General features: G+C 67.6%; 96 protein-coding genes, 4 tRNA genes and 4 pseudogenes (1 of these 104 cut by a window edge). 49 read left to right on the forward strand and 55 right to left on the reverse strand.

Features of this window, described 5'->3' with window-relative positions; all coding sequences use genetic code 11:
• Positions 1-922, forward strand: the 3' portion of a protein-coding gene (locus ACIBHX_RS43740; protein ID WP_397073816.1) for a beta-N-acetylhexosaminidase. Its footprint begins 677 nt before the window's first position; only the last 922 of its 1,599 coding nucleotides appear in the window; its start codon lies off the left edge, out of view; the stop codon is at positions 920-922.
• Between the two features lie 7 nt (positions 923-929).
• On the opposite strand, the gene ACIBHX_RS43745 is transcribed toward ACIBHX_RS43740, so the two are convergent.
• Together ACIBHX_RS43745 and ACIBHX_RS43750 are read right to left on the reverse strand one after the other, a co-directional pair.
• Positions 930-1,982, reverse strand: coding sequence for a quinone-dependent dihydroorotate dehydrogenase (locus ACIBHX_RS43745; protein ID WP_397073818.1), 1,053 nt, complete (start codon positions 1,980-1,982; stop codon positions 930-932).
• A 7-nt stretch (positions 1,983-1,989) separates the two neighbouring features.
• Positions 1,990-2,640, reverse strand: a complete 651-nt coding sequence (locus tag ACIBHX_RS43750) for a response regulator (protein ID WP_397073820.1) — start codon at positions 2,638-2,640, stop codon at positions 1,990-1,992.
• Between the two features lie 19 nt (positions 2,641-2,659).
• Here ACIBHX_RS43750 and ACIBHX_RS43755 point away from each other — a divergent pair, with 19 nt between their 5' ends.
• Together ACIBHX_RS43755 and lpdA are read left to right on the forward strand one after the other, a co-directional pair.
• Positions 2,660-3,022: a tautomerase family protein gene (locus ACIBHX_RS43755; protein WP_397073822.1), complete on the forward strand. Its 363-nt coding sequence runs from the start codon at positions 2,660-2,662 to the stop codon at positions 3,020-3,022.
• Between the two features lie 19 nt (positions 3,023-3,041).
• Entirely contained in the window at positions 3,042-4,421 is a 1,380-nt protein-coding gene (lpdA, locus tag ACIBHX_RS43760) for a dihydrolipoyl dehydrogenase (protein WP_397073824.1), read from the forward strand.
• Here the strand turns inward: lpdA and ACIBHX_RS43765 are convergent.
• Entirely contained in the window at positions 4,403-4,858 is a 456-nt protein-coding gene (locus tag ACIBHX_RS43765) for a luciferase family protein (protein ID WP_397073825.1), read from the reverse strand. The genes lpdA and ACIBHX_RS43765 overlap by 19 nt on opposite strands.
• Before the next feature lie 61 nt (positions 4,859-4,919).
• Between ACIBHX_RS43765 and ACIBHX_RS43770 the strand changes: the two genes are divergently transcribed.
• On the forward strand, positions 4,920-5,270 hold the full coding sequence (locus tag ACIBHX_RS43770) for a winged helix-turn-helix transcriptional regulator (protein WP_397073827.1): 351 nt from the start codon (positions 4,920-4,922) through the stop codon (positions 5,268-5,270).
• Between the two features lie 10 nt (positions 5,271-5,280).
• Positions 5,281-5,889: a hypothetical protein gene (locus ACIBHX_RS43775; RefSeq protein WP_397073828.1), complete on the forward strand. Its 609-nt coding sequence runs from the start codon at positions 5,281-5,283 to the stop codon at positions 5,887-5,889.
• Between the two features lie 12 nt (positions 5,890-5,901).
• Here the strand turns inward: ACIBHX_RS43775 and ACIBHX_RS43780 are convergent, their stop codons facing one another.
• Positions 5,902-6,594, reverse strand: coding sequence for a hypothetical protein (locus ACIBHX_RS43780; protein ID WP_397073830.1), 693 nt, complete (start codon positions 6,592-6,594; stop codon positions 5,902-5,904).
• Between the two features lie 119 nt (positions 6,595-6,713).
• On the opposite strand from ACIBHX_RS43780, the gene tsaA reads away from it, so the two are divergent.
• Positions 6,714-7,106 (forward strand): tRNA (N6-threonylcarbamoyladenosine(37)-N6)-methyltransferase TrmO, encoded by a 393-nt coding sequence (gene tsaA / locus ACIBHX_RS43785; RefSeq protein ID WP_397073832.1) that lies wholly within the window; start codon positions 6,714-6,716, stop codon positions 7,104-7,106.
• On the opposite strand, the gene ACIBHX_RS43790 is transcribed toward tsaA, so the two are convergent.
• Both ACIBHX_RS43790 and ACIBHX_RS43795 read right to left on the reverse strand, forming a co-directional pair.
• Entirely contained in the window at positions 7,103-7,684 is a 582-nt protein-coding gene (locus ACIBHX_RS43790) for a TetR/AcrR family transcriptional regulator (RefSeq protein WP_397073834.1), read from the reverse strand. The genes tsaA and ACIBHX_RS43790 overlap by 4 nt on opposite strands.
• Entirely contained in the window at positions 7,684-8,058 is a 375-nt protein-coding gene (locus tag ACIBHX_RS43795) for a hypothetical protein (RefSeq protein WP_397073835.1), read from the reverse strand. The genes ACIBHX_RS43790 and ACIBHX_RS43795 overlap by 1 nt, the downstream gene beginning before the upstream one ends.
• 18 nt (positions 8,059-8,076) lie before the next feature.
• Here ACIBHX_RS43795 and ACIBHX_RS43800 point away from each other — a divergent pair, with 18 nt between their 5' ends.
• Complete coding sequence (locus ACIBHX_RS43800; protein ID WP_397073837.1) at positions 8,077-8,760, forward strand: amidohydrolase family protein; 684 nt, start codon at positions 8,077-8,079, stop codon at positions 8,758-8,760.
• A gap of 165 nt (positions 8,761-8,925) precedes the next feature.
• Here the strand turns inward: ACIBHX_RS43800 and ACIBHX_RS43805 are convergent, their stop codons facing one another.
• The 6 genes from ACIBHX_RS43805 to ACIBHX_RS43830 form a co-directional block, all read right to left on the reverse strand.
• On the reverse strand, positions 8,926-9,111 hold the full coding sequence (locus ACIBHX_RS43805) for a LysR family transcriptional regulator (RefSeq protein ID WP_397073839.1): 186 nt from the start codon (positions 9,109-9,111) through the stop codon (positions 8,926-8,928).
• 10 nt (positions 9,112-9,121) lie between these two features.
• Positions 9,122-10,174, reverse strand: a complete 1,053-nt coding sequence (locus ACIBHX_RS43810) for a serine hydrolase domain-containing protein (protein ID WP_397073840.1) — start codon at positions 10,172-10,174, stop codon at positions 9,122-9,124.
• Positions 10,175-10,282: 108 nt separating this feature from the next.
• Positions 10,283-10,876, reverse strand: a complete 594-nt coding sequence (locus tag ACIBHX_RS43815; protein ID WP_397073841.1) for an NAD(P)-dependent oxidoreductase — start codon at positions 10,874-10,876, stop codon at positions 10,283-10,285.
• Positions 10,873-11,634, reverse strand: coding sequence for an SGNH/GDSL hydrolase family protein (locus ACIBHX_RS43820; RefSeq protein ID WP_397073843.1), 762 nt, complete (start codon positions 11,632-11,634; stop codon positions 10,873-10,875). The genes ACIBHX_RS43815 and ACIBHX_RS43820 overlap by 4 nt, the downstream gene beginning before the upstream one ends.
• On the reverse strand, positions 11,631-12,296 hold the full coding sequence (locus ACIBHX_RS43825; RefSeq protein ID WP_397073844.1) for a hypothetical protein: 666 nt from the start codon (positions 12,294-12,296) through the stop codon (positions 11,631-11,633). Before ACIBHX_RS43825 ends, ACIBHX_RS43820 begins: the two co-directional genes overlap by 4 nt.
• On the reverse strand, positions 12,296-13,036 hold the full coding sequence (locus ACIBHX_RS43830; RefSeq protein ID WP_397073845.1) for an SDR family NAD(P)-dependent oxidoreductase: 741 nt from the start codon (positions 13,034-13,036) through the stop codon (positions 12,296-12,298). Before ACIBHX_RS43830 ends, ACIBHX_RS43825 begins: the two co-directional genes overlap by 1 nt.
• Positions 13,037-13,105: 69 nt before the next feature.
• On the opposite strand from ACIBHX_RS43830, the gene ACIBHX_RS43835 reads away from it, so the two are divergent.
• The 3 genes from ACIBHX_RS43835 (at position 13,106) to ACIBHX_RS43845 (ending at position 14,656) form a co-directional block, all read left to right on the forward strand.
• On the forward strand, positions 13,106-13,558 hold the full coding sequence (locus ACIBHX_RS43835; protein WP_397073847.1) for a MarR family winged helix-turn-helix transcriptional regulator: 453 nt from the start codon (positions 13,106-13,108) through the stop codon (positions 13,556-13,558).
• Positions 13,559-13,678: 120 nt separating this feature from the next.
• Positions 13,679-14,167, forward strand: coding sequence for a DUF6790 family protein (locus ACIBHX_RS43840; RefSeq protein ID WP_397073849.1), 489 nt, complete (start codon positions 13,679-13,681; stop codon positions 14,165-14,167).
• An 87-nt stretch (positions 14,168-14,254) separates the two neighbouring features.
• On the forward strand, positions 14,255-14,656 hold the full coding sequence (locus ACIBHX_RS43845) for a winged helix-turn-helix transcriptional regulator (RefSeq protein ID WP_397073850.1): 402 nt from the start codon (positions 14,255-14,257) through the stop codon (positions 14,654-14,656).
• On the opposite strand, the gene ACIBHX_RS43850 is transcribed toward ACIBHX_RS43845, so the two are convergent.
• Complete coding sequence (locus ACIBHX_RS43850) at positions 14,628-15,080, reverse strand: cupin domain-containing protein (RefSeq protein WP_397073851.1); 453 nt, start codon at positions 15,078-15,080, stop codon at positions 14,628-14,630. The genes ACIBHX_RS43845 and ACIBHX_RS43850 overlap by 29 nt on opposite strands.
• Positions 15,081-15,167: 87 nt before the next feature.
• Here ACIBHX_RS43850 and ACIBHX_RS43855 point away from each other — a divergent pair, with 87 nt between their 5' ends.
• The gene (locus tag ACIBHX_RS43855; protein ID WP_397073853.1) at positions 15,168-15,689 is read left to right on the forward strand and encodes a GNAT family N-acetyltransferase; all 522 of its coding nucleotides are present in this window, start codon (positions 15,168-15,170) and stop codon (positions 15,687-15,689) included.
• A gap of 92 nt (positions 15,690-15,781) precedes the next feature.
• Here the strand turns inward: ACIBHX_RS43855 and ACIBHX_RS43860 are convergent, their stop codons facing one another.
• Together ACIBHX_RS43860 and ACIBHX_RS43865 are read right to left on the reverse strand one after the other, a co-directional pair.
• The gene (locus tag ACIBHX_RS43860; protein WP_397073854.1) at positions 15,782-15,940 is read right to left on the reverse strand and encodes a hypothetical protein; all 159 of its coding nucleotides are present in this window, start codon (positions 15,938-15,940) and stop codon (positions 15,782-15,784) included.
• A gap of 5 nt (positions 15,941-15,945) precedes the next feature.
• The gene (locus ACIBHX_RS43865; protein ID WP_397073855.1) at positions 15,946-16,383 is read right to left on the reverse strand and encodes a VOC family protein; all 438 of its coding nucleotides are present in this window, start codon (positions 16,381-16,383) and stop codon (positions 15,946-15,948) included.
• A 200-nt stretch (positions 16,384-16,583) separates the two neighbouring features.
• Between ACIBHX_RS43865 and ACIBHX_RS43870 the strand changes: the two genes are divergently transcribed.
• Positions 16,584-17,678: a VanZ family protein gene (locus tag ACIBHX_RS43870; protein ID WP_397073856.1), complete on the forward strand. Its 1,095-nt coding sequence runs from the start codon at positions 16,584-16,586 to the stop codon at positions 17,676-17,678.
• On the opposite strand, the gene ACIBHX_RS43875 is transcribed toward ACIBHX_RS43870, so the two are convergent.
• Positions 17,666-20,059 carry an ATP-binding cassette domain-containing protein gene (locus tag ACIBHX_RS43875; protein ID WP_397073858.1) on the reverse strand — a complete coding sequence of 798 codons (2,394 nt, stop codon included), beginning with the start codon at positions 20,057-20,059 and terminating at the stop codon, positions 17,666-17,668. The genes ACIBHX_RS43870 and ACIBHX_RS43875 overlap by 13 nt on opposite strands.
• Before the next feature lie 483 nt (positions 20,060-20,542).
• On the opposite strand from ACIBHX_RS43875, the gene ACIBHX_RS43880 reads away from it, so the two are divergent.
• The gene (locus tag ACIBHX_RS43880) at positions 20,543-20,983 is read left to right on the forward strand and encodes a hypothetical protein (RefSeq protein WP_397073860.1); all 441 of its coding nucleotides are present in this window, start codon (positions 20,543-20,545) and stop codon (positions 20,981-20,983) included.
• Between the two features lie 52 nt (positions 20,984-21,035).
• Here the strand turns inward: ACIBHX_RS43880 and ACIBHX_RS43885 are convergent, their stop codons facing one another.
• A complete protein-coding gene (locus ACIBHX_RS43885) occupies positions 21,036-21,929 on the reverse strand; it encodes a LysR family transcriptional regulator (protein WP_397073862.1) in 894 nt (297 codons plus the stop codon).
• A 130-nt stretch (positions 21,930-22,059) separates the two neighbouring features.
• On the opposite strand from ACIBHX_RS43885, the gene ACIBHX_RS43890 reads away from it, so the two are divergent.
• Together ACIBHX_RS43890 and ACIBHX_RS43895 are read left to right on the forward strand one after the other, a co-directional pair.
• Positions 22,060-22,647 (forward strand): isochorismatase family protein, encoded by a 588-nt coding sequence (locus ACIBHX_RS43890; protein ID WP_397073865.1) that lies wholly within the window; start codon positions 22,060-22,062, stop codon positions 22,645-22,647.
• Between the two features lie 90 nt (positions 22,648-22,737).
• A complete protein-coding gene (locus ACIBHX_RS43895) occupies positions 22,738-23,127 on the forward strand; it encodes a hypothetical protein (protein WP_397073867.1) in 390 nt (129 codons plus the stop codon).
• Positions 23,128-23,283: 156 nt separating this feature from the next.
• On the opposite strand, the gene ACIBHX_RS43900 is transcribed toward ACIBHX_RS43895, so the two are convergent.
• A complete protein-coding gene (locus ACIBHX_RS43900; RefSeq protein WP_397073869.1) occupies positions 23,284-23,925 on the reverse strand; it encodes a DUF5937 family protein in 642 nt (213 codons plus the stop codon).
• A 203-nt stretch (positions 23,926-24,128) separates the two neighbouring features.
• Here ACIBHX_RS43900 and ACIBHX_RS43905 point away from each other — a divergent pair, with 203 nt between their 5' ends.
• Positions 24,129-24,515 (forward strand): isocitrate lyase/phosphoenolpyruvate mutase family protein, encoded by a 387-nt coding sequence (locus ACIBHX_RS43905; RefSeq protein ID WP_397073871.1) that lies wholly within the window; start codon positions 24,129-24,131, stop codon positions 24,513-24,515.
• On the opposite strand, the gene ACIBHX_RS43910 is transcribed toward ACIBHX_RS43905, so the two are convergent.
• Positions 24,516-25,910 carry a pyridoxal phosphate-dependent decarboxylase family protein gene (locus tag ACIBHX_RS43910; RefSeq protein WP_397073873.1) on the reverse strand — a complete coding sequence of 465 codons (1,395 nt, stop codon included), beginning with the start codon at positions 25,908-25,910 and terminating at the stop codon, positions 24,516-24,518.
• A gap of 60 nt (positions 25,911-25,970) precedes the next feature.
• On the opposite strand from ACIBHX_RS43910, the gene ACIBHX_RS43915 reads away from it, so the two are divergent.
• Both ACIBHX_RS43915 and ACIBHX_RS43920 read left to right on the forward strand, forming a co-directional pair.
• The gene (locus ACIBHX_RS43915) at positions 25,971-27,335 is read left to right on the forward strand and encodes a PLP-dependent aminotransferase family protein (RefSeq protein ID WP_397073875.1); all 1,365 of its coding nucleotides are present in this window, start codon (positions 25,971-25,973) and stop codon (positions 27,333-27,335) included.
• Positions 27,336-27,390: 55 nt separating this feature from the next.
• Positions 27,391-27,927, forward strand: a complete 537-nt coding sequence (locus tag ACIBHX_RS43920) for a hypothetical protein (RefSeq protein WP_397073877.1) — start codon at positions 27,391-27,393, stop codon at positions 27,925-27,927.
• 1,072 nt (positions 27,928-28,999) lie between these two features.
• Here the strand turns inward: ACIBHX_RS43920 and ACIBHX_RS43925 are convergent.
• The 6 genes from ACIBHX_RS43925 to ACIBHX_RS43950 all read right to left on the reverse strand — a co-directional run bounded on the left by ACIBHX_RS43925 (position 29,000) and on the right by ACIBHX_RS43950 (position 32,597).
• Positions 29,000-29,428 carry a hypothetical protein gene (locus ACIBHX_RS43925; RefSeq protein ID WP_397073879.1) on the reverse strand — a complete coding sequence of 143 codons (429 nt, stop codon included), beginning with the start codon at positions 29,426-29,428 and terminating at the stop codon, positions 29,000-29,002.
• A 133-nt stretch (positions 29,429-29,561) separates the two neighbouring features.
• Positions 29,562-30,101: a DUF6529 family protein gene (locus tag ACIBHX_RS43930; RefSeq protein WP_397073880.1), complete on the reverse strand. Its 540-nt coding sequence runs from the start codon at positions 30,099-30,101 to the stop codon at positions 29,562-29,564.
• A gap of 398 nt (positions 30,102-30,499) precedes the next feature.
• Positions 30,500-30,691 (reverse strand): hypothetical protein, encoded by a 192-nt coding sequence (locus tag ACIBHX_RS43935; protein ID WP_397073882.1) that lies wholly within the window; start codon positions 30,689-30,691, stop codon positions 30,500-30,502.
• Between the two features lie 208 nt (positions 30,692-30,899).
• A complete protein-coding gene (locus tag ACIBHX_RS43940; RefSeq protein WP_397073884.1) occupies positions 30,900-31,868 on the reverse strand; it encodes a metallophosphoesterase family protein in 969 nt (322 codons plus the stop codon).
• On the reverse strand, positions 31,865-32,356 hold the full coding sequence (locus ACIBHX_RS43945) for a cupredoxin domain-containing protein (RefSeq protein ID WP_397073885.1): 492 nt from the start codon (positions 32,354-32,356) through the stop codon (positions 31,865-31,867). Before ACIBHX_RS43945 ends, ACIBHX_RS43940 begins: the two co-directional genes overlap by 4 nt.
• A gap of 79 nt (positions 32,357-32,435) precedes the next feature.
• Positions 32,436-32,597, reverse strand: a complete 162-nt coding sequence (locus tag ACIBHX_RS43950) for a hypothetical protein (protein ID WP_397073887.1) — start codon at positions 32,595-32,597, stop codon at positions 32,436-32,438.
• A gap of 598 nt (positions 32,598-33,195) precedes the next feature.
• Here ACIBHX_RS43950 and ACIBHX_RS43955 point away from each other — a divergent pair.
• Positions 33,196-33,540, forward strand: coding sequence for a hypothetical protein (locus tag ACIBHX_RS43955; RefSeq protein WP_397073889.1), 345 nt, complete (start codon positions 33,196-33,198; stop codon positions 33,538-33,540).
• A 325-nt stretch (positions 33,541-33,865) separates the two neighbouring features.
• Here ACIBHX_RS43955 and ACIBHX_RS43960 read toward each other — a convergent pair whose 3' ends face one another.
• Positions 33,866-34,282, reverse strand: a complete 417-nt coding sequence (locus ACIBHX_RS43960) for an NUDIX hydrolase (RefSeq protein WP_350811984.1) — start codon at positions 34,280-34,282, stop codon at positions 33,866-33,868.
• A 447-nt stretch (positions 34,283-34,729) separates the two neighbouring features.
• Here ACIBHX_RS43960 and ACIBHX_RS43965 point away from each other — a divergent pair, with 447 nt between their 5' ends.
• The 5 genes from ACIBHX_RS43965 (at position 34,730) to xerC (ending at position 37,598) form a co-directional block, all read left to right on the forward strand.
• Positions 34,730-35,080 (forward strand): hypothetical protein, encoded by a 351-nt coding sequence (locus ACIBHX_RS43965; RefSeq protein ID WP_397073891.1) that lies wholly within the window; start codon positions 34,730-34,732, stop codon positions 35,078-35,080.
• 47 nt (positions 35,081-35,127) lie between these two features.
• Positions 35,128-35,940, forward strand: a complete 813-nt coding sequence (locus ACIBHX_RS43970; RefSeq protein WP_397073893.1) for an AAA family ATPase — start codon at positions 35,128-35,130, stop codon at positions 35,938-35,940.
• 270 nt (positions 35,941-36,210) lie between these two features.
• Positions 36,211-36,417 (forward strand): helix-turn-helix domain-containing protein, encoded by a 207-nt coding sequence (locus ACIBHX_RS43975; RefSeq protein ID WP_397073895.1) that lies wholly within the window; start codon positions 36,211-36,213, stop codon positions 36,415-36,417.
• Positions 36,417-36,908, forward strand: coding sequence for a hypothetical protein (locus ACIBHX_RS43980; protein ID WP_397073897.1), 492 nt, complete (start codon positions 36,417-36,419; stop codon positions 36,906-36,908). The genes ACIBHX_RS43975 and ACIBHX_RS43980 overlap by 1 nt, the downstream gene beginning before the upstream one ends.
• A gap of 3 nt (positions 36,909-36,911) precedes the next feature.
• A complete protein-coding gene (gene xerC, locus ACIBHX_RS43985; RefSeq protein ID WP_397073899.1) occupies positions 36,912-37,598 on the forward strand; it encodes a tyrosine recombinase XerC in 687 nt (228 codons plus the stop codon).
• Here xerC and ACIBHX_RS43990 read toward each other — a convergent pair.
• The 5 genes from ACIBHX_RS43990 to ACIBHX_RS44010 all read right to left on the reverse strand — a co-directional run bounded on the left by ACIBHX_RS43990 (position 37,595) and on the right by ACIBHX_RS44010 (position 39,947).
• The gene (locus ACIBHX_RS43990) at positions 37,595-37,993 is read right to left on the reverse strand and encodes an ankyrin repeat domain-containing protein (protein ID WP_397073901.1); all 399 of its coding nucleotides are present in this window, start codon (positions 37,991-37,993) and stop codon (positions 37,595-37,597) included. The genes xerC and ACIBHX_RS43990 overlap by 4 nt on opposite strands.
• A 136-nt stretch (positions 37,994-38,129) precedes the next feature.
• Positions 38,130-38,206: transfer RNA gene (locus ACIBHX_RS43995), tRNA-Phe, on the reverse strand.
• Positions 38,207-38,211: 5 nt separating this feature from the next.
• Positions 38,212-38,286 (reverse strand) — tRNA-Asp (locus tag ACIBHX_RS44000).
• A 62-nt stretch (positions 38,287-38,348) separates the two neighbouring features.
• A tRNA-Glu gene (locus ACIBHX_RS44005) sits at positions 38,349-38,421 on the reverse strand.
• A 74-nt stretch (positions 38,422-38,495) separates the two neighbouring features.
• Positions 38,496-39,947 (reverse strand): metallophosphoesterase, encoded by a 1,452-nt coding sequence (locus ACIBHX_RS44010; RefSeq protein WP_397073903.1) that lies wholly within the window; start codon positions 39,945-39,947, stop codon positions 38,496-38,498.
• Between the two features lie 33 nt (positions 39,948-39,980).
• Here ACIBHX_RS44010 and ACIBHX_RS44015 point away from each other — a divergent pair, with 33 nt between their 5' ends.
• Positions 39,981-40,331, forward strand: coding sequence for a metallopeptidase family protein (locus ACIBHX_RS44015; RefSeq protein ID WP_397073905.1), 351 nt, complete (start codon positions 39,981-39,983; stop codon positions 40,329-40,331).
• Between the two features lie 142 nt (positions 40,332-40,473).
• On the forward strand, positions 40,474-41,754 hold the full coding sequence (locus ACIBHX_RS44020) for an MFS transporter (protein WP_397073907.1): 1,281 nt from the start codon (positions 40,474-40,476) through the stop codon (positions 41,752-41,754).
• On the opposite strand, the gene ACIBHX_RS44025 is transcribed toward ACIBHX_RS44020, so the two are convergent.
• On the reverse strand, positions 41,755-42,033 hold the full coding sequence (locus ACIBHX_RS44025) for a PspC domain-containing protein (protein WP_397073909.1): 279 nt from the start codon (positions 42,031-42,033) through the stop codon (positions 41,755-41,757).
• A 91-nt stretch (positions 42,034-42,124) separates the two neighbouring features.
• Here ACIBHX_RS44025 and ACIBHX_RS44030 point away from each other — a divergent pair, with 91 nt between their 5' ends.
• On the forward strand, positions 42,125-43,279 hold the full coding sequence (locus ACIBHX_RS44030; protein ID WP_397073911.1) for an acyl-CoA dehydrogenase family protein: 1,155 nt from the start codon (positions 42,125-42,127) through the stop codon (positions 43,277-43,279).
• On the opposite strand, the gene ACIBHX_RS44035 is transcribed toward ACIBHX_RS44030, so the two are convergent.
• Complete coding sequence (locus ACIBHX_RS44035) at positions 43,276-43,593, reverse strand: hypothetical protein (RefSeq protein WP_397073913.1); 318 nt, start codon at positions 43,591-43,593, stop codon at positions 43,276-43,278. The two genes, ACIBHX_RS44030 and ACIBHX_RS44035, sit on opposite strands and share 4 nt — an antisense overlap.
• A gap of 35 nt (positions 43,594-43,628) precedes the next feature.
• Between ACIBHX_RS44035 and ACIBHX_RS44040 the strand changes: the two genes are divergently transcribed.
• A complete protein-coding gene (locus ACIBHX_RS44040) occupies positions 43,629-44,777 on the forward strand; it encodes an alpha-hydroxy-acid oxidizing protein (protein ID WP_397073915.1) in 1,149 nt (382 codons plus the stop codon).
• A gap of 58 nt (positions 44,778-44,835) precedes the next feature.
• A tRNA-Lys gene (locus tag ACIBHX_RS44045) sits at positions 44,836-44,911 on the forward strand.
• Positions 44,912-45,719: 808 nt separating this feature from the next.
• Here the strand turns inward: ACIBHX_RS44045 and ACIBHX_RS44050 are convergent.
• A complete protein-coding gene (locus tag ACIBHX_RS44050) occupies positions 45,720-46,394 on the reverse strand; it encodes a helix-turn-helix domain-containing protein (RefSeq protein ID WP_397073917.1) in 675 nt (224 codons plus the stop codon).
• 184 nt (positions 46,395-46,578) lie between these two features.
• Between ACIBHX_RS44050 and ACIBHX_RS44055 the strand changes: the two genes are divergently transcribed.
• Complete coding sequence (locus tag ACIBHX_RS44055) at positions 46,579-47,859, forward strand: serine hydrolase domain-containing protein (protein WP_397073919.1); 1,281 nt, start codon at positions 46,579-46,581, stop codon at positions 47,857-47,859.
• A gap of 496 nt (positions 47,860-48,355) precedes the next feature.
• Here ACIBHX_RS44055 and ACIBHX_RS44060 read toward each other — a convergent pair.
• From ACIBHX_RS44060 to ACIBHX_RS44085, 6 genes and pseudogenes are all read right to left on the reverse strand, one after another.
• A pseudogene (locus ACIBHX_RS44060) lies at positions 48,356-49,171 on the reverse strand (IS256 family transposase); the annotation flags it as partial.
• A gap of 42 nt (positions 49,172-49,213) precedes the next feature.
• Positions 49,214-50,314 (reverse strand): integrase core domain-containing protein, encoded by a 1,101-nt coding sequence (locus ACIBHX_RS44065; protein ID WP_397073920.1) that lies wholly within the window; start codon positions 50,312-50,314, stop codon positions 49,214-49,216.
• Between the two features lie 257 nt (positions 50,315-50,571).
• On the reverse strand, positions 50,572-50,805 hold the full coding sequence (locus ACIBHX_RS44070; RefSeq protein ID WP_397073922.1) for a hypothetical protein: 234 nt from the start codon (positions 50,803-50,805) through the stop codon (positions 50,572-50,574).
• A 115-nt stretch (positions 50,806-50,920) separates the two neighbouring features.
• Positions 50,921-51,976 carry an ATP-binding protein gene (locus ACIBHX_RS44075; RefSeq protein ID WP_397073924.1) on the reverse strand — a complete coding sequence of 352 codons (1,056 nt, stop codon included), beginning with the start codon at positions 51,974-51,976 and terminating at the stop codon, positions 50,921-50,923.
• Positions 51,976-53,505, reverse strand: a complete 1,530-nt coding sequence (gene kaiC, locus ACIBHX_RS44080; RefSeq protein WP_397073926.1) for a circadian clock protein KaiC — start codon at positions 53,503-53,505, stop codon at positions 51,976-51,978. The genes ACIBHX_RS44075 and kaiC overlap by 1 nt, the downstream gene beginning before the upstream one ends.
• On the reverse strand, positions 53,502-53,819 hold the full coding sequence (locus ACIBHX_RS44085; RefSeq protein ID WP_397073927.1) for a circadian clock KaiB family protein: 318 nt from the start codon (positions 53,817-53,819) through the stop codon (positions 53,502-53,504). Before ACIBHX_RS44085 ends, kaiC begins: the two co-directional genes overlap by 4 nt.
• Before the next feature lie 746 nt (positions 53,820-54,565).
• Here ACIBHX_RS44085 and ACIBHX_RS44090 point away from each other — a divergent pair.
• Together ACIBHX_RS44090 and ACIBHX_RS44095 are read left to right on the forward strand one after the other, a co-directional pair.
• Positions 54,566-54,778, forward strand: a complete 213-nt coding sequence (locus ACIBHX_RS44090; RefSeq protein ID WP_397073929.1) for a nitroreductase/quinone reductase family protein — start codon at positions 54,566-54,568, stop codon at positions 54,776-54,778.
• Between the two features lie 413 nt (positions 54,779-55,191).
• Positions 55,192-55,512, forward strand: coding sequence for an STAS domain-containing protein (locus tag ACIBHX_RS44095; protein WP_397073930.1), 321 nt, complete (start codon positions 55,192-55,194; stop codon positions 55,510-55,512).
• A gap of 253 nt (positions 55,513-55,765) precedes the next feature.
• Here the strand turns inward: ACIBHX_RS44095 and ACIBHX_RS44100 are convergent, their stop codons facing one another.
• The 4 genes from ACIBHX_RS44100 to ACIBHX_RS44115 form a co-directional block, all read right to left on the reverse strand.
• The gene (locus ACIBHX_RS44100) at positions 55,766-55,984 is read right to left on the reverse strand and encodes a histidine kinase (protein ID WP_397073932.1); all 219 of its coding nucleotides are present in this window, start codon (positions 55,982-55,984) and stop codon (positions 55,766-55,768) included.
• A 168-nt stretch (positions 55,985-56,152) separates the two neighbouring features.
• On the reverse strand, positions 56,153-56,905 hold the full coding sequence (locus ACIBHX_RS44105; protein WP_397073934.1) for a GAF and ANTAR domain-containing protein: 753 nt from the start codon (positions 56,903-56,905) through the stop codon (positions 56,153-56,155).
• Positions 56,902-57,708: an ANTAR domain-containing protein gene (locus tag ACIBHX_RS44110; RefSeq protein WP_397073936.1), complete on the reverse strand. Its 807-nt coding sequence runs from the start codon at positions 57,706-57,708 to the stop codon at positions 56,902-56,904. The genes ACIBHX_RS44105 and ACIBHX_RS44110 overlap by 4 nt, the downstream gene beginning before the upstream one ends.
• A 601-nt stretch (positions 57,709-58,309) precedes the next feature.
• Positions 58,310-60,496, reverse strand: a complete 2,187-nt coding sequence (locus tag ACIBHX_RS44115; RefSeq protein ID WP_397073937.1) for an ATP-binding protein — start codon at positions 60,494-60,496, stop codon at positions 58,310-58,312.
• A gap of 335 nt (positions 60,497-60,831) precedes the next feature.
• On the opposite strand from ACIBHX_RS44115, the gene ACIBHX_RS44120 reads away from it, so the two are divergent.
• Both ACIBHX_RS44120 and ACIBHX_RS44125 read left to right on the forward strand, forming a co-directional pair.
• The gene (locus tag ACIBHX_RS44120; RefSeq protein WP_397073939.1) at positions 60,832-62,064 is read left to right on the forward strand and encodes an IS4 family transposase; all 1,233 of its coding nucleotides are present in this window, start codon (positions 60,832-60,834) and stop codon (positions 62,062-62,064) included.
• A 591-nt stretch (positions 62,065-62,655) separates the two neighbouring features.
• On the forward strand, positions 62,656-63,213 hold the full coding sequence (locus ACIBHX_RS44125; RefSeq protein ID WP_397073940.1) for a hypothetical protein: 558 nt from the start codon (positions 62,656-62,658) through the stop codon (positions 63,211-63,213).
• A gap of 393 nt (positions 63,214-63,606) precedes the next feature.
• Here the strand turns inward: ACIBHX_RS44125 and ACIBHX_RS44130 are convergent, their stop codons facing one another.
• The 3 genes from ACIBHX_RS44130 to ACIBHX_RS44140 form a co-directional block, all read right to left on the reverse strand.
• Positions 63,607-63,972: a UBP-type zinc finger domain-containing protein gene (locus tag ACIBHX_RS44130; protein WP_397073942.1), complete on the reverse strand. Its 366-nt coding sequence runs from the start codon at positions 63,970-63,972 to the stop codon at positions 63,607-63,609.
• 289 nt (positions 63,973-64,261) lie between these two features.
• Positions 64,262-64,585 (reverse strand): STAS domain-containing protein, encoded by a 324-nt coding sequence (locus ACIBHX_RS44135; protein ID WP_397073944.1) that lies wholly within the window; start codon positions 64,583-64,585, stop codon positions 64,262-64,264.
• 124 nt (positions 64,586-64,709) lie between these two features.
• On the reverse strand, positions 64,710-65,300 hold the full coding sequence (locus tag ACIBHX_RS44140; RefSeq protein WP_397073945.1) for a DUF5994 family protein: 591 nt from the start codon (positions 65,298-65,300) through the stop codon (positions 64,710-64,712).
• 3 nt (positions 65,301-65,303) lie between these two features.
• Here ACIBHX_RS44140 and ACIBHX_RS44145 point away from each other — a divergent pair, with 3 nt between their 5' ends.
• Positions 65,304-66,269 (forward strand): tyrosine-type recombinase/integrase, encoded by a 966-nt coding sequence (locus ACIBHX_RS44145; RefSeq protein WP_397073947.1) that lies wholly within the window; start codon positions 65,304-65,306, stop codon positions 66,267-66,269.
• 154 nt (positions 66,270-66,423) lie between these two features.
• Here ACIBHX_RS44145 and ACIBHX_RS44150 read toward each other — a convergent pair whose 3' ends face one another.
• Positions 66,424-66,555, reverse strand: coding sequence for a hypothetical protein (locus ACIBHX_RS44150; RefSeq protein WP_397073948.1), 132 nt, complete (start codon positions 66,553-66,555; stop codon positions 66,424-66,426).
• A gap of 536 nt (positions 66,556-67,091) precedes the next feature.
• Between ACIBHX_RS44150 and ACIBHX_RS44155 the strand changes: the two genes are divergently transcribed.
• Genes ACIBHX_RS44155 through ACIBHX_RS44165 form a run of 3 tightly spaced genes read left to right on the forward strand, consistent with a single transcriptional unit; the run spans position 67,092 to position 69,664 of the window.
• Complete coding sequence (locus ACIBHX_RS44155; protein WP_397073949.1) at positions 67,092-67,817, forward strand: DUF4389 domain-containing protein; 726 nt, start codon at positions 67,092-67,094, stop codon at positions 67,815-67,817.
• Between the two features lie 37 nt (positions 67,818-67,854).
• Positions 67,855-68,658: a universal stress protein gene (locus tag ACIBHX_RS44160; RefSeq protein ID WP_397073951.1), complete on the forward strand. Its 804-nt coding sequence runs from the start codon at positions 67,855-67,857 to the stop codon at positions 68,656-68,658.
• Positions 68,659-68,695: 37 nt separating this feature from the next.
• A complete protein-coding gene (locus ACIBHX_RS44165) occupies positions 68,696-69,664 on the forward strand; it encodes an NAD(P)-dependent alcohol dehydrogenase (protein ID WP_397073952.1) in 969 nt (322 codons plus the stop codon).
• 29 nt (positions 69,665-69,693) lie between these two features.
• Here ACIBHX_RS44165 and ACIBHX_RS44170 read toward each other — a convergent pair whose 3' ends face one another.
• Together ACIBHX_RS44170 and ACIBHX_RS44175 are read right to left on the reverse strand one after the other, a co-directional pair.
• Positions 69,694-70,062, reverse strand: coding sequence for a hypothetical protein (locus tag ACIBHX_RS44170; protein WP_397073954.1), 369 nt, complete (start codon positions 70,060-70,062; stop codon positions 69,694-69,696).
• A complete protein-coding gene (locus ACIBHX_RS44175; RefSeq protein WP_397073956.1) occupies positions 70,055-70,276 on the reverse strand; it encodes a hypothetical protein in 222 nt (73 codons plus the stop codon). Before ACIBHX_RS44175 ends, ACIBHX_RS44170 begins: the two co-directional genes overlap by 8 nt.
• A 25-nt stretch (positions 70,277-70,301) precedes the next feature.
• Between ACIBHX_RS44175 and ACIBHX_RS44180 the strand changes: the two are divergent.
• Positions 70,302-70,457 (forward strand): annotated as a pseudogene (locus tag ACIBHX_RS44180) (winged helix-turn-helix domain-containing protein); the annotation flags it as partial.
• Positions 70,458-70,617: 160 nt separating this feature from the next.
• On the opposite strand, the gene ACIBHX_RS44185 reads toward ACIBHX_RS44180, so the two are convergent.
• Positions 70,618-71,475 (reverse strand): S41 family peptidase, encoded by an 858-nt coding sequence (locus ACIBHX_RS44185; RefSeq protein ID WP_397073958.1) that lies wholly within the window; start codon positions 71,473-71,475, stop codon positions 70,618-70,620.
• A 46-nt stretch (positions 71,476-71,521) separates the two neighbouring features.
• Here ACIBHX_RS44185 and ACIBHX_RS44190 point away from each other — a divergent pair.
• From ACIBHX_RS44190 to ACIBHX_RS44230, 9 genes and pseudogenes are all read left to right on the forward strand, one after another.
• A pseudogene (locus ACIBHX_RS44190) lies at positions 71,522-71,701 on the forward strand (AraC family transcriptional regulator); the annotation flags it as partial.
• A gap of 347 nt (positions 71,702-72,048) precedes the next feature.
• Positions 72,049-72,378 carry a PadR family transcriptional regulator gene (locus ACIBHX_RS44195; RefSeq protein ID WP_397073959.1) on the forward strand — a complete coding sequence of 110 codons (330 nt, stop codon included), beginning with the start codon at positions 72,049-72,051 and terminating at the stop codon, positions 72,376-72,378.
• 2 nt (positions 72,379-72,380) lie between these two features.
• Positions 72,381-72,767 carry a DUF1048 domain-containing protein gene (locus tag ACIBHX_RS44200; protein WP_397073960.1) on the forward strand — a complete coding sequence of 129 codons (387 nt, stop codon included), beginning with the start codon at positions 72,381-72,383 and terminating at the stop codon, positions 72,765-72,767.
• A 106-nt stretch (positions 72,768-72,873) separates the two neighbouring features.
• Entirely contained in the window at positions 72,874-73,710 is an 837-nt protein-coding gene (locus tag ACIBHX_RS44205) for an ABC transporter ATP-binding protein (protein ID WP_397073961.1), read from the forward strand.
• The gene (locus ACIBHX_RS44210) at positions 73,707-74,468 is read left to right on the forward strand and encodes an ABC transporter permease (RefSeq protein ID WP_397073963.1); all 762 of its coding nucleotides are present in this window, start codon (positions 73,707-73,709) and stop codon (positions 74,466-74,468) included. The genes ACIBHX_RS44205 and ACIBHX_RS44210 overlap by 4 nt, the downstream gene beginning before the upstream one ends.
• 170 nt (positions 74,469-74,638) lie before the next feature.
• Positions 74,639-74,761 (forward strand): annotated as a pseudogene (locus tag ACIBHX_RS44215) (cytochrome P450); the annotation flags it as partial.
• Between the two features lie 32 nt (positions 74,762-74,793).
• On the forward strand, positions 74,794-75,201 hold the full coding sequence (locus tag ACIBHX_RS44220) for a hypothetical protein (RefSeq protein WP_397073965.1): 408 nt from the start codon (positions 74,794-74,796) through the stop codon (positions 75,199-75,201).
• Between the two features lie 104 nt (positions 75,202-75,305).
• Positions 75,306-76,538, forward strand: coding sequence for a serine hydrolase domain-containing protein (locus ACIBHX_RS44225; RefSeq protein ID WP_397073966.1), 1,233 nt, complete (start codon positions 75,306-75,308; stop codon positions 76,536-76,538).
• A 215-nt stretch (positions 76,539-76,753) separates the two neighbouring features.
• Positions 76,754-78,637, forward strand: a complete 1,884-nt coding sequence (locus ACIBHX_RS44230; RefSeq protein ID WP_397073968.1) for a CocE/NonD family hydrolase — start codon at positions 76,754-76,756, stop codon at positions 78,635-78,637.
• Positions 78,638-79,149: 512 nt separating this feature from the next.
• On the opposite strand, the gene ACIBHX_RS44235 is transcribed toward ACIBHX_RS44230, so the two are convergent.
• The 4 genes from ACIBHX_RS44235 to ACIBHX_RS44250 form a co-directional block, all read right to left on the reverse strand.
• A complete protein-coding gene (locus tag ACIBHX_RS44235; RefSeq protein ID WP_397073969.1) occupies positions 79,150-80,328 on the reverse strand; it encodes a hypothetical protein in 1,179 nt (392 codons plus the stop codon).
• A 954-nt stretch (positions 80,329-81,282) separates the two neighbouring features.
• Positions 81,283-82,251, reverse strand: coding sequence for a LysR family transcriptional regulator (locus ACIBHX_RS44240; protein ID WP_397073971.1), 969 nt, complete (start codon positions 82,249-82,251; stop codon positions 81,283-81,285).
• Between the two features lie 115 nt (positions 82,252-82,366).
• Positions 82,367-83,380, reverse strand: a complete 1,014-nt coding sequence (locus tag ACIBHX_RS44245; RefSeq protein WP_397073973.1) for an acyl-CoA desaturase — start codon at positions 83,378-83,380, stop codon at positions 82,367-82,369.
• 19 nt (positions 83,381-83,399) lie between these two features.
• Complete coding sequence (locus tag ACIBHX_RS44250) at positions 83,400-83,711, reverse strand: UBP-type zinc finger domain-containing protein (protein ID WP_397073975.1); 312 nt, start codon at positions 83,709-83,711, stop codon at positions 83,400-83,402.
• 580 nt (positions 83,712-84,291) lie between these two features.
• Here ACIBHX_RS44250 and ACIBHX_RS44255 point away from each other — a divergent pair.
• Positions 84,292-84,876: Clp protease N-terminal domain-containing protein (locus ACIBHX_RS44255; RefSeq protein ID WP_397073980.1), on the forward strand; the 585-nt coding region annotated here is incomplete at its 3' end.

Consider the following 84,876-nt stretch of genomic DNA (forward strand, 5'->3'; position numbering starts at 1 on the left):
CGACGTGCCCGGGCACGCCTCGGCGATCCTGGCGGCCTACCCGTCGTTCGCCTCCCGGCCCGGCGAGTACGGGGTGATGGACCGGTGGGGCATCTCCCCCGGCATCCTGTCGCCGCTGCCGCCCACCGTGGAGTTCCTCACCACGATCTTCGACGAGCTGCTCGGCGCGCTGGGCGAGACGCCGTACGTGCACATCGGCGGCGACGAGGTGGTGCTGGACGACTGGGCCGCCTCACAGGAGATCATCGCCTACCGGGAGTCGCTCGGCCTGGGCTCGCCGGCCGAGCTGCAGGCGTGGTTCCTGCGCCGCCTGGCCGACGTGCTGGCCGAGCGCGGCTCCAGAGCCGTGGTGTGGGACGAGGCGTTCGTCAGCGGCGAGCTGCGGCCCGACACCCTGGTGATGCCCTGGCGCGGCATGGGCGTGGGCCGCAGGGCGGCCGCTGCGGGCCACGACGTGATCACCACGCCGGTCTTCCCGCTGTACTTCGACTACGCCGAGTCCGCCACGACCGACGAGCCGATGGCCATCGGCGACGCGATCACGGTGGCGGACGTGGCCGCCTTCTCCCCCGCGCCCGCCGACTGGGCTCCGCAGGAGCGCGAGCGCGTGGTCGGCGCCCAGGCGCAGCTGTGGAGCGAGCGCATCACCGACCCACGGGTGCTCGACTACCGCGCCTGGCCGCGCGCCTGCGCGCTGGCCGAGGTCGCCTGGTCCGGCTCGGCCGGCGACGACTTCGACGTACGGCTGGCCGCGCACCTGGGCCGCCTGGACGCGATCGGCGTCGAATACCGCCCGCTCGACGGCCCCAGGCCGTGGCAGCGCAGGCGGCCGCACCGCCCCAGCGTGGTCCGGGTGTCGGCCGTCATGACCCACCTGGACGAGATGACCCGCAGCGCCGAGTCGGCCAGGCCCAGCATGTAGCCCCTGGCTAGGCGGTCCTGCCGATCACGTCGGTGATGGACTTGTAGCCGTGGCGGCGCAGGCGTCTCGACAACTGCCGGTGGATACGCGAGGCCCACAGCGGCCCGCCGTACACCCAGCCTGTGTAGCCCTGGACCAGGGTGGCTCCGGCGAGCAGGCGCTCCCAGACGTCGTCGACGTCCTCGACGCCGCCCACCGACACCAGCGTGAGCCTGTCACCGACGCGGGCGCGCAGCCGGCGCAGCACCTCGAGCGAGCGGGCCTTCAGCGGGCGGCCGGACAGGCCGCCTGTCTCGCCGCCGTGCCTGATCGTGGTGTTGGTCGCGATGATGCCGTCCAGCCCCAGCTCGATGGCCAGGTCGGCGACCGCGTCCACGTCCTCGTCGGCGAGGTCGGGGGCGATCTTGACCAGCAGCGGGGTGCGGCGGGGCGTGGCGTCGGCCACGTCCTTGACCGACTTCAGCAGCGGGCGCAGCAGCTCGACGGCCTGCAGGTTGCGCAGGCCGGGCGTGTTGGGCGAGCTGACGTTGACGACCAGGTAGTCGGCGAGCGGGGCGAGGATCCTGGCGCTGGTCACGTAGTCGGCGGCGGCCTCGGACTCGGGCACCACCTTGGTCTTGCCGATGTTGACGCCGACCACGACGGGGAGTCCGCGGGTGCGGCGCAGCCGCCTGGCGGCGGCCGCGGCGCCGGCGTTGTTGAAGCCCATCCGGTTGACGACCGCGCGTTCGGCCACCTCGCGGAACAGGCGGGGGCGCGGGTTGCCGGGCTGGCCGTGCGCGGTGATCGTGCCGACCTCGACGTGGCCGAACCCGACCGCGGCCACGCCCTCGGCGCAGGCGGCCTCCTTGTCGAAGCCGGCGGCCAGGCCGAGCGGCCCGGGGAAGTGCACGCCGAACGCGCTGACGCGCAGAGCGGGGTCCTGGGGCGCCAGCGCCTTGTAGAGCCACCGCTTGACCAGCGGCAGCGCGGAAAGCAGGGCGAAGGCCCTGACGGTGAGGTGGTGCACGGTCTCGGCGTCGAAACGGCGCAGGACCAGCGCGAACAAGGTGCGGTACATCAGGACTTCAGGCTACCAATCCCGCCTCGTGGGCGACGATCGCGGCTTGCACCCGGTTGCGCACGTCGAGCCGCGTGAGGATGGCGCTCACGTAGGCCTTGACCGTGCCCTCCACGATGTGCAGCTCGCGGGCGATCTCGGCGTTGGACATCCCGGCGCCGAGCAGGGCGAGCACCTCCCGTTCCCGCTCGGTGAGGCCTTCGATGCGGTCGCGGGCGTGGGCTCCGCGGGCCATCCGGCCGCCGGCCAGCTGGCTGATGACCCGCTGGGCGACCTTGGGCGACAGGTAGGCCGCGCCCTCGGCCACGGCGTGGATGCCGGCCAGCAGCTCGCGAGGGTCGCCCGACTTCAGCAGGAAGCCGCTGGCGCCCACGTCGAGCGCCTTGGCGATGTAGTCGTCCTCGCCGAACGTGGTCAACATCACCACGGCGGTGCGCGGCGCCACCCGCTTCAGCTCGGCCGCCGCGGACAGGCCGTCCAGCTTGGGCATGCGGATGTCGAGCAGGGCGACGTCCGGGTGGTGGCTCAGGGTGAGATCCACGGCCTGCCTGCCGTCGGCCGCCTCGGCCACCACGTCCAGCTCGGGATCGGCGGCCAGGATCGCCCGGATTCCAGCACGGATCATGGCCTCGTCGTCGGCTAGAAGCAGTCGGATCACGCCCTCTATATTGGCCGACATGGCACAGGTGAAGGTGTACGGCCGGCGGGACGTGTGGTCGGGGCGGCAGTGGGAGATCTCGGACGCGCTGCAGGCGTGCCTGGTCAGCGCGTGGGGCATCCCCGAGGACAAGCGCTTCCACCGGTTCTTCCTGATGGACGCCGACGACTTCGTCTGCCCGCAGCGCTCCGAGCGCTATCTGATCGTCGAGGTGGTCTGCTTCACCGGGCGCAGCGACGAGGCCAAGCGGGCTCTGGTGCGGGCGGTGTCGGCGGTCTTCGACGACGTGGAGATCACCATCATCGAGATGCCCATGGTGAACTGGGGGATCCGCGGCGTGCCCGCGGAGGAGCTGAGCCTGCCGTACAAGGTAGATGTCTGACCCCAGTAATCTCCGGGGTATGAGCACTCACTATGACGTAGTCGTCCTCGGCGCTGGGCCCGGCGGGTACACGGCCGCCGTCCGCGCCGCCCAGCTGGGTCTCCGCGCCGCGGTGATCGAGGAGAAGTACTGGGGTGGCGTCTGCCTCAACGTGGGATGTATCCCCTCCAAAGCGCTGCTGCGCAACGCCGAGCTGGCGCACATCTTCACCAAGGAGGCCAAGACCTTCGGCATCTCCGGTGAGGTGAGCTTCGACTACGGCGCCGCCTTCGAGCGCAGCCGCAAGGTGGCCGACGGCCGCGTCAAGGGCGTCCACTACCTGATGAAGAAGAACGCCATCACCGAGTACGACGGTCGCGGCACGTTCCTCGACGCCAACACCCTCCAGGTGAACGGCGAGACGATCACGTTCTCCAACTGCATCATCGCCACCGGCGCCACCACCCGGCTGATCCCCGGCACCTCGCTGTCGGAGCGCGTGGTGACCTACGAGGAGCAGATACTCAGCGACCAGCTGCCCGGCTCGATCATCATCGCCGGCGCGGGCGCGATCGGCGTCGAGTTCGCCTACGTGCTGCACAACTACGGCGTCAAGGTGACGATCGTGGAGTTCCTCGACCGGGCCGTGCCGACCGAGGACGAGGACGTCTCCGCCGAGCTGGCCAAGCGCTACAAGCGGCTCGGCATCGAGGTGCTCACCTCCACCCGGGTGGAGGGCATCGAGGACACCGGCTCGAACGTGCGCGTCACCGTCTCACGCGACGGGCAGCAGCAGGTCCTGGAGGCCGACAAGGTGCTGCAGGCGATCGGCTTCGCGCCACGCGTGGACGGCTACGGCCTGGAGAAGACGGGCGTCGCGTTGAATGGCCGGGGAGCCATCGAAGTCGACGGCCGCGGCCGGACCAACGTGCCGCACATCTACGCCATCGGCGACGTCACCGCCAAGCTCATGCTGGCCCACGCCGCCGAGGCGATGGCGATCATCGCGGCCGAGACGATCGGCGGCGCGGAGACCATGGAGGTGGACTTCGCGATGATCCCGCGGGCCACCTACTGCCAGCCGCAGGTCGCCAGCTTCGGCTACACCGAGGCGCAGGCCCGCGACCTCGGCTACGACGTCAAGGTCGTCAAGTTCCCCTTCACCGCCAACGGCAAGGCGCACGGCCTGGGCGACGCCAACGGCTTCGTCAAGATCATCTCTGATGAGCAGTACGGCGAGCTGCTCGGCGCCCACCTGATCGGCCCCGAGGTGACCGAGCTGCTGCCCGAGCTGACCCTGGCCCAGCAGTGGGACCTGACGGTGCACGAGGTCGCCCGCAACGTGCACGCCCACCCGACCCTCGGCGAGGCGGTCAAGGAGGCGATCCACGGCCTGGCCGGTCACATGATCAACATGTGACCCGTCGCGTACGCGTAGGAGGCCGCGACCACGGTCTTGGCCACCTCCACCTCTGCCTCGTCGCGCGGGGCGTAGAACATCACCACGTTGACGCCCCGGTCGTACAGCGGGTGCTTCTCGCCCCACCCCGAGGCCAGGAACGCCGCGTGGTCGGACGGATCCAGGCTGAGATGGAGGCTGCCGTCGGCGTGCACGTGGACGAACTCGGCGCTCTGGCGCGGCGGCATCAGGACGGCGTCCCGGGCCGCCGCGGGCGCGAACACCGCGTAGCTGGTCGGCACGGAGATCTCGCTGCGGCCCGTGACGGTGCCGGGCAGCGCGGACAGCCACTGCCTGACGCTCTCGCGGATCTCGGGCGGGCTGGTCTGGGTGAACTGGATGTGGGGCACTTCGGGGCCCGTCTCGGGCCTGTCCCCTTTGCGCTCGGGAAGCTCCATGCCTCCACGGTACTTTCCCAGGTATAGTAGTTACCTAGAGGATAGTGCCTAGGAGTTCGCCGTGACCGAGGACGCCTGCCCCATCAGCCCGGTGGTCGACCTGCTGTTCAGCCGGTGGACCACGCCGATCATCTGGGTGCTCGAGCACCACGGGCGGTTGCGCTTCAACGAACTGCACCGGCTGCTGCCGTCGATCACGCCCAAGGTGCTCACGCAGCGGCTGCGGCAACTGGAGCGCGACGGGCTGGTCGTCCGTACCTACCACGCCGAGATCCCGCCCCGGGTGGAGTACGAGATCAGCGACCTGAGCAGGACCCTTGTGCCCGTCTTCCGCACCCTGCACGGCTGGTCGGAGGAGCACCTGGCCGAGGTCGCGGCCGCCCGCGAGGCGTACGACGCCGTGGCTGGCTAGGGTGTCGGGCGTGGAGCACCTGTACGAGCGGGCCGTCTTCGGCGGCGACGCCGCGGCTCTGGACGAGGCCGACCGGCGGCTCGACGCGATGGAAGCCGACCTGTGCGTGAAGCGGGGGCGGGTGGCGCACGCCCGCTTCCTCGCCGGGGAGGGCGAGAGCCCGGACGAGCTGCCGCTGTTCGAGCGGGCCGTTGAGCTCTACCGGCGGCTCGGCGACATGCGCGGCCAGGGCGAGGCCCGGTTCTGGATCGGCTGCTTCCAGCAGGTCGTCCGCGGCGAGACCGGCTCGGAGGAGCTGACGCGGTCGCTGGAGCTGGCCCGCCGGGCGGGTGACGAGCTCACCGCCTCGTACGCGCTGCGCCACCTCGGCATCGCCGAGCACCGCGCGGGCAACCTGCCGCGGGCCCGCGAGCTGCTCGAGGAGTCGGTACGGCTGCGCCGCTCGCTGGGCTTCCTCCCGGGAGTCGCCGCGAACCTGGTGGGTCTGGCCTACATCACCGCCGCCGAAGGCGGGGACCCCGCCGAGATCCTCGACGAGGCGACGGACCTGGCCTCGGCCTCGGGCTCCGGCGCCATCACCCGCCAGATCGAGGAGGCCCGATCTCACCTCCGGAGGTGACCCAGCCGCGGCTCAGCCTTGCAGGCCGAGCCAGAACGCCGCGGGGATGAAGGCGACCACCAGGCCGACGGCCCACCAGCGCGGTGCGGGCTCTTCCCGCAGCACCCTGATCCCGAGCGGCGCCATGGCCACGATCAGGCCGGCGACGGCCACGAACGAGATCGGGTCGCTGCTGCCCTTCAGCACGCCGAGCGGCAGCGCGAGCCCCAGCGCCAGTGCCGCGCACCGCCAGACGGGCAGCGCCTTGGCCCTGAACGCGCCGATCGCCAGCACCAGCCACCCGCCCATGATCGCGACGTTGACCGCCTTGAAGACGTGGAAGGCGCCGTAGGTCGACTCCACCACCTTCGTGGCCTGGGCGAGCCCGAGCACGTCCACCAGGTGGAAGGCCAGATGGCTCACCCCGAGGTGGAACGCCCGGCCGAACAGCCCGAGCACCACCAGCGTCAGCCCCCACCTCCCCCATCCTGGCCCGCACAGCCTGGCCACCGCGGTGGCCGCGGGCCACAGCAGCACCACACCCACCGCGAACAGGCTGTAGGACACCACCATCCGCTCGGGTTCCCTGGCGTAGGCGGCCAGCTGATAGGGGAAGAAGTCCCCGCCCACGTCGACCCGGGTCAGCACGCCGGCCAGCAGGAAGAGCGGTCCGAGCAGCAGCCCCACACCCTCGACCCAGCGCCCCGGCACAGAAGTTGTGTTCATGCAGGAAATCCAACCCTCGCGGCGTCCCCGCCACATTGGCGCCAGGACGAGGGTTCATGGGTAGTGCCAGCACTACCTGAGCTTGCCAAGCCCCTTCCCGCGGGAGAAAGATCGCCTTCATGGACTTCGAGCTGACCCCGATCGGGGTGGTCCGTTCCCCGCTCACGGACGCGTCCGCGGCCCCCAAGCAGGGCACGGAAGGCGGTCCCGAGGCCAGGCTGGAGTTCGAGGAGTCCGTGCGCGAGGGCCTGAAGGACATCCGCCCCGGTGACCGTCTGATCGTGCTGACCTGGCTGGACCGCGCCGACAGGAGCGTGCTCGCCGTTCACCCGCGCGGCGACGCCGCCAAGCCGCTCACCGGCGTCTTCAGCACCCGCTCGCCCCACCGCCCGAACCCGATCGGCCTCCACCCGGTCACGGTGCTGGCGGTCTCGGGCACGACCCTCCTGGTCAACGACCTGGAGGCGCTGGACGGCACCCCCATCGTCGACCTCAAGCCGGTGATCGGCTAGTCGGGCCTGGTCGCCCTGTCGAACGTCTCGACCAGCTCGTCCGCGCAGGCCTCCAGGTCCGGCTCGTCGAGCAGCCGGGATGCCGCCGCGTCGATGGCGGCCCGCAGGGTCATGGCCATCAGCCGGCTGTCGAAGCGCCGGAACGCCCCGCTGCGCTGCCCGTGGTCGAACATCGCGGCCAGCCGGTCCGCGGCCGCGTCGCTCTCGGAGTCCCATCCAGGGACACCGTTGAGGACGATCTGCTGGAGCGCCCGCACATGGCCGGGATAGGCGGCCAGGAAGGCCACGTTCGAACGGATGAAGGCCACCAGCTGCTCACGGGCGCCTTCCGCGGCGTCGAGCGCGGGCCGCATGAACGCCGCCGCGTCCGCGACCACCTGGCCGGATACGGCCGCCATCAGTTCGTCCTTGCTGGAGAAGTGGTAGGAGATGAGCCGCTTGCTGCTCAGCCCCGCCTGCTCGCAGATCGCTTCGAACGTGGTCGCGGCGTAGCCGCGCTCGGCCAGGACGGCGATGGTTGCCTCCATGATCTGGGCCTTGCGGGCCTGAGTGGCTGCCTCCCTGGTCGCCGCGCGCATCACCCCAGCTTGCCACGCTTGGCATAGGCCTGCCGTACGGCGGGGCGGTTGACCAGGACGGCGACGGCGATCAGCAGCAGGCCCACCACGCCCTGCTCGGCCTTCATCCAGACGGGGAAGCCGCTGTCGGGCGCGACGATGATCAGCACGATGCCCAGCGGCGCGATCATCGATATCCACCGGATCCGCAGGTAGGCCGCCCTGCTGCCGCGCCTGGCCTGACCAGTCAGCGAGATCAGCCAGACCGAGGCGGCGGCCACCGCTCCCCCGCGCACCCAGACTGGCCATTCCGCGCCGAGCACCGCGGCGACACCGAGGGCCGCCACCGAGACGACGAGCATCGCGACGAACAGGTTCCGCACTTTGTTATCCATACGAGTAAATTTATTCGCGTGGATAAATTTCTGTCAACCGTCGGTGACAGCCGCGCGGCCTGGGGCGGCTCCGGCGTGGCGGAAGCGGAGGTGACCGCGGTGGTCGACGAGGCGCACCGCCTCGGCTACCGGGTGGCAGCGCACGCGGAGGGGCTGCCCGGGTGGACGCCGCGGCTGGCTGACCTGGCCAGACGGAATCTCGACGAGGCCTGCCGTACGCTCGAAGCGGCCCGTACGGCGGGCGTCCCGATCGCCCTGGGCCACGACTGGCAGCCGTTCTCCGACGCGGCGACGGAGATCGTGCGCATGGTCCGTCACGGGATGAGCCGCGCCGAGACCCTGGTCGCGGCGACGGCGACCGCGGCACGCGCGCTCGGGCTGGATGACCGGCTCGGCACCGTCGAACCCGGGAAGCTCGCGGACCTGGTCGTGGTGGACGGCGACCCGCTGGCCGACCCGGGCGTCCTGCGCGATCGCGCGCGGATCTGGCTGGTCCTTCAGCTGGGCGAGCCGGTGTCCGGCCAGACCATGGAGGCGAACGCGCGGACCGCGGCGGTTTCGCGCTCGGCGGACCAGATCAGCGCGCTCTCCAACGGCGGCAGCCCGAGCCAGTGGGCGACGGCGTCCAGCTGGCCGCGGCGCAGCCGGGGCAGCGCCTCGCTGGGGAACGCCTCGTACACCACGACCTCGCACCCCGGGTGAGCCGTGGTGAAGGCCCGGACGACCTGCGAGAACGACGGGCCGCCTGCGGCGAAGTTGAGCAGGCTGACCCGCAGCTCGCCGGTGATCCCCGAGGCGATCTCCCTGGCCTCGGCCAGCGCCAGGTGGATCTGGTCGAACCCGGGTCGCAGCCCGTCGCGCAGCCGCTCACCCAGCGGGGTCAGCCGCACGCGACGGGAGGTACGTTCGAACAGCCGCCCGCCCACGCGCGTCTCCATGGCGACGGATGGTCTGGCTCACCCGCGACTGGGACAGGTACATCCGCTCCGCGGCCCGGCCGAAGTGCAGCTCCTCGGCCAGCGTCAGAAAGATCTCGATCTCCCGGAGCTCCACAAGGGGGATATTAGGGGCACAGGGCGGACGTCAGCAGCTTCATCGTCGCCTCCTGGGCGTCGCCGTCACGCATGGCGATCGACAGCGCCAGCTGCCGGGACGCGTCGGGCGTGCTGAACGACACCGTGCGGAAGCCAGGCCCGCCGCCGCCGTGCCCGTACATGGTGCCGCAGGGCAGCGGGGCCACTTCCAGGCCGTATCCGTACTGCTTGCCAGATTCCTGCATCTGCTTCACCTGTGCCTGGGGCAGCAGCTTGCCCTGGAACAACGCGCGGTAGAACTGGTTCATGTCCTGGGTGGTGGAGATGATCTCACCGGCGGCGTAGGCGATCGTGGGGTTGAACCGGGTCACGTCAAGCATGCCGCTCTTGGTGGGCAGGTAGTTGTGCGCGTGTGGCCCCGGGATCTGGGGCGAGGCTCCCGGCAGGCTGGTGTGCCTCAGCCCGAGCGGCCGCACGATGCGCTCCCTGACTTCCGTCTCGTACGGCCGGCCGGTGACCCGTTCGATCAGCATGCCGAGCACGATGTAGTTCGTGTTGGAGTAGCTGAACCTGGCCCCCGGGGCGAATTCGGGCGGCAGCTTGGCCACCCTGGCAACCAGCTCCTTCGGGGTCCAGGTCCGGTAGCGGTCCTTGGGCCCGTACTCGTCGAACATGTTCTTGGTGTAGTCGGGGATCCCGCTGGTGTGCTGGAGCAGGTTCTTGACCGTGACGTCCTCCTTGGTAAGCAGCCCCGGCAGCCACTGCTCCACGGTGTCGGTGAGCTGCAGCTTGCCCTCCTCGACGAGCTGCAGCAAGACGGTGGCGGTGAACGTCTTGGTCGGGCTCCCGATGCGGTAGCGGCCGTTCATCGGGGCGGGCCGGGAACTGCCCAGGCTCACCTTGCCACTGGTGCCTCGCCAGAGCTTGTCCCCGTCGCGGATCTCGGCGATGGCCGAGACCGTGCCGGAGGCGACGATCCTGTCCAGCAGCGCCTGCGGGTTCGGCCTGGTGTCAGCTTCAGCGGCCACCGGGGTGGCCACCATCGTCACGACCGCGCCTGTCACGAGTGTCTTGGTAATCACAGCATCAAGATCGGTCACCGTGCCCCGGCACGGCATCGGAGGAGCCACCGATGCCGACCCTGATTTCTCCCCCCGGCCCTCCTTCGTGAGGCTTAGGCCGTTCGGCCATCAAACGATCTGCTGCCAGGTCTTGCGGTCCTCGAGGTGTTCCAGCATGTGGCGGGCCAGCTCCGCCCGGGAGATGCTCGTCGTCTTCCCGGTGGAGGGGCTGTCGGTGAGCATCGGTGGGCGGATGATCGTCCAGTCCAGGTCGCTGGCCCGGACGATACGTTCCATGACGGCCATGTCGGCGTAGCCGTACCGGTAGAGCCGCTGGATGACGTACCTGGTGACCAGCCGCTGCCCCAGCGGGGTCCCCGGCGGAATCTCCAGACCCGCCGACGACAGGCACACCAGGCGTCGCACCCCGGCCAGGTTCATCGCGTCGATGATGTTGGCCGTGCCCTGCGAGTAGACGGTGGTGGGGTGCTTGCGGTCGCGGGTGCCCAGGCAGGACAGGACGGCGTCATGACCGCTCATCGCGCCGCTCCACGTGTGAGGTTCCAGCACGTCACCCTGGATGACGTCCGACCGGGCGCGGTCGGGGAGCACGATCGCGCCCGGGTCGCGAGCGACGACCGTGACGGCGTGACCGGCGTCGAGGGCCTGGGTCAGCAGCCGCGCCCCGGTGCCGCCCGTGGCGCCGAAGACGAGCAGCTTCACGAGAGCGCGTCGACCACGGCGGCCGCCACCGCGCGCTGGCCGGCCAGCGACAGGTGCACGCCGTCCTCGATGAGGTCGGCGCCCTCCGCGACGACCGGGGTGCCGGGCATGACCTTGGCGACGGCGGCGACGTCGTCGTTGGCCCAGGTGAGCCTGGCCTGCTGGAAGGGCTGGTAGGCCGCCACCCGCGCCTCGTCGACCGCCGTCGGCGCGACCCACACCCAGCGCGCCGGCACGCTCTCTTCCAGAGCGCGCAGGTTGCGCTCGGTCTCGGCGATGCTGACCTGGGTCGGCCCGTGGGGCGCGGCGACGCGCATGGCGTCGTTGCCACCCAGCATGCACAGCACCCAGTCGGGGCGCTGGAAGTACAGGCCGGGCAGCGCCGCCAGCGCCTGGGTGGTCGTCTGACCGGATACCGCCAGGTTGACCAGGCTGATCCCGTCCCCCGGACGTCGCAGGGCCAGCAGGTGGCGCAGAATCTCGAACCACGACTGCCGGTCGGCCGTGGTGCTCTCCCCCACCGCCGCCACCCGCTGGCCCGGCTCGAAGGGCAGCCTGTCCACCTTCTCCGCGAATCCAGGTACGGCGAGCAGTTCCTCCGCCGTCTGCCGCGCACTGGCGTCAAACGCCTGGAGGATGCCCCGATAGGCCTCCAGGCCCAGCCCGAACAGTCCGGCTACGCGCTCCTCGTCGAGCCTGCCGAGGTAGCCCAGCACCTTCTGCGGCTGCTGGAAGCGAATGAGTCGTTCCGTGTTCACTTGATCTCCATCCTCTTACGTGTGCGCGGCAGCATGAATCCCGCCGCGATCAGCCATGCCAACCCCGTGAAGCGCGCCACGGGCAACAGGAACGCCGCATCGGAAACCAGCAGCGTCAAGGTGGACAACTCCGCGATCGCCGCGATGACCAGCCCCGCCAGCGCGAACGCCCGCGGCAGCAGTACGGCCAGCCACCCGGGCACCGCGATCCCCGCCACCAGCAATCCCAGGAAGACCACGTGCCCGGTGCCACCGGTGGCGAACGACAGGTCCTGCAGCACGGGGACCACCGCGGGCGCCTGCTCCCTGGACAGCGCCCACCCGAACATCGCGCACAGCGCCAGCAACCCGCTGGCCAGCAGTCCTCCGGCCAGCGCGATCGTCGCCCCCGGCGCCCGGATCCCGAGGTCGCGCAGCCGTACGGAAACCGTGGCGGCGTAGATCGCCATCGGGACAGCGGCCGCGAACTGCAGGAACGCGCTCACCTGGACCGCGTCCCGGTGATCGGCGAAGTAGGCCAGGATCTGCGCCTGCTCCGCGAACGGCGAAGGGAAGGTGACCCCGCCCGCCATGGCCGTGCTGATGCCGATCCCTGCCACGAACAGGGCCGTGAACATCACGGCGAGGATCCCCAGCGGCGGACCGCCCTGCGTGCGCGCCATCACCCGGTCACCCGCCCGCCGGTCAGGTCGAGCGTCACGCCGGTCACCCAGGACGAGGCGTCGGAGGCGAGATACAGCACCGCCTCGGCGACGTCCTCCGACCGGCCGACGCGTCCCAGCGGGAAGGCGGCGGCCAGCTCGTCCAGCTGCTCGGCGGACATGTACCGCCGCATGCGGTCGTTGAGCACCGCCGAGGGAGCCAGGCAGTTGACCCGGATCCCGTGCTTGCCCACCTCGTTGGCCAGGTGGCCGGTGAGCATCACCACGCCCGCCTTCGCGGCCGCGTACGCGATGTTCGCCCCGCCCGGCCTGCGTCCGGCCGAGGAGGACATCGTGATGATCGACCCATGGTTCTGGTCGATCATGCCGGGCAGGAATGCGTTGATCGTCAGGAACGCCGACGTCAGCTCGGACTCGATGACCGCCCGCCACCTCGCGGCGTCGATCTTCATCGGCCCGCCCTGACCCCCCGCGAACGTCGCCAGGATCTGCACCGGCCCCACCTGGTCGCGTAGCCGTTCGAGGACCTTCTCGTCGGTCACGTCGCCCGGCGCCCTTACCGCCTCACCCCCTTTGCCGACGATGTCCGCCACCACCGCGTCGATCGCCGCCTCGTCGCGGCCGTTCACCGCGACCTTGACCCCGTTCGCGGCCAGTGCGCGGCAGGTCGCCGCGCCGATCCCTCTCGAACCACCTGTGACCAGGGCGACCTTGCCCGCCAGGTCCGGATAGTGGGCCATCGCAGCTCCATTCTCTCTACTGAACTATTCATAGCACAGAACTGTTCTGCCTGGGATACCATCGCTTCCATGACCATGCCACGCCCCGGATCGGCGTTCCTGCTCGCGCAGATCGGAGCCCACGCCGCGGCCCGCTTCGCCGACCGCATCGGCGAACTGGGCGTGGTGCCGTCGGACGTCGGCCTGCTGCGCATGATCGCCACCCGGCCGGGGCGCAGCCAGCAGTCCCTGTCGGAGGAAATGGGCGTGGTGCCCAGCCGGGTCGTGGCGTTGATCGACAGCCTGGAACGCAAGGGCCTGGTCGAACGCCGCCGCAACCCCTCGGACCGGCGCCACTACGAACTCCACCTGACGGAGGCGGGCAGCCACGTCATGACGGAAATGCGCCGCCTCGGGATGGCCCACGAGAACGACATCTGCGCGGCTCTCGACGACAAGCAGCGCGTCCAGCTGAAGGAACTCCTGGAAGCGATAGCCGCCCAGCAGGGCCTCACCCCAGGCGTCCACCCCGGCTACCGGTGACCCATGGAACGGCTGGTGGTGCTCCTCGAGGGTCATGTTCTGGGGAGGAACAGATCATGCGCCGACATACCGGTGTCGTGATGGCGGAAGGCTGTCAGGGTCACTCATAGTGTTCGCCACATGGTGGCCTTCATGATCCTGCTGTTCCTGGTGCTCATCGTCGCGCCGCTCGTCCACGTGCTCGTCGACCGGAGCCCGGCCCGCCGTACTCGCCACCGAGTCGTGGAGCTGTGGCTGCTGTGGTGGGTCGGCGGCAGCGGCGCCCTGGGAGTGCTCGCAGGGCTCCAGCACATCGGCCCGTCCGCCCCGGAGATCGCGGACGGCATCGGCTTCGCGCACAGCCCCTTCCAGTGGGAGGTCGGCTGGGCCGACATCGCGGTGGGCACCATCGGCTTCCTGAGCATCTGGAAGCGAGGATCGTTCCTGACGGCAGCGGTCATCGCCCTGTCGATCCTCTACCTGGGCGACGCCATCGGCCACATCATGCAACTGATCGCCCACGGCAACATGGCCCCGGGCAACGTCTGGACCATCCCCACGGACATCCTCCAGCCCTTGGTCGCCATAGCCCTCTTGATCGCCTACCGCCGCACACCCAGCACGCCGTAATCGGAAGCTGACGCCTTCTGCTCAGTGGTGAGAGCTTGGCTGAGACGATTCGTCAGGGTTACGGGCGCGATCGCATTGGAGCTCACCATGAGTGCGCAGTTTTCGTCTGGTCGTACTGAGGCGGCCTGCCGGGCGCGGGAGATTCTTGATCGGATCGGGGACAAGTGGTCGCTGCATGTCGTTTCGCAGCTCGGCACGGAGACCAAGCGATTCGGGGAGCTCACGCGCGACATCGAGGGGATAAGTCACCGGATGCTGTCCGTCACGCTCCGCGAATTGGAGCGGGACGGGATCGTGTCGCGGACCATGTATCCGGTGATGCCGCCTCGGGTCGATTACCAGCTCACTCCGCTGGGTCACACGCTCCTCGACGTCGTCGGTCATCTCGTCACCTGGGCCGAGGACAACCTCCAGGAAATCGATGCGGCACGGGTCGCCTTCGACGCCCGTGCCGAGGAAATCAGCTCGACAGCTTCCGGAAATCGATGAGGGACGAAGCGGGCAGCGGATCGTCCTCCGTGCCCGCTGCCGGGCTGCGCTCGAGGAGTTGCGTTCCGACGATGTGACCTGCGAATACGGCGTGCAGCCTGACGCTGCCACCGGATCTGTTGCGGAACCCGTGTGCCACCCCGGGCGGCACCATAATGACGGCGCCCGGGCCGACCGGCTGCCATTCCCCGTCGTAGAAGGCCTCGGCTTCACCGTCGTCGATGATGAGGACTTCCTCGTTGGTGTGGACGTGGACCGGGATTATCTCCCCTGCCGCCAGGCGCTCGAAATTCAGCACCAGATCCTTGACGTAGGCACCGTCAGGGCGGACGGGGTCGATGACCAAGGAATGGCGGGACTCCGGCTTGTAGTTGTGCGGGTCCGGCGGGAACGGGACATATTCCAGCTCGCTGATAATGGTCATGAAGTCAGCTTGCACGCCGGCACTTCAAGCCGGTAGATCGCACTTTTTCGTTACCTGGTAATGCCGGGGTAACCAGGGAGGAGCCGCGTGAGCAGCATCCAGGCCGAGGTCATCATCACCGAACGGCTGGACCTCCTGCCCCTGCGCGTCGAACACGCCGAGGAGATGGCCACGGTGCTGTCCGACCCCGCCCTGCACACCTTCATCGGCGGCACTCCCGACACCCCGCAAGCCCTGCGCTCCCGCTATCAGCGCATGGTCGCCGGCTCCCCCGACCCCGCCGTCACCTGGCTGAACTGGGTGATCCGCCTCCGCGACGAAGCCTGCCTGACCGGGACGGTCCAGGCCACGATCAACGGCTCCATCGCCGAGATCGCCTGGGTGGTGGGGACGCCGTGGCAGCGAAGAGGCATCGCCACCGAAGCCGCCCACGGCCTCGCCACCTGGCTGGACCGCCGGCCAGTGGAAACCCTCATCGCCCACATCCACCCAGCCCACGACGCATCCGCAGCCGTCGCCACAGCCCTCGGCCTCACTCCCACCGACGTACGACAGGGCTCCGAGATCCAGTGGCGCCGACGCTTGACCCCACCGGAGGCCTCGGACTAGGTCACCTTGCTGACCTGTTCCTTGTCGGCGGTGCATGCTGCTTGCTCGGCGCCGCGTTCGAAGATGGTGGTCCCGGCTAGATCACCCAGTGTTCAGGTGGTGTTGGACTGCTCTTGCACCATGTATTGCGCGTACCAGGTCGGCCAGTCCGGGTCGGGGTGGCCGAGTTGCTCCTCGTACTGGCCGTGTGCGGCCTCCGCGCGGCGTAGGGTCTCGGCGAGGTCGGCCGCGGAGTCGTAGGTTACTCGCATCTCGATCACCGGCCCGGGAGGCGGGTGGTGATCTCCTGGAGGAGCCACCCGTTGCCGTCGGGGTCGCTGAAGGAGGCGAAGGAGCCGTAGCTCTTGTGGCCGGGAGCCGGGCCGGACGCCCGTCCTTCGGTTCCTGCGTGGGGGAACACCCCGCCCGCGTCGTGGAAGACCTCGCTCACCTCGGCGCCGCGGTCGACGAGTTCGGCTCGTGCCGCTTCGATGTCCTTGACGATCAGGTACAGGCCCTGCGCTGAACCCGGTTCGGCAGCCGTGACCCTGGTGCCGAAGATGATTGAGCAGGCCGAGCCCGGTGGGGTCAGCTGCACCACCCGGAAGTCGTCGCCGGTCGCGAAGTCGGCATCCTCCCGCCATCCGAGCGCCTTGTAGAACCCTTTGGCCCGATCGACGTCGGCGACCGGTATCACCACAACCTCGAGCTTCATGTCCACGACCTAGGCTCCTCCCGTTCGATACCAGCGTCGGGGGGAACCAGGTTCCACCATCGCTCCTCCTGAGGGGCGATGTCCAGTTGATCACCGACCTGAGATCACGCAGCCCTGCGGGCCTCCCACCTCGGGTGCGTCGCGAATCACAGGTGTGCGATTTATGGTGATATGTCCATTTTCGTTAGACTTTGCGGCTTGTGGAGATCTACCTGACCCAGGCGAAAATCGCCCTGTTGCTTGCCCCGCTGGCCATCGCGCTGCTGTCGCTGCCCTTCGTGTCGCGCCAGTACCAGCGTTTCGGGCGCATCGGGCGATGGTCGGGGATCGTCACGGCGATGCTCATCCTGTACGCCTGCGGCGTCGTGGCCTTCACGCTGTTCCCCCTGCCCGAGGTGACGCCGGACTTCTGCGCCATCCGGCAGAGCCTCGCCACGCCGCGCTGGCAACCGCTGTCGAGCATCCTCGACGTGATCAGAGAGAACGCCGGCCAGGGTCTGCTCGCCACGCTGTACAGCAGATCGATGCTGCAGATCGTGTTCAACGTCGCCCTGTTCGTACCCCTCGGCTTCATCCTGCGCTACCGCCAGCGGCTCGACGTCACGCGCACCCTTCTGTTCTCCCTCGCCGGTTCGCTGGCGATCGAGCTCACCCAGCTCACCGGCCTGTGGGGCCTGTACCCCTGCGCGTACCGGCTGTTCGACCTGGACGACCTGATCATCAATACGGCAGGCGCCGGGCTCGGCTGGCTGCTGGCCGGCCCGGCCGCCCGCCTGCTGCCGGACCCGTGGCCGTCACCCCGCCCGGACCTCGCGCCGCCGACCACCGCCCGGTTGGCGCTCGCCATGGTGCTCGACGGGGTGGTGTGGTTCTTCTCCTCGCCGGTGTTCGGGCTGCTCGCCGTACAGGGCCATCAGCTCGTCACAGGTGGCCCGATGCCGGCGGACGCCCTGCTGAGGGACGTCCTGCCCGGCTTGTCGTACGCGATGACCGGGCTGGTCATCTTCGTAGTCATCCCGGCAGTACGGCAGGACGGCGCCACACCCGGCAGGGCGGCCGTACACGTGGCGCTGCGCGACGCGCCGACCGGCGTGCCGGCTCCTCCGCTCCGCAAGCTGGCCCGGTCCGGCGCCCCGTACCTCGCCCTCACCGTGGGTGCGGCCGTCAGCGGCTTCCTGCCGGTCCTCGCCCTCCTCACCATTCTGGAACTGGAACGCCGCGGCCTCCTGGGACGCTGGACCCGGACGCGGTTCGTCACGAGAGCCGCGACCGTCCAGGAGTGTCAGCTGACGTAAGCCGCGAGGTGCTCGCCCGTGAGGGTGGAGCGGGCCGCGACGAGATCGGCCGGGGTGCCCTCGAAGATGATCCGGCCGCCGTCGTGGCCGGCGCCGGGGCCGAGGTCGATGATCCAGTCGGCGTGTGCCATGACCGCCTGGTGATGCTCGATGACGATGACCGACTTGCCGGAGTCGACGAGCCGATCCAGCAGGCCGAGCAGCTGCTCGACGTCGGCCAGGTGCAGGCCGGTGGTCGGCTCGTCCAGGACGTAGACGCCGCCCTTGTCGGCCATGTGGGTGGCCAGCTTGAGCCGCTGCCGCTCGCCGCCGGACAGCGTGGTGAGCGGCTGGCCGATGGTGAGGTAGCCGAGCCCGACGTCGGCGAGCCGGTCGAGGATGGCGTGCGCGGCCGGCGTGCGCGCCTCGCCGGTGCCGAAGAACTCCTCGGCCTCGGTCACCGGCATGGCCAGCACCTGGCTGATGTCGCGGCCGCCGAGGTGGTACTCCAGCACGGCGGCCTGGAACCGCTTGCCCTCGCACTCCTCGCACACGGTGGACACGCCGGCCATCATGGCCAGGTCCGTGTAGGTGACGCCGGCCCCGTTGCAGGTGGGGCAGGCGCCCTCGGAGTTGGCGCTGAACAGCGCCGGCTTGACCCCGTTGGCCTTCGCGAACGCCTTGCGGATCGGGTCGAGCAGGCCGGTGTAAGTGGCCGGGTTGCTGCGGCGCGAGCCGCGGATGGGCGTCTGGTCGACCGACACGACGCCCGCGGAGGCGGGGATGGAGCCGTGGATCAGCGAGCTCTTGCCTGACCCTGCCACGCCGGTGACGACGCACAGCACGCCGAGCGGGACGTCGACGTCGACGCCCTGCAGGTTGTGCCGGGTCGCGCCGCGGATCTCCAGCTTGCCCGTGGGCTTACGCACGGTCTCCTTGACCGCGGCCCGGTCGTCCAGGTGGCGGCCGGTGATGGTGCCGCTGGCCCGCAGCCCTTCGAGGGTGCCCTCGAAGCAGACCGTGCCGCCGCCCGTGCCGGCGCCGGGGCCGAGGTCGACGACGTGGTCGGCGATCGCGATCACCTCCGGCTTGTGCTCCACCACCAGCACCGTGTTGCCCTTGTCGCGCAGCCGCAGCAGCAGCTCGTTCATCCGCTGGATGTCGTGCGGGTGCAGGCCCGCGCTGGGCTCGTCGAAGACGTAGGTGGTGTCGGTGAGCGAGGAGCCGAGGTGGCGGATCATCTTGACGCGCTGCGCCTCGCCGCCCGACAGCGTGCCGGCGGGCCGTTCCAGCGACAGGTAGCCCAGCCCGATCTCCACGAACGAGTCGAGCGTCTGCCCCAGCGTGGCCAGCAGCGGCGCCACCGACGGCTCGTTCAGGTCGCGCACCCACTCGGCCAGGTCGCTGATCTGCATCGCGCACGCGTCAGCGATGTTGATCCCGTTGATCTTCGACTTGCGTGCGCCCTCGGCGAGCCTGCTGCCACCGCACTCGGGGCAGGCGGTGAAGGTGACCGCCCGGTCCACGAACGCCCGGATGTGCGGCTGCAGCGCGTCGGGATCCTTGGACAGGAACGACTTCTGGATCTTGGGGATCAGCCCCTCATAGGTGAGGTTGACTCCGTTGATCTTGACCTTGGTCGGCTCCTTGTACAGGAAGTCGTCCATCTCTTTCTTGGTGAACTTGCGGATCGGCTTGTCCGGGTCGAGGAAGCCCGACTCGCGGAAGATCCCCACGGTCCACCAGCTGTCCACCTTGTAGCCGGGGATGGTGATCGCGCCCTCCGCGATCGACTTGGAGTCGTCGAAGAGCTCGGCGAGGTCCAGATCGGAGACCGTGCCCCGGCCTTCGCAGCGCGGGCACATGCCGCCGGTGAGATTGAAGGTCCGGCTCTCGGTCTTGGCCTTGCTGTCGCCTCGGTCGACGGTGATCGCACCGGACCCCCGTACCGACGGGACGTTGAAGGAGAACGCCTGGGGCGAGCCGATGTGCGGCTGCCCGAGCCGGCTGAAGAGGATGCGCAGCATCGCGTTGGCGTCGGTGGCGGTGCCGACCGTCGAACGCGGGTCGGCGCCCATCCGCGCCTGGTCGACGATGATCGCGGTCGTCAGCCCTTCGAGCACGTCGACCTCGGGCCGTGCCAGCGTCGGCATGAAGCCCTGGACGAAGGTGCTGTAGGTCTCGTTGATCAGCCGCCGCGACTCAGCGGCGATCGTGTCGAACACCAGCGAGCTCTTGCCCGAGCCGGACACGCCGGTGAACACCGTCAGCCTGCGCTTCGGGATCTCGATGCTGACGTCCTTGAGATTGTTCTCGCGCGCGCCGTGCACGCGGATCAGATCGTGGCTGTCGGCAGCGTGCAGCGCAGGCGACTGCGTGTCCGTACTCGGGGCAATACTCATCGTGTCTCCATCTGTTGGCCGGGACCGCCTTCGCGGTCTCGTCGGCGTCGCCTGGCTCGAGCTGACCAGCTTCGAGCACTACGTCTGGTTCTCCTCCGTCGGCGCGGTCGCGGCAACGGTCCCATTTCTACCTGATCGGCGGTATCGGCCGAGGCGTCAGATCAACCGGCGGCCGTCACGCGTCAGGTCGCGCTTCTCAGGTCAGCGCTGCTCCTGGATTCGGCGCCGCCGGCCCGCACCCGCTCGAAGGTACCGTCCAGGTCGGCGGTGGCCAGGACGATACCGGTGAGCTCGCGTGGATGGTGATGCCCATGGCAGTCACGCTAGATGTGGCTCGGGGCCGGTGCTTCTCGATTCCTGCTCGGTCTGGTCACCTGTTTCGCCACGCAGGACGGCATCTCCGCCGTCATGCCGGCTCGATCATGTTGATGAGCGGTGGTTACGCTTGCGGGCGTCTCGCGTCACTGATTCTTGGAGGCAGCTGTGGCGATGCCGAAGAAGGGCTCGCGGCTCATCACCGTCGATGCCACCGTCTTCCGTTGGCGTGTCAGCCACAAGCCGACCTACAGCCAGGGAAACGACTGGAGCCCTCTCACCTTCGCCGTCGAGCGAGCCGAGGAGCCGGGCAGCGTCCTCGTGGTATCTCTCCCCTGCGCCCGGCCGGACAACTGGGTTGGACAGCGAACGATCACGGTTCGTCCCGTCCTTGTCAGTGGATGCATCCGGCGGGCCGTCGAACAAGGATGGAACTCGGGACAACCCGGCGCGCCGTACTCCCTCAGTGTCGCCGAGGACGAACTAGCCGCGCTCCTGGGCGAAGCACCGCAGTACCTGATCCCCTTCCTCTGGGGCATGATCCCGGAAGGTGGCGGCATCAAAGACCTCCCTCGGTGCACTCAGATCTGGAGTCGCGACGAGCACTGACCAACAAGCCGCTGCGAGGTGATCGTGTACGGCGCCGCCATGGAAACGGTGCCTAGGCGGTTTTGTCGTGGACGCAGGCTTGGGCGAAGGCGTTGACCCGGGCGGTAGCGCCGGTCGTACGCCAGATCAGCCCCCATTCGAACGGCGGAGCGTCGTCAATGGGCACGTAGACGACATCGGGACGGGCGTAGTAGCGGACGGCCTGCGCGCCCACGACGAGCATCCCGGCGCCCGCCCCGACCAGGGCGAGTGCTTCCTGGGCTGTCTCTGTGACCTGGCCCTGGCGGATGGGCTTTCCTGAAGGGGTCGTCCCCGGCGCCCGGTCCAGACGCCAGTAGCCGGGCAGGGAGGTGGGCGGCTGCAGGAGGGCGTCGCGGGCCAGGTCTTCCAGGGTCACCGAGGCGCGACCGCTGTAGGGGTGTCCGGCGGAGACCGCCAGCATGCGCTGCTCGGTGAACAGGACCGGGCCAGTGGTCAGGTCAGGTTCCCTAATGGGAAAGCAGGCGATCGCCACGTCCACCTCCTCGGTGCGCAGCCGGTGCAGGAAGTCGGACATGTGCAGCTCATGCAGCCGGACCTGGCAGTCGGGGTGGCGGCCGCGGAACGTGGTGACGGCCTCCAGTGCCACCTGCCCGGCGGCCGCTCCGGCGAACCCGAGATGCAGCAGGCCGCTGATCCCCTTGGCCGCCGCGATGGCCCGGTCCAGCCCAGCCTGGATCTGCGCATGCGCCGGCGCCAGGTCGTCGTACAGCCACCGTCCGATCGACGTGAGGGTCACCCGGCGGCTGGTCCGTTCGAACAGCGGGGCGCCGATTCGCCGCTCCAGCTTCTGGATGGTCTGGGTGACGTGCGAGCGCGACACCAGCAGCCGTTCCGCGGTGTGGCCGAAATGCAGTTCCTCGGCCAGGGCCAGGAACGCCTCGATCTCATGCCGTTCCAGACCCACCTCTGCGCCTTTCTACCGTTCACCCTGACTGAACGATTGTTCCAGGCTGCGGCGTTGTTCGGTGATCCGCCCTGAACCAGAGTGAATGGCGCGGGAACACCCGCTGATCACCTGCTAACAGGAGCTTGAGATGACTTACGTGCCCTACACCCCGGACGACGCCGCTGTGCTGCTGATCGACCACCAGGTGGGAACGATCGGCTGGGTCGGCTCGGCCGATCACGCCGAACTGCGGGCGAACACCGTCCGCCTGGCCAAGACGGTCAAGGCGCTGGGCATGCCGGCCGTACTGACCACCAGCATGGAGGACCAGGTGCAGGGGCCGCTGATCCCCGAGCTTGAGCAGATCATGCCGGCGGAGTACGTCGCGCGGATCCAGCGCACCGGAGTCGTCAACGCGATGGCCGACCCCAACTTCGCCGCCGCCGTCAAGAACACCGGTCGCCGCCGGCTGATCGTCGCAGGTGTGACCACCGACGTGTGCGTGGTCTACCCGGTCCTCAGCGCGCTCGCCGACGGCTACGAAGTCCAGGTTGCCGTGGACGCCTCCGGGTCACTCAGCTCGGCCTCCGACGAGATCGCGCTGCGCCGTATGGAACGCGCCGGCGCGGTACTCAACACCACCCGCCCGCTGCTGGCCGAGCTCGCCGACAACTGGGCCAGCCCTGCCGGTCAGGCCGTCCTGGGCGTTCACGCCGAGCTTGAGGCGCAACGCTGATCCACCTCAGGCGCGTGCTCGGCCGTCGCACTCGGTCGAGCACGCGCTCGGAGCAGCGGATTGAGCCGTCACTTTGCAAGGAGCGATGAAATGACGAAGATCCTCATGATCGGCCTGCACGCGAGCGCGGTCGACCTCAGCAACCATCCGGACCTTGATGAGGCGACGCTTGCCGCTCGGATCGAGCAGGGTTTCGCGGCTGTGCGGGCGGCTGGCTTCGACGCGGAAACTTGCCTGGTCGATGCTGACCCGGACGCGGCTGAGAAGACCGTCCGTGACCGGCTGTCCGAAGGACACTTCAGCGTGGCCATGATCGGAGGCGGTGTGCGAATGGCGCCCGAGCACACCCTCCTCTTCGAACGGCTGATCAACGCACTGATCTCGACCACCCCCGGAATCCGGTGCTGCTTCAACACCTCCCCAGAGACCACAATCGACGCCGTCCGCCGCTGGCTACCGCAGCCCCCCGAGCAGGCTTAACGCTGCTCCCAGCCGTCCACTCCGCCATGTTCGTCGTTCTAGGGATGGTGCCCCCTTTTAACGAAGCCCTCTTCCCGTTCGGCAGCCTCGCGGCTTCACGACCTCCGGTACGCCTCGGCGTACCACCCCACATCGGATGTCGGAGCGATCGGGTTTTCATGTTTGCGCGGTGAGTAGGGCGTCGGCGAGGTCGGTGCGGGCGTAGAACACCGAGCGGCCCGCTCGGTGGGTGCTGGTCAGGCCGGCGGCCCGGAGTGCGGCGAGATGTTGGGACACGCCCGCCGCGGAAAGGCCCGACCGTTGCGCGAGTTCGGTGGTCGAGGCGGGCGAGTCCAGTTCGGACAGGATCAGCGCCCTGGATCGGCCGATCACGGCTGCGAGGGCTTCCGTGCCCGCATGTGTCCGGCGTTCCCACAGCGTGCCGATCCCGCGTGCCGGGTAGGCCAGTTGAGGCGGCTCGGACCCGACGGACCGGGTCAGCACCCGCGGCCAGGCGAAGGCCGACGGCACCAGGAGCAGCCCGGCTCCGGTCTCGATCCTGGTGATGGCGCAGTGCCGCTGTACCAGGTGGAGGCTGCCGTTGACCCAACGCACCGTGTGGTGCAGCTGGTCGAGCGTCTGGGCCGTACCGTGCTCGGCCACCTGGCGGCCGCGGTGGAAGACGTCCGCCTCCAGCAACGAGCGGATCCTGGCCCAGTAAGGCGCTATCGCGAGCTGCCAGTAGACCTCGATCTCCGCCACGATCCGAGGCAGGTAGGTGCGAGGGGTCCGATGAAGGCTTCGCAACCGGGTGGACAACCGGCCGTCACGCTCGGCGGCCAGCTGGTCGAGGTCCCGCCGTACCTGCTCGGGGTCAGTGGCTCGATGGCGGCCAGTTCATCGGAAAGCTTGTGGGATGCGGTCGTCGGGTTGAGAAAGTCGGGGAGGTGCCCGATGGCCGGAATCATGTCGGCCAGCCACCCGCAATCGAGACCTGCGGCTGCGAGCCGAGGGCGTACCTGGTGGGCCCAGCCGCGATGGAGGTCCGGTTCCTGTTCGCGATCGGTCCATCCGATGTACGGCTGGGCGAGGTGATCGCGCGTACGGCGGCATACGCCGAGGCGGGAGCCGACGGCATCTTCGTTCCCGGCCTGCTCGATATAGACGTGCTGAACACTCTCTGCGCCGAGTCGCCACTGCCGGTCAACGCGATGGCCGTCGCCGGTGGACCAAGTGTCACCGAGCTCGCGCAGGCCGGGGTGCGCAGGATCAGCCTGGGCACCGGACTGGCACAGACCGCCTACACCGCGGCCCGCAGAGCCGCGGCGGAACTACTCGGCCCAGGAACTCTCTCGGAAATGAACGGCTCACTAGCCTTCAGCGAACTCGACGTCCTGCTCCGTCATTGATCAAGGCGAAGAGGACGGCACCGCGGCAGTTTCCAGGATCTTCGCCACCCTGTCGACGTCGGCTTCCGTGGTGCGCCAGTTGCTGAAGGCGGCGCGCAGCGCGGGCACCCCGTCGTAAACGGTCGGCGTCAGGAACGCCTCGCCGGACTCGGTGATCTTCCGGGCCACCTCGCCGATGCCCCCGGGGTCGGCCGCGAGGGTGAAGCAGACGACGTTGAGCGTGACCGGCGCGAGGAGCCGGTAGGCGGGCATCGCGGCGATCCGCTCCCCGAGCCTGGCGGCCATGGCGACGTCCCGCCGTACGATCTCCGCATGGCCCTCGCGGCCGTAGGCGGCCAGGGTGAACCAGGCGGCCATCGCGCGCAGCCGCCGGGAGTTCTCCGGGGTCAGGTGTACGAGGTCCGGCTCCTCACCCAGCTCGCCAAGGTAGGCGGCGAAGTTCTGGAAGATCCGCGTCTGCAGGTCCCGGCGCCGGGTGAACTGCACGGCGCTGTCATAGGGCACGTTCAGCCACTTGTGCAGGTCCACGCAGATGGAGTCGGCGTCGCCGAGCCCCTCGACCAGGTCCGCGTGTTCCGGTGACAGCGCGGCGAACGCGCCGAAGGCGGCGTCCACGTGCAGCCAGAAGGGGAAGCGGGTGCGCAGGGCGGCGATCGCCCGCAGGTCGTCGAAGTCCACCGTGTTCACGGTGCCGGCGTTGGCCACCACGATCGCCGGCTCGCCGCCCAGCTCCGCCAGCGCCGCCGCCAGCTTGGTCACGTCGACCGCTTCCCTCCCGGGCAGGACGTCCACGCGTTGGAGCGCCGAGCGGCCCAGGCCGAGCATGGACAGTGCCTTGCCGATGCTGGAGTGCGGACTCCCCGACAGGACGCGCACCGATCCCAGGGCCGCCGCGCCCTGCTCGGCCACCGAGATGCCGCGCCGCTCGCCCAGCCACTCCCTGGCGACGGCCAGCCCGACGAAGTTGGACATCGTCGCGCCGCTGACGAAGGCGCCCTGCTGTTCCGTGGGCAGGCCGAAGAGCTCGCGCAACCAGCCGACCGTCTCCCGTTCCAGGTCGGGCGCGGAGGAGTCGAGGCCGCTCGTCGGATTCTGGTCGAGGACGGCGGTCAGCCAGTCGCCCACCAGCGCCGCAGGCGTGCTGCCGCCGGTGACGAACCCCAGGTAGCGAGGCCCAGGGCTGGCCGCGAACCCGGGCTCCCACCGCTGCGCGAACGCCTCCAGCGCGCCGAGGGCCCCGGCGCCGGACACGGGCAGCGAATCTGGCTCCGGCCGCACGGGCGGCAGCGCGACGGGCCGCTCCGGCAGACCTTCCAGGATCCGTACGGCGTAGCCACGGGCGGCTTCGAGCAGCTCAGGGGCACGGGCAAGATCGGCACTGAGTCGGGAATCCATACAGCAACGGTAGAACCCAGCCAGCGCGAACCTTTAGTCCAATCATGACAAACTGGACCAATGTTCACCGGATGGCGACGACCCGCGACCCCGCTGCCCGACTCCCTCGCGGAGGCGTTCCGCGACGCCGTACTCGATGGGCGGGTCAGGATCGGTGACCGGCTACCGTCGGAACGGCAGCTGGCCGCGCAGCTCGGGGTGAGCAGGGGCACGGTGGTCACCGCTCTGTCCAGGCTGCGGGAGGAGGGCTGGCTGGTCACCCGGCAGGGCAGCGCGAGCACCGTACGGCTCCCGCCGCACCTGGGCGAGCGCTACGCGCCCGCGTCCGTGGACCGGCGGGACTCGGTCGACCTGCGCCGCGCCGTACCCGCCGCGCCGCGCGAGATCTACACCGAGGCCATGCACCGCGCCCTGGACAGGTCGGCGCGGCTGCTACTGGAAAGCGGGGAGCCGGACGCGGGACTGCCTGAGCTGCGCAAGCTGATCGCCGGCCGGTACACCGCCGAGGGCCTGCCCACCCGGCCGGAGCAGCTCCTGGTCACCTCCGGCGCCCGCGCCGCGCTGACCCTGCTCGTCGCGCATCTCGCGCCCCGCAGAGCGGTCGTGGAAAACCCCGCGTTCTTCGGCACGCTCGCCGTGCTGCGGCGGTTCGGTGTCCGCATGTCGCCGGTGCGGGTCACCACGGAAGGGTGGGACGCGGAGCAGCTCGCGGCCGCGTTCCGAGCCGCGGCGGGCACCGTGGCCTGCCTGGTACCCGACTTCCACAACCCGACGGGCGCGCTGATGGACCAGGAGACCCGGCGGGCGGTCACCGAGCTGGCCGCCGAACACCGGGTCACGGTGATCGTCGACGAGACCATGCGGGACATCGACCTCCGCGCCGCTCCCGTGCCCGAGCCCCGCCTCCGCAATGCGGTGACCGTCGGCTCGCTGAGCAAAGCCGTGTGGGGCGGCCTGCGGATCGGCTGGATCCGCGGCCCGGCCGCACTGGTCCGGGAGCTGCTCACGGACCCGCTCAGCGGCATGTGCGCGCCGCCGCCTATGGAGCAGCTCGTGGCCTGCGAGCTGCTCCCCCACCTCGATGCACTGCTGGAGCGCCGCCGCGGCGAGCTGCGCGGCCAGCGTGACCACCTGGCCGCCCGGCTTCGTGAGGGCGGCGACTGGACCTTCACGCTCCCGCCGGGAGGTCTCGCGCTGTGGCTGCGGCTCCACGGAACGTCCGGGGAGACGCTGGTCAGGCGGGCCACCGCCGCGGGCGTGGAACTGCTGCCCGGCCCGGCCTTCTCCCCCGACGGCACCCTGACCCACTGGCTACGACTGCCCTACACAGCCCGACCGGACACGCTCGACCGCGCGGTCGAAGTGCTCAGGTGTCCGGCCACGGCCGCACTGAAGGAAGCCTCAACGTCTGGCGGCCCGGACTAGCTCACCTTCTGAAATCTCCATGCGTTTTGGTCCGTAGGACCATGTCCTCATGCCAGTGACCGAGTTCATCTCGTTGGTGCTCGACAGCCCCAGCGCCCCTACGGGCCGGGTTCCTCAGCTCGGGGAATCCGTCCCCGTTGCGCGGTGGCTGTCTTCGTCGTCATCCATCGCAGCAGTACTCATGATCCGACACCGGAGAGACCAGACCTTCGCTTCTGAGATCGCTATCGCCGTACGGCAGGCGCATGGTACTTGGCGAGACCTGGACCTCGGGTCAGGAGCCGGCGGCTATCCGAACGTGTTCACCGAGCGACCACACGATGCGGAAGCAGCCATTCTCGGGACCACCGAAACCTGGCTATCGGAAGCCGACACCAACGCAGGGCGCGGCATGCCGCTCACCCTTATGGAACTCTTCGTCGGCGCCTCGATCACGTCCGTCGTGTGCGAAACCGCGACCGGCCCAGCAGAGCAGGAAGTGTCACCCTCGGGGCTAGTCCTTGTAGGCGCCCTATCGGAGCGGGCGACCGTGGGAATTTACCAGGGCACCACAGTCGTGCGGACCTTCCGCATGTCACCCACGCCGGGATAGGTGCGAACGCAACCACACCCCTGCCAAACTCCGCGGCCCTGGCAACGCGCGAACTGAGCAGTTCGCCATCTTACGTGTGGTGCTCCATCCGTCAGTCCGGGGACACCAAGACCGTCAAGTCACGGCGATCCCTGCGCATCCCCACCCGGTGCGTGACCGCCCTCAAGGCTCTGCCGCACGAACAGGGGGAGCCCGGTCTTCTTATCCGCAGGGAAGCTCCCGCGACGTGCGATCATCTGCTGACGTGCATTTACACGTCTTGCTCGGCCAGCGTGGGACAGCACCAGTGCCCTGGATGTCCCGCCGCAGCGTGCCTGCCTGGAGATGGCCACCTCGACCAACCCTGACCCGAAATACGGACAATCCCGCCCGCCTTCATCGAGGGCTATCACCATCACTTGAGTGTCTGTACAGGATCGTTACGAGACATCCCTTATCACGCCAACACCACCCTCTTACTCTTTTCCCTGCTATATCCCCCCGATCAAGGAAGCTGATGAAGCTCTTACTCGCAGGCCTCGTGGCAACGGCCGCGGCCGTATCCGCGGTAGCCGTACCCGCTCAAGCGGCATCCGTCGCATCCGTGCACGCCTGCCCACGGCCCTGACCGAGCTGATCACACTCGGGCGAACGCTCAAACGCCGGGCCGGGCCGTGCGCTGGCAACAGGCCTGGATGAACGTCTTCACCACCACCCGGGACCCGCCCACCGCTCGAGCGGCCTGACCTACTCGAAACTTCTGGTCACCACCCCGAACTGACGACCACGATGGTCACCCCCGCGCCCACAGCGCCACCCCGCCCCCCGAACTCGCATCACCCGGACAGGCCGCGACCCGCGCACGGCGAGCCTCCCACACCGAAAACAGAGCTCTTACCCGCGACGACGGTCCTCATGGAGAAATTGGGCCGAGAAACCATCACAAATTCACGCCGTGGATTCAGGCTCAGGCTGGTGGCGAAAAGGTTGTTTTCGGGTTGACACACATTCGAACGGCCAGTGGCGGAAACTCGGCGGGCTTCAGCCCATCACCGTCACTGGCCGTTCCGTTGCCGTTCAGGGCCCCGATCTATCAGGGAGTGGGCGGTTCGCTATCACCGGACCGGCGAGGTGCGGCCGCCGAGCGGGCACGGGCCTGACGGGCGAGGTCGCCGAACAGCTGTGCCGGCGGCACGATCTGGCCCTCCTTGCCGATCGGTGAGGGGGCCAGCGGCACCAGCAGGTCGGTGGCCGGCGAGTGCAGCCACAGCGCCATCAGGTACAGCGCGGGGATCCGGAGCAGCCGCAGTTCGAAGGCGGCCTTCTCCAGTTGCGGCAGTGCCCGGGCAGACTGTACGGCGGTTGCGGTGGCGGCCACGAACCGGCCCTCGGTGAACTGCGCCGGCTCAGGGGTGCCGTCCGGGGCCTGTGCGGTCTCGGCGCTGGCGATCACCTCCCCGCCGCCGGTGATCAGATAGCGCCAGCCGCCACATGCGGACGCCCGAGCGGCGACGGAGATCACCGGGCGTGATCGATGAGGACTTTCGGCTGATGACGGGCCCGTACAGGGCGACCGGCGCTCGGCCGGTGGCGTCCAAAATCTTTGGACGGCATCGTCGCGGTCCTTGACGGGCGGCCGCGTCTGTGGGGGACTGCTAGGGCTGGGTCAGCTGCCAGAGGGCCGCTGAGGACCACAGGATTGCGATGAGGGTGACCAGGGTGCCACCGGCGAGTGGCAACGCCCAGGTGGGTAGGCGCCGGCTGCGGACGAGGAGTACCTTCGCGGCGAATGCGCCGTAGAAGAAGCAGCCCGCGAGGGAGTGGAGGGCGGCCCGGGTGCTGTACGTCTCTATTCCGTAAGCGGTGATGCAGTGGTACGCGATGGGTAGGGATAGCGCGAACAGCACGGCTCCGCCGATGCGGTGGGCGAGGGGTACCGGGCGGGGGGCGGCGCCGGCGCCGGGTAGCCGTCGGTACATCCAAAGCGCCAGTATGAGCTGGTAGAGGGCCAGGCCCAGCAGGGCGGTGCCGAGTTGGGCCTTCAGGAGGTTCGCGTTGTTGCCGTAGTGTCCGAACAGGCTGGTGACGTAGTCGGGTGTGTGTATCCGGCCGAACGCGTACAGGGCTGCCGTCACGGCGAGGGCGAGGGCGGCGGCTGCTGTCAGCCGCAGCCCAGCCGGGCGGGCTGGTGACATCCTGTGGTTTGCTCCCACGTTCCTCCGATCCCTGCGTATTCTCGGCTGTCGCGCCGCCACAACAGCCCGCTCAACGTAGTTCAACTAGTTATGTCCCGCCTTCGCAGTGTCCCCGGCGTCAATCTCCCGAAAACCGGGGAATGCCAGGTTTTGCTGTGCCCCGAAATTCGCGGGATTATGTTACTGAGAAATACTTGGGGTTATCGCCCCGCTGGGTTTCGTCGCCCGTCAATTCATGCGTAGGCGCCGACGGTGCGATCCAGCCAGCCGCAGGTGGCCTCTATTCGGTACCAGAAACTCGCGCGGGATACCAGTTCACCCGCCCTTGACATCCGGTGGCAAGATCGACAGCGGCACGCGCCACGAGTATCGACATGCGGCGTGACCAGTATGGATGATTATTCGGCACCCGTGAGGCCCTCCGCCGGCTTGCGCATGGCCAGCTGCCAGGCCGCGAGCAGCAGCAGCGCGGCCACTTCGACGATCACGCTGATCGCAGCCTGCGGGGAGGGGGTGAATCCGTGCTCGGTGAACCCGAAAATCCCGATGGCGCGGGAGAGCGTGAAGCCGCCCAGCGCACCCAGGGCCACGGCGGCGGCGCCGAGCCTGACGATGGCCGAGTCGCTGACGAGCAGCAGTAGGGTGACGGCGAAAGCGCCGCCGGCGTGGAGCAGGAACGCCGTGCCGATGATGTGGATGTGCCGGTAGCCGCCGTTGAGGCAGAGGTCGGCGTGGATGTAGCCGCTGACGGCGATGGCGGCGGCCGTGCTCAGGCGGGCGCGAGGGCCGCGGACGCCTTCATGCCAGCTTGTGGTCGGTGACGGCCAGGCCGCCTACGCCCTTACGGTAGGTGACAGTGCGGATGCCCAGTGCGTCCTTGAGGCGGCCGGCTGGTACCACCTGCGGGAGGGGTCCCGGCCCGATGCCCGGTTTGGGCAGCGGGTAGGCGGTGGTGGTGGCGCTGTGAAAGGTGACGTTGCCTTCGGTCTTGGTGAACAGCTGGTGCACGTGGCCGTTCAGGCAGGTCACAGAGGAGAAGCGGCGTAGCAGGCCTAGGACCTTGATGGCGTCATCGGTGCCCCAGCCCCAGGCCGGGTACATGGCGAACAGCGGAATATGGCTGAACACCACGATGGGAGTATCAGCCGATAGACCAGTGACGTCTTTGCGGACGAAGTCGATCTGGTCGGTGCCAAGGTGCCCGAGATGCTCCAGGTGCAGGGTGTTGACCAGAGCGATGAAGTGGACGCCATGGGTGTCGAAGCTGTACCAGCCGTCGCCGAGGGTGTTTGCGCCGAATCGCTGCCGGTACGCATGTCCGCCGTCGCCGATCGAGTCGTGTTCCCCGGGCACCGTGAAGACGCGACCGGTACGCAGGCCGGTCAACATCTGCTTGACCTGGTCGAACTGGCCCGGGGTGGACAGGTGGGTGAGGTCGCCGCTGTGCATGACGAAGTCGGGCTGGAAGCCCAGGCTGTTGACCTGATTGAGCGCTTCGGTGAACGTTCGGGTCACGTCGGTGTTGGCGGCGCCGGTGAAGCCGATGTGGCTGTCGGAAATCTGCACGAACCGCAGCGCGCCAGAGTTGGCGGCGGCCTGTGCGGCGGCGCTGTCCTGGCTGTCTGCGATGCTGCTGATCACTTGGCCGTCGGCCACCGTCAAGACCACGGCGGCGCCAAACCAGCCGGCGTGGCGCAGCAGTTGGCGGCGAGACATCCCGTGTTCCGGCGTCGGCTCGGCTTCACGCGGATCGATAGGGCCGGTCACTGGGTCACCGTCACAGTGGCAGTCATGAACGGGTGGATGCTGCACAGGTACTTGTAGGTGCCCGGCGTGGTGAACTTGTAGGGGTAGCGGGCACCGGACGCCAGCGCGGAGGAGCGGAGCGGACCCTGGCCCTGGCTCGTCACGGTGTGCGGTTCAGGGTCCTGGTTGGTCCAGGTCACCGTAGTGCCTGCCTTGACGGTCAGCACAGCGGGATGGAAGGCGAAATTCTTGATCGTCACGGAGTTCGGGCCCACCGGCGTGGCCGGCGCGCTGCCTGTGGGTGCGGCTGTGGCCGTGTTGGGCATCTCCGGGATGGCAGATGCCGAGCCGGTGCCGCCGGGCATGCCGGGCAGGTTCTGGCCGGCGCCCGGGGTGATCCCGGCGGACGCCGGGCCGCGGTGCGGCGAGCCGCCGCAAGCGGCGACCAGAGCAAGTGCGCCGATCAGGGCCGGTAGGCGCGGTATGCGGGGATGAATATCGTGACTCATACTCATGTCCCTCTCGATGGCTGGAGTGCCGATCCACTCAGCGCGAATCGGCATCGACACTGTGAGACAGCACGCCGGGTTACCCACGGAACTGGTGGCCGGTATGGAGCAGGAATGGGGTGACGTTGCCCCAGTGGGTGAACTCCGGTGCCTTGAAGTCCGGATGGGTCGGCCGGTAGTCGCCGGGTTTGCCGGTGGTGGTGTAGGGCGGGGTGGCGTCCGCGCCGTCGTGCGCGCGCAAGGCGAGGATGTCGCGGGCGCCTGGCACCGGCCTGGATGCCCGCCTGTTTAGCGGGGCCGGCGGGATGCCAGGCGAGGTCCGCGGCCAACTGGTGGTCCAGGTCGGTCTTCTGCGCCGGGTACACAAGCCTCCTCCTGATCAAGTTTGAAGGAAAGGTGACAGGCCGCTCCGGCACATCCACCAGCGCCGACCGTGGCTGGACTCGACTGCGCCGACGTGCTGAAACCCGATCCAGAGCATTTTTATCCTGAACTGACCGAAGCAACGTGAAACCACTGGATGTGCGACGTTGCCACTCATATCGCCGGATATAGATGCATAGTCAATTATGTCCCACCTTCGCGGTATCCCCGGCGTCAATCTCCCGGAACCGCGGAATGCCAGGTTTTGCTGTGCTCTGAAATTCGCGAGGATATTTTACTGAGAAATACCTGGGGTTATCGCCTCGCCGGGTTTCCTCGCCCGTCAATTCACGCGTATCGAAACGGCTCGCTTCCGTAGGTGCTGACCGAGAACACGCTTGTGCCGACCGCCGCGTCTTCCTCGCGCCGTCGACGGTTACGTCCGGCACGGCCCCGGCGTCCAATGCCGTTGGATCATGAACGATCAACGCCTGCTCCTGCGCGCTGTTGCCTGCCCGCTCCCGCTGGCCGAATGCGTCAGCTTGCGCGGCGCCCGACGAGCCGGACCACCACCTGTCTCGCCCACCGAACCGGTGACCGTTCAACGGGTGGTCTCCAGCCGCGGCGGCTTCCAAGTCGTCGGGCAGAAGATCCAGATCGGCCGTGTCCACGCCCGCAAGATCTTGGAGGTGACCGTGGACGACACGCACATCACCATCCACGACAACGGCGAACCCCTCCGCATCGTGCCCCGGACCACTACCCAGGAGATCACTCGGATCAAGTCCACCGCGCATACTAAGAAGCGAAAGATCGGCTAGGAGTGTCAAGCATCATCCGAGGCCAAAGCGTCAAGCATCAAGTGAGTTCACACACGACGTCGGGCTGATTGTCCTGTCCCGGGAGATGCTTGACGCATCAGTCCCAGGACATGTTTGACGGGTTGTCGGCGTACGAGTTGCAGTGCAGGGCCGCGTACGCCACCGAGTACACAGCTGCCATCGACATCCGCAAGCTCAGCGGCGAGCTGATGGTCGAGCCGCCGCCCGCACACAGAAATCATCGACTACACACAGTGACGTTCGCCGAGCCCCGGTGGTGTCCGGATCTGCCGATGAGCGCGCACCCCTGGCTTCCGGAGCGACGTCACGTGACGAGCACGGCGGTGAGCATCGAGAGATACGACTCGTGGGCGAGACGCAGGCTGTCAAGGTCGGACGTCTCGAACCACGCCACAGCGTCGTGCTCGTCCGGCGCGGCGTTGACGGGTGTTCCGGTCCACCTGTCGATCAACCAGATCTGCATGTCGAACGTCGCGGTCCGGATCTCATGCATCGGCGGGCTGGACGGCTCCGATGCCGTGATTCCCAACTCCTCCCGAAGCTCGCGGACTAGGCTCTCTTTCGGATCCTCCCCCTCCTCAACATGACCGCCCGGCAGGTCCCACACGTCGGGATACCAACGGCGTCCGGCGCTTCGATGACACAGCAACACCCGATCGCCGTCGCGAAGAACGGCCGTCACAATCCGGACCGGACCGGAGTCGTCAGCGGAGATCGTCATCGGCACATTCTGCCCCATGCGGATCTGCCGCGATCCGGGCGCTAGCCCACGTCCACCGATTACTCATCGTGAGTAGCGGACCTGGGTCGTCGGGCCGGCCGCCATCGCAGCGTCCCGAATGCTTCGCGCCCCCGACCTCTGCACATTTGGCGTACCCGACTCTGCACCGGAATCCATACGCCGACACGGGTGTCAATATCGGTCGATCTTGTCTATCTGCTGATCTAGTGAACGTGGGCTTTGGCCTGCGGCTAGCGTGCGCCTGTGCCGCTCTCTGATGCCGATATGACTGCTCTGCTCGCGCCTGCGGGACTCCGTCTCATCCAACGCGAGACCTCGGAAGTCCGGCGCCCTCCGGTGCCGCTGGGAGGGCCTGCCAGCGCTGGGGCCGAGGACGGGCGATTCGACTCTCGTTCGGACGAGATAGCCGAGGTCGACGCTGCAGACATGCCCGACAAGGTCAATGCGGGCTGGTTCCGGATGGCGACGGAATACGGGCTCTTCAACGAAGATCGAGAGTTCGTGCTTGGCGTCACCTACGCACCAGACGAGGAGCCAGACGAGCGGGACGCGCACAGGGCGTGGGTCCGCGTGCGACTCCTCGATGACTGGGACCTGGTCAGAAGCGAGGTAGATCAGCTCCGAAGCTGGATGGCCGGACTATTCACGACCCGCTTCGTACCCGAGTTCACCATGGTGTCCCTCGACGGGCGGACGCTGATCAACACCACCGTCTGGGGCGACGGGACCGTAAGCACGATCGCAATTCGGCCTGACGACGGCTCTTCCCAGGACTAACGCCAGCGTGAAAGTGACAGGCTAGTCCGTGGGAGCCTGCCGTCCACGTGGCCGGCGCCGGTACGGCAACGCCGTTCCGCACCTCGTGGACCGCTGACGAGCTGATGGCCATGACCTTCCCAGAGACGCGCTGGGCAGTGCCCGGCGTCATCGCCGAAGGGCTCAACCTGCTGGCCGGACCGCCCAAGGTCGGCAAGAGCTGGCTGTCACTCGGTACGGCAATCGCCGTCGCCGGGGGCGGCAAGGCTCTGGAGGCCATCGACGTGGAGCCAGGCCCGGTGCTCTATCTGGCCTTGGAGGACACCCCACGACGTCTCCAGTCCCGCATGAGCAAGATCTTGGGAGAGCAGGCCGCGCCCCGTGACCTCACCCTGGCCACGAGCTGCCCCACGCTCCCGCAAGGCGGAGACGACGCCATCGCCCGATGGCTGGAACGCAACCCCGGGGCGCGCATGGTCGTCATCGACGTCTTCGCCAAGGTACGCGGCACCACTCCGCCGGGCCTGTGCGCCTATGACGCCGACTACACCGCCATGAGCCGCGCCAAGCGGCTGGCCGACACCTACGGCGTGGCCGTCGTCCTGGTCCACCACGTCCGCAAGATGCGCTCTGACGACTTCCCTGGAGCAGGTCTCCGGCACCAACGGCCTGGCCGGTGCCGCAGACGCCACACTCGTACTCAAATGGGCACGCGGCACCGCCGATGGGGTACTGCACGTCACCGGGCGGGACGTGGAGGAAGCCGAGTACGCCGTGGCCTTCCAACCCGCCGCCGGAGTCTGGCACCTGCTGGACGGCCCACCCGAGGATCACACCCTGCCGGATACCCGCGCGGCCATCGTGCGCTACCTCAGGGCTAACCCGAACACCACACCCAAGGCCATCGCCGACGGCACCGGCCTATCCCACGAGAACGTGCGCAAGACCTGCCCCCGCATGGTCACCGACGGACAGCTCTGCGTGGACGCCGCCGGACGCTACCGCCTGCCAGGGACACCGTTCCCGGGACGTGTCCCCGCTGTCCCTGGTGTTCCTGAATCGGTTCTGACCAGCACCAACGCACCCAATCAAGAGGGACACCCGACCTTGCCTGGTGTCTCTACTGTCCCTGACAAGGAGCACCCGCACCCATGAACACCCCAGGGCCTGACGACACCCAGCTCTACCGCATCACCGACGCCATGCAGCTACTCAGGCTCAGCCGGAGCCTGATCTACGACCAGATCCGTACGGGCCGCCTGCGGTCGGTCAAGCAGGGCCGCGCCCGCCTCATTACCGCCAACGGCATCCGCCAGTACATCGCCCTCCTGGAGAAGGAAGCAGAGGAAGCAGCCTGATGACCAAGCGACGAAGCAGAGGAGATGGTGGCATCCACTGGGATGAGAAGCGCCAGCGCTACATCGCCACCGCCAGTCTCGGCTACGCCCCCGACGGCAAGCGCATCGTCAAGCGCGGGAGCGGCAAGACCAAGGCCGAAGCCCTGGGCAAGCTCAAGGAAGTCCTTAGGGATCACGAGGATGGCCTGGCCATCGCGCCGACCAATTACACGGTCAAGGAGGCCGTGACGTACTGGTTGACCCACGGGCTCAAGGGGCGCGCCGCCAAGACCATCAAGACCTACACCTGGTACGCGGACACCCACATCATTCCTGCTCTCGGCAAGCGGAAGCTTCGTGACCTCTCGGTGGAAGACGTAGACCGATGGCTGGCGAGCAAGACCGAGACACTCAGCACACGCTCGCTCAAGCTGATCCACAACATCCTGAATCGCTCCGTCCGGAACGCCATGCGCCGCGATCTGATCAAGCGGAACGTGGTGGACCTCTGAGAAGTGCCCACTGGCAGAGCGGGCCGCTCATCAAAGGCCCTCACCATCGACCAGGCCGAAGCCGTGCTCAAGGCCGCTGAGGCAGCGACGTGCCGCATGCGCGCGTACATCGTGCTGGCCCTGCTCACCGGGGCGCGGACCGAGGAACTCAGGGATCTCCGGTGGGATCACGTGGTCGCCTACGACGAGACCCGGAAGTCCTGGCGGCCCGTCACCGAGGCCGGTTGGGATCACGAGCAGTTCGCCATCTACGTGTGGCGCTCCGTACGGCAGTCCGGGGACACAAAGACCGTCAAATCACGGCGGTCCCTTCGCATCCCCACCCGGTGCGCGACCGCGCTCAAAGCCCTCCTGCACGAGCAGAAGGACCTCGAAGGGCTCAGCAAGCGCCGTGTGTTCGGCACGAAGAACGGGACCGCCATGACGGCGGAGAACGTCCGCAGGGACTTCCGACTCGCCATCAAGGGCGCTGAGGGAGTCGACCCGGCAGAGTGGACGCCGCGCGAGCTGCGCCACAGCTTCTTATCTCTGCTCTCCGCCCACGACGTGCCGATCGAGCAGATCTCACGCCTGGTCGGTCACACCAACACGGTCGTCACGGAGACCGTCTACCGCAAGCAGATCAGGCCAGTGATGCAGGAGGGGGCGACGGTCATGGACGCGATCTTTCCACTGACGTCGGAGTCTTAAGCCGGGGAGTCTGTGGCACGGGGCAGCTCAGGACAGGGGTCCGGGATGATGCCACCGTGACGGCGTGCGATGTGGGCTTCGATCAAGCGCACAGCCAGTCCGTGACGGTAGCGGAATGCGAAGAGTCGCGGAATCGTCCCGTCAGGACCTGGAAGTTCTGGGTCGGCCCCATAGGCCAGCAGTACGGCGGTCCGAGCAGCGTTCAGACGCTCTCCGGTCTGGGCCGCCCCGTCAGCTTCGGCGTCAATCGCATGCAACAGCAGGGTCATGTTGGACCACACCTCGTTCGGGTCGACCCCGGCATCGAGCAACCGGGTCAGCTCCTCCAGGTCCCCATGCTCCACGGCCATATGCGCCGGGGTAATCGGCGTATCAGCTACCGCGTCGTGTTCCACGATTGTGATCAAAGCACGCAGCCGCCTACCGAGGCCACATCAGCTGAGCTCAAGGTCTTAGTAACACAGTTAGTCACGCAGGCAACAAAAACGCCCCGGAGCGATCGTCGCTTCGGGGCCTTCTTGCTGGTCGTAATGGTGGTCAGGGGCAGGGTCGAACTGCCGACCTTCCGCTTTTCAGGCGGACGCTCGTACCAACTGAGCTACCTGACCCAGAGCGGTCCTGACGGGACTTGAACCCGCGACCTCCACCTTGACAGGGTGGCGAGCACTCCAAACTGCTCTACAGGACCTTGCGTTTTGCCTCGCTTAGCCTACCAGCTTCCCGGTGGTCCTAAGACCAGCCGTTCCGCCGTGCCCCCAACGGGATTCGAACCCGTGCCGCCGCCTTGAAAGGGCGGTGTCCTAGGCCGCTAGACGATGGGGGCTCAGGAAACTCCCTGCGCCTGCCGTCGGAGACCTCTGAAGCATAGGGGACGATTGCCCCTGATGCCAAAGTGGCTTATGACGGCGTGCCAGTGACCACTTCCGATGGCGTCGGAGCGCTCGTCGGCACAGGGGAAATCATACGTCCAGGGTCCTCCTCCACGTGACGTTGGATGTACACCGATTGCTCTCCGAGGCCGCCGAGCGTGACGTCGTCCCACGCCTGCAGGCGGTGCGTCTTCTTGTCGAAGTACAGGACGGAGGCCATGACGGGCGTGGGCTCGGCGTGTTCCAGTGCCCGCAGGCCGGCGCCGCCGGTGGAGCCCTGGACCATCAGGCGGGTGCCGCTGGGCAGGAGCGAGGTGGATCTCTGGTGCTCGTGGCCCGCCAGAATCAGCGGGGCCGAGCCCGAGAAGCCCCTTCCGACCACGGGATCGTGGACACCCACGATGTCGGGCGGGCGCGCCAGCCGTACGGCATGCGAGCGACCGAAGTTCTCCAGGACCGCGGGATCCGAGTCGACGGCGACCGATTTGTCCGGAGTGAAGCGCGGATCCCCGAGACCGTAGATCGTCAGACCGGAGACCGTCCTGACGGAGTCATCCAGGACGATGGCGTTCTTCTGGGCCGCCACGGCCTTCTGCGTGGTCGCGGAGTCGTGGTTGCCGCGGATGAAGACGTACGGCACGCCCAGCCGCCCGATCTCCTCGACGAACTTGTTCTCCGGTTTGCTCCCGTGGTCGGAGATGTCCCCGGTGTCGATGATCAGGTCGGCCCTGAACTGGTCCTTGAGCGAGCGGATGACGTTCCAGGCGATCGGGTTGAGATGGATGTCCGAGACGTGCAGGACGCGGATGGATCGGGGGTCGGCGTCGTAAAGGGGCAGCGTCGACACCGTGTCGTACAGCTTGGAGACGTTCGTCACGAGTTTGGTGAGCTGGGAGCGGTAGGACTCGAACTTGGTCACCAGCGACTCGGCACTGCCGACCAGGGAGGGTGCGGCGGCGATCAGGCCGGAGTAGCGGGGCTCGACCAGGGACGCCGGCTTGAAGGTGAGCGCGGCGATCCCGGCTGTCAACGACAGAGCCACGCAGGTGGCGACAAGTCCGACGAATCCCAGCAGGGGCCGGCGGAAGACCAGCAGGACCGCCATCAGGGCCCCCGCGCAGGCGCACAGCAGCGAGCGGATGACCAAGGCGCGGACCCCGTCCAGCAGGTCGCGCTCGAGGATCTCGGGGAGCCTGTCGGCGATCTTGGGGTCCTCGATGAAGGCCCTGGCCCGGTCCTGGTCGATGTTCTCCAGCGAGATGCGCAGGCGCAGCGGCGCGTCGTGGGTGCGGAAGGACAGCGTGCCGAGCGGGCTGGCGTCCACGATGGTCTCGCCGTGCCACGCGGGACGCAGGGACATCCCGGTCTCCACCGGGCCTACCTGGGTGTCCACGGTGCCGCTCAGGAAGATGCCCAGCCACGCTCCGACCGCGGCCACGAACAGCACGGCCACGACTCTCAGGCTTCGCAGGTACTTCATACGTTTTCTTGCTTACCTGACGGACGGGGCAGAATGGCAAACGTGATCCAGGTATCCCGGGAGAAGTTCGAAGAACTCGTGGCCGAGGCATTGGACACGATCCCGCCCGGGCTCACCCGGGCGATGAGCAATGTCGTAGTTACGGTCGTCGACGATCCACCCGATCCCCATCTTCTGGGCCTGTACACCGGGGTGCCCCTCACGCAGCGCGGCGACTGGTACTCCGCTGTCTTGCCCGACCGCATCGAGATCTACCGCAATCCGATATGCCAGATTTGCGATACGGAGGAGCAAGTGGTGGACGAAGTGCGCATCACCGTCATCCATGAGGTCGGACACCACTTCGGCATCGACGACGACAGGCTCCACGAGCTCGGCTACTGACCGACATGTCGCCGATTTCTCCATCGGCGATTACAGTTTGCAAGGGGCTGGCTGCTTTGGGTTGCGGCGTGCCAGGTGTTCAGGCACCTTAGGTGACATAGCGAACACTCTGAGTCAGGCACAGCGGAGTCCTATGGGGGCCATGCGGACAGGGCGGCTGCCGGGGCGACACCGCCGTGCCGTCGAGCGCCAAGCCACCTTTGGCGAGGTCATCGCCATCAGGGAGTTCCGCGCGCTCTGGCTGGCCCAGGGGCTCTCACTGCTGGGAGACCAGCTCGCCCAGGTGGCGCTGGCCGTACTCGTCTACGACCGCACGCGCTCGCCGCTGGCGACCGCGGCCGTCTACGCGCTGACCTACCTGCCCTCGATCGCCGGTGGGCCGCTGCTGTCCGGCCTGGCCGACAGGTTCGCCCGCCGTGGCGTGATGATGACCTGCGACGTCCTGCGCGCGCTGCTGGTGGCGGCGATGGCCCTGCCGGGCATGCCGTTCTGGGCGCTGTGCGTGCTGGTGTTCTTCGTGGTGCTGCTCAGCGCCCCTTTTTCGGCCGCCAGGGCGGCGCTGCTGCCCGAGGTGCTCGAGGGCGATCGGTACGTGGCGGGCTCGGCCCTGCAGAACATGACGAACCAGGCCGTCCAGATGCTCGGCTTCGCGGCCGGCGGCGCCCTGATCGCCACCATGGGCCCCTACCGCGCCCTGGCGCTGGACGCCGCGACGTTCCTGGCCTCGGCGCTCATTCTCATATCTGGTGTACGGCGGCGCCAGGCGGCGGCCAAGCACGACAAACCGTCCATGTGGACCATGACGCGAGCCGGAGCGCGGCTCGTGTTCGGCGACAAGAAGCTGCGGACCCTGGTGCTGTTCGCCTGGCTGTGCGGGTTCTACATCCTCCCGGAGGGGATCGCCGCGCCGTACGCGGCCAGGCTCTACACGGGCACGCTGCCGGTGCCCGTGATCACGGGGTTGCTGATGGCGGCCATGCCGACGGGCACCGTACTGGGCGCCTTTCTGTTCAGCAGGTTCGTCACGCCGTCGGGGCGGATGCGGATGATGGGCTGGCTGGCCATGCTGAGTTGCGCGCCGCTGGTGGTGACGGCGATGCGGCCGCCACTGGCCGTGGTGATCGCGGCGTGGGTCCTGTCGGGGATCGGCGGCGCGTACCAGCTCGCGGCGAACGCGGCCTTCGTGCAGTGTGTGCCGGCCGAGCGGCGCGGCCAGGCATTCGGGCTGGTGCAGTCGGGGTTGATGGCGGTGCAGGGCGTGGGGATCCTGGTGGGCGGGTTCGCCGCCGAGCGAGTCGGTCCAGAGCCGGTCGTGGCACTGGCCGGGGTCACCGGGGTGACGACCGCGGCCGTGCTGGCCATGATCTGGACCGAGTCGCGTGGAGACAACTCCACCCGGGTCCGGGCCGAGGCCACCGCCTGATCACTGCTGAGGCTTGTGCTCGTCGTTCCACGGGGACGTCTGCTGCTGCTTGTTGAACAGGTCCTGGACGATCGAGGTCTCCCTGCCCTCTTCCGGCATCAGGAGCCAGCCGATCGCGTACACGCCCACGCCCACGCCGCCGAACAGGGTGGCGATGGCCAGCGCGATCCTGACCAGGTTGGCGTCGACGCCGATGTACTCGCCGATCCCCGAGCAGACGCCCGCGAGGATCCTGCCGTTGTGGGTCCGACGAAGCTGCTTGGTGTTGTATTCGCTCATGCCTCAAGACTGCCCCCGGACCCGGTGTTCGCACATCGGGATTCCCCCTGGTAGAACCCTGGTAGCCCCCTAAGCGAAGGAGAGGACCGTTATGGACGATCTGCTGCGCCTCGATGAACGGCTGAGCGACGAGCAGCGCATGATCCGCGACACGGTCAAGTCCTTCGTCGCCGACCACATCCTGCCGGACGTCGCCGACTGGTTCGAGCAGGGCATCTTCCCAGCTCGCGAGCTCGCGCCCGTCCTCGGCGAGCTCGGGCTGCTCGGCATGCACCTGCAGGGGTACGGCACGGCGGGTACGGATGCCGTGTCGTACGGCGTGGCCTGCCGGGAGCTGGAAGCAGGGGATTCCGGACTCAGGTCCTTCGTGTCGGTTCAGGGTTCCCTGGCCATGTTCCCGATCTGGAAGTACGGGTCGGAGGAGCAGAAGCAGGAGTGGCTGCCCCGGATGGCCGCCGGCGAGGCGATCGGCTGCTTCGGCCTGACCGAGCCCGACCACGGCTCCGACCCCGCGGGCATGCGCACGTTCGCCAAGCGTGACGGCGACGACTGGGTGCTCAACGGCGCCAAGATGTGGATCACCAACGGCACCGTCGCGGACGTGGCCGTGGTCTGGGCGCAGACCGACGAGGGCATCAGGGGCTTCGTGGTGCCCACGGACACACCCGGGTTCTCCGCCCCTGAGATCCACAAGAAGCTGTCCCTGAGGGCCTCGGTGACCTCCTCGCTCTATTTCGACGACGTACGGTTGCCCGGCTCCGCCGTACTGCCTGAGGTGCGAGGCCTGAAGGGCCCGCTTTCCTGCCTCTCCGAGGCCCGTTTCGGGATTCTGTGGGGCGTTGTGGGCGCTGCTCGGGCGTGCCTGGAGGCCGCGGTGGACTACGCGAAGACGCGGGTGCAGTTCGGCAAGCCGATCGGCGGGTTCCAGCTGACGCAGGAGAAGCTGGCCTGGATGTACGTCGGGACGGCGCAGGCCCAGCTCACGGCGCTGCACCTGGGGCAGCTGAAGGACGAGGGGAAGCTGGAGGCTCGCCAGATCAGCTTCGGCAAGCTGGCCAACGTGCGGGCGGCCCTGGACATCGCGCGGCAGGCCAGGTCGATCCTGGGCGGCAACGGGATCACCCTGGAGTACCCGGTCATCCGGCACATGAACAACCTGGAATCCGTCCTGACCTACGAGGGCACCCAGGAGATCCACACGCTGGTGCTCGGCGAAGCTCTGACGGGGATCGCCGCCTACCGCTAGATCTGGTGGACGCTGCCCAGTTGGTCCACCACCAGCGTGACCCGGCGCTCCCTGGCGGTCAGGGTCACGATCAGCCAGACAGGAAGCCACAGGCCGCAGCTCATCGCCGTGAGCAGCGCGTGCAGCACGTGCCTGGGCGTCCTGCTCTTGACCAGGGTGGCCATGTGGGCGGACTGCGACTCCACCCGCCAACCCCTGGCCGCCAGATGGGCCACGGTCATGGCGAGGTTGCGCGCGGGGTCGGGGTTCAGCTGGTATCCGGGTGGCATCTCGGCCTCGCTCTCTTTTGAAGGGTTCTGTCCGCTTGTCGCCACGCCTCCCAGGACATGGGCCATTTATCGTGGTCCTTATGGGGTTTACGGACTTTCAGCGCGACATCTACGGGGATGCGGGGGCTCCGCCGTACAGCGTGAATCTCCCGGCGCTGGAGGAGGCCGCGCGGGCCGTCATGAGCGTGGAGGCGTTCCAGTACCTGGCGGGGTCGGCAGGGGACGAGGCGACCGCGCGGGCCAACCGCGCGTCGTTCGACTCGTGGCGGATCGTGCCGCGGATGCTGACAGGTCCCGATGATCCCCCTTCGCTGTCCGTCGAGCTCTTCGGGCAGACCTATCCGGCGCCCGTCGCGCTCGCGCCCGTCGCGGCTCAGACGATCATGCATCCGGACGGCGAGCTGGCCTCTGCTTTGGCGGCCGCTTCTGTCGGCCTGCCGTTCGTGTTGAGCTCCTTCGCCTCGCACTCGCTGGAATCGATCGCCTCCGTGGGCGGCCCGCGGTGGTTCCAGCTCTACTGGCCCTTCGACGACGAGCTCACCGCCAGCCTGCTCTCGCGGGCGGCGTCGTCGGGCTTCTCCGCGCTGGTGGTCACGCTGGACGCGTGGGTGGTCGGCTTCCGGCCCCGGGAGCTCGACCTGGGCTACAACCCCTTCCTGAAGGGCATCGGCCTGGCCACGCCCCTCTCCGACCCGGTCTTCATGGGCCGTACGGCCGGCCTGTCGGACCCGGACGCGGGGAAGATGTGGGCCTCGCTGGTGCAGGGGCGGGCGCACTCGTGGTCGGAGCTGGAGTTCCTGCGCGCGCACTGGCCCGGGCCGATCCTGCTCAAGGGCATCCTGCATCCGGACGACGCCCGTCGCGCCGTCGACCACGGGATGGACGGCATCATCGTCTCCAACCACGGCGGCCGCCAGCTCGACGGCGCCGTGTCCTCCCTGCAGGCCCTGCCGGAGGTGGCCCGCGCGGTCGGCTCCCAGTGCACCGTAGCCCTGGACTCGGGCCTCCGGACCGGCGCCGACGTGCTCAAAGCCCTCGCCCTAGGAGCCCACTTCGTCCTCCTGGGCCGCCCCTACCTGTGGGGTCTGGCCCTCGGCGGCGAACCCGGGGTACGCCACGTCCTCCGCTCCCTCCTGGCGGACCTCGAGGTCTCCCTGGCCCTCTCAGGCCGTACCCTGTCCACGCTTGCCCCCTCGGACCTCGTACGCGGTGACGGTACGTTATGGTGACCGGTTAACGGCGTCGCGGAGCGGGCGCGGATGTCGGTACCCTTCTGGGGGAACGTTAGGGGCGTTAGCTCAATTGGCAGAGCTGCGGACTTTTAATCCGTAGGTTCCGGGTTCGAGCCCCGGGCGCCCTACCACTTCAAACCCCGCCTGACCTGCACTTTCTCGGTTCTCGCCCCTCTCCCGAGAGGCACAGGCGGTCGAGTCCGTGCTCGTCACGTGCTCTTCGGCACGCATCCAGCACATCGACGACCGGACAGCGGGTCCCGTTCAGCGCTCGGTTTGGACTGCTTCGCAAGCCAGACCCGCAGGAAGACTGAATGAATACCAAGCCGAAAGACCGGACAGGCACCTCAGTCCGGATTTCACCTGCCACTGGCTCAAGGATTCATCAAGCCGCTTGCCAATCGCCGACGGGGATCACGGCACGTACTGCTTCAACCTCGTGCACGTTGGTCTGAGCTGGTGTTTCGTCGGGCCTGTTATGCGGCTCGAGGTACTCGTTGATGGCTCCGCTGAGTGTCGAATGTCAGCCAATTGAGCCAGCCCGTGCGCAGGTAATCGAGCCACTCGAAGCGGGTGGCTCAGGAAGGACAGCGGAACCGTTTTGGGCGGTATACGCCGAATTGAACGCTTCGGTGTGGTCTTGTGGTCGACGTGACCGTCGGATGACCTGTCCTGCAGGATCAGGTCAAGGTAGAGCGGCCGCAGACGCAGCCAAAGATGAACGACCTTGACCTGCGACGAGAACCGACCATCCTCACGGCGCCGGAAGATCGCGCTCATGGCCTTCACTCACTGTGGCCATAGACGGCCCCGTGGCGTGGGTCGGTGACGATCAGCAGGAACCGGTCAGCCGGCTCGCCGGGTACGTGACACGGGAACATCTCACCAGGTCTGCACCGACAGCGGCGGCGAGCGCGTCCGCTGTTCGGCTGAGACCCGTCACGCCAGGAGGGTGCGCCAGCGGTCGGCCGACTCCATGATGTCCAGGCTGACGCGTTCCAGGTACGCCGCTGTCTTGGCCAGCCGTCGCCCCACGGGGCTGTCGAGCCCGTACGTCTCGGCCGCCGCCGTCGTGGCCCGCACTGTCTCGAGCGTCCGCCGCTCGCTGATCATGATCGCGTGGTACCAGGCCTCGTCGTCGATCATGTAGATGTCGCGACGCCGCCGCGGATCGCGCTCGCGACGGACGAATCCCTGCTGGGCCAGGAAGTTCACGGCCACGGAGACGGAGGCCGGGCTGACCTTCAGTCTGTGGGCCAGTTCGGCGGCGGTGCGCCTGCCGTCCTCGGCCAGCATCAGGTCGTGGTGCACGCGCGCGGCCGTCCTCGGCATCCCCGCTCTGACCACCATTTCGATGATCTCCTGTTCCATCGTGGCGACCGGCGGTGTGGCCGCGAGCGGGGGTGCCGGTGTGCCGCGCCGTGCCCGCTGGATCGTCGCTTGGTGTGCCTGCTGGGGCCGGTAGCCGGCGGGGCCGCCGTTGCGTGCGATCTCCCGGGTGATCGTCGAGGTCGGCCGGTCGAGCCGCCTGGCGATCTCGCGGTAGGAGAGTCCGTCAGCGAGTCCGGCCGCGATGCGCTGGCGGTCCTGCTGGGTCAATCGTCGTCCTGGCATGCCGTCAGTGTTGCCTTAGCCGCCATTCATTGCAACATGGTGTTGCTTTCGAACACAGCGTCATTGCGTCCAATTTATCGCCATTTACCTGGGAAAACGTTGTTCCACAGATTGACTCACCTCTGAATGCAACGTAGCTTTCGAGCTGCACAAGACACGTACTATCGCGAAGTGAGGAATGGTTATGGATCAATCTCTTCATACCGTCAAGGGCAACAGGGTCCGGAGGCTGCGGGTCTCCCGGCGAGTGGCGGTCACGGCGCTGGCCGCCGCGCTGCTGGCCGGGGCGGCCGCACCCGCCTTGGCCACCGCGGACAGCAAGGCCGTGCCGAAGGCCGCTGCCGGACAAGACCGCCCGGAACTGCAGAAGGCCATCCAGGCGTTCGTCGATGCCGGTTTCCTCGGGATGCAGGCGCGCGTGAACGATGAGCGGGGCGAGTGGGTCGGCAGCGCCGGGCAGCGCAAGCTGGGCGCGAGCGCCAAGCCGCCGACGAATGGGCGGTTCCGGATCGGCAGCGCCACCAAGCCCTTCATCGCGACCGTGGTGCTGCAGCTGGTGGACGACGGCAAGATCGGACTGGATGCGTCGGTGGCGGACTATCTGCCCGAGTTCGAACTGGACCGGCGGATCACGGTGCGGATGCTGCTGCAGCACACCAGCGGGTTGTACGCCTACACCGGCGAGTTCCGCCCTGACGGCTCGGTCGAGCCGGGGATCCCCGCGGCGGGCAAGGAGTGGGTGGACAACCGGTTCAAGACCTACCAGCCGCAGGAGCTGGTGCGCTTCGCGATGTCCAGGCCCGCGCGGTTCGAGCCGGGCAAGGGCTGGAGCTACTCCAACACCAACTACACGCTGGCCCAATTGCTGATCGAGAAGGTCACCGGCCACTCGATCGCCGAGGAGATGAAGCGGCGGATCCTGCGGCCGCTCAAGCTGCGAGGCACCGTAGTGCCGGGCACCACGGATCTCCCCGGCCCGCACGCCCACGGCTACTACCGCTACCAGGACGAGAGCGGCCAGTGGAAGGTGGTTGACGTCACCCGCCAGAACCCCTCCCTGCAGGCCGGCAACGGTGACATGATCTCGACCACCAAGGATCTCCACACGTTCTTCTCCGCGCTGAACAGCGGCAAGCTCCTGCCGACCCGGCTGCTGGCCGAGATGCGCAAGCCGCACCCGAAGAGCGCCGGCATCTTCGGCAGCTACGGCCTCGGGATATACGTGCAGGACCTGGGGCCCGGCTGCGGCATCGTCCTCAACCACAACGGCAGCGCCACGGGGGGCTACTCGACGGCGATGCTCAGCACGCCCGATGGAAAGAAAACCCTGACCGCTTCGATCACCTTCGGGGACGTCGCACCCGACCTGGGACAGGCGTTCTCAAAGGCGCTGGACAACCTTCTCAAGCAGGTGTTCTGCGGCGGGCAGGCCGGGTCAGCTGACGAGGCCACGCCGGCTCCGTAGACAGGGCGAGCACCTTGGGCCCGTACACCTTGAAGGCGGGGCCCGTTGCGGTTGTGCATCAGGTAGAGCATGAAGTAGGCCACGCCGAGCTCGTTGAGCGCGGCGTGGCCGGTCCAAGAGGCGCGTACACCGAGCCGAGCAGGCACAACCGGTCGACGCACCCGTCAGGGACGAAGCCGGCCAAGGAGATGCCTGCTCTGCCATGATTGATCTCTGTGCCTGCCGGGACCAACACCCAGATCCCGCTCAGGGTGGTGCTAGACCTCGCAGATCATGTCGAATTAATCGCGAACTGGAGCCAGAAGAGACCGACAGGTGGCCCTACTTCTCGGATGCCGCCGTCGAAGTCAGCTGATCGCCCCCGCCCATGGATGGCGCCCCGCCGAAGTCAGGCGATCGCCGACCTCGGCTACTTGCCTTCCCGCGCGCGTCCTGACGTGCTGGTCTTGCCGGGTGGGAGTGTCAACTTAACGGCTGATCTTGGTTGTTGAAGTGTTCAGAGGTTGGCAGGGGTGAGGCGGCCTTCGAAGGCGATCTGGAAGGCGTTCAAGGGCGCTTTCCAGCGCATAGTCCATCTCTTGCCGCCCTGCCCGGTGGGATCGAGGCTCATCAGCGCCATGAACACGCACTTCAGGGCGGCGATCTCGTTCGGGAAGTGGCCGCGGGCTCGCACGGCCTTGCGGATGCGGGCGTTGACGCTCTCGATGGCGTTGGTGGAGCAGATCACCTTGCGGATCTCGACGTCGAAGGCCAGGAAGGGCACGAACTCGTTCCAGCTGCTCTCCCATAGGCGCACGATCGCCGGGTACTTCTTCCCCCAGGTCTCGCAGAACTCATAGAACCGCTCCAGCGCCGCGTCTTCGGTCGCGGCGGTGTAGACGGGCTTGAGCGCACGTGCGATCTTGTCCTAGTCCTGCCGGGATGCGTAGCGGAACGAGTTGCGCAGCAGGTGGATCACGCACGTCTGCACGATGGTGCGGGGCCAGACCGTCTCCACCGCCTGCGGCAGGCCCTTGAGCCCGTCACAGACCAGCATGAGCACATCGTCCACGCCACGGTTCTTCAGCTCGGTCAGCACCGCCAGCCAGTGCTTGGCGCCCTCACCGCCGTCACCGGCCCAGATGCCCAGGATGTCGCGGTGACCCTTGACGGTGACGGCCATGACCAGGTAGATAGGCCGGTTGGCGACGTGACCGTCCCTGATCTTGACGTTGATCGCGTCCACGAACAGGACCGGGTACACCCGATCGAGCGGCCGGTTCTGCCATTCGGCCATGCCGTCCATGACCTTGTCGGTGATGGTGGAGATGGTCTACTTGGACACTGCGCCTGCCGAAAACCTTGTCCGTGCAGTTCAAGCGGCATGTGAGTATTCGTGGAGGACACCGCCGAGCCGGTCTCGGCGGCGTACGTTCAGGTCGACGATTCTGGCTGGATCGTTGATCGGATCCGGGACGGCGCGTAGCGGAGCCGCCTGTGCCAGGGCTTGATGGGGTCGGTGCACGTTATAGAAGTGTTCGTACTCTCGCAAGGCATGTCGCAGGTGACGTTCGTTCCAGAGCAGGCAGCGGTCCAGGAGCTCACGGCGGCACGACTGCACCCACCTCTCCATGACCGCGTTCATACGAGGCATACGGACACCGGTGAGCACCGTGTGGATGCCGGTGTCGGCCAGGATCTCCTCGATGAGGGCCGGGAACTTCCCGTCCCGGTCTCGGATCAGATAGCGCGCCCGGCAGCCGGCGTCCTCCAGGTCCATCACGAGATTCTTGATCGCCTGGCCGACCCAGGCCGCGGTCGGGTGGGCGGTGGTGCCCAGTACGCGGACCCGCCTGGTGGCGTGCTCGATGACCGCCAGGATGTACAGGCGCTGCCCGTTGAGGGTGACGGTCTCGATGAAGTCGCAGGCCAGTAGCGCGTCGGCTTGGGAACGCAGGAAGTCGGCCCACGTGGTGGATGCCCGTGCAGGGGACGGGTCTATGCCTTCCTGCTTGAGGATCTCCCAGGCGGTGGAAGGCGCGATCTTGATGCCGAGGGTGGTGAGCTCGCCGTGCACGCGCCTGTACCCCCATGAAGGATTCTCTCGGACCAGGCGCAAAATGAGCATGCGGATGGAGCGCACGGTGGGCGGACGCCCAGGCCGTTTGGGTCGGCAGGCGCGGGCGTGACGCTGCTTCAGCAGATCACGGTGCCAGCGCAGGACGGTATCCGGCCGCACGAGGAGCCGCAGCCGGCGCAGGACCTCGCGAGGTAACGGTGTCAGGAGCGCGGCCAGAAAGGCGCGATCCTCCGGAGCGAACCTCACCCTGGTGTCCGCGCCGAGCTGTCGTTCAAGAACGGTGATCTGGTGGCGGAGGGCAAGGATCTCGATGTCCTTGTCTCGATCTCCCAGCGGCAGCAACCGCAGCACGGCAAAGGCGTTCGTGACGCTCAGGTAGGCCAGGCGAAAGAGCACAAGTGAGCATCCTGCCGCGATCGGCCCTCTTCCAGAGCCCGGAGCGGGCACAAGTCGGGAGGAGTCGGGCAAGCTGGATGACCTGCGCGGATGACATTATCGGCAGGCAAAGAGTTGGAGGAGCGGTTTGTCACCTTGGCGTGCGAGCTCGACCGCGCGGCGTCGGAACTCGGGAGGGTGAGGTGCGGGCATGGAGGACATCCTTCCTGATGATCAAGGGTGACCTCAGGTGAAGCGTCCGGAGAACAGGGGGAAGCTCACAACCAGGTCAGGAGCGCCGTGAGAAAGGCCTGGTCCTCGGCGGCGAAGGCACAGAGCTGCCGTTCAAGGACACTGATCTGGCGCAGGGCGAGAATCTCAACGTCCTTGTCCCGATCACCCATGGGCAGCAATCGCAGCGCGGTGAACGCGTTGGTAACGGCGAGGCCAAACGAAGGAGCACGGCCGATCATCGTGCCGCACGTGCTTCCCCCCTGACGGCCAAAGCTCACGCACACCACGCAAAGCCCCACCTGCTCATGACCTGGGCGGACGTAATTATCGACAGGCGCAGTGGCGGCGGTGGTGAACCGGTCGGTGATGACCCCTAGTCCAGGGGGCGAACGCTCAGAACGGCGGTGCCTGGGGTAGACGCAGGCAAAAGCAAGCGCCTCCTTGTTCGCCCGGTTCGAAGTAGGCGTCGCCACCGTTGGCCCGGGCCAGGCTTTGGACGATCCACAGACCCAGCCCCGAGCCCTTGGTCTCCCGCTGGGTGCGCGATTCACGGCTGAACCGCTCGAACAGGCTCGGCCGGAACGCTTCGGGCACGCCGAGCCCGTTGTCGCACACCCGGATCTCCACGCCGTCGGCCTGCTCTGCCACCCGTACCTCGAACGGCGGGGCTCCGTATCGGAAGGCGTTCTCCAGATAGTTGATCAACATCTCTGACAACTCGCTACGATCCACCAGAGCCCGGACTGAGGGGTCGCACGACACGTACACGTCCTTGGGCCGATCGGCGAACTCGGCCAGCCGTTCGAGGATCACCTCCAGCACCGGCACCGGCTCCACAGAGACCCGCACGGCGTTCGCATCGATCTTCGCCACGGTGAGCAGCTTCATGACTAGTGCCTGGAGATGAGCCGTGCGAACCGCGATGCGGTCGAGGACGTCGGCACGCTCCTCGTCGGAAAAGCTTTCCCTGGGGTCACGCAGCATGTCCACCAGCATGCCGATCCCCGCCAGCGGGTTGCGGACTTCATGGGCGACCACGGCGATCACCATGCTGTGGCGTTCGAGTTCTGCTTCGAGTTGCTGTTCGGCCTCGCGCCGGAGGGTGACGTCGCGCAGCGCGGCGACGTACAGGTGTTCTCCTGCCACCGTCGCGGTGGTGGCGCGCATCTCGACCACTCGCGTCTGGCCGCCGGGCAGCATCAGGTCGATCTCGGTCGATTCGCCGTTGACGACCGGGTAGCCGAACGGGGTGCCGATGAGTTCGTCCGCCGGCCGGCCGAGCAGTTCCTCGGCGGCGGGGTTGCAGATCCGGATCACACCGTCCTCGTCGACCGCGACGATCCCGTCCGCCAGCGCCGCCATGACCATACGTCCGGCGTCGCGCCCGGGATCGGAGGGCCGCATCGGTTCGGTGTTCAGCCTCTCCGCGCTGTCGCGGGGCTCACCCATCAGCTCTCATCCTGGTCCCCGGCCGTTGCGCGGTCTGGGTCGGTCGGCCACTCCGGGTGGCGTGGCAGAACGGCGGCGTCGGGGAGCATGTGGAAGGCTTCGGTATAGGGGTCACCGATGTGCATACCGGCGCCGTCGATGGCGACCTGGCGGATGGTGTGGTCATGTCCCGAGCCGCGCGTCTGCAGGACGGCGATGGCACGCCGGACCACACCCGCCCCTGCGATGTGGCGCAGCAGGATCGTCACGTCGGCGATGCCGGCGATCTCCATGATCGGCGCTGTGAACATCGGCGTTCCCCCGCCGGTCGGTGCGGAGGTGAACAGGGTCGTGATCTCGTGCTGCCGCACGACCCCGCCCAGTGCGATGACGAAATCCACCAGTGTCCGCGGCGTCGTTCTCCGCTCAAGGGCGGAGAGACCGTCGATGATGAGCCGAGCGGGCGCAAAGTCCGCGGTGTCTCTCCTGATACGCAGGAAATGATCCTCCACTGAGGCCGCTTCCGGGTACGTGGCGGTTACTCGGAGCAGTCCCGACGCCTCCATGACGTCCAAGTCCAGACCCCAGCCAGCGGCGTTACGGCCGAGTTGCCCGCGAGTCTCGTCGAAGGCATAGAAAAGGCAGCGTTCGCCCGCCCGGAACGCGGCATCGGCGAACTGCAGAGCCGCCAGGGTCTTTCCGCCACCGTACGACCCGATGAGCAGGACGATCGCGTCACGGAACACACCGCCGCCCACCATGGCGTCCAGCTCGATGTTACCGGTGGAGACCCTCTCCTGCGATGCTCGGTCACGTGGCGCGAGGAACGCGATCGGGATGATGACCAACCCATCTTTCGGGTCGATGGTGAACAACCACTCCCCGGTGCGGTGAGTGGTGCCGCGGAACTTGACAATCTCGATCGTCCGGTGTCGTCTTTCGTTCTGCATGACGTTCCGCATGATCATGACGTTATCGAATACGAACTCCTCGACGCCTTGCCGGGTAATGTGGTTGTATTCTGCGTCGCGTTCGGTGGTCAGGACCGAGGTGACCTCGAGCGATTCCAAAACCTGGGCGAGCCGATACAACTCGCGGCGAATGAGTTCCCGATCACCGAAACGCATGAAGACCGCGCCGAGCGAATCCAAGGAGACCCGTTTGGCGCCGATCTGACGCACCGCGCGATCGACGCGGGCCATCAGTGCGCCCAGGTCGTACGTCCCCACGGTGGGCGTCTGATCACCGGCCTCCGGCGAGGCGTCGACGAACATCCACTTTCCCTCGGCCTCCCAGCGTGCGATGTCGAAGCCCAGGGCGCCGACGTTGCGGCGGAGATTCTCGGGTGTCTCGTCGAAGGCGACGAACACGCCGGGGTCGCCGAAACCAGCGATGCCCCGGGCGAGGAACTCCAGGCAGAACAGTGTCTTCCCGGTGCCGGTCGTGCCGGCCACGAGCGTGGACCGGCCGGTAGGAAGCCCCCCGATGGCGATGTCGTCGAAGCCGCTGATACCGGTCGGTGTCCGCCCGACCGTGGCACTGCCCGTCATTGCGCCTGCCCTTCTGGGGACGATCTGCCCACCTCGGGAAGGCCGAGCAAAGCTGCAGCCCGAGCCTGATCGGACAAATCTCCGATAACCCGGAAGCTTGGGAGCGGCTTGGTCCTGATCACGATTGGGATGGCCAGAATCCGCTCCTCCTCTGCTAGATCCGGTTGTTCGGCAGCATCGATGACCTCGATCTCATGGCAGCCGGGAAGATAGGTGTCACACAGGGCCCGCAGATTCGCCACCGCGGCCAGCGACCGCGGTGTCTGCCCTGCCACGTACAACCTGAACGAGTAGGTCACCACCGGCGTCAACACCGCCGTACCGTCAGGAACTCGTGTTCCGACCCGGCCGGATTCCCTTTCATGACGTCCCCCCTCGCCACGCCGACCCGTGGCGGCCGACACGCTCATCACGGCCCTGGCCGCTTGCGCCCGGTGCCTATCGGCCGGTCACCCCCCACCGACGCCGGTCGGCCCCCCTTCAACCCCGGTATACCCCCCGCTGACCGCCCGCTATCTGCCCGTCGATGTCGAGTGGCGGCTGTCCGAAGCCCTGCAAGAGCAGCCGGCGAAGGTACCGGCCATCGTCGCCCACCCCGGGACCACTAAGGAAGATCAATAGAGCAGCCGCAACGCCATAACGCTACAGATCCACTCAATCACGCTATGACAGTTCGGACATCAACTCGCGAACCGTCCAAACAGCAGAGCCTCACGCGAGACGATCTACACCACCTCGCGGGACGTGACCTGGAATGAGAACTCGACTGACTAGGAATGTGGTTTGGTCGGCTGTAGCGTTGCACGTAGGGCCGTGCGCTCTCACGTGCAACGGCTTGGAAGGGACGACCCCGGTGTGAATACATCGGGGTCGTTTTCGCACCCAGTGAGCCCGCACGGGAACACGCGCTGACCCACGAGGCCGAGCAGATCTCTGCCCTGCCCGCACCATCATCGTCTCCGCCTCCCGACCTCACCAGCGCCAAGCACTCTCAGAGCACGATTCGCGAGTTGGCGTCCTATTTATCGTTGTTTGGCGGTCGGCGGCTCTCGCGAAGTGAGTGCATCGCCAGGTCCTCGTTCTCACTACCAGAGGCCGCAAGACGGGCCTGGAGCGCGCCGTACCGCTGCAGTTCTTCTCGGACGGCGACGACATGATCGCCGCTGTCGCGAACAGCGGGCTGTCTTCGCCTCCAGGCTGGTACTTCAACCTCACCGCAACCCCCGACGCGCGCGTGGCGGTGCGCGGCCGGACGCTGCTGGTGCACGCATAGGAGCTGACATCCGGTGAGTCGGCCGCCTTCTGGCCGCGGGTGCTGTGCATCGCCCCTGACTACGCCAGATTCCCCAAGCGCACCGACCGTGCCACCCCCCTCGTTCGCCTGACACCTTCGCACCGTTGACCCCGTGAAGGTCGCGCCGCGGTGAAGATGCCGGCGGCTATCGCATCGTTCCTTCGGCGAGCCATGCCCCGGGCGTTAGACTACGGAACGCGTCGGAATCTTCACCAAAGGTGCCGATGTGAAGCATCCGGTGTTTAATGCATTTCGCGATCCTCCGTGACGCCTAGACCCAGCGGCACGTCGGTCTCGGTCGGCTACGAGTACTCAGAGCCTCGCGTGAGGCTCGGGCGCTTCCCTGTACCCGGCAGAGCATCTTGACGCGGTGAGGGGCAGGGATTCGGATCATGGACGCACTGCGACTGTCGACCATGCGTTGTGACGGCACGGTGACGGTGACCGTAGCGGGGGAACTCGACATCGCCACGACCGGCCAGCTGCGTGCGCACGTCGCGCATGCTCTCACCGAAGGCCGCTGGTCGCGGCTCGTCCTCGACGTCGGTGGCGTGTCATTCATTGGCGCTGCCGGCCTGGGCCTCCTGATCGCGCTTCAGCGCCTTGCCCACGGGCAGCACACGGCGCTGTACCTTGCCGGAGTCACCCCCAGCCTGCTTCAGCTCTTGAGGGTGACTCAGCTGGAGGGACACTTCAGACGTGCTGGGCCCTGAGCACGTTAGCCAGCGCTTGTCGCGATCGCCTGTCGTGCGACCTGCTCGGTATCCTCACTGGTCAAGTACGGTCAGCAGCGCTTCGTGACAGACCGGGGCGTAGATCCTGAACGGCTCGGAGCGGACCCGGTCGTGCAGCAGCGTCGCAGCGGACCGGGGACGCGGCGGTGAAGGAGCCCCAGAGGCGCGGCTCGCCATGAGATCAGCCGACCCGGCAAGGGCGCATCGATGCCACCGCTACCGGTGTCGGGCCTCAGGCAGGCGGGCGCAAGTCGTAGATGGTGGTGCGGAGGTCCTTGATGGCCTGGTGGAGCCCACTGATCGCGAGGCTGATCTTCTCGGCCGCCTGGTGGTCTCCGAGCAGGGTCAAGGCGGCGTGCAGGTCCAGACTGAGGGCGAACATCCGGTGGATCAGCCCGTCATTGAGGTCAGCGGCGATCCGGTCGTGGTCTTCGGCCAGGTTCGAGGCCAAGCCGCCTCCGGTCCCTGACTCAGGCGGTCAAGACAGGAAGGTCGGGTGCCGTCCTGCGTGCCCATGGTTTCCTGCTCGGCCTACCGGTCCGCCGATGTGGTGTGTGTTCGACGTGGTCCGAAGGCCGGCCGAGGGGGGTGTAGCGGCCCGCGGCCGACGCGACTCGAGTCAGCCCGTGGCACCGGGTTGGGTTCGAGCCGACGCCGGCACGGTGATCTGGAGTCCGTTCTCGACGACCGCGTGCGCGATCTCGGTGATCTTGCTGTTGGTGCGTCGGGCATGGCCGCGAAGGATCGTGAAGGCCTGGTCGACGGTTACTCCCATCTGCTGAGCCAGAGCGCCCTTGGCCTGTTCAATGATGATCCGGCTGTTCAGCGCGCCCTGGAGCTGGTCGGTGATCTCCTCACCCTTTCGCACAACGCGTTCGTGCAGGATGCCGATGGTGGCAACGTCGGCCAGGGCCTGGCAGAGCTCGACGTCTTCGGAATCCAGAGGTCCGGGTTCGGCGCTGAACAGATTCACCGCGCCGATGACCTCGTCACGCAACCGCATCGGCAGCGCGTGCACCGCCCTGTAGCCGGTGGCCACGGCGGCCGGGGCGAACAGCGGCCACCTGCCCTCGGTCTGGGTGAGGTCCTCACAGTGCACGCTGTCCCCGGATCGGTAGCTGTCCAGGCAGGGCCCCTGGGAGTTCTGCAGCTGGAACAGCTCCAGCAGCCGGGTCTGTTCGCTGGAGGCGGCCAGCAGGTTCAAGGTGCCGTGATGGTCGGCGACCAGGACTCCGCACGCGGTCACCGCGAGCAACTCGACGACCCGCTGGGTGAGGAAGTCGAGGAAGTCAATGACGTCGTAGTCGGTGATCAGCGTATCGGCCAGCTCCACGAATGTCTGCCGAGCGAGCTTGTTCTGCGAGGTGTTCATTCCGCTTCCTCCTTTCCTGTCACGTCGGTCTCGGACGGGCGACCATCTCGGGGCTGAGCGCCGTCGACGTCCTCGATACCCTCCCCGGTGTCGGGGTCGAACCGCAATCGTCGGGCCACGACCGCGGCCGACACCTCTATAAGTCGTCTATCTTGAGCGTAGGCGTAGGCCCGCAGCCGAGCCAGTGCATCGGCCACCTTGACGCGCAACTGGACGCTCACCATGCCGGCCGCCTGGTGGACACCCGCACGCCGCTCCGTGAACTCCTCGTCGAGAAACCTGCCCAAGCTGGGACTGATACCGCCGCGATGATCGAGCATCAACACCAGCAGAGCGTCGGCGTAGGCCAGGACGTCCAGCAACTGCCCATGCGACAGCAGACCAGGCCCATCGCGGTACAGATCCAGCGCCCCGAACTGGGCCGCACCCGCGCCGATGGGAATCGAGAACACCCCACGTACCCCCAAAGCGACAGCGGCCGGGGCGAACACCGGCCATCGCCGCTTACTACCGGCCGACGCCAGGTCGGCGGCCAGCACCGTTTCGTTCCTGGTCATGGCGTCCATGCACGGTCCTTCACCCAGGGTGAACTGCAGGTCGCCCAGCTCGCCGCTGCGCGCGTCGGTGGCGAACACCGGCTCTCTGAGCGTGCTGCCACGGCTCATCGACAAGCCCGCCCCAGCCGCACCCACGTCCCCCGCGCACGCGATACATGCGTGCGCGACCGACACCGGACGGCCGTCAGCCCGAGCGCAATCACCGATCCGCGACCACACCCGCGCCATCCGGGCCTCACCCGCCACGCTGGCCTGCCTTCGATGAGCGATCCATCACGACTCGCCTCCGCCCCTTCGGCCCCCGAGCCCTCCCAGTCAAGTAGACCAGAACCCGCAGGCTAGGGCCCGGCCCGCGTTCGTCTGACTATCGTCCATTTGAGTGCCATCTCGCCACCACACCGCCATCGGGCACCTCTGACCGGGGCCCCGCCCAGCTGAGCACGACAGTCCCTGGCGTTGATTCGGGGTCTGTAGGGTTGCTGGACACTGTGCCTGCCGAAAATTGCATCCATGCAGTTCAAGCGGCATGTGAGTACTCGTGGAGGACTCCTCCGAGTCGATCGCGTCGGCGTATGTTCAGGTCGGCGATTGGCTCTGGATCGGTGATCGGATCCGGGACAGTACGCAGCGGGGCCGCTAGCCGCACGATGAGCACGCGGATGGACCGCACGGTGGCCGGCGCCCAGGCCGCTTGAGCCGACAGGCGCGGGCATACGCTGCTTCACCAGATCGCGATGCCAGCGTAGGACGGTGTCCGGATCCACGAGGAGCCGCAGCCGGCGCCTTGGGATCAATTCGGCAAGCCGGATGACCTGCACGGATGACATTTTCGGCAGGGACACTGCTATCAGTGCTTGGCTACCCAAACGGCGATCTGAGAACGAGAACTGAAGCCGAGTTTGGTAAGAATGTGTTCGACGTGCCCCTCTGCTGTGCGCTGGGCGATCACTAGCCTGGATGCAATCTCCTTGTTGCTCAGCCCTAGGCCGATCAGTTCGGCAACCTCTCGCTCCCGCGCAGTGAGCACCGGCTTGTCCTCATCTGCGGCCGCAACCGCCGGATAGGGCGCCTTCTCACCCAGCGCATAGCTGATGACATCGTCCATCTGGAGCTTTTCTCCCTCAGCAAAGAGCTTCGGGTAGGCATCACCCAGTTCGCGCCGTACCTGCTCTTCAAGTGGGTCATGGAACCGCTGGAAGGCCCCGAATCCGAGGAGGGTGGACCCGACTCTACTCCAGATCACGTGTGCGGCACCGAACAGACGGGCGGCGCGCTTCAAGTCTTTCGTGGTCACAGCGGCCCAGGCCAGCACCTCAACACAGTAAGCCTCGCCGACCATGTCGTCGATGAGAACCTTGAGTCGCAGGGAAGCACGAATACGCGCGACACCCCGCTCTGAGTCACCGCGCCACCACTCTCCGAATCCGGCTGTCCATAGAGCCCACGACGTGGAGAAATCCGCACTGTAAGCCTCACAGAGAGTGAGACACTCTTCTTCGAAAGCCGCGGCTCGGGGATCACCTGTAAGCGTGGAAGCCATCGACAGATGTCTCAACGCGAGGTAGATGCCGAAGAGATCGCCGATATTTCGATGCCTGGCGAGCGCTTCCTCCAACAAGGGAAGGGCGCTTGAGAAGTCCCCCGAATACATCTTGGCCGAACCAGTCCACAGGTTGGCGTAGGCGCGCGCCAGGGGATCGTTCAGCTGTTCACCCAATGTGCGGCATTCCTGCAGCATTGACAGAGCGGCCTCGATATCACCCAGCACGATCAGCAGATAGGCATGCCCCCACAGGGCTTTGGCCCGGGCTCTCGTCGGCTCGGGGTTAAGCGCGAGCGCCCGTTTCAGCCATCTGCATCCTTCACGCAGAGCACCAGTGATCATCCAGAGAATATGCAGTGTAGCCGCAACCTCAAGCCCGGCATGTTCCTCGCCGGGCTCGGTAAGGCTGTATTCGAGCGCCACACGCAGGTTGGACCGTTCCGTATATAGCCGAAGGGTCCATTCCACCTGGTCTGGGCCGAACCAATCGACCTCACCACCCTGGACGAGACGCCGGTAGTAGTCCCAATGTCGCGCCCGCATCTCCGCCTGTTCCCCCGATGAGGCCAGCGAGTCAGCACCGAACTCTCGGACCGTTTCCAACAGACGGTATCTGGCGCGGGATCCATGGTCCTGGCGGAATATTATAGACTTGTCCACCAGTGCGGCTACCAGATCCAATACCTCCTCCATGGCGATCCCGCCACCGGAGCATACGTGTTCGATCGCCTCCAGATCACACGTACCGGAGAACACAGACATCCGCGCCCATAAAGTCTTCTCGTGGGCGCTACACAGGTCGTAACTCCAGGCGATCGCCGCCCGCAAGGTCTGATGGCGCGGCAATGCCGTGCCATCCCCCTTTGCCAACAGCCGGAACCGCTGATCAAGGCGCTCAAGGATTTCTTGTACCGGCAACGCCCGCACCTGCACCGCCGCCAGCTCGATCCCCAGTGGGATACCGTCCAGCCGTCGACAAATCCCCGCCACCGTCTCACTGTTCTGCTCGGTCAGAGTGAAATCCGGTGAAATCGCTGTCGCACGCTCCACGAACAGCTGCACCGCCTCCGACGATGACACCATCGCTGGCGCGTCCAACTCAGGTAGCAACAACGGCGGCACTGTGAAGAGCGATTCGCCCTCGATCCCCAGCGGCTGACGACCGGTCGCCAGGATCTGCAATTGTGGTGCTGCCTCAAGCAATCTTTTCGCCAGGATCGCACAGCTGTTCACCATGTGCTCACAGTTGTCAAGAATGATCAACAGCCGCTTGTCGGCCAAATATTCCGAGAGTTGGATCAAGGGTGAATGAACCGCCTTCTCTCCCAGCCCGAGCGCGGACATGACCGTCGAATCAAGAAGCTCCTGATCTTGCAGTGAAGCTAGATCCACGAGCCAGGCTCCGCCTGGGAACGCCCGCGACACGTCTTCGGCCAGGCGCAGGGCTAGCCGCGTCTTCCCCACTCCACCGACACCCGTCAACGTGAGCAAGCGAGAACTCGAGAGCAGCGACTTCGCCTGCGACAACTCTCCCCTGCGGCCTACAAAACTCGACATATCAGCCAACGCATTATGTACGCGTCGGCCCCGATTTCCTTTGCGCATATCAAAGTCCAAATCACCGCAATGGTTCCACAGAATAGCGGGATGGATCCATAGAGCACATACGCGCCATGGATGCCCCTGTTAGATCTTCTTTTACGGTGATCCCTTTTCATCCTCGGTTGAGGGTGTGCTGATCACAGCATGATCGCGAGTCCGGCGTTCGTCCCCTGAAGCAGAGGCCGATGCCGTTTAGATAGCGATCTTGCTGGTAGCTTCGCCCGGTGATCTTGTCGGGTGGCGCAGGCGGTTCGGGGCGGTTGACGGATCTGGTGCCGGTTGGCGCGCTGACGTCACTGACACCTCGCCAGGTCCTGGACGCGGCCATCGCCACGCACGGATGCCGGGAGCGTCGCGTACGCAAGCTGCCCGCTCATGTGGTCGTTTACCTGCTGATCGCGCTGTGCCTCTACCCCGACGACGACTACGAGGAGGTCGCCGAGAAACTGACGGGCATGCTGGCCCTGGTGCCCGGATCGCACTGGCAGGCGCCGACCCGCGGGGCGATCATCCAAGCCCGGCAGCGCCTGGGGACGGAGGTGGTCAAGGAGGTGTTCCGGCAAGTCACGCCGCCCGCGGCGACCGAGTCGACGCCGGGAGCGTGGCTGGGCCGCCGGCGGGTGATGGCGATCGACGGGTTCGTCGTGGACCTGCCCGACACCGAGGCCAACGTCGCCGAGTTCGGCCGCGACAGCGCGGGCGGGAACGAGACCGCCTTCCCCCAGGCCCGGGTGGTGGTCATCAGCGAGTGCGCGAGCCACGCCACGGTGGCCGCTGACGTGGCGGGCTGCTGGGCAGGCGAGCAGACCCTCGCCTTCTCCCTGTATGAGCAGTTGACCGAGGAGATGCTGCTCACCGCCGACCGCGGCTTCTACAGCTTCCCCGCCTGGAACCAGGCCCGGCGCAGCGGCGCGCACCTGCTCTGGCGCGTCCAGGCGGGTCTGCGCCCGTACTGGCTGCGTGACCTGGCCGACGGGTCCTGGCTCGCGGTCATCACCAAGCCCAGCGGCCTGCACCGCTCGCAGAAGGATCGGCTGCGCGAGGCCGCCCGCCAGGGCCGAGACCTCGATCCCGACGACGCGGTGCTCGTGCGGGTGGTCGACTACACGGTGCCTAACCGCAAGGGCGAGCACAACCGGCTGATCACCAGCATCCTCGACCCGGCCGAGGCCACCGCCGAGGAGCTGTCCGGTTGCTACCATGATCGCTGGGAGGCCGAGACCGGCATCGATCAGCTGAAGACGCACCTGCGCGGGCCGGGCCGGATCCTGCGCTCGCGCACTCCCGAGCTCGCCTACCAGGAAATCTGGGCCTACCTGTTGACCCACTGGGCGTTATGCACACTTATCTGCACCGCCGCCACCGCGGCCGGGATCGACCCCGACCGGATCAAATTCCTGGGCACCGTCCGCATCGTGCGCCGCTCGGTCACCGACCGAGCGGCCTTTTACCCCTGAGCCACCCGCCGCCTCCTGGATCCGGCTGCCGACCGTGCCCCGCTGCCGGGTTGTGGCGGGCGGCAGGGGCGCTGCCATACGCGTCGGGCAGAGCGGGGCATGGTGCCCGCTGAGCGGACAAGCGTTTAATCGGGTAGCAAGCGCGGTCCTGGCGAGCACTCTCCTTTTCCGATCTCATCCTCGATCTGCACGGAGTGATCCCGAGAAGAGGGCGGCCGACTGATCGTGGAACGCCGGTGGTGGTTCCGCGATCAGGTGATGCTCTGGTTGTCGTACCCGGCAACCTGGGGTTTCGACGACGACGATGTGCCGTTCCACCAGCAGGTTTTGGCATTCACTACATAAACGAAGATCATTGAGTTCGTTGGATCGAGCTAGCGCAACGCGCCGACAATGTCTTGATCATCGCCGTGTTTTCGAGCGGGACACGGTCCCGGAGGCGGCTTGACAAGACATAGAAGCGTCACGCGATGGCCGTCCTCATTTCCCGACGCCATGCCATCTAGCTGGGGAAACTCGTACACCACGTCCGTGGACGCAACCTCGCCCGCCGCCGTGCGCATGCCTGGAGGGCGGCGTAGCGTATCCGTTGTGACACACCAAGACGCGCCGACCGACCCGCCGCATGACGCGGTGGCTCCGGTGACCGCGCTTGTCGACGCGTGTCGGCACTTCGCCACCCACGTGCGGCTGCTGGCCGACCAGCTCGGTGCGGCGGAGCTGAGCGACGACGACGTCGAGCTGGTCCACAATGCCGTCCATCGGGTTTTCACCGCGGCGGGGCTGGCGGCCGCGCTCGCCACCGGGCTGCAACGGCACACCGGTGAGCAGGACTGCCCGCACTACAACGTGCTCACCGACGCCGAGTGGGCTCCACTGGCCGAGGGCGGCCAGCACGAGCGCAAGGCCGTCTACGGGTGCGAGCTGCAGCCCGGCCACGCGGGCGCCCACGCGGCGCACGTCCAGCTGCTGCCCGGGCCGGACCGATTCATCTGGATCCGCTGGGACATCCGCGCCCGCGAACTCGTCACGCTGCCGCCGTGCCCGGCCGAACGCGCCGACCCCGATCCGGACCCGCGCTCCCCCTACGGAGACGAGCAGGCTCCGTGCCTGCTGTTCGACGGGCACGTCGGACCTCACCGCTATTAACCCAGATCGAGCCGATGCGCGAAGGGGCCACAGCTCCGGTTTCCAATCTCGGTCGGTAGCTGCGTCTAGAGGCTCGGGCCTGGGAAACTTGTAGATCAGGGCACGCTTGTGGAAACCGTCTGCCGGATCATCGCCTTGGAGGCCTGAACCGCCCCGGCTTTGATGGAGACCTCAACGGTTGATTGCGGTCACGACATCGAAGGCTCCGGCCAGCAGACAAGCGCGATTCCCTGCCCCCACGCCAGGAAAATCGCGATACCGAGCGCGAAGAAGGACAGCACCATGATCATCCGGAGTATGCTCGCCTGCGCCAGGGAAAGGTGATGCGCCGTCGTAGTCCGGCGGGCGTTTCACCGGTCGTTCAGAAACAGTCATGAGTCTCTTTCGTCCCGCTCACACAGTCCGTCCGTGTACGTAGCACCATCGCCAGGACGATCCCGCCTCCAGCGCCGCGAACACCGGGTGGTCTGTCTCCTGGTAGTGCGCCCGAGCGTGGCTGCCGGTCGAATCGTCGGAACAGGCCACCCACCCGCAGGTCAGGCACACCAGCAGGCGCGTCCAGATCCAGCCGAGGATCAGACATTCCTTGCATTCGGGTAGCCCGCGCTCCACAGCCGGGAGCAGGTCGAGGTGGTCGCAGCGCGGCGCCTGACCATTCAGACCGGCGCGCACGGTCACGTTCATGCCTTCTGTGTTCAGGGTCATCACGACCCCCTTTATGGCGACAGCGACGCCCACATGCGCCACCTGATCACTCATCAGTCAACCTGACCCGCGAGGCCGCGGAAACAGCCAATCCCAGCAAGCCCCATCACCAGCAGCGATAGCAGGCCCCACTGTTGTGGTTCGGCGCGCCAGCAGCAGGTCAGCGAGGGGGCGACCACGCCAGCCGGATGCCAGCGCCCAGCGCGATGAACGGCGCGACCACGATGGCGGCGGTCAGCGTCCCGTGGGCGAGGCCGGCCTGTGCGCGCGTGGCAGGATGGGGGAACGGCGAGTTGCCGTCATAGCCCGCCTCGGCGAGGTCGTGGCGTGATCGGCATGCCGGTCAAACCACGACGAGGAAGCGTCGGTCCAGGCCGGTGATGTGCAGCAGCCGGGCCACGCGCGGCGGAACGCCGGTCAGCGCCAGCGTGATGCCCCGTGCCCGGGCACGGTTTTGCGCGCCGATCAGCACAGCCAACCCGCCGTCGCCGCAGAAGGTGACCTGGGACAGGTTCAGGATGAGCAGGTTGGTGCTGTAGTCGAGAGTATTGAGCAGCCGCTGACGCAGCTGGGCGGTGCTGAAGATGTCGATGTCCCCCGACAGGTGTACGAGGGTCGGTGCTGAGGCGGTTGCCCCGCCGAGCGGGGCGGTGTCGATGACGGTCATGGAAGGTCTCCCGTTCGGAGAAGGGAAAGATGGATGAGTCTCCTGCCGACCGGAGATCGGACCGCCGCCAGAACGGGCGGTACCTGAACCGCTCGATCCAGCCGGCAGGGGTACGTGGGTGGCCTCACGCCGGTACTGGCGGTCGATCACCTGCGCCGGTCGCTTCCTGCGCGATGACCGATCCGCCCTCGTTCTCCCCGCGGGCCGGGCTGCCGGCGGTCCCTGCGCGGAGCGCGGGATCGGGTGGCAGGCTCGCCAGGGTGAGCATGTCGTCGACCGCCATGCCGGCGATGTTCTGAGCGGTGAGCTTGAGCGTGGCCTTGGCCGCGCCGGCGGCGGTGCCCGGCGGGATGACCAGCAAGACCACCGGCTCGCCGGCGGCGAAGATGAGAGTGATCACGCGCGGGTCGGTGTGGCGGAACCAGCCGATGCGGACCTGGCGCCCGCGTGCCGGGATGCGGCGCGGGATGTTCTGCCACGTATCGCGATGAACGCCGATGCGGAGCGTGGCTCGATCAAGCAGCCGGTCGACGGCGGCGATGAGGTCAGGCAGCTCGGCGGTCGCGTCGCGGGAGTAGGGCCACCAGGCCCCGTCCACCACCGCTCGCCGATTCGGCACCGGGTGGAGACTGAGCCGTAGCGCGGAATCGACCCGGGGGATCGCGGAGGAGGCGGCGCTGAGCGGCGCGGGTTGAGAAAGAAGTGTCGGCGCCATGCTTTGCCTGACCTGTCCGGGCCCTGCGAAGAGGGCCGGTGGTGGTTCGCCGGGGGTGACGCAGACCTGAATGCCAACGCTCGAACCGCCGCGCTCAAGCACGCCGCGCTGGCCGACTCCACCAAGACCAAGTACGCTTCCCGGCTGCGCGGCTACCTGGCCTGGCTGGCCGACCAGACAGACACCGGCGCCCTGCACGGCGACCCGCTCACCGACCCGATCGCGGCCACCGGCGCGGTACGCGACTTCCGCCGCCACCTCAAGAACGGCCGCCGCGCCCCCAACACCATCGACAGCTACCTGTCGGCCATCGACGACTTCTACGCCCGCCGCAGCCTCGGCAAGCCCCAAGCCCGCCGCGAACGTGACACCCGCCGCACCGCCCCCCGCGCCCTGGATGCCCGGCGCGCCCGGCGCTACCTCCGCCACGTCCAGCTCACAGCATCCCCGCGTGACAAGGCACTCGCCCTGCTGCCCTACTTCGCCGGCCTGCGCATCTCCGAAGTCGTCGGCCTCGATGTGGCTGACGTGCGCCTGTCGGCCCGCAAGGGCGAACTGCGCATCCGCGGCAAAGGGCGCGACGACGGCAAGATCCGTCTGCTGCCCGTCCACCCCGACCTGTGCCAGGCCCTGACCGACTGGCTGGCAACCCGCGCTGACTGGAAGGGGGCCGACACCCATGGCGCGGTGTTCCTCAACCACCGCGGCGGCCGCCTGAGCGACCGCGCCGCCCGCGACATCATCACCGGCCTGGGTGACGCCGTCGGCCTGGGTGACGACCCGACCGAGCCCTTCAGCCCGCACGTCCTACGCCACACCTTCGCCACCCAGCTCATCCGCAACGGCAAGGACCCCATCGTGGCAGCCGAACTCCTCGGCCACGGCTCGCTGGACACCACCCGCCGCTACGCCCTGCCCAGCGAAGCCGACAAGCAAGCAGCCCTGGACGCCCTCATCACCGACCACTAGACAACACCCCCGCGAGTCATGCTTGTCAGCGACACCCACCTGCACCCGGAGGTGCTGCCGTACGCGGTGCGCGACAGCCTCTCCTACCGCTGTGTCGGCTGCTCGGACAGGCGCGTTCGTCGGTGCCGGTGTACGCCAGCGGCGGCTTCACCACCTACTCCGACCTGGAGCTACAGGAGTGGGTCAGCAGGAAGTCGGGGACGGTGTGCGGGTCGCTCAGCAGCGCGGGCAGCAGGCTCAGCCAGCTCGCGCGAGCGCGGGCGAGCCGCAGCCAGGGGGCGTGCACAGCGGGATCGGCTTCAGCAGGACGCGCACCCTGGTCACCAGCTCGGCCATCGGCGAGCGGGCGAACCGGACGCGGGCCACGGCGACGGCGCCACACCTGACTGGAATCCTTGCGTGGGCGGATTCCGGGACGGCGTGGGTCACTTCTACCAAACCCTGCCGACTGGCCTGCGGGTGCGGCACACCTGGACACGCACGGGCGATGACACGGCCCGCTTCGAGCAGGCCTTCTGCACCGACGGGCAGACCTGGGATGCCAAGCCGGCTGACCATTTCGCCGATCCACTGAGCTCGGGGTTTCGGGTCAGGGTTCGGCGGTCTCGATCCAGCCTCGATAGGACCCGCCCCAGCGCCTGTGGGTTGGAGTCGCAGACTTCCGGCCTTTGGGGCGTCAGGCGGTGCCGACGCGAGAGAAGCGGCTGCCCGTGTTGCGCCTCACCTGCTGTAATCGGCGCTGGTGATAACGGTTGGTTGGATTGGATGTTTCCGTCATTCCGTCGACTGGGTTGGCTGGAGGCAACGCGAGAGGAAGCGGCCATGAGCACCACGCCCGGAGACAGGCCATATCCGATCCACGTGGACGGGCGGCTGGAGGGCCCCCTGTCCCGCTGGCTGTGGGTGGTGAAATGGCTGCTGATCGTCCCGCATGTGCTGGTCCTGATCGCTCTGTGGACGGTGTTCTGGCTGCTCAGCCTGGTCGCGCTGGTCGCGATCCTGATCACCGGGCACTATCCACGAGCGATCTTCGACTTCAACGTCGGCGTGCTCCGGTGGAGCTGGCGGGTGGGTTTCTACGCCTACAACGCGCTCGGCACCGACCGCTACCCGCCGTTCACGCTGGCGGCGGTCCCCGGCTACCCGGCCGCGCTGGACGTCGAATACCCGGAGCGGTTGCACCGCGGCCTCGTCCTGGTGAAGTGGCTGCTGGCCATCCCGCACCTGCTGATCCTCGGGATCCTGTTCGGCGGCGGGGGCTGGCTGAGCTGGAAGGTCGGCGGCGAGGCCTGGTCCTGGGGCGGCGGCGGCCTGGTCGGGCTGCTCGTCCTGATCGCGGGAGTACTGCTCGCGGTCACCGGCGCGTACCCCCCGCCGCTGTTCGACGCCATCATCGGCCTGAACCGCTGGGGGCTCAGGGTCGCCGCCTACGTCGCCCTGATGACCGACAGCTACCCGCCCTTCAGCATCGATCTCGGCGGCGCCGACCCCGGCACCCCCGTCATCAGCGGGGAACCGGTCGTGCCCTCTGACGCCGGCGCGACCTGATCAACACTCGTGCGGGATCAACCGATATGGAGGGGCCATGCCTCGGGTCATCGTTGTCGGAACCGACGGTTCTCCCGCTGCCGCGGCGGCTGTTGAATGGGCGGCCGACGACGCCGCCCGCGCGGCCACCGGGATGCGCGTCGTCCACGTCGCTGACCGCTCGCCGTACGCGTCCCTGGGGTCGGATGACAGCATCTTGGCCGACGGCGAGGCCGTCGCGCGCAAGCGGCAGCCCGGCATCGACGTCACCTGCGAGCTCCTGGAAGGTGCCGCGGCGGCGGTGCTGCGCGGGCTGGCCGCCGATGCCGCCGAAATCGTGATCGGCGGCCGGGGGCACGGCGGGTTTCTCGGAAGCGTGCTGGGCTCAGTCAGCGCGCACGTCGCGGGACACGCGCACGGCCCGGTGGTCGTCGTACGCTCCGGCCCCGACATCGTCTTCGGGGAGATCGCGGTCGGGCTCGACGACTACCGTGCCTGCGAGCCTGCCCTCGCCTACGCCTTCGAGCAGGCGAGGCTGCGCACCGCCGCGGTGCGCGCCGTCTACGCGTGGCTGCCGCCCGCGCAGGCTCGCGCCGATGAGCTGGACGAGATCCACGCCGCTCAGCGCCGCACCGCGGCCAGGCTCCTGCAGGGCTGGCGACAGGACTATCCCCAGGTATCGGTGATCGAAGATGTACGGCTGGCCCATCCCGTCGCCGCGCTCGTCGGTGCCGCAGAGAAGGCCGATCTGGTCGTGGTGGGCTCACAGGGACGTGGTGCGATCGGCACCGTGATGCTGGGATCGATCACTCTCGGTGTTCTCCAACATGCGCGCACCTCCGTCGCGGTGGTCCGGCCGTGAGACCCCTGTGCCGTCCCGAGCTGCCAGAGGAAACGTGATGAAGGCGATCGCTCAAGACAGCTACGGTTCCCCCGTCGTCCTGAAGCTCATGAACATCGACCGGCCGACGGCCGGGGATGACGACGTCCTCGTCCAGGTGCACGCGGCCGGCCTCGACCAGGGCGCCATCCACCTCATGACCGGCATGCCGTACCTCATGCGGTTGGGCTTCGGGTTCCGCGCGCCGAAGGGGCGGGTGCGCGGCCGCGAGCTCGCCGGGCGCGTCGACGCGGTCGGCAAGAACGTGACCCGTTTCAAGCCGGGTGACGAGGTGTTCGGCATCGGCGAAGGGTCCTTCGCCGAGTACGCGCGCGCCGAGGAGGGCAAGCTCGCTCCCAAGCCCTCGAGCATCACCATGGAGCAGGCGGCGGCTGTGGCCGTCTCCGCTCTGGCCGCCCTGCAGGCCGTGCGCGATGCCGGCCGCGTACGGCCCGGCCAGAGAGTGCTCATCATCGGCGCCGGAGGGGGCGTCGGAACATTCGCTGTGCAGGTGGCGAAGGCTTTCGGAGCCCACGTCACCGGGTTGTGCAGCACAGCGAAAGTGGACCTCGTCCTATCCATCGGGGCCGACGACGTCATCGACTACACGAGTGAGGACTTCGCGAACGGCAAGAGCCGCTACGACGTCATTCTGGACATTGCAGGCAACCGCTCTCTGTCGCATCTGCGACGCGCCCTCGCACCCCACGGGACGCTCGTCCTGTGTGGTGGCGAAGGCGGTGGACGGTGGCTTGGCGGCATGGGCCGCACCCTCCGTGCGATCATGCTGTCGCCGTTCGTGAGCCAGCGCCTTCGCGGGCTGCTGACGAACGAGCGCGGGCAGGATATTCAGCGACTGGGCGAGCTCATCGAGACCGGAGACATCACCCCGGTCATCGACAGGACCTTTCCCCTGAGCGAGACTCCGGCGGCCATGCGATATCTGACCGCCGGCCACGCGCGCGGCAAAGTGGTCATCGTCATTTAGCGACAGCGATGTGCCGCACCTAGCCATGGCTACCTTGTTCGGTCGTCGGCTGATCGGGAAATCTGGTCATGGACGGCGGGCCAGTCGAAGACGCCCTCCAACACGGCGAGCTTCAGGATCCTCACCAGCGCACGCGGCCTCCCCACGAAGGAAAGCGAGGCAAGCTGACGTAGAGCGATGAGCCCGCTCAGGTCAGTGGTGTCCCTGAGCGTCTGCCGGGCCATCTGAGCGGTGCTGGGAGGCAGCTGACCGGTCGCCGGCGTGTCGCGGACGACTCCACCTCGCGTGATCAGCGCCGTGGCCAAGGCCGCCGCGGCCAGGATCCCCGAGCCGGCGATCGCGATGATCTTCCCGGTACGGCGAGGGCGAGCAGACCGCCGGAGCGCCGCCTCACCCATTGCCGCCGCTCCGTGGGGTACCGAGCACGTTGCCCATGCACAGCTTCTGCGCCTTGGCGAAGTCGGGATCCTGCTGCACCTGGGCGTCCAGCCGCACGCCGCCGCCCGGCTCCGGGTCGGGGAAGGATCCCACGCCGTGCTCGCGCATGCACTTGGCCAGGTTGCGCATCCGCTCCTGGGTCTGGGTGTCCGCGCCCGCCGGCTGGTTGGCCATGGGATCGAACCGGCGGCAGGCCGTGGTGGTGTCCACCGAACACCTGCTGGAGAAGGTCTGGGACGAGCACACCGACCCCTTCACCGGCGCGGTGCGGCTCACCATGCTCAAACTGCGGCGCAAGCTGGGCGCCCCGGACGTCATCGAGACCATCACCCGCGTCGGCTACCGCATGCACTGACCGGCTGGCCGCCGCGCACCGGCCCTTCCACGCCGGCGCCCGGTCTCGGGTACGGCGCGGCCCAACTGACCGGCCCCGCTACCGGGGCCCGAGGCGGAACCCATGGCAGGCCGTGGCCTGCCATGGGTTCCGCCTCACCACATCACTCCGACACAGCGCATTATGAGGTCGGGCCGGCGGATGGCGTCGGCTTCACGCTCGTGCTCGAAGTCAGGATGTCCAGCGCCTTCTCCAGGGCGGGATCCTTGCCGGTGGACAGGTCCCTGGCTGTCAGCGGCCGGTAGTGGTCGGGGGCGACGCCGATGCCATTGACGATCTCCCGGTTCGGCCCCAGATGGTGCAGCGTGGGCAGCAGCAACGCGCTGTTGTCCGAGAGCGTGTAGGCGCTGGCGGGGCCTGACACGACACCGCCGGTGCGCGTGCCGACCAGGGGACCGACCTTCAGGTCCTTGACCGCGGAAGTGAAGTGGTCGCAGGCCGATCCGCAAACCCTGTCCGTCAGCGTGACAAGCGGCAGCCCGAGGAGCGGCACGCTGTCGTCGGTACGGCCGGCCGGGCCGTCGGCGCGCCACCACAGGTCTCCGGCCAGCGCCACGACGCCGTCGGGGGTCCCGACGAGCAGGGTGACGTCCTCGTGGCTGTGCCCGGGGGTGAACAGGAGGCGGATGGACGGCGTGAACTCGTAGCCTTCGGCGTCTCTGGTCGTCCAGGTGTCCCCCGCGTAGATCGCCTTGTGGTCGTGGATGCGCGCACGGGTGAAAAGCGCGGTGTTGAGAGTGTTGTCCGGGTGGTGGTGGCTGAGCACCACGTCGGTGATGTCCTCGGGCGCCAGGCCGAGCTCGGCCAGCGGGCCGGTGATCGACGTCGGCTCGTCCACCATGCCGGGGTCGAAGACGATCCGCAGGTCGCCGTCGGCTATGTAGGAGGCCGTCGCCGCCACGCCGGGGCCGGTCGAGCCGGTGTAACCGGTGGTCAGTACCTGGAAGGAGGCCTCGCGGCCGCTGGGTGCGTCACTCATGGCACCAGTCTGGACATGTCGGCCTGCGGCGGCTGCTGGCACGAATGTCGACGAGGGCGACCTGCTCACGGGGGCGGGCGCGGCGGCCGGGATCGACCTGTGTCTGCACCTGATCAGGCGCGAGCACGGCGCGACCGTGGCCAACGCGATCGCCAGAGAGATGGTGGTCCCGGCGCATCGCGAGGGCGGTCAGGCGCAGTACCTGGCCACGCCGTTGCCCAGTGGCACCGACGACGAGCCCGGCCGGTCTGGCTGAGATCCGTGAGTATTTCCAATGCCCGTCTCTCGGTGGGGAGCAGGTTGGCGCCCTTGACCTCGCTCGGCGGGCCCTCCCCCGCCGGGTTGACGGCGGTGACCCTGATCTCGTACCCGCCGATGGGCAGGTAGGTGAGGTTGAGCTCGGTCCTGGCCACACCCGTCCCCGCGGCGGGGTGGATGCGGGCTCGCTCACGAACAGCGATCAGGTCGCCGGCGCCCACACGCCTTAGCTATTCAGTGTTGCTAGATACCGGTAGTCAGTGTTACCGTCTACCAGTAGTCAGCAACACTGAATAGCTGGAGGGAGGTGTTTCCATGGGCAAGCAGGTGACGGAGATGCTCAAGGGAACGCTGGAGGGCATCGTCCTGGCGATCCTGTCCGGCCGACCCGCCTACGGCTACGAGATCACGGCGCGGCTGCGGGATCAGGGCTTCGCCGACATCGCCGAGGGCACCGTCTACGCGCTGCTGATCAGGATCGAGCAGCGCGGCTTCGTCGACGTACAGAAGGTTCCGTCGGAGAAGGGGCCGCCGCGCAAGGTGTACTCCCTGAACGCTCAAGGGCTGGACTACCTCGAGGAGTTCTGGAGGACCTGGAGCTTCCTCACCGAACGGCTCCAGCGACTTCCCGAAGGAGGCGACTAGACATGGCCACAGGACCGCGGCAGTACCTGGAGAAGCTCACCGGGCCGCTCGAGGACAAGAGGCGCTGGTGGCGGTACAAGGCGCGCATCAGAGAGCTCCCCGAGAACTATCGCACGGCGGTCGAGGCGCTGGAGCGATACCTGGTGCACTTCGGGCCGGGGGATGGCGCGGTTTCGATGTACGAGGACCTTGCCGATCTGTTCGAGCAGGGCACGGCGGACGGAACCCCGATCCGCGAGATCTTCGGGCAGGACCCCCTGGAGTTCGTTGAGGCGTTCGTACAGAACTACCCGCTGGGGCAGTGGATCAGCCGGGAGCGGAACCGATTCATCAGCGCCATCGACCGCGCCGCCGGCGAAGACACCGGAAAGGACGACAGGACCGTCTGATGACGACACAGCACGCCCGTATCAGCCGGAAGCGCGACCAGCCGACCAACGCCATCGATCGATCGCGTCACGGGCAACAAGCCGTAACGAGAGAACGGATATCCAGATGACACTCAATCAGGTCCAGTGGCCTGCGATCCGCGTGCAGGGCCTGAAAAAGTCCTACAAGGACCTGCAGGTGCTGCGCGGCGTGGACTTCGAGGTGGCGCGGGGCAGCATCTTCGCCCTGCTCGGCTCGAACGGGGCAGGCAAGACCACGGTCGTGAGAACCCTGTCCACGCTGCTCAAAGCCGACGCCGGTACGGCCAGCGTCAACGGCTTCGATGTGGCCACGCAACCGGCGGACGTGCGGGAGGCCATCAGCCTCACCGGGCAGTTCGCCGCCGTCGACGAGATCCTCAGCGGCCGGGAGAACCTGGTGCTGGTCGCCCGGTTGCGGCACCTCAAACACCCGGGCAAGATCGCCGACAGCCTGCTGAAGCGGTTCTCACTGACCGAGGCGGGCGAGCGGAAGGCGTCGACGTATTCAGGTGGCATGCGCCGCCGCCTGGACATCGCGATGAGCCTCGTCGGGAACCCGCCGGTCATCTTCCTCGACGAGCCGACCACCGGGCTCGACCCCCAGGCGCGCATCGAGGTGTGGCAGACCGTCAAGGAACTCGCCCAGCACGGCACCACGGTGCTGCTCACCACCCAGTATCTGGACGAGGCCGAACACCTCGCCGACCGGATCGCGATCCTGCACGAGGGCCGGATCATCGTCAACGGCACCCTGGCCGAACTCAAGCAGCTGCTGCCGCCCGCCAAGGTCGAATACATCGAAAAGCAGCCCACCCTCGAGGACGTCTTCCTCACCCTCGTCGGCTCCGACAAAGAAAACAGCACGGACGGCGACGCCGGCAAACACCGCGTGTCGGCACGGACGAGTAAGGACCAGCGATGACCAAGCATTTCTTCGGCGACACCACCGTCCTGCTGGGACGATCCCTGCGCCACATCACGCGCAGCGTGGACACCATCGTCACCACCGCGATCATGCCGATCGCCATGATGCTGCTGTTCGTCTACGTCTTCGGCGGCGCGATCAACACCGGGTCGGATTCGTATGTGAACTACCTGCTGCCCGGCATCCTGCTCATCACGGTCGCCTCAGGCGTCGCCTACACCGCATTCCGCCTCTTCACCGACATTAAGAGCGGCATCTTCGAGCGCTTCCAGTCCATGCCGACCGCGCGCTCATCCGTACTGTGGGCGCACGTGCTGACCTCACTGATCGCGAACCTGACCTCGCTCGTGGTCGTCCTGCTCGTCGCCCTGCTCATGGGCTTCCGCTCCAGCGCCGGAGTGGCGGCATGGCTCGCCGTCGCCGGCATCCTGACCCTGTTCACCCTGGCCTTGACCTGGCTGGCCGTCATCCCCGGTCTCACCGCCAAGACCCCCGACGGCGCGAGCGCCTTCTCCTTCCCGCTCATCTTCCTGCCCTTCCTCAGCTCGGCCTTCGTGCCCACCGCCACCATGCCCGGCCCGGTGCGCTTCTTCGCCGAGCACCAGCCCGTCACCTCCATCGTCAACGCCATCCGCGACCTGTTCACCCAGCAGCCCGTCGGCACCGACATCTGGATCGCCCTGGCCTGGTGCGCCGGCATCCTCGTCCTCGCCTACGCCTTCGCCATGAACACCTACCGCCGCAAGATCGCCTAGCGGGTACGGCAAGCGAACAAGGACAAGATCGCGCTCGACGGCATCAACCTGGATGCCCGACGTCAAAGACGGGTTTGAGCAGCTCGCTTCGTTCCGGGCGTTCGATGCAGCCCCCACCTCGGTGAAATGCGGCAACGTGCACGCCGGATCGTCTCCGGCGTCGGCCACACCCCGCGCTGCTCAACCGCCTCCCTTCGCTACGGCTGGCCGTACCGGCACAAGAGATCGCCCTGCGCCCGGAGAGCGCCGACATCTACAGGGTCAAGAGCCTGCCGGTCGCCTGGGACGTGTGACACCAATTTTCGATTCGAAGGAGCACACCACCATGTCCATCACCCTTTCCGACCAGGACAAGATCACCCTGCGGGTCGCCGCCTACGGCGCCGTCTCGCTGATGGCCGCCGCTGACGCCACCGGCAGGCCCCACCGGGCCGCCGTCGACGGCTCCATCGCCCTGGGCTCCGGGACCGGCCAGGTCGGGCACGTGCTCGCCACGTATCCAAAGGGCCTGAGCCTGAGCAGCAAGTCCGTAGCCGAACTCGCCGACCTCGTGCTTCCGGCCCTGACGGCGGCCATGAGCCTGCTCAAGCAGCAGGATCCGGCAGAGGCCGACAACTTCCGCAACACCGTCGTCGTCGCCGTCGAAGCAGCCGCCCGCACCCACCGGGGCCAGCCCACCCCCACCCTGGCGGACATGATCCGCAAGATCACCGAAGCCCTCGACGCCGCTTGATGCGACGTGCAGGAAGCCAGCCAGACCCCGTGCGTCGCTCATCGAGCCATGAGCGTCACGTCTGGGCGGGACACACAAGATCGAACACCTACGCAAGGAGATTCATGATGGGACAGAGCAACAGCGGCATCTCCGGAACGGGGTTGCGCAGGCTGCGTGACGTGCTGGCAGGGCATGTCGAGTCGGGGAAGATTCCCGGGCTGGTGGCCCTGGTCAGCCGGGGCGGTGAGACGCACGTCGAGGCGATGGGGACGATGCGCCATGAGGGGGGCGCGCCGATGCGCCGGGACACGATCTTCCGGATGGCGTCCACGACCAAGCCGGTCGCGATGGCGGCGGCGATGGTCCTGTTGGATGAGTGCAGGATCCGGCTGGACGACCCGGCGGAGCAGTGGCTGCCGGAACTGGCCAACCGGCAGGTGCTGAAGCGGCCCGACGGCCCGCTGGACGACACCGTGCCGGCGCAGCGGCCGATCACCGTGCGGGACCTGATGACCGCCACCTTCGGGCTCGGCATCGATCCGACGGTGGTGGGCTTTCCGATCATGGCCGCTATTTTCGAGCGGGGGCTCTACCCCGCGGAAGGGGTCCCGACCCTGGAGCCGGATGAGTGGATGCGCCGCCTTGGCACGCTTCCGCTGATTTACCAGCCCGGAGAACATTGGCAGTACAACATCAGCCACGATGTCCTCGGCGTGCTGGTCGCGAGGGTCACGGGCAAGCCGTTCGAGACGTTTCTGCGTGAACGCATCCTCGATCCGCTGGGGATGAAGGACACCGCCTTCCACGTGCCCGCCGGCAAGATCGACCGGCTGCCGCCCCTCTACGCCCCCGACCCGAAGACCGGAGAGCTCATCGTGTGGGACGAGGCGGCGACCGGAAGGGTCAGCAAGCCTCCGGCGTTCCAGTCCGGCGGCGGTGGGCTGGTCTCCACTGTCGATGACTACCACGCCTACTTCCGGATGCTGCTCAACCACGGCATGCACGACGGTGAACGGATCCTGTCGCGGCCCGCCGTCGAGCTGATGACCACCAACCGCATGACGCCCGAGGAGACAGCCCTCCGAACCGCCCTGGCAAAGAAATATGTCCATGTGTCGTTCGGCCAGGGGCAGCACGGCGGCTGGGGTTTCGGGATGGCGGTGCGCACCTACCGCGCCGACTACGCCTCCATCGGCCAGTTCGGCTGGGACGGCGGAGCCGGCACCACGACCTACGGCGACCCGGACAAGCAACTCATCGGAATCCTGCTCACCCAGGTCGGGACGACCAACCCGGACTCGACGCGGGCCATCCTCGACTTCTGGACCACGCTCTACCAGGCAATCGACGACTGACAGCGAACCGAACCTTCTCGGCCCTGTCCGCCTGAGACCCCTCGATGCCTTCGCCATCGACACCGCTGCTGGGCCAACGCCGGTCGCACCCTCCCCAAGCACTCGCCACCTCCGTGTGCTCCGCGACCTGCCGCCGATCCTGTTGATCTGGCCGGCGCACCCCGCACTGACAAGCCAAAACGCACCATGCCGCCACTACCCCAGATGGGATGCACATGTCCAACGCACAACGGCGAGGGTTCCTCGCCGCAGTCACACTCGCGACCGCGCTCGTGGTCGCCGGTTCTCCCGCCGCATCCGCGACGGCGACGCCGAAGATCAAAGTCTCCGACGGGGTGACGCAGCCCGTCTTCTCCTACGAGGACGCCATCCGTGAGCACGTCCGGGTGGAGTCGACGGTCGACAGTGATAGCGATGGCAAGAAGGACCTGATCCGGGTGGACATCATCCGGCCGAAGGAGTCCGATTCCGGGCTCAAGGTCCCGGTGATCATGCACGAGAGCCCGACCTTCGACGAACCGGGTGCCGGCTACGAGAATGAACACAAGAAGTACGACGCGAACGGGAACGCGACGAAGTTCCCGCTGTACTACGACAACTACTTCGTGCCCCGCGGGTACGCGTTCGTGTCCGTCGACATGATCGGCACCAGGCTGTCCGACGGCTGCCCGACCTCCTACGGCGCTCCCGACGTGCTGGGCGGCAAGGCGGTCATCGACTGGCTGAACGGCCGGGCGACCGCCTACGACGACAAGGGCGATCCGGTCAAAGCCACCTGGACCACCGGACGCACCGGGATGATCGGCCACTCGTATGAGGGAGCGCTCGGCGTCGGCGTCGCAGGCACCGGCGTGGAAGGGCTGGAGACGATCGTGCCGCTCGCGAGCTACACCAACGGCTACGAGGCAAGCCGCATGAACGGCACCATCTCCTGGTTCAAGGGCGTGCAGGAATTCATGGCCAAGCGGTTCGACACCGATCCGGACGAGAAATGCGCGGCTGTGCACCAGCGCCTGCAAGAGGGCGAGGACGACGCCACCGGCAACTACAACGCCTTCTGGGACGAACGCAACTACCGGACCGGGCCGATCTCGAAGGCGCGCAACATCCACGCCAGCGTCTTCGGCGTTTACGGCATGCAGGACCGGGCCGCGGTGGGCAGCCAATTCGCCCAGTGGTGGGCCATGCTGCCCCGAAACGTGCAACGCAAGGCATGGGTGACGCAATACGGCCACCTCGACCCGTTCTGGGCCCGCCGCGAGGTGTGGCTCACCACCCTCAACAAGTGGTTCGACCACGAACTCATGGGCGTCTCCAACGACATCATGCGCGAGCCGCGCGTCGACGTGCAGCTCGGCCCAAACCGGTGGATCAGCCAGGCGGACTGGCCGGCGAAGGCGCGGACGACGACCCTCAGGCCGCAGCAGGACGGCTCACTGGGCCGCAAGCCCTCGACCGGCACCGGCAGCTACCTCGACACCGCCCAGACCGAGATCGCGATGGCCGACAACCCCGCCACCACCAACCCGGACCGGCTGGCCTTCCTGACCCCGCCGCTGAAGGACGCGATGCGGCTGTCCGGAACGCCGTCGGTGAGCCTGCGCCTCAAGCTGGACAAGCCGACCGCCAACCTGGGCGTCCTGCTCGTCGACTACGGCACCGACACCCGCATCAACTACCGCGAACGCACCGCGACGTCCGCGGAAGGCCTCAAGTTCATCGGCGGCGAAGACTGCGTCGGCCAGAGCACGGCCGATGACGACGGCTGCTACCTCAAGGCCGGCGACAACACGGCGACCTCCGGCGTCCACGTGGTCACCCGCGGAATCATGGACGCGCAAAACCACAAGTCGCTCAGCCGCCAGACACCGCTGACGCCGGGCAAGTCCTACCAGATCACCTGGAAGATGCTGCCGCTGGATTACGAGTTCAAGGCCGGGCACCGGCTGGGCCTGGTGCTGACCGGGGCCAACGACGACTTCAACCTCGACGAGACCGGCCACGGCACCGGGGACGACGCCGAACCCGGCACCGGGGCCAAGGTCACCGTCGACCTGGCCGGCACATCGATTTCGCTGCCACTGGTCACCGGTAAGTAGCTCGATCGACCTCCACCCCGAGCACGGCACCGCTCGTGCTCGGGGCGGAGGTCTGTACGGCTTCCACCGACATCGAGGCCAATGGTTTGAGTTTATTGAAGATTGAACTACTCCGCGACGCTGTATTGCTCGAATATTGAGTCCTTCTCCCTATCCCCCATCGGCAGCAACCGCAGCGCGGCAAAGGCGCCCCAAAGCGGACACAAGCCGGGAGGAGTCGGGCAAGCTGCATGACCTGCGCGGATGACATTATCGGCAGGCACAGACTTGCTCGGCGCTGAAGTGGGGCAGGACGTCGTGGCGGATGGCCGCCCAGGCTTTGCCGTAACGCGTCGACCATGCCTGCGCGCTCATCCGCGCGCGCCGCGCGGATGAGCGCTTGTAGCAGCCCGGGCAGGGGGAGCAGCGGCGCGGCCTGGCAGCGGGAGGCCGGCAACTGGGCGGGCTACGCCGCTGATGTAGCGCGGCGGTGACTGGCCATGGCGGGTCTCAACAGTTTGACCCGGCGAAGGTCACCGGCGAAGGTCGACCTTGGAAAGAGTCACGGCCCCAAATATCTTCTGCCCATCCCGGTGCACCCTCAGCCCGTGCTGCCAGAAGCTGATCCATCCGTCGCTTGGGTCCTGTCCGTGTATCCGTTGGGCATGCACAACGTCTATGTGGCCCCCGTGGGCCGACACGTTCCCCGACTCATCTCTCCCGTTCTGGTGCACCCTCAGCCCGTCCTGCGGGAAGCTGATCCATCCGTCGTCCGCGTTTCTTCCCTGCACCCATGTGGTGTTCACGCCGTTGAGATCGGCCTTGTCGGCCGTCACGGTCCCCTGGCCCCCGGAGTTGCCGGTGATCTCCACACCTGTGCCGGTGAAGGTAACGCGCCCCTTGGTCGCGTTCGCTGTTCCCTGGACCCAGGGTGTGTCGATGCCGGTGGTGGCGGTGAGGGATTCCAGGATGGGATTGCGCACTTGAACGGTCGTGGTGAGAAAGTGTTCCTGCTTGGGCGTGGTGCCGGAGGTGGCGATGAGGATGTAGGTGGTGGCCCGCTTCGGGGCGACGGTCGGTGACCAGGTGCGCCCGGTGACGGGGACGGGCTGCGGCGCGCCCGGGTACAGGATCTTGTATTCGAAGTCGGCCGACCCCTCCCAACTCAGCGTGAGTTTGTCTCCGTCGTCCAGCATGGCCTTGTCCGGGCGGAAGTCGCGCGGCGCCGGAATTTCCTTTGGGGCGGTCTTCACCAGCGGTACCGCCGCGTCGTTGATCTGCCACCCGGTATTGGCTCTGATGGTCTCGGTCACCGTCAGCACGGCCAGCCCGGCGGTGGGGGCGACGGTGACGTTCTCCAGCGTCAGTACCATGTAGTCGCCGGGTTCGAAACGGGCTCTGCGACCGGTCTGGGGGGTGGCCTGGAAGACGTTGCCCTGCCGCCGGACCTTCACCGACTGGGTGACCGGCTGGGTGCCCGACTGGGTGTCGGTGTACTCGCCCTTGGCTGTGATCGTGCCGATGTTCTGGGTGAGGTCGCCGGCGCCCTTGCCGACGGGCACCTTCACCTCGATCGTGGACCAGTCCACCGCCTTTCTGGTGTTGGTGACGACCAGGTACACCGTCCCCATGGACGGGGACCGCCCGTCCGCTGACGCCTCCAAGGGCGCCGGGTCGGTCAGGACGGTGTAGGCCAGCATGGTCATGGTCACGACTCCTTCTCTTTGAGGACGGCGCAGGCCGACGACCTGCCCACTTCGAGAGGACCGGGCCGGGCAGGACAGGCGGCGACACGGATGACGCATCCCGAACTCGCCGCTTGTGACGCACCACAGAAGAGCACCCCCTAGATCCAAACGCCAGCATTGGAGCGTGACAAGAGCACTCGAGGAGGCCATAGCAGGGCGCTTCGGCAATGTCCTCGGCGTCTTGACAAGCATTCGGACCATGCGTCACTGGCCACGCTCCGCGAACGCCTGCCACCCTCCGCCGAGACCATAATTGGCGGGGTCCAGCAGCCCGACAGCAGCGCATGCAACCGTTCGTTCTCCGCCCGCTGTACCTCTCCGACCAGCCGCACCAGCACGGTGATGCCCGGCAGCAGGATGCACTCCTTGAGCATGTGCACCCACGCCCGGTCGAACAGCGCCCGCGGCCCCTCGCTCGAGGCCCACACCCTGGCCGCACGCACTGACGCACCTCGGGCTCGCACTGGCCGAAGGGAAGATCAGGTTCCTGGCGCCGATTTCTGTACTCAGCCTGCTCGAAGGCTGGTCGTCGAGGCGCGGGTACGGGGGTTGGGCCGGTCCCGGATTCCGTTTTCGGGACGATCATCACGGGTCGAGTGCCTGATCAAACCCTCCTCCGAGCTGTGACCACCCAGAACGTCAGCTCGCAAATCGAATGCGAAATAGGAACGGTCAAGGAATATGCGCGGCCAACGCTGTCCGGGCAGCGCCGTGCCGCAGGTCGCGCAGCCGTACCGGAAACAGCCCACTGGCCGTCACCAGGTACCGAGACCGGTAGGTCAGGTAGTCCGGCCGCAGAGGATTGCCGTCCTCGCGGGTGAACATCCAGCCAGCGGTGTCGAGCCCGCGCCAGTACTGGCGCCGTTGGTGACGGTGTCCAAGGCGATCGTGCGCGGACCGACCGAACCCACCCCCGGATCACGTTCGCCCGGCTCGGGTCCGGTGATCGGGGCTGAGGGGTTCCACCCAGCCGAGCCGTCTGGCCAGCAGCCAGGCGCTGTCGATGACGGTGGTGATGTGAGGAGAGGGGTTGGTGTCGTGCCACAGCAGTGACCAGGGGAAGTCCATGGCGGGTTCGACCAGGGGCCGCCAGGTGGTGCCTGGCCGGTTGGAGGTGCGGAAGGAGGAGGGGACGCAGTGCACGCAGCGGTGCTGCAGGACGAGATCGGCTGCGGCCCGGCTGCTCTGCACGGTGCCCTCATAGGTGGTGGGTGCGAATCCGGCGGTACGGCACAGCGTGATGACGAACTGGTTGAGCTCGGGAGTCTGTGATTCCTCACCGAGGAGCAGAAGTTCGTCGGAGAGAGCGGCGACGGGCACACCATCGAGCTCGGCGAAGCGATGATCGTCGGGTACCAGCACGCCGATCGGATCGAGCCTGATCAGCTTGGCGGTGACCGCGGCCGGAGCGTGGGAAGCGTGCCCGATGGCGATGTCCAGGCGGCCGCCGGCCAGTTGCCGGTACTGCTCGGGGGTGCCCGATTCGACCTGATGGATCGTGATGTCGGGATGGGTGTTCTGGAGTTCGCGAAGGATCTGCGGCATGGTGTCGTAGCCGGCGTCGATGATCCCGACCCGCAGCGTGGGCGCCGACGCGGCGGCGTTGCGTGCGGCCTGCCCGGCCCGACCCACGTGGTCGAGGATCTGTCGCGCCTCGATGAGGAAGGCAGCGCCCGCCGGGGTCAGGCCGGCATGGTGTGTGCTGCGATCCAGCAGCCGCACCCCCAGTTCCCGCTCCAGGCGCTGGATCTGCTGGCTGAGCGCCGACTGCACGATGTGCTCGCGAGCGGCGGCCCGGCCAAAGTGCAGCTCTTCGGCCAGCGTCACGAAGTACCGCAACTGACGTAACTCCACGTCCGCCACCCCTTCCTCCCGGGCGGCACCCATCTGGGCCGTCTCCCTCACTCTAGGTGAGACATCGGGGTGGCCTCGCGTGGAAGGGCTGGCGCCGGTCGCGGGAAGGGGGTCTCCTGCGAGCGGCCTTCGCGGTCACAGCGGGAACCTACCCCGCTGGCCGCTCACCGACCGGGGCACGGGCTGGTGGCCGCGGCCCGGCGCGACGGCGTTCGACGCGTTCGTCGTCGGGCCAGTGCACGTTGCTCGCCCACCCCAGCCGCTCAAACAGGGCGATGACGGCTGCCGACGGATCGATCTGACCACGGTCCACACCGTGACGGGCGCAGCTGGGTTCGCTGTGGTGGCCGTTGTGCCAGCTTTCGCCGAAGGACAGCAGGGCCAGCGGCCACAGGTTCGTCGAGCGGTCGTGGCGGCGGGTGGTGAAGGGCCGCGCGCCGATCACGTGGCACAGGGAGTTGACGCTCCAGGTGACGTGCTGCAGCAGCGCAACGCGGGTGAGCCCGGCCCACAGGAACGCGGTGAACCCGCCGTACAGGGTGCCGGTGATCGCCCACCCCGCCAGGAACGGCAGGGCCAGCGACACCGCGCAAAGCACGGGAAAGGCACGTGCGACGCGGACGATGGCCGGATCGGCCAGCAGATCGGGAGCGTACCGGTCGGCAGGGGTCGGATCATCGGCGAACAGCCAGCCCAGATGGGCGTGGGCAAGCCCCCGAAGCTGCCCACGCAGGCTCGTGCCGTACCGGTAGGGAGAATGCGGATCACCCGGACGGTCGGTGAAAGCGTGATGGCGGCGATGCACCGTCACCCAGTCGATCACGTTTCCCTGGAAGCCCAGCGACCCGGCCACCGCCAGCATCACCCGCAGCCAGGACCGGGCGGCGAAGGAGGCATGGGTGAGCAGCCGGTGGAATCCCACCGTCACTCCCAGACCGGTCATCACGTAGAGAACCGCGGCCAGTAGGAGATCGGTGAACGTGACCCCATCCCCCCAAGCCAGGAAGATCGCGACGCCGAGGGCGACGAAGGGCAGGACCACGATCGCGCCTGTCAGCGCCACCTGGCCCCGGCCGGCCAGGACGTGCTCTTCTGCCCCGGGGAAGGGCGAGGCGCCGTCGTAGTCCTGGCGGCGTTCCGCCGCCTGTATGGAAGTAGTCATAAGGTCTCTCTCGCCTCGTCTACACGGTGCGGCGGTGCACGTAACACCAGCGCCAGGTCGATCCCGGTTCCAGGTCAGCGACGACCGGGTGGTCGGTCTCCTCGTAGTGGGCTCGGGCGTGACCACCCCGTGAATCGTCGGCGCAGGCCACCCACCCGCAGGTCAGGCACACCAGCAGCCGCGTCCAGGTCCGGCCGAGGGCCAGGCACGCCTGGCATTCGGGTGGCCCGTACTCCACAGCCGCGAATCGGTCGACGTGGTCGCAGCGCGGCGCCTGACCGTTCAAGGCCGCGCGGTCAGGCGCCTTCATCCCTTGCGCGTCCAGGGTCATGACGACCCCCCACAATGACAGCGGCGCAAGCTGTGCCGCCTGTCAACTGCCAGTCAAGGTGACCGCCGAGGCCGCGGAAACAGGCAATCGAAGCTAGCCTCATCAGCTACGGCGATGGCAGCCGTACGCGGTCGCCGTCGAGAAGCACGGCGGGATGGCCTATTCACGAAGTTTCACCGGGGCAGAGTACTGATCGCCCATTCCCGGGGAAACAAGCAGTTCGCGAAAAGCCCATCTCAGGAATCGATAGCCCGCGAATTCCGGCTGGCCGCCTCCGGCGTGCTGCTCCGCTCGTTCGGCCGGTGGCTGAATCACCGGCAATCACTGCAACGGCGACTAAGGTGATAATCAGGCGGGACGTCCGCCGGGCCCCTTACCAAGGCCAGCAGTCGCCGACTCAGCACTTCGGACGATGTCGCGCGGTGATCACACCGCCCGCTCCGTGGAATGCGTGTGGGGTCCAGCAGGGAGCATCGTGGCCGGCGGCCTGGCTCCTCACCGTGTCATCACGTCGATCATCGCCGGTCCGGACGATCGGGTCACGCTCATCCAGCACATCCCGCTTGCCAGGAGGCTCGAGATGTTCGAGAAGTTCACCGACCAGGCGCGGCGCGCCGTCGTCCTGGCGCAGGAAGAGGCCAGGACGCTCAACCACGACTTCATCGGCACCGAGCACCTCCTCCTCGGGCTGCTCCACGTGGGTGAAGGCGTGGCCGCCAAGGCTCTGGAGAGCCTGGGCGTCAGCCTTGAGGGCGCGCGCCAGCAGGTCGAGGAGATCATCGGCCAGGGCCGCTCGACTCCGGCGGGGCACATTCCGTTCACCCCGCGGGCCAAGAAGGTTCTTGAGCTGTCGCTCCGCGAGGCTCTGCAGCTGAGTCACAACTACATCGGCACCGAGCACCTCCTCCTCGGGCTCATCCGCGAGGGTGAGGGGATGGCCGCCCAGGTGCTGGTCAAGCTTGAGGCCGATCCCGCGCGGGTCCGGGACGGGATCCTGAGATCCCTGTCCGGCCACGAGGGCGGGACACCCTCCGCGCCTCCGGCATCGCTCCAGGCGGCTCCTTCCACCATGCTCGACCAGTTCGGCCGCAACCTGACCCAGGCCGCCCGCGAGGGCAAGCTGGATCCGGTCATCGGCCGCGAGAAGGAGATCGAGCGGGTCATG

It is taken from the genome of Nonomuraea sp. NPDC050536 (genome assembly GCF_044457685.1).
In the GTDB taxonomy this organism is placed as follows: Bacteria; Actinomycetota; Actinomycetes; order Streptosporangiales; family Streptosporangiaceae; genus Nonomuraea.

Coding starts and splice junctions, on each gene's coding strand:
- ACIBHX_RS43745 (WP_397073818.1), bottom strand. CDS start 1,982: ATGTACCGCACCTTGTTCGCGCTGGTCCTGCGCCGTTTCGACGCCGAG.
- ACIBHX_RS43755 (WP_397073822.1), top strand. CDS start 2,660: ATGGCACAGGTGAAGGTGTACGGCCGGCGGGACGTGTGGTCGGGGCGG.
- lpdA (WP_397073824.1), top strand. CDS start 3,042: ATGAGCACTCACTATGACGTAGTCGTCCTCGGCGCTGGGCCCGGCGGG.
- ACIBHX_RS43765 (WP_397073825.1), bottom strand. CDS start 4,858: ATGGAGCTTCCCGAGCGCAAAGGGGACAGGCCCGAGACGGGCCCCGAA.
- ACIBHX_RS43780 (WP_397073830.1), bottom strand. CDS start 6,594: ATGAACACAACTTCTGTGCCGGGGCGCTGGGTCGAGGGTGTGGGGCTG.
- tsaA (WP_397073832.1), top strand. CDS start 6,714: ATGGACTTCGAGCTGACCCCGATCGGGGTGGTCCGTTCCCCGCTCACG.
- ACIBHX_RS43790 (WP_397073834.1), bottom strand. CDS start 7,684: ATGCGCGCGGCGACCAGGGAGGCAGCCACTCAGGCCCGCAAGGCCCAG.
- ACIBHX_RS43795 (WP_397073835.1), bottom strand. CDS start 8,058: ATGGATAACAAAGTGCGGAACCTGTTCGTCGCGATGCTCGTCGTCTCG.
- ACIBHX_RS43825 (WP_397073844.1), bottom strand. CDS start 12,296: ATGGCGCGCACGCAGGGCGGTCCGCCGCTGGGGATCCTCGCCGTGATG.
- ACIBHX_RS43830 (WP_397073845.1), bottom strand. CDS start 13,036: ATGGCCCACTATCCGGACCTGGCGGGCAAGGTCGCCCTGGTCACAGGT.
- ACIBHX_RS43835 (WP_397073847.1), top strand. CDS start 13,106: ATGACCATGCCACGCCCCGGATCGGCGTTCCTGCTCGCGCAGATCGGA.
- ACIBHX_RS43840 (WP_397073849.1), top strand. CDS start 13,679: ATGGTGGCCTTCATGATCCTGCTGTTCCTGGTGCTCATCGTCGCGCCG.
- ACIBHX_RS43845 (WP_397073850.1), top strand. CDS start 14,255: ATGAGTGCGCAGTTTTCGTCTGGTCGTACTGAGGCGGCCTGCCGGGCG.
- ACIBHX_RS43850 (WP_397073851.1), bottom strand. CDS start 15,080: ATGACCATTATCAGCGAGCTGGAATATGTCCCGTTCCCGCCGGACCCG.
- ACIBHX_RS43860 (WP_397073854.1), bottom strand. CDS start 15,940: ATGCGAGTAACCTACGACTCCGCGGCCGACCTCGCCGAGACCCTACGC.
- ACIBHX_RS43865 (WP_397073855.1), bottom strand. CDS start 16,383: ATGAAGCTCGAGGTTGTGGTGATACCGGTCGCCGACGTCGATCGGGCC.
- ACIBHX_RS43875 (WP_397073858.1), bottom strand. CDS start 20,059: ATGAGTATTGCCCCGAGTACGGACACGCAGTCGCCTGCGCTGCACGCT.
- ACIBHX_RS43890 (WP_397073865.1), top strand. CDS start 22,060: ATGACTTACGTGCCCTACACCCCGGACGACGCCGCTGTGCTGCTGATC.
- ACIBHX_RS43895 (WP_397073867.1), top strand. CDS start 22,738: ATGACGAAGATCCTCATGATCGGCCTGCACGCGAGCGCGGTCGACCTC.
- ACIBHX_RS43910 (WP_397073873.1), bottom strand. CDS start 25,910: ATGGATTCCCGACTCAGTGCCGATCTTGCCCGTGCCCCTGAGCTGCTC.
- ACIBHX_RS43915 (WP_397073875.1), top strand. CDS start 25,971: ATGTTCACCGGATGGCGACGACCCGCGACCCCGCTGCCCGACTCCCTC.
- ACIBHX_RS43930 (WP_397073880.1), bottom strand. CDS start 30,101: ATGTCACCAGCCCGCCCGGCTGGGCTGCGGCTGACAGCAGCCGCCGCC.
- ACIBHX_RS43945 (WP_397073885.1), bottom strand. CDS start 32,356: ATGAGTCACGATATTCATCCCCGCATACCGCGCCTACCGGCCCTGATC.
- ACIBHX_RS43955 (WP_397073889.1), top strand. CDS start 33,196: ATGAACGATCAACGCCTGCTCCTGCGCGCTGTTGCCTGCCCGCTCCCG.
- ACIBHX_RS43960 (WP_350811984.1), bottom strand. CDS start 34,282: ATGACGATCTCCGCTGACGACTCCGGTCCGGTCCGGATTGTGACGGCC.
- ACIBHX_RS43965 (WP_397073891.1), top strand. CDS start 34,730: ATGCCCGACAAGGTCAATGCGGGCTGGTTCCGGATGGCGACGGAATAC.
- ACIBHX_RS43975 (WP_397073895.1), top strand. CDS start 36,211: ATGAACACCCCAGGGCCTGACGACACCCAGCTCTACCGCATCACCGAC.
- ACIBHX_RS43980 (WP_397073897.1), top strand. CDS start 36,417: ATGACCAAGCGACGAAGCAGAGGAGATGGTGGCATCCACTGGGATGAG.
- ACIBHX_RS44010 (WP_397073903.1), bottom strand. CDS start 39,947: ATGAAGTACCTGCGAAGCCTGAGAGTCGTGGCCGTGCTGTTCGTGGCC.
- ACIBHX_RS44015 (WP_397073905.1), top strand. CDS start 39,981: ATGGCAAACGTGATCCAGGTATCCCGGGAGAAGTTCGAAGAACTCGTG.
- ACIBHX_RS44020 (WP_397073907.1), top strand. CDS start 40,474: ATGCGGACAGGGCGGCTGCCGGGGCGACACCGCCGTGCCGTCGAGCGC.
- ACIBHX_RS44025 (WP_397073909.1), bottom strand. CDS start 42,033: ATGAGCGAATACAACACCAAGCAGCTTCGTCGGACCCACAACGGCAGG.
- ACIBHX_RS44030 (WP_397073911.1), top strand. CDS start 42,125: ATGGACGATCTGCTGCGCCTCGATGAACGGCTGAGCGACGAGCAGCGC.
- ACIBHX_RS44040 (WP_397073915.1), top strand. CDS start 43,629: ATGGGGTTTACGGACTTTCAGCGCGACATCTACGGGGATGCGGGGGCT.
- ACIBHX_RS44050 (WP_397073917.1), bottom strand. CDS start 46,394: ATGCCAGGACGACGATTGACCCAGCAGGACCGCCAGCGCATCGCGGCC.
- ACIBHX_RS44055 (WP_397073919.1), top strand. CDS start 46,579: ATGGATCAATCTCTTCATACCGTCAAGGGCAACAGGGTCCGGAGGCTG.
- ACIBHX_RS44075 (WP_397073924.1), bottom strand. CDS start 51,976: ATGGGTGAGCCCCGCGACAGCGCGGAGAGGCTGAACACCGAACCGATG.
- kaiC (WP_397073926.1), bottom strand. CDS start 53,505: ATGACGGGCAGTGCCACGGTCGGGCGGACACCGACCGGTATCAGCGGC.
- ACIBHX_RS44095 (WP_397073930.1), top strand. CDS start 55,192: ATGGACGCACTGCGACTGTCGACCATGCGTTGTGACGGCACGGTGACG.
- ACIBHX_RS44105 (WP_397073934.1), bottom strand. CDS start 56,905: ATGAACACCTCGCAGAACAAGCTCGCTCGGCAGACATTCGTGGAGCTG.
- ACIBHX_RS44130 (WP_397073942.1), bottom strand. CDS start 63,972: ATGAGTGATCAGGTGGCGCATGTGGGCGTCGCTGTCGCCATAAAGGGG.
- ACIBHX_RS44135 (WP_397073944.1), bottom strand. CDS start 64,585: ATGACCGTCATCGACACCGCCCCGCTCGGCGGGGCAACCGCCTCAGCA.
- ACIBHX_RS44140 (WP_397073945.1), bottom strand. CDS start 65,300: ATGGCGCCGACACTTCTTTCTCAACCCGCGCCGCTCAGCGCCGCCTCC.
- ACIBHX_RS44155 (WP_397073949.1), top strand. CDS start 67,092: ATGAGCACCACGCCCGGAGACAGGCCATATCCGATCCACGTGGACGGG.
- ACIBHX_RS44160 (WP_397073951.1), top strand. CDS start 67,855: ATGCCTCGGGTCATCGTTGTCGGAACCGACGGTTCTCCCGCTGCCGCG.
- ACIBHX_RS44165 (WP_397073952.1), top strand. CDS start 68,696: ATGAAGGCGATCGCTCAAGACAGCTACGGTTCCCCCGTCGTCCTGAAG.
- ACIBHX_RS44170 (WP_397073954.1), bottom strand. CDS start 70,062: ATGGGTGAGGCGGCGCTCCGGCGGTCTGCTCGCCCTCGCCGTACCGGG.
- ACIBHX_RS44175 (WP_397073956.1), bottom strand. CDS start 70,276: ATGGCCAACCAGCCGGCGGGCGCGGACACCCAGACCCAGGAGCGGATG.
- ACIBHX_RS44185 (WP_397073958.1), bottom strand. CDS start 71,475: ATGAGTGACGCACCCAGCGGCCGCGAGGCCTCCTTCCAGGTACTGACC.
- ACIBHX_RS44195 (WP_397073959.1), top strand. CDS start 72,049: ATGGGCAAGCAGGTGACGGAGATGCTCAAGGGAACGCTGGAGGGCATC.
- ACIBHX_RS44200 (WP_397073960.1), top strand. CDS start 72,381: ATGGCCACAGGACCGCGGCAGTACCTGGAGAAGCTCACCGGGCCGCTC.
- ACIBHX_RS44205 (WP_397073961.1), top strand. CDS start 72,874: ATGACACTCAATCAGGTCCAGTGGCCTGCGATCCGCGTGCAGGGCCTG.
- ACIBHX_RS44210 (WP_397073963.1), top strand. CDS start 73,707: ATGACCAAGCATTTCTTCGGCGACACCACCGTCCTGCTGGGACGATCC.
- ACIBHX_RS44220 (WP_397073965.1), top strand. CDS start 74,794: ATGTCCATCACCCTTTCCGACCAGGACAAGATCACCCTGCGGGTCGCC.
- ACIBHX_RS44225 (WP_397073966.1), top strand. CDS start 75,306: ATGATGGGACAGAGCAACAGCGGCATCTCCGGAACGGGGTTGCGCAGG.
- ACIBHX_RS44230 (WP_397073968.1), top strand. CDS start 76,754: ATGTCCAACGCACAACGGCGAGGGTTCCTCGCCGCAGTCACACTCGCG.
- ACIBHX_RS44240 (WP_397073971.1), bottom strand. CDS start 82,251: ATGGGTGCCGCCCGGGAGGAAGGGGTGGCGGACGTGGAGTTACGTCAG.
- ACIBHX_RS44245 (WP_397073973.1), bottom strand. CDS start 83,380: ATGACTACTTCCATACAGGCGGCGGAACGCCGCCAGGACTACGACGGC.
- ACIBHX_RS44250 (WP_397073975.1), bottom strand. CDS start 83,711: ATGACCCTGGACGCGCAAGGGATGAAGGCGCCTGACCGCGCGGCCTTG.